The following is an 83,251-nucleotide window of genomic DNA, read 5'->3' as shown; positions in this document are numbered from 1 at the left end:
GGAGGGGCACAAAGTTCGACCAACTGGACCGAGCGCGATGATTTTCGCAGCCGTCTCCGGTCGACACATCAGAGCAGATCCATCCGAGCCCGGGAGGAACCGTGACCGAGCAGACCGCCAGCGCCCTACCCCCCGTCGTCGACCGGCAGACCTGGCAGGCCGCGCTCGACGATCTGCGTGTGCGGGAGAAGGCCGCCACCCGTGAGCTCGACGCCATCGCTGCACAACGCCGCAGACTGCCGATGGTCGAGCTCCCGGACTACACGCTGATCGGTCCGGACGGCCCCATCCGGCTGGTCGACGTGTTCGACGAGCGCTCCCAGCTCATCGTCTACAACCACATGTGGTCCGACGGCGCGGAGTGGCAGTGCGGCGGCTGTACAGGGCTGACGTCGCAGTACGTCCGGCTGGGCGTCCTCGACAACTACGACGCCCGCTTCGTCGTCGTGACCAACGGGCCCATCCAAGAGGCGCTGGCCTACAGGGCCAAAGTCGGCAACAGGATGGACTGGTACTCGTCGTCGGAAAGCTCGTTCGGCGCCGACGTGGGCGCGCCGCCCGGCGCGGGCTTCGCGGTGAACGTGTTCCTCCGCGACGGCGACAAGGTCCACCGCACCTGGCACACCGACGGCCGCGGTACCGAACAGCTCAGCTACACCTTCGCGTTGATCGACATCCTGCCGTGGGGCCGCCAGGAGGAATGGCAGGACTCACCCGACGGTTGGCCGAAGTCGCCCACCTACTCCAAGTGGCTCGACTCTCCCGATGTCGCCCGGCTCTACGGCCCGAACGGAGACGCCACAACGACGCCCGCGGGATCCGCTGGTCTCCAGCGAAGTGAGTCGTGAGGTTGAGGTGATGGCAACGACGCCTTCGCGCAGTGGTCACCTGCCGATCAACGGTCTGGGCCTCTATCACGAGGTGTACGGCGAGCTCGGCCAGTCGAAATCGTCTCCGTTGCTGCTCATCCCTGGCGCGTTCATGGCCACCGACACGATGAAGTCGTGGGCGTCCGCCTTCGCGGGCAAGCGAGCCGTGATCGTCTTCGATCAGCAAGGGCACGGCCGCACCCCGGATACGTCGCGCAGGATGTCTTACGAGCAGTTCGCCGACGATGCCGCGGCGTTGCTGCGCGCGTTGAAGGTCGAGCGCGCGGATGTGATGGGCTACTCGCAAGGCGGCGGGGTCGCGCTGCAGCTCGCGCTCCGTCACCCGACGCTCGTCGACAAGCTGGTCTCGCTGTCCGCCACCTATCGCAAGGACGGCTGGTACCCGTCGGTGTTGCAGGGCATCGAGGGTCTCAGCGCCACGGCGTTTGCCGGTACGCCCGTCGAGAAGGCGTTCAAGGAGCACACGCCGGACGCCACGGCGTTCGAGGCCTACCTCGAGAAGATGAAGGTCTTGAGCATCGACGACCAGAACATCAGCGACGCGCAGATGCGTTCGATCTCTGCGAAGACGATGGTCATCGTTGGTGATGCGGATGCCGTGAAGCCGGAGCATGCGCTGGCGATGTTCAAGCTGCGCGGTGGCGGCGATGAGGAAGCGGCAGCGTCGGGGATGCTGCAGAAGGTTCCGGCCGCGCGCTTGGTGGTTCTGGCGGCGACGTCGCACATCGGCATCTCAGGGGAGTCAGCGGTACTGGTGCCGATGGTGAGTGCGTTTCTCGATGACGTGACGCCGGTGACGCCGGATCTCTTCTAGGCCGAAGCCCTCTGTGAGGTCCCGGCCGCTCCCACGGCCCAAGGGGTCATCGGACCGATGACAGCGGCGTCGTGCCCTTGTCGACGGGGGTGGCCGGCGATCTCGCTGGGGCCGACCCACGATCGAACGGGGGACGGACCTGATGGTGCGGGCGGTCGGCGGGACCGACGATGCCGTCATGAGCCCACGCAGTCGAGTCGTCGTGACGGTCGTCGCCGGAGTCGTCGGCATCGCGATCGCCATCGTCCCCGCCTACATCTCGCTGATCCTGTTCATCTGCTGGGCTTTCGAGCAGGACTGCGCACCGGGGGAGCCGCGGTTGATCCCGCTGCTGGCGGCGATGACTCCGGCCATCCCGGTCTTCACTGTCTGGCTGTCGACCAAGATCGGCCGCGGCCACGGTCCGACGCCGTTCTAGTTCAGTGCGCGATTCGGGGGTGCCGACACGGCCGGAAGGAGCTGCCCGCCGCATGGGCGCGCGTGGGTTTCGATCCCCACCGCCCCCACCCCCACCGACGTACGCTGTGCGTGTGGACGCCGATGCTGCACGTCGTCATCTGGAGGCGGAGAACGAACGACTCCACCAGGTGCGCACCGCGCTGGAGAACGAGCACCTCCACGACGAGCCCGAGGAGGACAGCTCGGCCGAGCTGTCCCACTTCGACCAGCACCCGGCTGACGCGGCGAGCGATGCCTTCGAGCGCGAGAAGGAGTTCTCGATCCTCGACCAGGTGCAGGCCGAGCTCGACGACGTCGAGCGGGCGTTGAAGCGCCTCGACGACGGCAGCTACGGCAGCTGCCAGGCCTGCGGGCAGGAGATCGGTGACGAGCGCCTCGTCGCCGTCCCCGCCGCCCGCTTCTGCCTCGAGCACCAGTCCGCCGCCGAGACCTGACGACGGCCGGGCACCCTGATCCGGGTCAGATCTGGCCGGGGATGGTGATCTGCTCGGGGGACAGGAGGTTGATGCGGTCGCCGAGGCGGGCGATGTCGGACAGGTGGGGCGTGTCGGCCCCGTCGACCAGGTCCTCGCCGTCGGTCAGGTCGATCCAGCGGCCGTCGAGGTTGGCCAGGCGCTCGCCGTCGGCGCCCAGCGAGCGCTCCACCAGGAAGAGCAGGCCGGCGTGGGCGACCACCAGCACTTCGCCCGGGCCCACCTCCCGGCGGATCCGCAGCAGCGACCGCCGCATCCGCACCATCAGCTTGTCGTCGGACTCCCAGCCCGGCGGCCGCCGCGGCACCCAGCCCTCGCCGGACACGTCGGGCGGCGGCTCCAGGTAGCCGGGGTACTGCTCGTCGATCTCGGCCCGGGTGAGGCCCTGCCACTCGCCGGCGTCGCGCTCCCGCAGGTCGGTGTCGAGCACCACGGGCCCGACGCCCAGCTCGCCGGAGATGATCGCCGCGGTCTCGGCGGCCCGCTGCAGGTCCGACGCCCAGATGGCGTCGACGGTGCCCAGCGAGCGGGCCGCGCTGTAGGCCTGGCGGCGGCCCAGGTCGGTCAGCGGCGGGTCGGTCTGGCCCTGCCACCGGCCGCTGACGTTCCACTCCGATTGGCCGTGCCGGACGAGCAACACGCGGGTCACGGATGCGGTCATCCGACGAGGCTAACTGCCTCGGCGAAGCCCGAGACCGCTTGGGGCGGCGGCGGGGAGGTCGGTATGGGGCCAACTGCCTCGGCGAAGCCCGAGTCCGCCCGGGCGGCGGCGGGGTGGTCGGAACGGGCGACCGGTCGGAGGCTGGGACCGGATCGGTGCGGACCGTTAGGCTCCCGCTACGGCTCGCTGCGCTGGGTGCTACGCCGCCCGGGTGAGCCCACGTCCGCCGACGACCCAGGAGCCGCCACGTGGCCTTGCCGCTCGACAAGCTGGGAACCACCTACGGACCGCGCGCCGCGACCATCGACGCGGCCCGGGCCCAGGACTACGCCGCCGCCACAAACGACGACAACCCGGCCTACAGCTCCGGCAAGGTGGCGCCCCCCGTGTTCGGCGTGGTGCCGACCTGGGAGGCGATGAGCCTGGCCGTGGGCGACGTCGTGCCGCCCGACGCCCTCATGTTCATCGTCCACGGCGAGCAGGACATGCACTTCCACCAGCCGCTGGTCCCCGGCGCCGAGCTGTCCACCACCTCGGAGGCCTTCAGCGTGCGGGTCGGCGGCAGCGGCACCCGCTTCACCATCAGGGTGCAGAGCGACGACGCCCAGTCGGGGGAGCCGGTGCTCACCCAGTACGTCACCATGTTCATCCGGGGGATGTCCGACGGCGAGTCCGGCGGCCCCGACAAGCCGGTCCACGACTTCCCCGAGGCCACCCGGGCCAGCGAGGCCGGGGAGCTGTCGGTCCACGTGGACGACGACCAGACCTACCGCTACCGCGACGCCTCGGGCGACCAGATGCCGATCCACGTCGACGAGGACTTCGCCAAGTCGGTCGGCCTGCCCGGCATCATCGCCCACGGCCTGTGCACGATGGCGATGTGCTCGCAGGCGGTGGTCAAGACCCTCGCCGACGGCGACCCGACCCGCCTGCGCCGCCTGGCCGTCCGCTTCGCCGCCAACGTCTTCCCCGGCAACGACGTCGTCACCACGATCTACGACGCCGGCACCAGCGACGACGGCGCCCGGGTGTACGCCTTCGAGGCCACCAGCAACGGCGCCGTCGTGATCAAGAACGGCCGGGCGGAGGTGTCGGCGTAGCTCGCCGACCCGGCATGCCGAAGGTTCGCCTCTTCGCTCAGGCACGAGAAGCCGCCGGCATCGGTCACGACGACGTGGCGGGGACTACGGTTGCGGATGTGTTACAGGCCGCTCGAACGCGGTACGGCACCGGGTTCGGTGCCGTCCTCGACCAGAGCCGAGTGTGGGTGAACGGCGAACCGGCAGTCATGGACCAAGCGGTAGACGACAGCGACGAGATCGCGGTGCTACCCCCGGTGTCGGGGGGCTGACCGTGGCGATGCGCCAGCCGTGGTCCCCTCGCGGGGACAGAGGCCCCGACGTGGGCGGCCCCGGGTCGGAGCCGCCGCGCCGCCGAGGCTTCGGTCAGGCACCCCTGCCGCCGCAGGCCGCCGCCACGCCCGACGACGCGTTCTGGAGCGAGGCCCCGGCCCGCAAGCGGCGCCGCGAAGACGGTGCCCCGGCCCCAGGCCCGACCCCGAGCCCGTCCCGCAGCGACCGCCGTCGGGGAGGCCCGCCGCCGGTGCCACCCGGGCCCCCGCAGGGGCAGGGCGGACGCCGGGGTGGCCCAGCCGACGCTCCCCCCGCCCGCCGCCGCGGTGGGCCACCGGACGCCCCGCCGCCCCGCTCCAGCCCCGACGGTCGTCGCCGGGGTGGTCCGCCACCGGAGCTGCCGCCGCCCTCGCCGAACGGCCGGCGCCGCGGCAGCGCCCCGCCGCCCGCTCCGGGCCAGGTCCCGGCACCGAGGCCCGGCACCGACACCCGTCGCCGTGGTGGTCCGCCCGATGCACCGCCGCCGTCGCCGAGCTCTCGTCGCCGGGGCAGCCCTCCGCCGCCGGCACCCGGTCAGGCCCCGGCCCCGCCCGCCCCGAGCGAGCGTCGACGAGGTGGGCCGCCGGCACAGGGTCCGGGCCAGGGCTTCCGCCACGGTGGTCCGCTCGATCCCCTGCCCACCGGCGCCGCACCGCCGCCGCCCCGGCCGGGCACCGGCCTCGCCGTCCCCAGCCGGCCGCGGCCCGGGAAGCCCGGGCCCGGCACGGCCCTCGCCCGCCGCGTCGGCGGGTCGTCGTCGGGCCAGCGAGCCGCCGCCCGCCGCAAGAACGGCCGCCCGAAGGCCCAGTGGGCCCGCCTCGCCCCGGTCTACGACACCGACGGCCCTCGCATCCGCCTGGGCGTGGCGTGGTTCATGGCGGCGCTCCCGGCGATCGCCATCGGCACCGCCACCACGGCGCTGCTCTACGCCGTCGTCGCCGGCTTCGCCGCCCGCCAGGTGGCCACCGCCTGGAAGACCGAGCGCTGGCAGGCCGACGCCGCCGCCGCCATCGCGGCCGTCCCGGTGCTGGCGGTCCTGGTGTTGGGCAGCGACGCCCTCGTCCCCATCCTGCTGGCGGCCGGTGTCGCCGCTCTCGCCCTGGGCGTGGCCGCCCCAAGCGCCGGTCTCCGCGGTGGCGTGGGCAGCATCGCCTCGGCGGGGATCATGTTGCAGGCCACCGCACCCGTCGCGCTTGCCGGCACGACCATGGTCGTGATGCGCGCCGAGGTGATGGCCTCGCTGGTGCTGCTGTTCGTGCTGGCCTGCGCCTACGAGATGGGCGACTTCCTCGTGGGCTCCGGGTCGTCGAACCCCTTCGAGGGACCGCTGGCCGGGGGTGCCGCCGTGGTGGTGACCGGCTTCCCGTTCGCCCTGCTGCTCATCGAGCCGTTCGACATCCTCGGCGTCGTCATGCTGGGCATCGCCGCCGCCTGCTGCCCCGTGGGGCAGTGGATCGCCTCGGCGATCCTGCCGTCGCCCGACGCTTCGGCCCCAGCGCTTCGACGGATCGACACCCTGCTGCTGCTGGCACCGCTGTGGGCGGTCGCGGCGGGCGCCGTCACCTTCGGATCCTGACCGGACCGCCCCCGGTCGCCCGGGGGCAGGTCGGTCGGGTTCTCAGCCCTTGGCCAGGTTCTGGCCGGCGAACTCCCAGTTGACGAGGTTCTCGAGCCACGTGTCGACGTAGGCCGGACGGGCGTTCTGGAAGTCGAGGTAGTAGGCGTGCTCCCACACGTCGATCGTGACGAGCGCCGACTGCCCGTGCTTGAGGGGCGTGTCGGCGTCCTTGGTCTGCACGATCTCCAGGCCGCTGCCGGTGGACACCAGCCAGGTCCAACCCGACCCGAACAGGGTCTTGGCCTTGTCGGCGAAGGTCTGCTTGAAGGTGTCGACCGAGCCGAACGACTCGTCGATGGCGGTCTTGAGGTCGCCCTCGGGGTCGCCACCACCGCCGGGCGTCATCGACGACCAGAAGAACGTGTGGTTCCACACCTGGGCCGAGTTGTTGAAGAGGGGCCCCGGGTCGGCGGCCAGGATGACGTCCTCGAGCGACTTGCCGGCCAGGTCGGTGCCCTCGACGAAGCCGTTGAGGTTGTTCACGTAGGTCTGGTGGTGCTTGCCGTAGTGGAAGCCGAGGGTCTGCTCGCTCATGTGGGGGGCGAGCGCGTCGGGCGCGTACGGAAGAGGGGGAAGCTCGAAAGCCATGTGCGTTCCTTGTCGTGGGGTGGGTTGGCGTGTCGGGGTCGACGCGCGTCGAACCTACCCGCCCCGACGGAGATCAATCGGTCCCGCAGGTGACCCGTGGATCGAGCCGCTTGCGCTGGGCTTCCGCTCGTTCGCGAGGGTCGCGTACTGTGACGACACCATGCCGCCGTCGAAGGACGAGATCCGGGACCAGCTCGACCATCGTTGGCGCGACCTGGGTGAGTTCATCCGGGAGCAGCGCCGCATCACCCACCTGTCGCTGCGCAAGCTCTCGGAGCTGGCCGGCATCTCCAACCCCTACCTCAGCCAGATCGAGCGGGGGATGCGCAAGCCGTCGGCCGACATCCTCCAGCAGATCGCCCGGGCGCTGGAGATCTCGGCGGAGACCCTGTACGTGCGGGCCGGGATCCTCGACGAGCGGCCGGCCGAGGGTGACCTCACCATCGAGATCCGCCGCGACCCCTTCCTGACCGAGGAGCAGAAGAGAGCCCTGCTCCGGATCTACCTGTCGTTCCGGTACGAGAACGGCAACCACATCCCGGACGCCGCCGAACCGGCTTGACGCCACCCGGGACGCACGGGGAATCACCCGGCGTGCGCGGATGTTGCACGTTGTCGTGCGCCGACTCGCAGTTCTCTCGCTACACACGTCGCCGCTGGTGCAGCCGGGTTCCGGTGACAGCGGCGGGATGAACGTGTACGTCCGTGAGCTGGTCGCCTCTCTCGCCCAGGCGGGCGTGGCCAGCGACGTCTACACCCGGCGGTGGGCCGCCGACCTGCCCGAGGTGGTCGACGTGGAGCCCGGCTTCCGGGTGGTGCACGTGCCGGCCGGGTCGCTCGACCTGCCCAAGGAGGCGCTGCCGGAGGTCGTCGACGAGTTCACGGATGGCGTGCGCCGCCGCCTGCGGGCCGACGTCGACGCCCTGCACGCCAACTACTGGCTCTCGGGGCTCGCCGGTCACACGCTGAAGCACGAGCTGGGCCTGCCGCTGGTGTCGACGTTCCACACGCTGGCCCGGGTGAAGGCGGAGTGCGGCCTGCCCGACGAGCCCGAGCTGCGGGCCCGGGCCGAGGCCGAGGTGATCGGCTGCTCCGACGCCATCCTCGCCAACTGCGAGGCCGAGGCCCGCCAGCTGGTCGAGCTGTACGACGCCGACCCGGGCCGCATCGAGCTGGTGGCGCCCGGCGTCGACCACGCCTTCTTCTCGCCCGGCCCCCGCTCCGGAGCCCGGGCCGCCCTGGCGCACCTGCGGCTCGGCGACGGGCCCGTGGTGCTGTTCGTGGGGCGCATCCAGCCGCTGAAGCGTCTCGACGTGGCCGTGCGGGCGCTGGCCGAGATGCGCGACCCGCACGCCGTGCTGGTGGTGGTGGGCGGTGGCAGTGGGGCCGAGGGCGACCAGGAGGTGGAGCGGATGCGCAAGCTGGTGGCGCACCTGGGCGTGGCCGACCAGGTGCGCTTCGCCGACCCCCAGCCCCACCACCTGCTGTCCACCTACTACCGGGCCGCCGACGTGGTGGTGGTGCCCAGCCGCAGCGAGTCGTTCGGGCTGGTGGCGCTGGAGGCTGCGGCCTGCGGCACGCCGGTCGTCGCCGCCGCGGTGGGCGGGCTCCGGACGCTGGTCGAGCACGGTCGCACCGGCTTCCTGGTCGACGGCGCCGATCCCGCCGAGTACGCGGCGTACATCGACGCCATCCTCGGGGACCCGTTCCTGGCCCAGCAGCTGTCGACCGCCGCGGCCCGCCGGGCCCGCGACTTCACCTGGTCGACCGCGGCCGCCCGCCTGCGTCGCCTCTACGCCGATATCACCGCGGGCTCGCTGGTGGAGTGCGCGTAGCTTTCGGTAGATGGGTGAGGACGTCTACACGCACGGTCACCACGACTCGGTGCTGCGGTCGCACCGCTGGCGCACCGCCGAGAACTCCGCGGCGTACCTGCTGCCGCACCTCGCACCGGGTCGGCGCCTGCTCGACGTCGGCTGCGGCCCGGGCACGCTGACGGTCGACCTGGCGTCCCGCGTGGCGCCCGGCGCGGTGGTGGCGGTCGACATCGCCGACGACGTGCTCCCCGAGGCCCGCCGGCACGCCGCGGAGCAGGGCGCCGACAACGTCGAGCTCGTGGCGGGCGACTTCCGGGAGCTGGGACTGGCCGAGGGGTCGTTCGACGTGGCCCACGCCCACCAGGTGCTCCAGCACCTGGTCGACCCGGTGGGGGCGCTGGCGGCGATGGCCCGCCTGGTGCGGCCCGGCGGCGTGGTGGCCGCCCGCGACGGCGACTCGTCGGCGTTCCTGTGGGCGCCCGCCAACCCGGGCCTCGACCGCTGGCAGCAGGCGTACGTGGAGGTGACCCGCCGCAACCGGGCCGAGGCCGCCGCCGGTCGCTACTTGCCGGCCTGGGCCCGGGCCGCCGGCCTCGACGACGTCACCTACACCACCTCCACCTGGACGTTCGCCACGCCCGACGAGCGGGCCTGGTGGAGCGACGTGTGGGCCGAGCGCTCTGTGGCCTCGTCGTTCGCCGAGCAGGCGCTGGGCTACGGCATCGCCACCCAGGACGAGCTGGAGGACCTCGCCGCCGGCTGGCGCCTGTGGGGCGCCACGCCCGACGCCGTGCTGACCATCGTCCACGGCGAGATCATCTGCCGGGTCTAGACCGCAGGAGTACCCTCCGCGCGGGGGTGGGCCACCCAAGCCCTTGTCGGCGGAGGTAGCACCTATGCGCAACCTGGCCCTGTCAACGTTGCTGGTCGGCCTGGTGGTGGTCGCCGCCTGTGGTGAACCAGGCGACGACGACGGGTCGGGCGGCAAGCTGCCCACCGGCCGCGAGAGCCAGGGCGACGCCTGCGGGCTCCTCGACGACGCGGCGCTGGGCCCGGTGTTCCCCGAGGGCGTGCCGGACCCGTCGGGCACCTCGATGGGCGACGGCGTCGCCGAGTGCGAGTGGGCCGAGAGCGACGGCACCGTGGTGCTGCTCTCCACGCTGCCGGTCGCCGACTTCCAGAGCGACTACGTCGACCAGCTCGTCGTGAAGGCGCCGGTCACCGGCGTCGGCGACCACGCTGTGTCGTTCCCGGGGTTCGTCGGCGTCGGCCAGGGCTCGGCCGACGGCGGCTCGGTGGGCTTCGCCAAGGGCGACCGGGCGGTGCTCGTGGCGGTGCGGTCGAGCGGCGAGCCCTCGGCCGACGCCGGCGTGGCGACCGACCTGGCGACCGAGGTGGCCGCCGGGCTCTGATAGGGGCCATGGCCCAACGCACCTTCGACGAGGCCGAGCTCGACGCCCTGGAGGCGCGCATCGAGGCGTGGCTGGCCCGGCAGCGCGACGAGAACCCGGTGGTCGCCGCCGTGGAGCGCGACGTCGAGTCGGGGGAGCGGCGCTGGTTCGTGCGGGTGCACGGCGAGCAGAAGGACGTCTTCAGCATCTGGTTCCACCTGCGCCAGCGGACCCTCCACTACGAGACCTACGTGATGCCGGCGCCGGAGACCCACCAAGCCCAGTTCTTCGAGCACCTCCTGAAGCGCAACCTGAAGCTCTACGGCGCCGCGTTCGCCGTCGGCGACGAGGACGCGGTCTTCCTGGTGGGCCAGCTGAGCAACGACTGCATCGACGACGACGAGCTCGACCGCATCCTGGGCTCGCTGTACGTGTGGGTGGAGCAGTTCTTCCGCCCGGCCATGCGGATCGGCTTCGCCGGCCTGTTCAAGGGTTGACGGACTATCCATCACTTTCAGCTACTCTGATCCTGCGTCCGGGGGTCCGTCACCGGCGACCTCGGGGGAGGTCCGCGCGGTGACGGAGCTCCCGGGTCGTAACGTCCAGCCATGGTTGGAGCACGACTGCAGGTGATCGGCGGCGGCAAGATGGGTGAGGCGCTGTTCGCCGGGCTGCTGGCCAAGGGGTGGGCCACCGCCGAGCAGCTGTGCGTGGTCGAGAAGGACCCGGGTAGGGCCGAGGCCCTGCGGGCGGCGTTCCCCGGCGCCCAGGTGGTCGACGAGCCCGTCGCCGCCGCCGGCCACGTCGTCGCGGTGAAGCCGCCCGACGTCCCCGCCGTGTGCGGGGCGCTGAAATCGATGGGCGACCGCGCCCCCGTGCTGTCGATCGCCGCCGGGGTGACCACCGCCACCCTCGAGTCGGGGCTCGCCCCGGGTACCCCGGTCGTGCGGGCGATGCCCAACACGGCGGCCCTCGTCGGGGCGGCCGCCTCGGCGCTGGCTCCCGGCAGCTCGGCCGGCGACGCCGAGCTCGACTGGGCCGAGGGCATCCTCGGCGCCGTCGGCACGGTGGTGCGGGTGGACGAGGGGCTCCTCGATGCGGTCACCGGCCTGTCGGGATCGGGCCCGGCGTACCTGTTCCTCGTGGTCGAGGCCCTGATCGACGCCGGTGTGCTGGCCGGCCTGACCCGCCCGGTGAGCGCGGCGCTGGCCACCCAGACGCTGGTCGGGGTGGGCAAGCTGCTGGTCGACACGGGGGAGCCGCCGATCCTGCTGCGCACCGCCGTCACGTCGCCCGCCGGCACCACGGCGGCGGGCCTGCGGGTGCTGGAACAGCAGGGCGTCCGGGCCGCGCTGCTCGACGCGGTGATGGCCGCGACCGAGCGCAGCCGCGAGTTGGGGCAGGGATAGCCAAGCCCTTAGCGTCGCGATCCGGATGTCCCCCCGGTTCGACACCATCTCCTTCCTCTCCGACTACGGCACGACCGACGAGTTCGTGGGCGTCGTGAAGTCGGTGATCCGCTCGCTGGCCCCCCACGCCACCGTGCTCGACATCACCCACGAGGTGGCCCCCTACGACGTGCGCGGCGGCTCCCTCACACTCGCCCGCGCCGTGCCCTACCTGTGCCCCGGTGTGGTGATGGCGGTGGTCGACCCCGGCGTCGGCACCGAGCGCCGGGCCGTCGCCATCGAGGTGGGCGGCGGCCAGTCGTACCTGGTGGGGCCGGACAACGGCCTGCTGGCCGCGGCGGTCGGCCTGGTCGGGGGAGCGACCGATGCCGTGGAGCTCTCCAACCCCGAGTACCACCTGGAGGCGCCCGGGGCGACGTTCGCCGGCCGCGACGTGTTCGGCCCGGCGGCGGCGCACCTGTGCAACGGCGTGCCGCTGTACGACCTCGGCGAGCCGGTCGATCCCGTGTCGCTGCTGCCCGGCGTGATCCCGCTCTCCCGGGAGGAGGACGGCACGCTGGTGGGCCAGGTGTTCTGGGTCGACCGCTACGGCAACTGCCAGCTCAACGTCGACCCGGCGCAGATCGCCGACTGGGGGCCGCGGGTGCAGGTCCGCTGGACGCAGCCCAAGCCCGGCTCCCGCACCGCCACCCGGATCGACGCCTTCGAGCAGCTCGAGGGCGGCCAGGTGGGCCTGGTGACCGACAGCTACGGCCTGCTGGCGATCGCCATGGCCCGGGGCTCGGCCGCCGAGACGCTCGACCTGGCGACCGGCGACGAGATCGTGCTGGCGCCCCTCGACGACGACTCGCCCGAGTCGCCCGGCTCGGTCACCACCTCGGTGACACTCGGAAGGAAGTCAGGATGAGGCCAGGGACGACGATCGCGCTCGGGGTGCTACTCGCCCTGATCCTGCTGGCAGGCACCATCCAGCTCCTAATGATCTTGTAGCGGCGTAGCGGAGGTCCAGCTGACTCGGGTTGCGGTGGTGTTGCTGGCTGGAGAGCCTCGCTGCGGGCTGTGCCTCGGCCGCCTTGGTTCCCCCGCGTCCTCCGACGTCAAGGGCCACTCCGCTACGACTCTCGGGCGACGGAAGTGGTTGACTGACGAGGTGAACCTGGCGTCGGTGGTGGGGTCGCATCCGGCGGAGTCGGTGGCGCTGTGCACCGACTCGGGGCGGGTGGTGACGTACGGCGAGCTGCGCGACGACGTCGCCCGCCTGCGGGGCGGGCTGGTACAGCTGGGCCTGGCCCGGGGCGACCGGGTGGCCGTCGCCCAGGCCAACGACCCCGACTTCGTGGCGGTCTACCTGGCGGCGCTCGGCATCGGCGCCGTGGTGGTGCCGCTCAACCCGCTGAGCCCGGCGCCGGAGCTGCAGCGCGAGCTGGCCGCGGTCGGCGCCCGGGCCCTGGTGGTCGGCCCCGTCGCCGAGCCCACCGCCGCCGCCCTCGACCGGGCGGTCCTGACCGACCTGGAGCAGGTGGTCGGCCCCCAGAGGCTCGACGAGCTGCGGAAGGCCGACCCGACCCCGGCCGTCGACCTCGAGCCCGACGACCTGGCCGTCCTCGTCTTCACCAGCGGCACCGCCGGGCCGAGCCGGCCGGCGATGCTCACCCACGGCAACCTGCTCGCCAACGTCGACCAGATCCTGGCCGGCGGCGGCAGCCAGAGCCCCGACGACCGCGTGCTGGGCGTGCTGCCGACGTTCCACATCTACGGGCTCAACGTCGCCATCGGCGTGTCGCTGGCCGCCGGCAGCGCCGTGGTGCTGGCCGAGCGCTTCGACGCCCGCGCCACGCTCGACCTGCTCACGAGCACCGGCGTGACCGTGGTGCCCGGGGTGCCGTCGATGTGGGCGGCGTGGTCGAGGCTCCCCGACGACGACGTGCCGCCCGACGCCTTCGCCAAGGTGCGCATCGCCAGCTCCGGTGCCGCCGCCCTCGACCCCGAGGTGCGCCGTGCCCTGCGCGACCGCTTCGGCCTCGACGTGGTGGAGGGCTACGGGCTGACCGAGGCGTCGCCCGCGGTCACGTCGGGCCTCGGCGTCGGCGCCCCCGACGGGAGCATCGGCGTGCCGCTGCCCCACGTGGCGCTCCGCCTGGTCGACGAGCTGCAGAGCGGCACCGCCGAGGACGTGCTCGTCGGCGACCCGGGCGAGATCTGGGTGCGGGGGCCCAACGTGTTCCCGGGCTACTGGGAGGACCCGCAGGCCACCGCCTCGGCGCTCACCGCCGACGGCTGGCTGCGCACCGGCGACGTCGCCGTGGTCGACGACGACGGCTTCCTCTACCTGGTCGACCGCGCCAAGGACCTGGTGATCGTCTCGGGGTTCAACGTGTTCCCCGCCGAGGTCGAGGAGGTGGTCATGCTGCACCCCGCCGTCGCCGAGGCCGCGGTCACGGGCCGGCCCGATCCCCGCACGGGCGAGGCGGTGGTCGCCCACGTGGTGCCGGCGCCCGGTGCCACGCCGCCGACCGGACAGGAGATCGTCGACTTCTGCGGTGAGCACATGGCCCATTACAAGTGCCCCGTGGAGGTCGACTTCGTCGACGAGCTGCCGCACACCCTCGCCGGCAAGCTGCTCCGGCGAGCCTTGTAGGCCGCTTGTGAGAAATGGAACAAGGGCGGGTTAGGGTGTCGCCTGGTATGGCCGAGCGACCGAAGAGGCCGAAACGGAAGATCCCGGAGGCGACGGTCGCTCGCTTGCCCCTCTACCTCCGCAGCCTGCTGGAAGTGGCCGACCACGACACCCCGACCATCTCGTCGGAGCGGCTGGCGGAGCTGTCGGGCGTGAACGCCGCCAAGGTCCGCAAGGACCTCAGCTACCTGGGCAGCTACGGCACCCGCGGGGTCGGCTACGACGTCGAGTACCTGCTGTTCCAGATGAGCCGGGAGCTCGGCCTCACCAACGACTGGCCGGTCGTCATCGTCGGGCTCGGCAACCTGGGCCACGCCCTCGCCAACTACGGCGGTTTCGGCGAGCGGGGCTTCCCCGTCGCCGCGCTGGTCGACGCCGACGAGCGGGTGGTGGGCACCACCATCAACAACGTGGTCGTCCGCCACATCGACGACCTGCCGCAGATCGCCGCGGAGGACGGCATCGCCATCGGCATCATCGCGACGCCGGCCCCCGCCGCCCAGGAGGTGGCCGACCGGCTCATCGCCGCCGGCGTCACGTCGGTGCTCAACTTCGCCCCGACGATCCTGTCGGTGCCGGAGGAGGTGTCGCTGCGCAAGGTCGACCTGGCGGTCGAGCTCCAGATCCTCAGCTTCTACCAGCGGCGCAAGGCCGCCGACGGTCAGCGCCCGGTGGTGACGGTCGACGCGAGCCCCGGCGACGCCTCGTCGGCCTGACCGATGCCGGTCGACGCCCCCCTCTACCCGGTCAACCTCGTGGTGGAGGGTCGTCGCTGCCTGGTGGTGGGCGGCGGGCCGGTGGCGCTGCAGAAGGTGCGGGGGCTGCTCGACGCCCGGGCCGACGTCACCGTGGTCGCCCCCGAGGTGCTGCCGGCGATCGCGGAGCTGGGTGTTGCGGTCACGGAGCGCGCGTACCGATCCCCGGAGGCCGGCGACTACCGGCTGGCCATCGCCGCCACCGGCGACCCCGCCGTGAACCAGCAGGTGTACGACGACGCCGAGGCCGCCGGCGTGTGGGTCAACAGCGCGGATGACCCGGAGCGCTGCAGCTTCGTGCTGCCCGCCCGGGTGCGGCAGGGCAAGCTTCTCGTCACGATCTCGACAGGTGGGCACAGCCCCGCGGTGGCCGCTTGGCTGCGCGGACGCCTTGACGACGAGCTCGGGCCGGAATATGACGTGCTCATCGGGGTGTTGGCCGAAGTGCGTCAGGAGATCCAAGCCGACGGCCGCGGCACCGAGTCGCTCGATTGGCGGGCGGCGCTTGATTCGGGAATTCTGGACCTCGTTCGGGCCGGACGGTCCGAAGAAGCCAAGGAGCGCTTGCGAGCGTGTCTGTCGTCGTCATCGGACTGAACCATCGAACTGCCCCCCTCGACCTGCTCGAGCGGATGGCGATCGGCGACGGCCAGATCTCCAAGGCGCTCCACGACCTCACGACGCGTGAGAACCTCAGCGAGGCGGTCGTGCTGTCGACCTGCAACCGCACCGAGGTCTACGCCGTCGCCGAGCGCTTCCACGCCGCCTTCGGCGAGATCCGCGACTTCCTCGGCGACCTGTCCTTCCTGCCGCCCGAGGCCTTCTCCGACCACCTCTACGTCCACTACGACGATCCCGCGGTGCGCCACCTGCTGGGCGTCACCGCCGGCCTCGATTCGGCCGTGCTCGGCGAGAGCGAGATCCAGGGCCAGGTCAAGGCGGCCTGGGAGGCGGCCCACGCCGAAGGCACCACCGGCAGCACGCTGAACCTGGTGTTCCGGCACGCCCTGCAGGCCGGCAAGCGGGCCCGCACCGAGACGGGCATCGCCCGCAACATCGCCTCGGTGTCGCAGGCGGCGGTGGCCATGGCCACCCAGCGCCTGGGCGACCTGCACGAGCGCTCGGTGCTGGTGATCGGCGCCGGCGAGATGGGCGAGGGCATGACCGCGGCGCTGTCGCACGCCGGCGTCGCCGAGGTGCGGGTCGCCAACCGCACCCGCTCCCGCGCCGACGAGCTGGCCGCCCGCGTCGGCGGCCGCTCCGTGCCGCTGGTCGACCTGCCGGACCAGCTGGCCGAGGTCGATCTGGTGCTCACGTCGACCGGGGCGCGCGTGCCGATGATCGAGGCCATCGACCTGATCCCGGTCATGGCGGTGCGACCCGACCGGCCGCTGCTGATCGTCGACATCGCCGTGCCGCGCGACGTCGACCGGGAGGCGGCCGACATCCCCGGGGTGACGCTGCTCGACATGGACGACCTGCGGGCGTTCGCGGAGCAGGGCATCGCGGGGCGGCGGCGGGAGGTCACGAGCGTGGAGGCCATCCTCGACGAGGAGCTGCAGCGCTACCTGGAGGAGTCGTCGGCTCGCGAGGTCGCGCCGCTGGTGGTGGCGCTCCGCAGCCGGGCCGAGGAGATCCGCACGTCGGAGCTCGGGCGCTTCCGCAACCGGTTCACTACTCTGGAGCCCGCGGAACTGGAGGCCGTCGAGGCCTTCACCAAGAGCCTCGTCGCCAAGCTGCTGCACCAGCCGACGGTGGTCCTCAAGGACGCTGCGGGTAGCCCGCGGGGTGATCGGCTCGTTGCCGCGCTACGCGAGCTCTTCTCCATCGAGACCCAATCGGAGACTTAGTGCCCCAAACGCTCCGGGTTGCGACCCGTGGTTCTGCCCTGGCTTTGTGGCAGGCCGAGCATGTCGTCGGGATGTTGCAGGCGGTCGAGCCGTCTCTGGCTGTCGAGCTGGTCATCGTCGAGACCCATGCGGACCGCAACCCCCAGACGCCGATCGAGCAGATGGGAGGCAAGGGGGTCTTCGCCAAGGAGATCCAGCTGGCCGTGCTCGAGGAACGCGCCGACATCACCGTCCACTCCGCCAAGGACCTGCCCACCACCACGCCCGAGGGCCTGGTGCTGGCGGCCGTGCCGCCTCGCTGGGACCCGCGCGACTGCATGGTCGGCTCCACGCTGGCCGACCTGCCCGCCGGCGGCGTGGTGGCCACCGGCTCGTTGCGGCGCCGGGCCCAGCTGGCCCACGTCCGGCCCGACCTGCGCTTCGAGACCCTGCGCGGCAACGTCCCGACCCGCGTCGAGAAGGCCGGCGACTTCGACGCCATCGTGCTCGCCTGCGCCGGGCTCGACCGGCTGGGGCTGGCCGACAAGATCGCCGAGCGGTTGGAGCCCGAGGTGATGCTGCCCCAGGTCGGGCAGGCCGCGATCGCGGTGGAGTGCCGGCGCAACGATTACGACATACGGCCGGTGGTGGAGCGCATCGAGCACTGGGCCACCCGGCACTGCGTCGACGCCGAGCGGGGGTTCCTCTCCGAGCTGGGCGGCGACTGCTCGCTGCCGGCCGCCGCCCACGCCACGATCGCCGGCGACGGCCTCAAGGTGGAGGGGATGATCTCGACGGTCGACGGCCGCACCCTGCTGCGGGAGGAGATGACCGGCCCCGCCTCGGCCGGCGCCGCCCTGGGCCGTTCCCTCGCCAACCTCCTCCTCCACGACAAGGGCGGCGCAGTGCTGCTGGAGTCGGCCAGCTAGAACGTCAGCGGGCGCCGGTGGTGAGGACCTTGCGGACGTCGGTGAAGAGGGCGGTGAGCGACATCAAGCGGTCGCGGGGTGGGCTGGTGCAGGGGCCCTCGGGCCAGTAGGGCTCACCGACGAAGGTCATCAGCGGGTCGACCTCGGCGCGGTGGATGCCGCCCAGGGTGGGCGCGTCGCCGAAGTGGCACACCGCGCCGCTCGCCAGCGCCACCCAGTAGCCCCGGCCCGTCGGCGTGGGCAGCAGCGCCACGGCGTCGACCGGCGGTACCTGGTCGGCCGGCACCGGCAGGGGCGGCAGGCCGGCCTTCTCGCGGTCGAGGGACTGGTGCCACATCGGGAGGGCCGCCACCTCGCCGTGGGGCCGGGCGGCACCGAAGGCGTGGACGCCGCCGGCCCGGTCGAGCACCCAGTAGCCGTCGCCGGACGGGTGGATCGCCAGCGCCACGGGCTCGCCGGCGCCGTCCGGGAGGTCGCCGAACGTCGGCGCCTCCCCGAACCCGACGACCCGCCCGCCGGCGGTCAGCAGGTAGTACCCCCGGCCATCGGGCGCGGCCGCCAGGGCGACCACGCTGTCCTCGACACCACCGAGGGCCGGGGCGTCGGCGAGGGGGTGGACCCGGCCGGCGCTGGTGGCGACCCAGAAGCCGTCGTCGGGGGTGGTGGCGATGCCGACCGCGACCTCGCCGTCGGCCAGCGGGACCCGGGCGACCGTGGGGGCCGTCGGGTCGTCCGGGTCGCCCAGACGCAGCACCGCGCCCGCCCGGGTCAGCAGCAGCGCCGCCTCGCCGTCGTCCACGTCGGCGGCGGCCACCACCGGGTCGCCCTCGGAGCGGCCCTGGCCCCCGGCGGCGCTGCCCAGGGGCGTCGTGTGGCGGCCGAAGTGGAACGTGGCGCCGTCGCAGCTCACCAGGCGGTAGCCCGTGTGGTCGGGGAGCAGCGCCACCGGTGGCTCCCCGGGGCCGGTGGGACGTGTGCCCGTCGACGGGGTGAGCGACGGCAGTCGGTCGGCGATCGCCGTGGCCGCCCGGCTGCCCAGCAGCCCGGCGCCGAAGTAGGTGAGGTGGACGTCGATCCCGGGTCGGACCGGCCGGGGCGCCCCCGTGCAGTCCGGCAGCGCGTCCACCCGCTCGCCGTCGGCGCGGGCCATGAAGTCGCCCGGCGTGACCACCTCGACGCCCAGCTCCTCGCGCACCGCCATGTAGGCGTCCCAGATCGACGTGTCCTCGGGCTGGTCGTCGGGCGGGAAGAGCGGGATCGGGGCGATCAGGTACACCTTCGCCCCGCCGACCGACAGTCGCCGCACCAGCTCGGTCAGCAGGGTGCGGACCATCCCCGGGAACTCGGGCGACTCCCAGGTGATGGGCGTCCCCTGGGCTGATCGGGGGTGCGGCGGCCAGTAGTTGTGGTTGCTGTAGACGGCGACGACGTCGGGGTCGAACTCGGCGACCGCGTGGGCGGCCAGCCCCAGCAGCGACTGGTCGGACGGGTTCGGCTGCAGCGTCCCCATGTCGTACTGCTCCCGGGTGAACAGCCCCATGCCCCAGGCCGCCGCCACGTCGGCCTCGACGCCCGCCTCGTGCAGCGCCACGGTGGCGTGGTGGCCGAGCTGGGCCGCCAGGGAGTCGCCCACGAACAGCACCCGCGGCGCCGGGGCCACGTCGGTTGGGGTCACGTCGGTTGGAGGCGCGGTCCGTCGGTGCGCCACCGGTCGCTCCGGGCCCGACGACACGGGCGGGGTCGACCCGGAGCCGATCGTCACCGCCAGCGCGGCCACGGCACACAGCCTCCACTTCCCCAACCGCATCTCCCCCAGCTGCGAACCCCGGCGTGCCGGGGGCCAACCCCTATCCTCGCAAGCCGTGACCGTGTTCCTCGTCGGAGGCGGACCTGGCGATCCAGGGCTGCTCACCGTGCGTGCTCTCGAAGTGCTCGAACGGGCCGACGTGGTCGTCTACGACCGTCTGTCACAGGAATCTCTACTCGATCTGGCGCCGCTCGGCGCCGAGCGCATCGACGTGGGCAAGGCGCCCGGCCTCACCCGCCGCACCCAGGAGGAGATCAACGCCCTGCTCGTCGAGCGGGGCAAGGACGGCGCCACCGTCGTCCGGCTCAAGGGCGGCGACCCGTTCGTGTTCGCCCGCGGCGGCGAGGAGGCGGCCGCGCTCCTCGATGCGGGCATCCCCTTCGAGGTGATCCCCGGCATCACGTCGGCCATCGCCGTCCCCGCCTACGCCGGCATCCCCGTCACGATGCGGCACTCGTCGACCAGCGTCACCATCGTCACCGGCCACGAGGACCCCGGCTCCGGCGAGGAGGGGACCGTCGACTGGCGGGCCGTCGCCCAGGTGGGCGGCACGATCGTGGTGCTGATGGGGGTGGCGCGCATCGGTCGCATCGCCACCGCCCTGATGGCCGGCGGGCGCTCGCCCGACACGCCCGTCGCCGCGGTGCAGTGGGGCACCCGCCCCGAGCAGCGCACCGTGCGGGCGACGCTGGGCACGATCGGCACCGAGAAGCTGGGCACGCCGTCGGTGATCGTGATCGGCGAGGTCGCCGCCTACGACCTGTCGTGGTACGAGAAGCGGCCGCTGTTCGGCCGCACGATCGTGGTGACCCGGGCCCGGGAGCAGGCGTCGGAGCTGGTCGCCAAGCTGGCCGCGCTCGGCGCGGAGACCGTCGAGGTGCCGGCCATCGCGGTGCAGGACGCCGAGGACGGGGGCGCCGGGCTGCGGGTCGCCGCCGCCGAGCTGGGCAGCTACGACTGGGTGGTGCTGACGTCGCCCAACGGGGCCCGGGCCCTGCTGGAGGCGCTGCGCACGCTGGGGCTCGACCCCCGGGCGTTCGGGCGCTCCCGGCTCGCCGCCATCGGGCCGGGCACCGCCGAGGCGCTGGCGGCCGGGAACGTGCTGGTCGACCTGGTGCCGCCCCAGTTCGTGGCCGAGTCGCTGGTGGACGTGTTCCCGGACCCCCCGCCGGACCGGCCGGGGCGCATCCTCCTGGCCCGAGCGGCGCAGGCCCGTGACGTGCTGCCCAAGGGCCTGGCGGCGCGCGGCTGGGAGGTGGAGATCGTGGAGGCCTACCGCACGGTGGCGGCGGGACTGCCCGAGGAGCGCCGCGCCGAGCTGGCGTCGGCCGACATGGTGACGTTCACCTCGTCGTCGACCGTCACCCGCTTCCTCGACGCCGCCGGCCCCGACGCCGTGCCCCCCGTGGTGGCGACGATCGGGCCGATCACCGCCGCCACGGCCCGTGAGCACGGCCTGCGGGTCGACATCGAGGCACCCGTCCACACGATCGACGGGCTCGTCGAGGCGATCCTCGCCTGGATGGCCTCGGAGCCGTCGCCTAAGTCAGTATGACGGGCCCGACACGCATCAGCGTGACCGCAGTCACCCTGTGCTTGACTGTCGCAACTCCTCGGGTGGGAAGTCCATGGCCTTGCTGAACGTCGACAACGTGGGAGTGCGCTTCGGTGGCGTCGTCGCGCTCGACGGCCTGTCGTTCTCCGTCGAGGCCGGGCAGATCTGCGCCCTCATCGGCCCCAACGGCGCCGGCAAGACCACCCTGTTCAACGTCGTCAGCCGGCTCTACGAGCCCGACCAGGGCGCGGTGACGTTCGACGGGCAGGACCTGCTGGCCGTCCCCGCCCACCGCATCGTCGGTTCGGGGATCGCCCGCACGTTCCAGAACGTGGCGCTGTTCCCGTCGATGACCGTGCTCGAGAACGTGATGACCGGCGCCCACGAGCGCGGCCACACCGGGTTCGTCAATGCCATCTTCCGCATCGGGGCGGCTCGCGAGGACAGGGCGCAGCGCCGGCAGGGCCTCGACCTGCTCGAACAGCTCGAGCTGGCCCACCTGGCGCATCGGCCGACCGCGGGGCTGCCGTTCGGCACCCTCAAGCGCATCGAGCTGGCCCGGGCCCTCGCCGCCGAGCCCAAGCTGCTCATGCTCGACGAGCCCGCCAACGGCCTCACCCACGGCGAGGTCGACGAGCTGGTGGAGACCATCCGGGGCATCCGCGACCAGTTCGACCTCACGATCCTGCTGGTGGAGCACCACATGTCGATGGTCATGGCCCTCTCGGAGCACATCGTGGTGCTCGACTTCGGCCGGAAGATCGCCGAGGGCACGGCCGAGGCGGTGCGCAACGACCCCGTCGTCATCGAGGCCTACCTGGGGGCGCCCACATGACGGAGAGGCCCCTGCTGGAGCTGCGGGCCGTCGAGGGCGGATACGGGCAGGTGCAGGTTCTCCGCGGTGTCGACGTCACCGTCGAGGAGGGCAAAGTGGTGGTGATCCTCGGGGCCAACGGCGCCGGCAAGACCACCACGCTGCGGGCCATCTGCGGGATGGTCAAGGCCCACGGTGAGCTGCGCTTCGACGGCCAGTCGCTGGTCGGCAAGCCCACCCAGGCCATCGCCCGCATGGGCATCGCCCACGTCCCCCAGGGCCGCGGCACGTTCGCCGACCTCACCGTCGAGGACAACCTGCGCCTCGGCGCCACCGCCCGCCGCGACAACGGCATCGAGGCCGACCTGGCCCGCTGGTACGACGCGTTCCCCCGACTGCGCGACCGCCGCAAGCAGACCGCCGGCAGCATGAGCGGTGGCGAGCAGCAGATGCTGGCCCTGGCCCGGGCGATGATGGCCCGACCCCGCCTGCTGCTGCTCGACGAGCCGTCGCTGGGCCTGGCGCCGCTGGTCACCCGTGAGCTGTTCGCCCGGCTGGGCGAGCTCAACACCGAGGAGGGACTGACGGTCGTGGTGGTCGAGCAGAACGCCAACCTCGCCCTCGACATCGGGCACTGGGGCTACGTGCTGGAGACCGGGCGGATCGCGGTGCAGGGGTCGGCCGCCGAGCTCCGCGAGAACGAGGCCGTCCGCCAGGCCTACCTGGGGTTCTGATGCAGCTGTTCATCTCCCAGCTCCTCAACGGCATCGGCAACGGCGTGGTGTACGCCTCCGTGGCCCTGGCGCTCGTGCTCATCTACAAGTCGACCGGCATCCTCAACTTCGCCCAGGGCGAGATGGCGCTGTTCGCCACCTACCTCACCTGGAAGTTCACCGAGGGCGACATCCCCGTCGTTGCGGCCATCGCCCTGTCCGCGGGCATCGCCTTCGTAGCCGGAGCGCTGATCGAGCGCATCCTGATCCGTCCCGTGGAGTCGGCCCACAACCCGCTGAACGTGGTGATCGTGACGCTGGGCATGTTCCTCGCCATCAACTCGCTGGCGCTGCTGGCATTCGGCACCGACCCGCAGAAGGTGCCCAACGTCTTCCCCACGGACTCGTTCCACATCGGCGACACGAACATTCAGAAGGAGACGCTGGGGCTGATCGCCGTGCTGATCGGTGAGTGCCTGCTCCTGTGGCTGCTGCTGCAGAAGACCAAGGTGGGCCTGCGGCTGCGGGCGGTGGCGTCGAACCCCGACTCGAGCCGGCTCGTCGGCATCAACACCGGCGTGATGCTGATGCTCGGCTGGGGCCTGGCCGCCGCGCTCGGTGCCGTCGCCGGGTCGCTGGTCGCCTCCACCGACACCGCCTTCGACGCCAGCTTCATGCAGATCATCCTGGTGTACGCCTTCGCCGCCGCGGCGTTGGGCGGCTTCGACAGCCTCGTCGGCGCGGTGGTCGGCGGCCTGGTCGTGGGCGTCGCCGACGCCCTGGCGGTGGAGTACGTCGACGCGCTCGACGGCATCCCGGTGGTGCTGCCGCTGGCGCTGATCCTGGTGGTCCTGTTGGTCCGCCCGAACGGCCTGTTCGGGAGTCGCACGGTGGAGCGGGTCTGATGGCAACCGACGTCGACGCCCCCGACGAGCCGGCGACCGCACCCGACTCCGGCGTGCCCCTGTACGCGGCCCTGCCGCGCCCGGTGTTCTGGGCGCGGGTGGTGATCGGCGGCGTGCTGGCGTTCGCCGCGCTGTACGCGCCCTGGTACTTCCAGCCGGTCGACAACAAGGTGCTGTCGCAGGCGCTCTACCTGGCCGTGGCCGCCATGGGCCTCAACCTGCTCACCGGGTTCACCGGCCAGGTGTCGATCGGCCACGGCGCCTTCTTCGGCGTCGGGGCGTTCACCACCGCCATCCTGATGGTCGACCACGGCTGGACGTTCGAGGCGACGATCCCGATCGCCGCGCTGCTCACCGCCACGTTCGGCGTCCTCGTGGGCTTCCCGGCGCTGCGGGTGCGGGGGCTCTACCTGGCGCTGGTGACCCTGGGCCTGGCGGTGCTGTTCCCGCAGGTGGCCTCCAAGTACGTGAAGGGTTCGGGGAACATCGCCCTGGTCCAGCCCCGTCGGCGCGAGTTCTCGTCGCTGCTCGACGGGCTCGAGGACGACCAGTGGAAGTACTACGTGTGCCTCGCCGTGGTCGTCGTCCTCTACCTCGTCGCCTGGAACCTGACCCGGGCACGGCCGGGGCGGGCCATGGTCGCTGTCCGCGAGCAGGAGCTGGCCGCCGCGACGGTCGGCGTCAACCTGGCCGGCACCAAGCTGTGGGCGTTCGGGCTCAGCGCGGCCTACGCGGGCATCGCCGGCTCGCTGTCGGTGATGGTCGACGGCTCGGCGAACGCCACCAACCCGGCGCTCTACTTCCGGCTGTCCATCGAGTTCCTCGTGGCGCTCGTCATCGGAGGGACCGCGACGATCCTCGGCCCGCTGGTGGGCGCCCTGATCGTGGTCCTGCTCCGCCGCAACACCGAGGACCTCATAGAGGGCAAGGAGGTGCTGTCGCCGGCCATCTTCGGCGGCGCGCTGATCCTGCTCGTCTACGTGCTGCCCGACGGTGTGGTGGGAGGGATCCGGCGCCTGTTCGCCCGCGTGGGCAGCCGTCGGGCATCAGTAGAGGTAGCCCCAGAACCTACGTAGGAGCGCTTGATGAAGAGAATCCGTGCAGTGCGCTTTGTGTCGGTCCTCCTGGTCCCGCTGCTGCTCGCGGCGGCGTGCAGCCAACGGGACGACGACGATGACGCCGGCACCGACAGCGGCGGCGACGGTAGCGGCGACGGTGGCGGCGCCAGCAGCATCGACACCGCCGACTGCCTGGTCGACCCCACCTCCGAGATCGAGGGCGACACCATCAAGCTGGTGTCGAGCTTCCCGCAGTCCGGCGTGACCGCGGCGTTCGCGCAGATCGCCAACGGCTGGAAGTCGTACTTCGAGATGATCAACGAGGAGGGTGGCGTCGAGATCGGCGACAAGACCTTCCAGCTCGAGTGGGAGGACCAGGACGACGAGTACGACGCCGCCAAGACCGCCGCGAACATCGAGGAGCTGGTCGGCACCGACGCCGAGAACGCCTTCTCCGTGTTCAGCGTGGTCGGCACGTCGAACAACATCGCCATCCGCGACAACCTGGGCGACCAGTGCGTGCCCGACGTGTTCGCCGCCACCGGCTCGCCGGCCTGGGGCAACCCGGACTACCCGTGGCTGATCGGCTCGACGCTGCCGCCCTACAGCCTGGAGAGCTACGTGTTCGCCGAGCTGCTGAAGGACCAGAAGCCCGACGCCAAGGTGGCGATGCTCATCCAGAACGACGACTTCGGCGCCGGCTACCGCGACAGCTTCGAGCAGGCCATCGAGGGCACCGACATCGAGCTGGTGCAGGTGGAGACCTACCCCGCGGGCGCCACGGCCGACGTGTCGGCCCAGATCACCAGCCTGGCCGGCTCCGGCGCCGACGTGTTCTTCAACGGCGCCACCCTCATCCCCTGCCCCGACGCCCTCGCCAAGGCGGGGCAGGCCGGCTGGGAGCGGGAGATCACCTGGGTGTCCGGCACCTGCATCTCGAAGACGCTGATGGGCCTGGCCGGCGAGAACGCCGCCGGCGTCTACAGCATCAGCAACATCAAGGATCCGCTGAGCCCCGACTTCGCCGACGACGAGGCGATGCAGCTGTACCGCGAGAAGGTGGCCCAGTTCACGCCCGACGCCGACGTCGAGAACGGCATCGTCGCCTACGGCTGGACGCAGGCCGCGCTGTTCGTCGAGGCCCTGCAGCAGGCCGAGGCCCCCACCCGCCTGGCGGTGATGGAGTCGGTCCGCAGCCTCGACGTGGGCGACGACGTGGGGCTCCTGGCCCCGGGCACCGGCGTCACCACCGACGGCGAGGACGACCCCTTCATGGGCGAGCGGTTCGACCTGGTGCAGTACCAGTTCGCGGGCCCCGACGGCCCGAACTACTTCACCGTGGTGCAGGACTACGACTACGAGGGCCAGACCGCCGACCTCACCCCCGAGGACCTCATCACCGGCGGCTGAACCCCATGCTCCGTCCCCGAAATCCGGCGCCGCTCCGGATTTCGGGGACGGTCGGGCTTTTCCGGCGTGTGGCCGTCGGGGCGTAGTCCCATACCAACCACCCCGCCGCCGCCCCGAGAGGTCTCGGCTGCGCCGAGGCAGTTAGCATCCGGGAGTGAGCTTCCCGCAGCGGCGTCTGCGCCGTCTCCGCCGGACCCCTTCTCTGCGTCGCCTGGTGGCCGAGACCTCGCTCTCCGCCGACGACCTGATCGCCCCGCTGTTCGTGCGCGAGGGCATCGACGTCCCGCAGCCCATCGCGTCGCTGCCGGGGGTCGTGCAGCACACCCGCGAGTCCCTCCGCAAGGAGGTCAACGAGCTGGCCGCCCTGGGCATCCCCGGGGTCGTGCTGTTCGGGGTGCCGGCGCACAAGGACGCCGAGGGCTCCGGCGCCTGGGACCCGGAGGGCATCGTCCAGCTGGCGCTGTCCGACCTGCGCAGCGACCTCGGCGACGACATGGTGCTGATCGCCGACCTGTGCCTCGACGAGTACACCGACCACGGCCACTGCGGCGTGCTGACGGAGTCGGGCGAGGTCGACAACGACGCCACGCTGGACCTGTACGCCCAGGTCGCGGTCGCCCAGGCCGAGGCGGGGGCCGACATCGTCGCTCCCTCGGGGATGATGGACGGCCAGGTCATGGCCATCCGCGAGGCGCTCGACGACGCGGGGTTCGAGCCGCTGCCGATCCTCGCCTACGCCGCCAAGTACGCCTCGGCCCTCTACGGGCCGTTCCGCGACGCCGTCGACGTCACCATCGTGGGCGGCGGCGACCGCAAGGCCTACCAGCAGGACCCGCGCAACGTGCGCGAGGCGATGGAGGAGCTGCGGGCCGACTACGTGGAGGGCGCCGACATCCTCATGGTGAAGCCGGCGCTCGCCTACCTCGACGTGATCGCCCGGGCCCGGGCCGAGCTGGACGCCCCGCTGGCGGCGTACCACGTGTCCGGCGAGTACGCCATGGTCCACGCTGCCGCCGAGCGGGGTTGGATCGACGGCCCGGCCGTGATGCGGGAGCACCTGCTGGCGATCAAGCGGGCCGGCGCCGACATGATCCTGACGTACGCCGCCCGCTCGGTCGCCGAGTCGCTGCGTTGACCGTCGAAGTGTCTTCGCTCAGCGGGCTATAGCCGGGTGAGCGAAGACAGAATGACCAACGACGAGCTCTTCGCCCGTGCCTGTGACGTGATCCCGGGTGGGGTGAACAGTCCCGTGCGGGCGTTCCGGGCGGTCGGGGGGACGCCGTACTTCGTGGCCCGGGGTGCGGGCGCCCACGTGTGGGACGTGGAGGGGCGGCGCTACGTCGACCTGGTGCAGTCCTACGGGGCGATCGTCGCCGGCCACGCCCATCCCGCCATCGTCGAGGCGGTGCAGCAGGCCGCGGTCGACGGCACGTCGTTCGGCGCCCCGACCGAGCGCGAGGTGCTGCTGGCGGAGGCGATCCGGGCGCGGGTGCCGTCGTGCGAGCGGGTGCGGCTGGTGTCGAGCGGTACGGAGGCGACGATGTCGGCCATCCGGGTGGCGCGGGGGTTCACCGGCCGCCCGAAGGTGGTGAAGTTCGCCGGCAACTACCACGGTCACGGCGACCTGCTGCTGGCCGAGGCCGGCAGCGGTCTGGCCGCCCTGGGGCTGCCGGGCTCCGCCGGGGTGACCGAGGGTGCCGTCGCCGACACCGTGGTGGCGCCGTACAACGTGGTGCCGACGCTCGACGAGCAGGTCGCGTGCGTGGTCGTCGAGCCGATCGCCGCCAACATGGGCCTGGTGGCGCCGCAGCCCGGGTTCCTGGAGGGACTGCGGGCCGAGTGCGATCGGGTGGGTGCCCTGCTGGTGTTCGACGAGGTGATCACCGGGTTCCGGGTGGCCCGGGGCGGGGCGCAGGAGCTGCTGGACGTCACGCCCGACCTGACGACGCTGGGCAAGGTCATCGGCGGCGGCCTCCCGGTCGGGGCCTACGGCGGGCGGGCCGACATCATGTCCGTGGTGGCCCCGCTGGGCCCCGTGTACCAGGCGGGCACGCTGTCGGGGAACCCGCTGGCCACCGCCGCCGGGCTCGCTGCGCTCGACCTGCTGGACGACACGGCGTACGCAACCCTCCGGCGCCAGGCCGAGGCGCTGGCGGGCGTGCTGCGGACCGGGCTCGACAAGGCGGGCGTCGTCGCTCAGGTGCCGGTCGTGTCGTCGCTGGTGGGCCTGTACCTCGGCGACGAGCTGCCGGTCGACTACGAGTCGGCCAAGCGCACCGACGAGGCCGCCTACGCCCGCCTCTTCCACGCTCTCCTCGACGCCGGCGTGGCCCTCGCCCCCGGCGCCTACGAGGTCCTCTTCCCCGGCCTCGCCCACAGCGACGACGTCCTCGACGAACTCACGGGGGCGATGGACGCGCTCCGTTGAGGCACCTCGTCCGGGCGCGAGGTGCTGCGCTTCCCGCTCCTGGCGCCTGCGGCACCGGGCCGCTCGGGCCACGGCCTCGCGGTCGCTCGGCCTCAGTGGCGCGGATTCCTGTCGGGGGCTGGTAGCAAGAAGGGGCGTGACGCTCGACTCAGTCCCGGATCGCCTCGGCCCTCTTGCCGGCGAGACCGCCTCCGCCCTCGCAGAGCTCACCGAGCGCGATGCGGTCGCCCGGCTCTGGGCCGCCGACCACACCCTCTGGCGCGACGACCCCACCGAGATCAGCGACCGCCTGGGCTGGCTCACCGTGGTGCCCGAGCTGCTCGTCGGGCTCGACTCGCTGAGCGCCGAGTGCACCAAGCTCGCCGCCGACGTCGACCACGTGCTGATCATGGGGATGGGCGGGTCCAGCCTGTTCCCCGAGGTGCTGGCGTCGTCGTTCGGTCGGGTCGAGGGGGCTCCGGCGCTGCACGTCGTCGACACCACCGACCCGGCGGCCCTGTCCCGCCTCGCCGCCGAGCTGCCGGCCGACCGCACGCTGCACGTCGCCGCCTCGAAGTCGGGCACCACCCTGGAGACCCGCAGCCACCTCGACTGGGCCTGGGAGCGCCACTCCGACCCGGCCCGCTTCGCGGTGATCACCGACCCCGGCTCGGCGCTCGCCGCCCTGGCCGAGGAGCGGGCGTTCGCCCACGTGTTCCTCAACCGACCCGACATCGGCGGGCGCTACTCGGCGCTGTCGCACTTCGGGATCGTGCCGGCGCTCCTGGCCGGGTTCGACGCCGGGCGGCTGCTCGACTCGGCGTCGACGATGGCGGAGCGCCTGCGCGGCGCGGCGCGGGTCAACCCGGCCGCCACGCTGGCCGCCGTGCTGGCCGCCGGGGTCCGCAACGGGCGCGACAAGGTGACGCTCCTGCTGCCCGAGGGCGTCGCGTCGTTCGGGCTGTGGTTGGAGCAGCTGCTGGCCGAGTCGACCGGCAAGGACGGCACGGGCGTGATCCCGGTCGTCGGGGAGGCCATCGGCGACCCCGGCATCTACGGCGACGACCGGCTGTTCGTGGCCCTGTACGACCCCGAGGGCGACGCCGACGGCCACGCGGCGGCCCTGTTCGACGCCCTCGCCGCGGCCGGGCACCCCGTCCACGTGGTGGCGTACGACGACCTCGACGACCTCGGCGGCCAGGTGCTGCTGTGGGAGGCGGCCACGGCCCTCTGCGGGGCGCTGCTGGGCATCCACCCGTTCGACCAGCCCGACGTCGCCGCGGCCAAGGCCGCCACCAACCAGGTGCTGGCCGCCGAGGCCGACCGCCAGGGAGGCCGTGGCCCGAGCGGCCCGGCGCCGGCAGGTGCCAAGAGCGGGGAGCAACTCCTTCTGCCCGACGAGCCGCTGGTCCCGCTGGAGGATCTCCTCGCCCTGGTGCGGCCCGGCGACTACCTCGGCATCCAGGCGTTCGTCGACCCGGGCTCGCCGGTGGTCGGCCGCCTGGAGGCCGTGCGCACCGCGCTGCGCGACCGGCTGCAGGTGGCGACCACGCTCGGCCTCGGCCCCCGCTTCCTCCACTCCACCGGGCAGCTCCACAAGGGCGGCCCGGCCACCGGGGTGTTCGTCCAGGTGGTGGGCGACGCTTCGAGCTCCCCGATCGCCGAGGTCCCGATCCCCGGCCAGCCCTACGACTTCGCCACCCTCGAACGGGCCCAGGCGGCGGGCGACCTGCTCACCCTGCGCCAGCGCGACCGGCGAGCCGGCCGCGTCGCGCTCGACGAACTCCTGGAGGTCGCACGATGAAGGTCGGCATGGTCGGGCTGGGGAAGATGGGCGCCAACATGGCCGCCCGGCTCACCGAGGCGGGCCACGAGGTGGTCGGCTTCGACGCCTTCAGCGACGCCTCGCAGGTCGGGTCGCTGGGCGAGCTGATCCAGGCGCTGGACGTCCCCCGGGTGGTGTGGCTGATGGTCCCCTCGGGCGACCCCACCCAGTCGACGGTCGACGAGCTCGCCAAGCTCCTGTCCCCCGACGACGTGGTGGTCGACGGCGGCAACTCCAACTGGCGCGACTCGGTGCGCCGCGGCCAGGCGCTGGCCGACCACGGCATCGGCTTCGTCGACTGCGGCACCAGCGGCGGCGTGTGGGGCCGCGAGAACGGCTACTCGCTGATGGTCGGCGGCGACGACGCCCACGTTGCCCTGGTCGAACCGCTGTTCCTGGCCCTCAAGCCCACCGAGGGCGGCTACGCCCACGTCGGGGCGCTGGGCACCGGGCACTTCACCAAGATGGTCCACAACGGCATCGAGTACGGGCTGATGCAGTCCTACGCCGAGGGCTACGAGCTGCTGGCCCGGTCGGGGCTCGGCATCGACGTCACCGCGGCGCTGGAGGCCTGGCAGCACGGCTCGGTCGTGCGGTCGTGGCTGCTCGACCTGCTGGTGCGGGCGCTGCAGGAGAGCCCCGGGCTGGAGGGCATCGCCGGTGTCGCCAAGGACTCGGGCGAGGGCCGCTGGACGGTGCTCGAGGCCATCGACCGGGGTGTCGCCACGCCGGCGATCAGCGCCGCGCTCCAGGCCCGGTTCGTGTCGCAGGTCGACGACTCGGTGGCGATGAAAGCGGTCGCCGCCCTGCGCAACCAGTTCGGCGGCCACGGGGTCGTCACGGAGCCCGGAGGACAGCCATGAGCGGCAACGGGGCCCCTCGCAGCGACGCCCTCGTCCTGTTCGGGGCGACGGGCGACCTGGCCCACAAGAAGATCTTCCCCGCGGTGTACGCCATGGAGGTTTCGGGGACGTGCGCCGGCCTCCCGATCGTCGGCGTCGCCTCGTCGGACTGGAGCGACGACGACCTGCGCGACCACGCCCGCAGCGCCGTCACCGACAAGGGCGACATCGACGAAGTCGTGTGGAAGGGCCTCGCCGCCCGCATGACCTACGTGAGCGGCGACTACCGCGAGGCCGCCACGTTCGAGCACCTGGCCGAGCGGCTGGCGGGCGTGAAGCGGCCGCTGTTCTACCTGGCCATCCCGCCGTCGATGTTCGACGACGTCGTGCAGGGCCTGGCCCGGGTCGGGCTCAACGGCGAGGGCAGCCGGGTCGTGGTGGAGAAGCCGTTCGGCCGCGACCTCGACTCGGCCCGCGAGCTGAACGAGGTGCTCCACAAGGTCTTCCCCGAGGAGGCCATCTTCCGCATCGACCACTTCCTCGGCAAGGAGCCCGTCGAGAACCTGCTGGTCTTCCGGTTCGCCAACTCGATGCTGGAGCCGATCTGGAACCGCAACCACGTGTCGCACGTGCAGATCACGATGGCCGAGAACTTCGGCGTCGACGGCCGGGGGCGGTTCTACGAGTCGGTGGGCGCGCTGCGTGACGTCTTCCAGAACCACCTGCTGCAGGTGGTCGCCCTGCTGGCGATGGAGCCTCCGGTGTCGGGCGACGAGACCGCCCTGCGCGACGAGAAGGTGCGGCTGTGGCGCCAGGTCCGGGCCGTCGCCCGCAACCACGTGGTGCGGGGCCAGTACCGGGGTTACGTCGACGAACCGGGGGTCGACGCCGGCAGCGACACCGAGACGTACGTCGCCCTGCGGCTCGGCATCGAGTCGTGGCGCTGGGCGGGGGTGCCGTGGTTGATCCGGGCGGGCAAGCACATGCCGGTCACCGCGCTGGAGGCCACGGTCACGTTCAACGCCCCGCCCCGGATGTTGTTCGGCGGGGCCAAGGCGTCGCGCCCGACGCCGAACCGGCTGCGGTTCCGCCTCGGCCACGACGACGGCGTCACCCTGCAGCTCCAGGCCAAGGCCCCGGGGGACGAGCTGGTCACCCGGCCGGTCGACCTCGAGGTCGACCACGAGTCGATCTTCCCGCACCGCCAGGAGGCCTACCAGCGCCTGCTGGAGGACGCCCTGGACGGCGACCACCGGCGCTTCGGCCGGGCCGACGGCGTGGAGGAGCAGTGGCGCATCGTCCAGCACCTCCTCGACAACCCACCCGAGGTCGAGCTGTACCACAAGGGCACGTGGGGCCCCTCCCACGCCGAGTCTCTGGCGGCCTCAGTAGGCGGCTGGATCGAGCCCCTGTAAGCCTTCGCAGGCGGCTGGGCTGCGCCGACGAGGTGTTGGATCGGCCGGAGGCGGCGGCTTGCCGCCCTGCCGCAGGCACAGGAATGGGGCCTTGTCCGGGGCTGCCTAGCGCGGCAGCGCTAGGCAGGCCAGGATAAGCCCCTGTGATCGCAGCCATTCCCTACACGACATTTCCGGAGATCGAGCTCGGGCCGCTCACGCTGCGGGTCTTCGGTCTGATGGTCGCCGCGGGCGTCCTGATCGGCGCCCGCCTGGGCGGCGGCTACGGCGAGCGCTTCGGCGTCCTGCGGGAGGACAGCTACCGCACCGGCACCCTCATGGTGCTCGCCGGCATCATCGGCGCCCGCCTGACCTGGGTCGCCACCCACACCGACCAGATCGACAAGCCGATCGACGTCATCGCGATCTGGGAGGGCGGCATCCAGTTCTCCGGCGGGTTCATCGCGGCGCTGATCGTCGGCTACCCGATGTTCCGCAAGTGGACCCGGGTGCAGCGCTGGAACGTCCTCAACGGGTACGCCTGGGGACTGACGATCGGCATGGCCCTGGGTCGGGTCGGCTGCTACGCCGTGGGCGAGCACTTCGGCGGCCAGAGCGACTTCTTCCTGGCCAGCCGCTACGACGGCGGGTCGGTGCGGGAGCCCGAGCTGGGCGACACCCTGCTCACCAAGGGCATGACCTTCCACAACACGGCGCTCTACGAGCTGATCACGCTGGGACTTCTGTTCCTGGTGATGACGGCGATGATCGGCTGGGCCCGGCGGAAGGACACCTACCCGAAGCCGGCGACGCTGGTGGCGCTGTTCATGGTGTGGGCCGGCGGTGTGCGCTTCCTGCTCGACACCCTGCGGGTGAACGACGAGCGGGCGCTGGGCATGACCGGGGCGCAGTGGATGAGCCTGGTGATGGTGCCGTACGGGATCTACCTGTGGGTCAAGGTGCGGCCGGCCGTGTCGAAGCTGGTCGGGGCCGACGGCCTCCCGCTCGAGGCGCCCGCCACCGACGAGGGCAGCCTCCTCGCCGCCACCGAGGACTCCGACGCCGAGACCGACGACACCCCGGTCCCCGACGAGGTCGCCCCCCCAGAGGAGCCCTCCGCCGCCGCCGATGAAGCCGAGGCCGACGCCGACGCCGACGAGGAGACCGAGTCCGAGCCGGAGCCGGTCGCCGACGCCGACACCGAAGAGGCCGACACCGAAGAGGCCGAACCCGAGCCGGTCGCCGAGTCGGACGAGGTCGAGGCCGTCGAGGACGCCGAACCGGAGCCGGTCGCCGAGTCGGACGAGGTCGTGGAGGCCGAAGCCGAGGAGATCGAGCCCGACGACGCCGAGGAGTCGGAAGCCGCGGAGGCCGACGTCCCCTCGAACGGTGCGGCGGAGGACGACGACGAGTCCGAGCCGGCGGAGGCCGAGAAGGCCTGAACTAGGCCGGTTCGGGGACGAGGCGGGCGATGCGGGCCACCGAGCGGTACGCCGCCTCGGCCGGCCCCAGCTCGTCCTCCCGCAGCAGGTTCGCCATGATGCGCAGCACCCACTCCATGAGCGTCTGCGACCGCATGCCCACCCGGGTGAGCTCCTTCATCAGCGTCGGCTGGCCGATGACCTTGGCGAACGCCCGGGCCACCTTGAAGTACAGGCCGTACTCGTCGTCGAGCAGCGACGGGTAGCGCTGCAGCGGCATGGCCGTGCCCGTCGTCAGCGACTCGTCCAGCAGCCCCGCCGCCATCCGGGCGGTCTCGTAGGCGTAGTCGATGCCCTCGCCGTTGAACGGGTTGATCGACCCGGCGGCGTCGCCGATCACCACCCAGTTCGGCCCCACCTTCGGGTTCATCGACCCCGCCATCGGCAGCCGGCCGCCCGTCGCGGGCGCCAGCATCGCCTCGGGGTCGATGCCCCAGTGCTCCGGGGCCGTCGCCGCCCACTCCCGCATCAGGTGCGACGTGTTGACGTCCTTGTAGCCCTTGAACGTCGACAGCAGGCCGATCCCGACGTTGATGGTGCCGTCGCCCAGCGGGAAGATCCAGCCGTAGCCGGGGAGGCTGCGCCCGTCGCGGTCGTGCACGTCGAGCGCCGACTCGATCCACGGGTCCTTCGACAGCGTGCTCTCGAAGTAGCCCCGGATGGCGATGCCCTGCGGGTAGCTCTTGTTGCGGGCCGTCCCCAGCTCCCGCCCGAACCGCGACAGCGACCCGTCGGCGACCACCACGTAGCGGGCGTGGATCTCCTCGGTGGTCCCGGACTCCTTCGACTTCACGACGGCGCCGGCGACCAGCCCGTCCCGCAGCACCGGCCGGACCGCCTCGGTCCCCGTGCGCAGCGTCGCCCCGGCCGCGGCGGCGTGGTCGGCGACCATCCCGTCGAGGTCGCGGCGCCGCACGACGTAGCCGTACGACGGGAACTCCGGGTGGTCGGGCCAGGGCAGCTCGAGCGTGATGCCGTGGGCCAGCGCCCGCAGCCCGTCGTGGCGGTGGTGGGCCGCAGCGATGGCCGGCTCCAGGCCCATGTCGGCCAGCTGGCGCACCGCCCGCGGGGTGAGGCCGTCGCCGCAGGTCTTGTCGCGGGGGAAGGTCTTGCGCTCGATCACGCAGACGTCGTGGCCGGCCGTCGCCAGCCAGTAGGCGGCCGCGGCGCCGGCCGGCCCGCCCCCCACCACCAGCACGTCGTAGCGGTGGTCGGTCACGGGCTCGGCTTCGTCGTCATGCGATCCACCTGTCCACTCTGGCGGCTACCGGGCCGTCTCCGACGCCGGTCGCCCGATCGGCGAGACCGGGGGTCAGCCCTCGAGGTCGGCCTCGGTGAGCCCGGCCGCCGCGGAGAGCTCGCCCACGCCGGCATCGGCGAAGGTCATCTCGCCGTTGGCGATGGCCAGGAGGACGTCGTCCTCGCCCTCGGGCGCCTCGTCGTCGGAGAGCTCCCGGCGCTCGTAGAGCACCACCTGGGCGATCTCCTGGTCGGTGAGGCTGCCGCCGTAGCCGGGCATGATGCCGCTGTTGGCTTCCTTGCTGATGTTCTCGGCGCCGTAGGTGTCGCCGGGCCACTCCTTGGCGCCGAGCTTCACCCACATGAGCTGGTCCCGGAAGTCGGGCCAGGTCGCCTCGACGCGCCCGTCGGAGATCTGGGGCGCACCCGCCCCGCCGCCGGTGCCGCCGTGGCAGGCACCGCAGGGGGCGAACAGCGCGGCGCCGAGCTCGATCGGGTCGTTCTCGACGGGCGCCGGCTCCAGCGTGCGGACGTAGACGTAGCTCCAGATCGGCAGCGCGGCCAGCACCGGCATCGCCCACAGCGGGATGCGGCGACGGCGCTGGGCGGCCTGCACGTAGGCGGGGACCGGCTTCGGCGGCTCGGGCGTCGGCTCCGCCGGGACGGCGGGCGTCGTCGGTGGTGCACCACCAGCGCCACCGGTCGTCGCCGGGACAGCGGCCGACTCGGCGGGAGCCGGAGTGGATGCGGCTTCACCACCTGACCCGGAAGCGGGCGCGTCACCACCCAGTCCCAGGGCGGCGCGCCGCTCACGCGAACGCTGCAGGAGATGCTCGGGGATTTCTGTCAACGAAGCCTCCGCGGACGTACCTCGGCCGGTCACTCTACGCATGGGCGCCAGGGCGGTACCAAGACCACACGGTGTCGCGAGGAAGGTATGAGCCGAATGTGAACCCCCGCGAGCGGCCGTGCTAAACCAGCCAAAACCTTCGCTGGCAGACCGGATCAGCGAACAGCAATGTGAGCGATTTCACGAGGAGTCGCACGACGTGGTCGCCTTCATCACATCCCTAGTGCTCGGCTTGCTGGCTGTCGGCGTGGTGTTCGTCGTGGGCAAGCGCCGGCCGATGGGCACCCCGCTGTCGTGGGGCGAGGCGATGTTCGCGGCCACCTACGCCTTCCTGGTCTTCTTCTGGTGGTACGGGGTCATCCCCAACCAGTGGCTGCAGTGGGCGACCAACGAGCTCAACTGGGGCACCGACAAGTTCCTGGCGCAGTCGGGCCAGCCGCTGTTCGGCCAGGAGTGGCTGAGCTGGTGGCCCCTCGACGTCAACTACGCGGCTCTGAAGGACACCATCGTGATGGGTGTCTACGGCCTGGGCATCGCCCTCCACCTCGGCGTCTGGGCCTTCTGGCAGGACCGCTCCAAGGAGCGGGCGGCAGTGGTGCCGGCCTCGCGCTACGGCCGGCCCTTGGTTCGGAAGGGCTGAGCGGGGCAGGTCACGACCATGGCCAAGAACGACGCCAACCCCCCGATGCCGGAGTTCCGGGAGGACTACGTCCTCCAGGAGGTCGACGCGGCCTGGCTCTCCAAGGCGGTCAAGCCGAAGCAGTTCATCCACATCGACCAGTCCGAGTGCATCATGTGCGAGGGCTGCGTCGACATCTGTCCGTGGAAGTGCATCCACATGGTCAGCCCGACGGCCATCGACGAGGCCGTCGAGACCGAGCTTCCGGGCGAGGATCCTTCCGACCACGTCGTCTTCGTCATCGACGACGACGTCTGCACACGCTGCGCCCTGTGCGTCGACCGGTGCCCGACCGGGGTGATCATCCTCGGTAAGGTCGGCGACCCGGTGGCGACGGGCGATTCGCACCAGCGAACCAACACGCACGGCTACGGCTACGGGATGCGTCTGGGATGAGTGAGACGGAGTAATGGCCAAGACGATGGAATCGAAGCCGCCCCTCCGGGAGCGGGCCGAGAAGGCGATGCGCGACCTTCCCGGCAACATCCAGGGCTCACAGGTCTGGAACTCGATCTTCCGGCCGGGTTCGATCTTCCGCAAGGGCTACACGGACAGCCCTCGGAACCGTTCCTACGTGATCATGAACAGCGTGCTCTACCACCTGCACCCGGTGAAGGTGAAGCGGCACGCCGTGAAGGTGAGCTACACGCTCTGCCTGGGCGGGCTCAGCTTCTTCCTGTTCATCGTCCTCACGATCACCGGCATCTTCCTGATGTTCTTCTACCGGCCGACGGCGGCGCAGGCGTGGGACGACATCTACACGCTGCAGACGTCGGTCACCTTCGGCCTGCTGGTCAGGAACATGCACCGCTGGGCCGCGCACCTCATGGTGCTGTCGGTGTTCCTGCACATGGCCCGCGTCTTCTACCACGGCGCCTACAAGCCACCCCGCGAGTTCAACTGGGTGATCGGCGTCATCCTGCTGCTGCTGACGCTGCTGCTCAGCTTCACCGGCTACCTGCTGCCATGGGATCAGCTCGCCCTGTGGGCGGTCACCGTGGGCACCAACATGATGGGCTACTCGCCCGTGTTCGGTGACCAGGTGCGCTTCGTCCTGCTGGGCGGTGCCGAGATCGGCTCCGACACGCTGCTGCGCTGGTACGTGCTCCACGTGCTCCTGCTGCCCTTCGTGATCGTGATCTTCATGGCCATCCACTTCTGGCGTGTCCGCAAGGACGGCGGCATCTCCGGCCCGCTCTGATCCGGGAGCGACGAGGACAGACCCATGGCAGAGATTCCCGAACACCTCCGCAAGCGGGCCGAAGAGGCTCGCCGCAAGGCCGAGGCCAACAAGGCCCCCGACAGCGGTGGCGCCGCGCCCCCCGCGGGAGGCGGTGGTGACGCCGCGCCCAGCGAGGCCGAGAGCCGCATCCCCGCGTCGCTGCTCGAGCGGTCGAAGGCCGCCCGGGCCCGGGCCGAAGGCGGACCCGGCGCGAGCGCCGGCGGTCAGGCCACCGGCACCGCCACCGCCGTGGCGACCGCAGCCCCCGCAGCAGCCGGCACCGCGGCACCACCGCTCGCCGCCGGCCCCGGCGGCCACACCCAGCGCCTGCTGACGGTCGTCAAGTCGGGCTCGATCCAGGACATCAAGGCCACCCCGCAGGACAAGGTCCACGTGTGGCCCCACCTGCTGGCCGTCGAGTTCGTGGCCGCCCTGTCCTGCACGGCGTTCCTGCTGGTGTTCTCGATCTTCGTGAACGCCCCGCTGTTGCAGTTGGCCAACTTCAACCAGACGCCGAACCCGTCGAAGGCGCCCTGGTACTTCCTGGGCCTGCAGGAGCTGCTGACCATGTTCCACCCGATGGTCGCCGGTGTGACCATCCCGGGCCTGGGCCTGGTGGCGCTGATCTTCGCGCCCTATACCGACCGCAACCCGTCCCACAAGCCGGAAGACCGCAAGTTCGCGATCTCGCTGTTCACCCTCTTCCTGATGTTCTGGGCGGTGCTGGTGATGATCGGCTCGTTCTTCCGGGGTCCGGGCTTCAACTTCGTCTTCCCCTGGAACGACGGCATCTTCTTCGAGCTGTGAGCGAGAGATGAGCACAACCACCATCGTCCTGATCGCCGTCCCCGTGCTGGTGGTGCTGGCGGCGCTGCTGTTGTTCGCGTCGTCCCGCCGGCGTGACACCGACGCCGCGATCGGCCAGCTCAGCCCCGAGACCGCCAAGCGCGACCGTGGTCCTGTCACGCCGCTGGCCGACGACGACGCGCCGCCGGTCACCGGCCGCGAGATCGAGCGGGCCGCGGCGCTGGAGCGCAAGGGCGGCGGGCTCGCCGTCCCCGAGGAGACCCCGGCCGAGCTGGTGCCGTGGGTGCCGCCCGACGCCGAGATGATCGGCGTGACCCGCCGCCAGTTCTTCAACCGCTCCATCGTCGGGCTGTTCGGGGTGGGCCTCGCGGGCTTCGGTGCGGCGTCGCTCGCCTTCCTCTACACGGAGAGCAAGGGCGGCTTCGGCTCCCAGATCCGGGTCGGCAAGATCTCCGACATCGAGGCCAAGATCGTCGAGGGCCAAGGGTTCGCCTACTACCCCGAGGGCCGCATGTGGGTCACCCCGTACCCCGGGATCGCCCTCGAGAAGGCCCGGGCGGTGTACACCCCGCAGGAGCTCAACGGCATGGAGCACGGCGTCGTGGCGCTCTACCAGAAGTGTCCCCACCTGGGCTGCCGGGTGCCGAGCTGCGTCACGTCGCAGTGGTTCGAGTGCCCCTGCCACGGTTCGCAGTACAACCAGGTCGGTGAGAAGAAGGGTGGTCCCGCCCCCCGCGGGATGGACCGCTTCGCGATGACGGTCGACGGCGACACCCTGATCGTCGACACCGGCACGGTCATCAACGGCCCGCCGATCGGAACCAACACCACGGGCCAGGAGGCCCAAGGTCCTCACTGCGTGTCGGGCGGCCACTGATGTCGATCGCTATCGAGACCACCACCGTGCTCGCCGCCAGCACGGTGCAGGCAGTCGGCGCCGTCATCGCGGTGCTGACGACGATCGGCTTCGTCGCCTACGTGATCGCCAACCTGCGGGCGGGGCGCGACGAGGTCGGCTCCGAGATCGAGCTGGCGCCCAACCGCAAGCCCTACTACGACGACGAGCAGCTGGAGACCACCAAGCTCAACCGCACGCTCGCGTCGGGCGTGGTCCTGCTGGGCATCGTCGCCGTGGGCCTGCCGCTCTACTGGCTGGCCGAGCCCGGTCGCCAGGAGGGCGCCGAGGCCGACATGCTGCGCAAGTTCACGGACCGGGGCCTCGAGCAGTACGAGGAGGGGTCGCAGTGCGCCAACTGCCACGGCCCCGAGGGCACCGGCGGCCAGGCGCCCTACACGCTGTTCGACGCCAACGGCGGGTTCGTCGCCAACCTGCAGTGGCGGGCGCCGGCGCTCAACACGGTGCTGCTGCGGTTCAGCCGTGACGAGGTGTTCAACATCATCACCTACGGCCGGCCGGGCACGCCGATGGTCGGTTGGGGCGCGGAGGGCGGTGGCCCGCGGACCACCCAGGAGATCGAGAACGTCATCGACTACCTGGCGTCGGTCCAGCTGAGCTCCGAGGAATCGCAGGAGGCCGTCGCGGCCGAGCTGGTCGCCGACCTGGGCCTGCTCCAGGGCGACGACCTCGAGGACCCCGAGAAGGTGGCCGAGGCCGCCAAGAACATCGACTACGACTCGCTGGCCACCGGTGAGGCGCTGTTCAACCTGGGCCGTGAGACCGGGTTCGCCAGCGGGGCCTACGCGTGCGGCCGCTGCCACACGCGGGGCTGGTCGATGATCACCGAGGGCGACGGGGCTGTGGAGCCGGCGTCGGCCGGGGCGCTGCTCGGGCCCTACACCGACTACCACGACGGCTCGGGCGGTGGCATCGCACCCCCGCTGGACGACCTCCTCCCCCGCAAGTTCGCCTCCGTCGACGAGCTGGCCGAGTTCGTCTCCCTCGGCTCCATCGACGGCCTCGGCTTCGGCATCGGCGGCCAGGGCAGCGGACGGATGCCGGGCTTCGGCGACGACCCCAACACCGAAGCGGTCGCCGATGACGGCCAGTACACACGCGAGATGGTGTGCGCCGTCGCCCGCTACGCCGCCACCCTGCAGGGCAACCAGGAGCCGCTCCCCGAGGTGCCCACCACCGTGGCACCCCCGCCGACCACCACGACCACCGTCGCCGACGGTGAGGACGCCGAGGAGAGCGCCGCACCGACGCCCCCCTTCTGCTCCGACGAGGCGATAGAGGCTCTGAACCCATGATCGCTCTCACCCAGTTGATCGCCGGCATCGCCTGGGACCCGCAGATCCGCGGCGTCCTCATCGTCGTCGTCGGCGTCGCCGTGCTGATGGGCTCGGCGTACCTGCTGCTGGGCACCAACCTCGGCAACCGGCTCGGTTTCCTCATCGCTCTCACCGGCCTCTTCGGCTGGATGACGATCATGGGACTGTTCTGGTGGATCCAGCCCTCGGCCACCGGGCCGGCCGGCGTGGGGCCGGTCTGGGACGTCGTCGAGGTCAACTACGGCGACCTCACCCAGTCGAACCTGCCGAAGGCCCACGAGCTCGACGTGCCGGCGGCGCTCGACGCCGGCCTCCCGGCGCCCGACGCCCTCAACGTGGCCACCGCGGCCGAGCTCGAGGAGATCAAGGCCACCGTCGACGAGGTGTCCGACCCGTGGCGGCTCCTGGCCGAGTCCGACAAGGAGTTCGGCGAGGCCAAGTCGGTCGTCGACACCGAGCTGGCCAACGGCACCTACGTCGGCCTCAACGCCTCCGACGTGATCGACACGCCCGACGACTACGTCGCGACCTACACGTTCGACACCGGCGGCAAGGACAAGCGCTCCGGCGACGGCTGGTGGGACCGGGTGACGAACCGCGTCGACCAGACGCTGCAGATCACCCACCCGCCGCACTACCTGGTCCTCCAGGTGTGCCCCAGCACGCCCGAGACGCGGGCCGAGGCGGCCGAGCCCGGTCAGCCCCCGCCGTCGCCGACCTGCGACCCCAGCGCCGAGACGATCTCGGTGATCATGGAGCGCGACATCGGCAACCGGCGCCTCCCCGTGGCGCTGTTCACCTTCTTCTCCGGCACGATCTTCGGGCTGCTCTGCTACATGCTGCACGTCCGTGACCGGCGGCTCAGCCAACATCTCGCCGCGCCGGTGCCCTTGCCTGCCAAAGTGTGACCCATGGGCCAGTACCTCCCCGTCCTCGCGTTGATCGTGCTCGCCGTGCTGTTCGCGGCGTTGAGCCTGATCGCGTCGAAGCTGCTGGCGCCGCGCCGCAGCACCGCGGAGAAGCGGGCGCCCTACGAGTGCGGCATCGTGCCCGGACGGGAGACGCCGGAGCGCTTCCCGGTGCGCTTCTACCTGGTGGCGATGATCTTCATCGTGTTCGACATCGAGATCATCTTCCTGTACCCCTGGGCCGTGAACTACCGGAACCTCGGCGCCTTCGGGCTGGTCGAGGTGCTGATGTTCGCCGCTGCCGTGGTGGTCAGCCTGCTGTACCTGGTGAGCAAGGGCGCCCTCGAGTGGGGCCCCGTCAACCAGGCGCAGCGGCTCACGCGGGGTGGGCCGCCCGAGGGGATGGTCTCGGCCGACCGCACGGCGTCGAGCACGGTCCGTCGGGTCGGGCTCGAGGGCCGGTCCTTCGGCGACGACGCTCCCCACGCCCCCGGGAAGGAGGCCGCCTGATGGGATTCTCCTGGGACATGGACAAGGGCCTCGAAGGCCTCGACCACAACTTCATCACCGGCAAGCTGGAAGACCTGGTGAAGTGGTCGCGGGCCCGTTCGTCGTGGCCCGCTACCTTCGGCCTGGCCTGCTGCGCGCTGGAGATGATGGGTGCCGGTGGCGCCCACTACGACCTGGCCCGGTTCGGCATGGAGGTGTTCCGGGCGTCGCCCCGGCAGGCCGACATCATGATCGTCGCCGGCCGCGTCTCGCAGAAGATGGCGCCGGTGCTGCGCCAGATCCACGACCAGATGATGGAGCCCAAGTGGGTCATCTCGATGGGCGTGTGCGCCAGCACCGGTGGCATGTTCAACAACTACGCGCTGGTGCAGGGCGTCGACCAGATCGTCCCGGTCGACGTGTACGCCCCCGGCTGCCCGCCCGGCCCCGAGACGCTGATCCACTCCATCAACACGCTCCACGAGCTGATCCAGTCGGGTGAGCTGACCCGCCGCCGCGAGTCGACCGGCCGTGGCGCCGGGGTCCAACTCGAAGAGACGGCCCCGACGTGACCGAGCCCGTCCACGGCATGCCCGCGACCGAGAGTCGTGGGCAGACGGTGCTGCACCCGTCGCGCGACGAGCTGGTGAAGCTGGTGCTCGACCTGCGCGACGACGAGGGCTTCCGGGTGTGCGTCGACCTGACCGCGGTCGACTACCTCGCCTACTCGGCCCCTCGGGAGCTGCCCGACGGCATCGCCGCGGAGCGCTTCGAGATCGTGGTCGGGCTGCTGTCGCACACCAAGAAGGAGCGCCTGCGCCTGCGGGTGCAGGTCCCGGCCGACGACCCGACGTGCCCGTCGCTGTTCGACGTGCACCCCGGCGTCGAGGCGCTGGAGCGCGAGGTGTTCGACATGTTCGGCATCCGCTTCGACGGCCACCCCGACCTCAGCCGCATCCTCATGCCCGAGGACTGGGAGGGTTACCCGCTGCGCAAGGACTACCCGGTCGGGGCCATCCCGGTGCAGTTCAAGGGGATCACCGATGCCCGCTGACTCCGTCACCGCCGAGGAGCGCTTCCGCACCGCCGAAGGCTCCCAGGAGATCACGTCGCGCAAGGGTGCCGGCGCCGCCGAGCTGCTGCGGGAGCTCGGCTCGGTGCTGCGCCTGTCGGAGACCGAGGCCCAGAAGCTCGCCGACGAGGCCCCGGCCGAAGACCAGACCATGATCATCAACATGGGGCCGCAGCACCCGTCCACCCACGGTGTGCTGCGCCTCATGCTGGAGCTCGACGGCGAGACCGTGCTGCGCTGCAAGCCGATCATCGGCTACCTGCACACCGGCATGGAGAAGACGGGCGAGACGCTGACGTACCTGCAGGGCGGCACCAACGTCACCCGCATGGACTACGCCTCGCCGCTGCACAACGAGCTGGCGTTCTCGCTGGCCACCGAGACGCTGCTCGGCATCCAGGACGACGTCCCGGAGCGCGCCCAGTGGATCCGGATGCTGCTGGTCGAGCTGAACCGCATCTCGTCGCACCTGCTGTTCCTGGCCACCAACGGCATGGACATCGGCGCGGTCGGGATGATGATCTACGGCTGGCGCGACCGCGAGGAGACCCTGCGGCTGCTGGAGACGATCACCGGCCTGCGGATGAACCACAACTTCATCCGCCCCGGTGGCGTGGCCGCCGACCTTCCCGACGGCTGGCGCGACGAGGTGCTGCGGGTGATCGACGCCAGCCCGCCGCGGCTCGAGGAGTACGACCTCCTGATGACCGGCCAGCCCATCTGGCGGGAGCGCCTGCAGGGCGTGGGCGTGCTCACCCAGGAGGAGGCCCAGGCGCTGGGCACCACCGGGCCGATCCTGCGGTCGACCGGCGTCGAGTGGGACCTGCGGCGCGACATGCCGTACCTCTTCTACGACCAGCTCGACTTCGCGGTGGTGGTCGGCAGCTACGGCGACTGCTTCGACCGCTACGCCATCCGGCTCAACGAGGTCCGCGAGTCGATCAAGCTGGTGCACCAGATCCTCGACCGGATGCCGCCCGGCGACTACCGCATCCAGGACCGCAAGGTCACGCCGCCGCCCCGCGCCCGCATCGACGAGTCGATGGAGGCGCTGATCCACCACTTCAAGATCTTCACCGAGGGCTTCAAGGTGCCGCCCGGCGAGACCTACCGCGCCATCGAGAGCCCCCGCGGCGAGCTGGGCTGCTACATGGTGAGCGACGGCGGCGGGCGGCCCTACCGGATGCACATCCGCGGCCCGTCGTTCGTGAACCTGCAGACTCTTCCCCACATGCTGCGGGGCGGCCTGATCGCCGACGCCGTGGCGGTCATCTCCTCGGCAGACCCGATCATGGGCGAGGTGGACAGGTAGGACATGGCGCGCTTCTCACCCGAGAACACCACGCTGGCGCACGAGATCATCGACCGGTACCCGGTCGCGCGGTCGGCGATGATCCCGCTGCTGCACCTGGCCCAGGAGCAGGACGGCTACGTGAGCGACGAGGCGATGACCCACATCGCCGAGCTCGTCGAGGCGACCCCGGCCGAGGTGCTGGGCACCTGCTCGTTCTACGAGATGTTCAAGCGCGAGCCCGTGGGCGAGTACCTCGTCAACGTGTGCACCAACATCTCCTGCCTGCTCACGGGCGGCGAGGAGCTGCTGGAGCAGCTCGAGGACAAGCTGGGCGTCAAGGCCGGCAGCACCACGCCCGACGGGAAGTTCACCCTGGAGGACGTCGAGTGCATCGCCGCGTGCACCGAGGCGCCCTGCCTGCAGGTCAACTACCGCTACTTCCACAAGGTGAGCCACGACCAGGTCGAGGAGCTGCTCGACGACCTGTCGCTCGGCCGCCTGGCCCACGAGGTGCCCAAGCACGGCACCCTGTCGCGGGTGCGCCAGCAGGTGGCTCCCGAGCGCCGGGCCCGGGTCGCCCGCCCGACCGTGAACGTCGAGCCGGTGTGGCTGGCCCGCAACAACACGGGCACCACGACATGACCGAGGCGACCCCTCGCGAGATCCCGAGGATCGTCACGTCCCGCTGGGACGTCGACGACGGCTTCACGCTGGAGCGCTACGAGGCGACCGGCGGCTACGCGGCGCTGCGGAAGGCGCTCGACACCATGACCCCCGCCCAGGTGGGCGAGGAGGTCAAGGCCGCCAGCCTGCTGGGCCGCGGCGGCGCCGGCTTCCCCGCCGGCGTGAAGTGGGGCTTCTGCCCGCCGGGCGTGTTCCCGCGCTACCTGGTGGTCAACGGCGACGAGTCGGAGCCGGGCACCTACAAGGACCGGCTGCTGATGGAGCGCGACCCCCACCAGCTGATCGAGGGCGTGCTGCTGGCGGCCTACGCCATCGGCTGCGGCCAGGCGTTCCTGTACGTGCGGGGCGAGATGGCCCTGGCCCAGGAGCGCATCGCCGGGGCGCTCAACGACGCCTACGCCGCCGGCTACGTGGGCCGCAGCATCATGGGCAGCGAGTTCTCGATCGACGTGGTGCTGCACTGGGGTGCGGGCGCCTACATCGTCGGCGAGGAGACGGCGCTCATCGAGTCGCTGGAGGGCAACCGCGGGATGCCCCGCCTGAAGCCGCCCTTCTTCCCGGCCGCCAAGGGCCTGTACCTGCAGCCGACGGTGGTCAACAACGTCGAGACGCTGTCGAACCTGCCGTGGATCGTCGCCAACGGCGGCGGGGCGTTCGCCGAGCTTGGGGCCGAGAAGTCGACCGGCACCCGGCTGTTCGCGGTGTCGGGGCACGTCAACAGCCCGGGCGTTTTCGAGGTCGAGTTCGGGGTGACGACGTTCCGCGACCTGCTGTACGGCAAGGAGTACGGCGACGGCATCCGCGACGGCAACAAGCTGAAGGCGTTCATCCCTGGCGGGGCGTCGGCGCCGTGGTTCTTCGAGGAGCACCTCGACCTGCCGCTGGAGGCGGGGGCCGTGGGTGCGGCCGGGTCGATGCTGGGCTCCGGGGCGATCGTGGTGATGGACGAGACCACCGATGCGGTGAAGGCCGCCTGGCGGCTGGTCCGCTTCTTCGCCCGCGAGTCGTGCGGCAAGTGCACGCCGTGCCGCGAGGGCACCGCCTGGCTGGAGAAGCTGCTGCGCCGGATGCTCGACGGCCAGGGCCGCCCCGGCGACGTCGACAAGCTGATGGACGTCTGCGACAACATCTCCCCGCAGATCACGTGGCCCCCGAAGCAGACCACGATCTGCCCGCTGGGCCCGTCCGTGGTGTCGCCGATCGCGTCGGCGGTGCTCCGCTTCAAGGACGAGTTCGCGGCCTACTGCGGCGGCGACGCCGAGGTCACGGTCGCCATCGGCGGCAAGGCCTACCTCTCGCAACCCACGCAACCCGAGCAACCCGAGCCCGCGGAGGCACCGGCGTGACCGACGTCGAGGCGCCCACGGACACCGTCACGGTGACCGTGGACGGGAACGAGATCGTCGCCGAGAAGGGCGAGCTGGTCATCGCCGCCGCGGAGCGGAACGGGGTCTACATCCCGCGGTTCTGCTACCACCCGCGCATGAGCTCGGTGGGCATGTGCCGCATGTGCCTGGTCGAGATCGACACCGGTCGGGGCCCGGCGCTGCAGCCGTCGTGCATGATCGAGTGCACCGACGGGATGACCGTGCTCACCGAGTCGCCCGCGGCCCAGAAGGCGCAGGAGGGTGTCCTCGAGTTCCTCCTGATCAACCACCCGCTCGACTGCCCGGTGTGCGACAAGGGCGGCGAGTGCCCGCTGCAGGACCAGACGATGTCCTACGGCCCGGGCGAGAGCCGGTTCGTCGAGGAGAAGCGCCACTACGAGAAGCCGATCCCGGTGAGCGACGTGGTGCTGCTCGACCGGGAGCGCTGCATCCTCTGCGACCGCTGCACCCGCTTCGCCAAGGAGGTGGCCGGCGACCCGCTGATCCACTTCCTCGACCGGGCCGACCAGACGCAGGTCAACACGTTCCCCGACCAGCCGTTCGCCAGCTACTTCAGCGGCAACACCGTGCAGATCTGCCCGGTGGGGGCGCTGACCGCCACGCCGTTCCGCTTCAAGGCCCGCCCGTGGGACCTGGAGGAGGCCGAGACCACCTGCACCGGCTGCTCGGTCGGCTGCCGCATGGTGGTGCAGTCGAGCCGCAACCAGGTGCTGCGCTACCAGGGCGTCGACCTGGAGCCGGTCAACTGGGGCTGGCTGTGCGACAAGGGTCGCTTCGGGTTCGAGGCCGTCGACAGCGACGAGCGCCTGGGCAGCCCGCTGCTGCGCGACGAGGGCCTGCTCCTGGAGCCGGCCAGCTGGTCGGCGGCACTGGAGCGGGCCACCACCGCACTGCAGCAGGGCATCGACCGCAGCGGCCCCGAGGGCGTCGCCGTGCTCGGCGGCTCCCGGCTCACCAACGAGGACGCCTACGCCTGGGTGAAGCTGGCGAAGGGCGTGATCGGCACCGACAACGTCGACTGCCAGCTCGACGACGGCCTGCCCGCCGAGCTGGTGGTGGGGCTGCCCCGGGCCACGATCGACGAGGTGTGCGCCCCCGGCGGGGTGGTGCTGCTGATCGGCCCCGATCCCAAGGAGGAGCTGCCGGTCCTGTACCTGCGGCTGCGCCACGCCATCCTCGAGAGCGGCGTCGACCTGGTGGAGCTGTCGTCGGTCGAGACCGCGACGAGCCACCTGGCCACGCACTCGCTGCGTTACCGCCCCGGCGAGGTCCACGCCCTGGTCGAGGCCTTCCTGGCCGCCGGGTCGAGCGAAGAGACCGAGCTGCCCACCGAAGTCGCCGGCATCCGGGCCGACCTGATCGAGGACGTCGCCCGCCTGCTGGGCGAGCGCCCGTTGAGCGTGATCGTCGGGCGGGGCAACCTCACCGAGGCCGCCGAGTCGATCGCCGCCGCGGCCAAGGCCATCCACGACGCCCGCCCCGAGGTGAAGTTCCTCTCGGCGCTGCGCCGCGCCAACGTCCACGGGGCCATCGACATGGGCATGGCGCCGGGCCTCCTGGCGGGGCGCACCACGCTGGCCGCCGGGGCCGAGGCGGTCGCCGGGCTGTGGCCCCGGATGCCGTCCGACCGGGGCCTCGACGCCGCCGGCATCCTGACCGCCGCAGCCGCCGGCAAGATCGACACGCTGATCCTGCTGGGCGCCGACCCGCTGAGCGACTTCCCCGACCGCGACCTGGCCGAGCGTGGCCTGGCCGGGGCTCGCACGGTGATCGCCAGCGACCTGTTCCTCACCGAGTCGGTGCGGCAGGCCGACGTGGTGCTGCCCGCGGCCGGCTTCGCCGAGGTGCGGGGCACCACCACCAACCTGGAGGGCCGCATCACCACGGTCGCCCAGAAGGTGACGGCCCCGGGCACCGCCCAGACCGACTGGGTGATCGCCGCCGACATCTCCCGGCGCCTGGGCTACGACCTGGGCATCGAGTCGCCCGAGCAGGTGTGGGACGAGCTGCGCCAGGTGGCGCCCCTCTTCGCCGGCATCGGCGACGTGCTGGCCGAGGCCGGCGACGCCGACGGCGTGGTGGTCGAGTGGCCCAGCCGCAAGCTCGCCACGGCGACCGCAGCGTCGAACGGCGACGGCAACGGCAACGGTTCCACCGACCCGGCCGCCGCGGCCGACGACACCGCCGCCGAGGCCGAAGTCGCGGTCGAGGCCGAGGCCGACGAGCCCACCCCCGTCATCGAGGACGCCGTCGCCCCGCCGGCCAGCGATCCCGGCCACCTGGTCGCCGGTGCCGCCCCGCTGCCGTTGCCGGAGTGGACCGTGGTGGAGCCCCCGCCCGTCGACGCCTACGGGATGCGGCTGGTGGCCACCCGCAAGCTCTACGACCGGGGCACCCTGCTGCGCCACAGCGAGTCGCTGGTGGGGCTGTCCGAGGGCGCCGTCGTGCGCCTCAACCCCCACGACTTCGAGCGGCTCGGCATCGCCCCCGGCGACGAAGCCCGGGTCTCGTCGGCCCGCACCCACGTGCTGGTGCCGGTGCGGCCCAGCGATGCCGTTCCCCGGGGTGTGGCGATGCTGCACGTCAACCAGAGCGGGGGCCGGGTCAACGCCCTCATCGACGCCAAGATGGTGGTCACCGACGTCCGGGTGGAGCGGCCCTGATGCACCTGTTCGCTCTCGATCCGCTGCTCGTCGGCGACTTCGGCTGGGCCGAGGTCGGCATCGTCGTCCTCAAGGCCGTGTTCGTCTTCGCCCTGCTGCTGGTCGCGGTGATGCTCATGATCTGGTTCGAGCGCAAGCTCATCGCCGACATGCAGCACCGCCTCGGCCCCAACCGGGCCGGCCCCTTCGGGCTGCTCCAGACGCTGGCCGACGGCACCAAGCTGTTCTTCAAGGAGGACCTGATCCCCGACCGGGCCGACCGGAAGGTGTTCGTCCTGGCGCCGTACCTGTCGCTGGTGCCGGCGTTCGTCACGTTCTCGGTCATCCCCATCGGCGGCGGCTTCAACGGCGAGAAGCAGGGCACGTTCGAGCTGTTCGGCAAAGAGACCTACATGCAGCTGGCCGACCCGCCGATCGGGGTGCTGCTGGTGCTGGCCATGTCGTCGATCGCGGTGTACGGCGTGATGCTGGCCGGCTGGTCGTCGGGCTCGAAGTACCCGCTGCTGGGTGCGGTGCGGGCGTCCGCGCAGATGGTCTCCTACGAGGCGGCGCTGGGCCTGTCGGTGGTGGCCGTCGTGCTGCTGGCCGGGTCGCTGTCGACCCACGACATCGTGCTGCACCAGTCCGGCGGCGGCTACGGCCTGTTCGGCGACTTCGGCCTGCCCCGGTGGAACATCATCGCCACCGGCATCGTGCCGTTCGTGATCTTCCTGATCGCCGGCACGGCCGAGGCCAACCGCCCGCCGTTCGACCTGGTGGAGGCCGAGCAGGAGCTGGTGGGCGGGTTCAACACCGAGTACGCCTCGATCCGCTTCGCCTTCTTCTACATGGCCGAGTTCATGAACACGGTCACGCTGTCGGCGATCATCGTCACCCTGTTCCTGGGTGGCCCCGCCGGCCCGACCATCGTCGGCCCCGCCTGGCTGTGGGGCGTCGTGTGGTTCTTCCTCAAGCTGATGGTGTTCCTCTTCACGTTCGTGTGGTTCCGGGCCACGCTGCCCCGCTTCCGCTACGACCAGCTCATGAACCTGGGCTGGAAGGTGCTGATCCCGCTGTCGCTGGGGTGGTTGCTGCTGCTGGCGGCGATCCGCATCGGCGACGACCGCGACTGGGAGCCGTGGATCGTGGTGGCTGCGTCGTTCGGTGTGCTGGTGCTGGGCTGGGTGGCGATCACGGCCGCCCTGCGGGTGGGCCAGGCCCGCCACGCCGAAGAGGAAGCGTTCGACGAGGGGGTCGTCGTCTGATGGGCTACCTCGACGGGTTCCGGGTCACGTTCAAGAAGCTGTTCGAGTTCCCGCGCCTCACCCGCAGCTACGTGAAGAACGAGGGTGGCAAGCGGGAGAAGCCCGAGCGCCTGCACGGGCGTCACGTGCTGAACCGCTACGAGGACGGGATGGAGAAGTGCATCGGCTGCGAGCTGTGCGCCGGTGTCTGCCCCGCCCGCTGCATCTACGTGCGGGGGGCCGACAACCCGCTCGACAACCCGGTGTCGCCGGGCGAGCGCTACGGCTTCATCTACGAGATCAACTACCTGCGCTGCATCCACTGCGACCTGTGCGTGGAGGCGTGCCCCACCGAGGCGATCACCGAGTCGAAGCTGTTCGAGTTCAGCTTCACCAACCGCAGCGACGCCATCTACACGAAGGCGGAGCTGGTGGTGGGCGACGACGGCCGCCCGAAGCAGCTCCCCTGGGAGGACTGGACCGACATCGACGCGGTCGAGGCCAACACCTCGGCGTGGATGCGGGCCACGGCTCCCAACGGCGCTGCCGAGTTCGAGGGGATCGTCGCCTGGGCCGGCGAGCTGGGCTACGGAGTGAAGCCGGCGGAGCAGGGCCAGTCGGTCGACGCCCCGGCCACACCTGCCGAGTCGGAGCCGGAGCCTGCTGAGGAGCCCGCGGACGACGAGCACGCGGGGGAGCATCACTGATGGTCGAGCTGTTCGTATTTGGCGTCGCCGGCACGGTCTGCCTGGGTGGGGCCATCGGGGTGGTCGCCAGCAAGAACCCGGTGCACGCGGCGCTGTCGCTGGTGGCGACGCTGTTCGGCATCGCCGTGCTGTTCATCGCCCAGGAGGCCCACTTCCTGGCCGCCGTGCAGGTGATCGTCTACGCCGGCGCCATCGTCGTCCTGTTCCTGTTCGTGATCATGTTCCTGGGCGTCGACCAGGCCGACGACCTGCGGGTCGAGCCGCTGGGCGGCCAGCGCATCGCCGCCGCGGTGCTCGGCATCGGCGTGGTCGGCCTGGTGATCGCCGCCCTGGCCAGCACCGACTTCGAGGCCACCGGCATCACCAGCGGGGTCGGCCCGCTGGCCGACGAGGGCACCTACGACATCAACGTCCTCAGCGACGCCCTGTTCACCCGCTACGTGTTCGCCTTCGAGCTGACCTCCGTGCTGCTGGTGATCGCGGTGGTCGGCGCCGTGGTGCTGGCCCGCCGCTCCCGTCGGGCCGACGAGATCGTCGACCCGGGCCAGGAGGAGCGCGCCGAGCAGATCGCCGAGCGCATCCACAGAGCAGAGGTCCGGGCGCACGTCTACGACGCGCCGTCCGAGGCCGAGCTCGAAGAACCCGGGCCCGGCTCCGAGTCCGAGGAAGTGAAGGCCTGATGCTCGCCGCGCTGGAGGTCACGCCGGCCTGGTACCTGGTGCTCGGGTCGCTGCTGTTCGGCATCGGTGCCGTCGGCCTGCTGGTCCGCCGGAACCCGCTGGTGATGTTCATGTGCATCGAGCTGATGCTCAACGCGGTCACGCTCACGTTCGTGACGTTCTCGCGGATGCTCAACGACATCGGCGGTCAGACCGTGGTGGTGTTCGTGCTGGTCGTGGCCGCCGCCGAGGTGGTGGTCGGCCTGGGGATCATCGTCGCCCTGCTGCGCAAGCGGCCGGAGGCGTCCGCCGACGACCTGGCGCTGCTCGAGGGATAAGGGACCGAGGGAACAGGAACCGTGGTCGATCTCGTCTGGCTCATCCCCGCCCTGCCGCTGGCCGGCTTCCTGGTGCTGCTCGTCGCGGGCCGGCGCCTGGGCGAGCCGCTCGCCGGCTGGTTCGCGACCGCGATGTGCTTCGCCTCGTTCGTGGCGACGGCGATCGTGTTCGTCGGCCTGCTCGACAAGCCCGCCGAGGAGCGCCACGTCGTCAAGACGCTGTTCGAGTGGCTGCCCTCCGGCGGCTTCAGCGTCGACCTCGGCTTCCTGGCCGACCCGCTGTCGATCACGATGGCGCTGTTCGTCACCGGCGTCGGCTCGCTGATCCACCTCTACTCGATCGGCTACATGCACGGCGACGGCGGCTTCCCCCGCTTCTTCGTCTACATGAACCTGTTCGTGTTCTCGATGCTCATGCTGGTGCTGGGCAGCAACCTGCTGGTCACCTTCCTGGGCTGGGAGGGCGTGGGCGCCTGCTCGTACTGGCTGATCTCGTTCTGGTTCACCGACGAGAAGAACGCCAGCGCCGGCAAGAAGGCCTTCGTCACCAACCGGATCGGCGACTGGGGCTTCATGGTCGCGATCTTCCTGGCCTTCGCCTCGATCGGCACGATCAACTACGCCGACCTCACCGCCGCCGCCGAGAATGGAAGCCTGGCCGCGGTCACCGCCACCGGCATCGGGCTGCTGCTGTTCGTGGGCGCGGTCGGCAAGTCGGCGCAGATCCCGCTGTTCATCTGGCTGCCCGACGCCATGGCCGGCCCCACCCCGGTGTCGGCCCTCATCCACGCGGCCACGATGGTCACCTCGGGCGTGTTCCTGATGACCCGGGTCAACCCGATCCTGGCCGCCGGCTACGACTGGGCGCCCGACGTCATCGCCTGGGTGGGCGGCATCACCGCCCTGCTCGCGGCGACGATCGCCGTCGCCCAGAACGACATCAAGAAGGTGCTCGCCTACTCGACGGTGAGCCAGCTCGGCTACATGTTCCTGGCCGTCGGCATCGGCGCCTACGTGCCGGCCATCTTCCACATGGTCACCCACGCCTTCTTCAAGGCGCTGCTGTTCCTCGGCTCGGGCTCGGTCATCCACGGCATGGGGGGCGAGCAGGACATGCGGCGGATGGGCGCCCTGCGCAAGGTGATGCCGATCACCGCCGCCACGTTCCTGGTCGGGTGGCTGGCCATCGCCGGCGTGCCGCCGTTCGCCGGCTTCTGGTCGAAGGACGACATCCTGCTCTACGCCTACGACCTCAGCCCCGCGCTGTGGGCGATCGGCCTGGTGACGGCCCTGCTCACCGCCTTCTACATGAGCCGCCAGGTGTTCCTCGTGTTCTTCGGCGAGAAGCGCTGGAACGACGAGATCGACGGCGAGGCGCCCTCCGAGGAGATCCACCCCCACGAGTCGCCGTGGCTGATGACCGTGCCGCTGGTGGTGCTGGCGGTGCTGGCGCTCCTCGGCGGCGGTCTGAACCTGCCGATCAACAGCGACACCAAGCTGCTGGAGAACTGGCTGCACCCGGTGATCGGCGAGAACGAGGCCCACATCGACGTCGGCACGGCGGCGAAGTACGGCCTGGCGGCCACGGCGGTGTCGCTCGCCGTCCTCGGCATCGCGATCGCCGGCGCCGTCTACCTGCGGCGCCGGGTCCGGGCGACGGAGCCCGCGATCCTGGCCCACGGCTGGTACTACGACGAGGCCGTCACCGCCTTCGTCGGCGGCCCCGGTGAGGCTGCGTTCGACGGCGTCGCCGCCTTCGACCGCAACGTCGTCGACGGCGCCGTCAACGGCGTCGCCGCGTCGGTCAAGGGCACCGGCCGCCTGCTGCGCCTGGCCCAGTCCGGCTACGTCCGCTCGTACGCCCTGGGCATCACGACCGGTGTCGTGATCGTCCTCGGCTACTTCGTCTCGAGGCTCTCGTTCTGATGTCGACCCTGGTCCTGGCGAGCGAGGCCGCGGGACATGCCGCGCCCGACTTCCCGATCCTCACCGCGCTCGTGGCGCTGCCGGCCGTCGGGGCGCTGGCCGTCGCGCTGGTCCCCAACCGGCGGGCCGAGCTGCACCGGCTGGTGGCGCTGCTGTTCTCCGTCGGCGCCGGGGCGCTGAGCCTCTACCTGCTGGCCGACTTCGACAAGGGCGACGCCGGCTACCAGTTCGAGATCAACCGCTCGTGGATCGCCGACTTCGGCATCTCCTGGCACGTCGGCATCGACGGCATCTCGCTGTTCCTGGTGGTGCTGACCGGCCTCCTCTTCCCGATCGCTCTGATCGGCACCTCCCCACAACGCGACCAGAAGGCGTACTACGCCTGGCTGCTGATCCTCGAGGCCGGCTGCCTCGGGGTGTTCATGGCCCTCGATCTCTTCCTGTTCTTCGTGTTCTTCGAGATCGTGCTGGTGCCGATGTACTTCCTCATCGGCGGCTGGGGCTACGGCAAGCGGGTGTACGCGGCGCTCAAGTTCTTCCTGTTCACGATGTTCGGCTCGGCGTTGATGCTGGTCGGCATCGTGAGCCTGGCGTTCCTGCACCGCGACGCGATGAACGACCGCAACGAGGCCGAGGCGCAGGAGCTGATCGCCCAGGCCAACAGCGGTGACATCGAGGCCGACTCGGCGCTGTCGGCCCGGATCGAGGAGCTCCAGTCGGGCGACGCCAAGCTCGACTTCGACCTGGTGACGATCGCCGAGTCGCGCACCGTCGTCGACAACGACGCCGGCGCCAACCCGTTCGACTGGACCGCGGCCCGCTGGATCTTCCTGGCCTTCGCCCTGGCGTTCGCGGTGAAGGTGCCGCTGTTCCCGTTGCACACGTGGCTGCCCGACGCCCACACCGAGGCGCCCACGGCCGGGTCGGTGATCCTGGCCGGGGTGCTGCTGAAGCTGGGCACTTACGGGTTGGTCCGCTTCGGGTTGTACCTGTTCCCCGACGCGGCCACGTTCTTCGCCCCGACCCTGGTGACGTTGGGCGTGATCGGCATCGTCTACGGCGCCGTGGTGGCGACGATGCAGAAGGACCTCAAACGCCTGGTGGCCTACTCGTCGGTGGCCCACCTCGGGTTCATCGTGCTGGGCACCTTCGCCATCACCACCCAGGGCCTGCAGGGCGGCATCCTCCAGAACGTCAACCACGGCCTGTCCACCGGAGCGTTGTTCCTCCTGGTCGGGATGATCTCCGACCGGCGCCACACCCGCGAGATCTCGGCGCTGAAGGGCATCCAGAAGGTGGCGCCGATCTTCGCGGCGGTGTTCACGCTGGTGATGATGTCGTCGATCGGGCTGCCGGGCCTCAACGGGTTCGTCGGCGAGTTCCTGGTGCTGGTGGGGTCGTTCCTGACCCGGCGCTGGTGGGCGATCGTCGCTGCCACCGGCGTGATCCTCGCCGCCGTGTACCTGCTGTGGGCCTACCAGCGGGTGTTCCACGGCGAGCCCGACGAGGAGAACAAGGGCTTCGCCGAGCTGAGCTGGCGTGAGGGCATGGTGCTGGCGCCGCTGCTCGGGCTGATCGTGTTCCTGGGCGTCTACCCCAAGCCGGTCCTCGAACGGATGGAGCCCGCGGTCGACCGCCTGATCAACCACGTCGAGGACAACAGCGACTACGAGCAACCGCCGATCGCCGCCGACGGTCCCGTCGAGCTCGAAGAGGCCGAGGCCGAGGAAGGATCTGCGCCGTGATCGCCCTGCTCGCCATCCTCAACCAGCCGATACCCGTCGACCCCACCCCGATCGACACGCCGCACGTCGACTGGTGGGCACTGGGGCCGATGCTCGCCCTGGTCGGCGGGGCGCTGCTGCTGATGCTGCTGACGTCGTTCGTGCGGTCGCGGCTGTTCCCCGGCGCGTACGCCCTGATCACGTCGGCCTCGGCGATCACCGCCATCGGCCTGGCGATCTACCTGTGGAACCGGGTGCAGGACAGCGACCGGGGCCCCTACTCCACCCTCGACGGCGCCCTCGGCGTCGACGGCTTCTCGGTGTTCGCCACGATCGTGCTGGCGTCGGGCGTCGTGCTGTCGGCCCTGCTGATCGACGGCTACCTGCGCCGTGAGGGCCTCGACGGCGTGGAGGCCTACGTCCTGCTGCTGCTGTCGGCCTCGGGCGGCGTGGTGATGTCCCAGGCCAACGACCTCATCGTCCTGTTCCTCGGCCTGGAGATCCTGTCGATCGCCGTCTACGTGCTGGCGGCGCTGCACCTCCGCCGGGTCACGTCGCAGGAGGCGGGCCTCAAGTACTTCATCCTCGGCGGGTTCGCCTCGGCGTTCCTGCTCTACGGCATCGCCCTGATCTACGGCGGCACCGGCACCACCAACCTCACCACGATCATGGGCCTGTTCAGCACCAGCGTGCTGGAGAACGACGGCCTCGTCTTCGCCGGCCTGGCGCTGCTGCTGGTGGGCCTCGGCTTCAAGGTGTCGGCCGTCCCGTTCCACTTCTGGACGCCTGACGTCTACCAGGGCGCGCCCACCCCGATGGTGGCGTGGATGGCGTCCGGCGTGAAGGTCGCCGGCTTCGCCGGGCTGATCCGGGTGTTCGTGGTGGGCTTCCAGACCTACTCGGTCGACTGGCAGCCGCTGCTGTTCGGCCTGGCCGTGGCGACGCTGCTGGTGGGCTCGGTGCTGGCGGTCGTGCAGACGAACGTCAAGCGGATGCTGGCCTACAGCTCGATCTCCCACGCCGGCTACGTGCTGGTCGGTGTGCAGGCCGCCAGCGACGACGGCGTCCAGGCGGCGCTGTTCTACCTGGCCGCCTACACGTTCATGGTCGCCGGCACGTTCGGGGTGGTGACACTGGTCGGCCGCCGGGGCGATGCCCGCCACGCGCTGGAGGACTACCGGGGCCTCGGCCGGGAGCGCCCGCTGCTGGCGCTGGCGTTGACCCTGTTCCTGTTCGCCCAGGCCGGGGTGCCGCTGACGTCCGGGTTCTTCGCCAAGTTCTACGTGATCACGGCGGCGGTCGACGCCGGGTCGACCTGGCTGGCGGTCGTCGCCATGGTCGCCGCCGTGATCGCGGCGTTCCTCTACCTGCGCATCATCGTCGCCATGTACATGGGCGACGAGGAGGCGGCGCCCGAAGGTGGCCGTGTGGCCGTCTCTGTGGGCGCGGGCGTGGCGTTGACGCTGTGCCTCGTCGTCACCATCGGCGTCGGTGTGTGGCCCGGCGCCATCAGCGGCTGGGCCCAGGACGCCGTCCCGGTCCTCGTCGCTTCGGGCTAGCCGACGACGGACTCCGCGGGGACGATGCCGGCCTCGAGGCTGGCGGCGACCTCGTCACGGTGGGCGTGCGCGGCGCGCCATCCGACCACCTTCCAGGTGTGCGACGTGCCGTTGTCGGCCCGGGCCTCGACCGTCCACGGCCGCCGGAACACCACCCGCCCCACGACGCTCCCCGCCGTGAGGAGCAGCACGAGCACGACGTCGAGCAGGGCGACCAGCAGCGGCACCGCGACGAACACCACCAGGAAGACGACCACGCCGACCACCAGCACCACGGCGAGCTCGCTGAACAGGTCGAGGAAGCAGCCCGCGTCCCCGATGTCCGTCACCGCCTCGCCCCGGTGCATCGCGCCCTTGACCCGACGCCGGAGGCGGCTCCAGAGCGAGTCCCCGAACAGCCGCGGCGCCCACCGCCGCCTGACGGTCCACACCTTCCCATCCAGCCCCTGCACGATCACACGCCCCACGGCCGGCGACGTTAGCCATCACCGGCCGGCGAACTTTGGCGGTCACCCCCGTCGTGAGCGTCGTCCCCGTTCACGTCGTTCGACCGGCGGCTGAGCGACGTCGCCCGCGGCACGATGCCGCGCACCATCGCGATGACCCGCACCAGGTTGTCGGTCGCCTTGTCGGAGAACAGCACCAGCGCGACGACCGCCACGACGACGAACAGCCCGACGCCCAGGAACACGGCCGTCGACGGTCCGAGGCGGGATGCGGCATTCGACGCCTGCACCACGGCCGTCGTGATGCCACTGCTGAGGACCATCATCAGCTTCGTTCGCCCGGCCACCGGAGGTCACTCCAGCCGGACTTCTGCGCTACATCCCGTAGCGCCGCAGTCACGCAGACGTCGCCGCCCGGTGTTGCTACATTGATCCATCGTCACATTCCTCGTTCGGTCAAAGGGGCCAGGAGTGTGCCTTCGGCTGGGTCGGCGTTGCCGCGCCGGCCCAGCCGCTATCGCTCAGGTCTTGTTCGCGGTTGTCGCCTTCTTCGTCGTCCTGCTGTCGGGGGCCTTCAGGAGGTCTCGGATCGCGCCATCGATGACGTCGCGGGTCTGAGCCTCCGAGAGAGCGATCTCCTCGAGGTTGGAGAAGAGCTCGCGGCGGGGAGCGGTCTCCTCGGGATCGTCACGCCGGGTCGTCGAGCCGGCCGCATCCTCGAGGTACAGGAGATCGTCGTCGTCCTCGAACTCGAGGATCACCACGGGGCCCTTCATCCCGGGGTGGGCACCGGCGCTGAACGGCACGATCTGGAGGAGGATGTGCTTCTGCTCGCCCCAGAACTTGAGGCGTTCGAGTTGCCGTCGCATGACCGACGCACCACCGACATGTCGACGGATGACTGCCTCGTCGAGGATGAAGTGCATCTTCGGAGGGTCGGCGCTCTCGTGCAGCTCCTGGCGACGCTGGCGAGCGGCCCACCGACGGTTGGCTGACTTCTGTTCGAACAGGTAGACGCCGGCCATGGTGGCGTCGGCGTACTCCTCCGTCTGCAGGAGGCCGGGCACGAGGGCCGGCTCGTACTGCAGCACCCGCTTCGCCGAGCTCTCGAAGCCCAGGTAAGAGAGGAAGGCCGCGCTGTGGACGTCGCGGAACTCGGACCAGGGATCCTTCCGGGCCACCTTGGAGGCCTCGATGAAGCCGTTGATCTCCGCGGTGTCGTCGATCCCGTAGTACGGGAGGAGGACCCGGAGATCGTTGGCGGAGATGCCGACGCTGCCGTTCTCGATGCGGATCACCTTCGACAGCGACCAGTCCATCGCCGATGCGACGTCACGTTGGGTGAATCCGGCCCTGTCGCGCAGCCGCCTCAGGTCGGCGCGCAATCTCCGGCCTCGCACCGCCGGGTCGTCAATGCCGGCAACCATGCTGGTCTACTCCTCGGTCTGTCTGATGTAGCAATCTGCCACCTGTCAGATAGTAGGTGGCATTTGGCCCCTACCTACCCGCACCCGTCACTTTGCAAGCAGCACAGCGCTCTGGTCTCTATGACATCGGCCACTCGACACATGCGATGCGACCTCTCGCCGTCTGCGACTGGCGCTGGGCCGCCGGGCGCAGCCCTCGGGTCCAGAAGGACTAGCGGTCGTGGCCGCGTAAGATCCCTTTACTATTCGTAACTCCGTAGAGACGTCTCGTACGGCCGGCGGACTCAGGTTCTCAGCGTCGAGCTGGTGAAGCCGGGTGGCTAGGAGGATGGCGTGACAGGTCCCCGAGTAGGCCAAGGTCGCTGGCGGAAGAGTTCGCACAGCGGTGCGGACAACTGCGTCGAAGTAGCGTTCGACGACAGCGGAAACGCTCTGGTGCGGGACTCGCAGTCTCCCACCGGGCCGATCCTCACGTTCACCCCGAGCGAGTGGGCGGCCTTCTTGGGAGGCTCGAAGGACGGTGAGTTCGACGGACCGGGTCTGACCCCGCTCCTGTGACGAGGAACCTGCGGGCGATCTCCCAGATGGCGCGCGTGGGGGGCGCGTCTGTGGTGAGATGCCTGCTGCGTGCGCGGTAGACAAGGTCCTCCCGACAAGAGACTGTTCCGGCGAGCCCGTCAGGGCGACCGGCAGGCGTTCGGTGCGTTGCTGCGCCGCTACGATCCGCGCTTCCGGCGGCTGGCGGCGCGCCTGACCGCCGAGCCCAACCGGGTAGACCCGGTGCTGGAGCGGGCCTACCTGCGGGCCTGGCGCTCCCTGCCGATGGTGGTGCCGCCGAGCTCGGTGGCCGAGTGGCTCTACCGCATCGTCTACAACGCCTGCATCAACGAGATCCGCTGGGCCGCCGAACGTCCGGCGCCGCCCGCGGAGGTCGGGCCGCGGGTGCCGCTCCCGCTCGCGTCGGCGTCGCGCCGGCTCGCCGGGCTGCGGGCGCTGGCGCCAGAGGAGCGGGTGCCGCTGGTGCTGGTCGACGGGGAGGGCTTCAGCCTCGAGGCCACCGCCCGCATCCTGGGCCGCAGCGAGAGCGAGACGGCCGCCGACCTGACCCGGGCCCGCTACCGCTGGCGGGCCTTCGTGGTGGGCGACCCCGGCTCGTCGCCGCAGGAGACCGTGGTCGAGCTGCCGCCGCCGGCCGAGTCGGAGGAGCCTCCGCCGCCCGCCCAGCTGGCCGACGCCGACGAGGTCGTGCCGGAGCTGGGCGGCCACGTGAAGCTGGTGAAGCCGAACGGCGACAGCGACGGCGATCCCCACCACGTCCCGGCCGCCGATGCCGAGCCCGCGAAGTCGCGCCGCTCGACGCCCCGGGCCCGCTCGACCGGCACCCGCCGCAAGCCCACCAGCCGCACCCGCACCGCGGGCACCACGACCGCCGCCCCCGACACCGCCCCGCCCGAAGACGACGTCCTCGAGAGCTGATGGCCCGATCCCGCAACACCCGCCGCCGCACCCCTCCCCGGCGCCCGAACCCCGCCTCCACGTCGCCGGCCCCCACCGACGAGGCTCCCGAGGCGACGCCGTCGGAAGAGGTGACCGCATCGACCGAACCCGTCGCGGTCGAGCCGCCGGACGAAGCGGCCGACGCCGAGCGGCAGGAGGTCGCCGGGCCGGTCGAGGCGTCGGAGCCGCCCGCAGCCAATCGTTCGACAGCGAGGCGTGGGCGGGGACACCGGGCGAGGCCGAAGCTCACCACGCCGGCACCGACGGTCGCCGCCCTGGAGGCCGCCACGTCGCCGACCAGCGAATCCGCGGCCCCGGCCGACCCGTCCCCGGCGTCGCCGACCACCGAGTCCCCGGCCCCCGTCGACCCGTCGCCCGCGGTCGAGGAGCCGCTCGTCGCCGCCGACCCACCGCCCGCCGACCCACCGCCCGCGGTCGAGGAGCCTGAGCCTGCCGACGACGAGCCCGAGCCGGTCGTCGTCGCGGCGGTGGGGGAGCGGCCGCAGAAGGGGCAGTCGCGGCAGCGGGGCGTGAGAGCCGCGTTGGCGACCCTGCCGGTGCCGGAGCCCGGGCCCAGCTTCTGGGCGGACATCGAGCGGGCGATGGCGGAGCAGCCGCCCCTGTCCATCACCGCCCGGCCGGCGATCCGGCCCATCACCGAGCCCCCGCCCCTCAGCCAGCCGTCGCTGGCCGACCACCTCGGCAGCACCGCCGTCCTCATCACCGGCGACGAGCCCGCCGGCTTCGACGACATCGACCCGCCCGACGGCGACAGCCGCGGCGGCCCACGCCCCTCGGCGCCAGCCCCCGCGTCGACACCCCCGAAGGGCCCGGACACCCCCCTGCGCGGCCGCTTCGGCGACGCCAACGGGTCCAACACCCGCACGGCGGTGATCCTCCTCGCCGTCGCGGTGCTCGCCGTCCTCGCCGCCGGGAACTTCCTCGGCAACCGCCGTGACGACCCATCGGGTGCCGAGGAGACCACCAACACCACCGCGGCCCCCAGCACCACGGCGACGACCGCCCGGCCCACCACCACGGTCCCCAGCGTCCCCGGCCTCGCCGCCGACGCCCGCCTCACCCCGAACGGCCTCGGCCCCCTGCTGATCGGCGCCAGCCTCCGCGACCTCACCGCGGCCGGTGTGAAGGCCAACGTCGACCAGGCCACCTTCGTCACCAGCGGTGGCGCCTGCTACGACGCCAAGGTGCCCGGCGCCCCCGACCTCACCCTCCGCTTCCGCAGCCCCGACGACGACACCGGCGTCACCGACCCCCAGGACGGCCAGCTGGCATCGATCGGGATCACGGCCGCTCCCGGCTCGCCCCGGGTCACCGAGCCCGGCGTGCGGCTGGGCGCCACCGAGGACGACGTCCGCAACGCCCATCGCGGGAACGTCGAGGTGACCGGCCATCCCGTCAACCCCGGCGGCCACCTCATGATCTCCTACGCCCAGGACGGCAAGGCCGTGGCCTACGGCACCGACGGCCGCACCGTCACCGAGATCGCGGTCGGTTACGCCGGCACGATCAGCCAGCGACAGGGGTGCTACTAGAACCACCGGAGGGGGAGAAACCCACGGATGGTTAGACCGCTCGTGCAAACGATCACTAGTCTCCCGAGACGATGTCGGACCTGCTCCGTTCCTACCTCGTAGCCGGCGTTTTCCTGGGGGTTTCGACCGCCCTCGTCGCCGCGCTGCTAGGCATCGGACGTCTCCTGCGCCCTGTGCGGCCGCAGGCCGAGAAGTACATCAACTACGAGTCCGGGGTCGACCCGGTCGGGTCCGGCTGGGCCCAGAGCCAGGTCCGGTACTACATCTTCGCTCTGCTCTTCGTGCTCTTCGACGTCGAGGCTGTCTTCGTCTTCCCGTACGCCACCCGAGCCGAGGCCTACGGCTGGTTCGGGTTCGTCGAGATGGGGGTCTTCATCCTGATCCTCGCCCTCGGCCTGCTGTACGCCTGGAAGAAGAACGTCCTCCGCTGGACCTGACGGGAACCGATCCCATGAACCCGATGCAACAGAACCCGAGCGCTTGAGATGGGCCTCGTCGAGAGCGGCAAGCTGCCGAAGTCACTCACCACGCTCCTCAACCTGAGCCGCCGCTACAGCATGTGGTGCTACCAGTGGGGCCTGGCCTGTTGCGCGATCGAGATGGGCGCGGCCTTCGCCGGCCCCCGCTACGACGTGATGCGCCTCGGCGTCATCCCGCTGCCGGCCAGCCCGCGCCAGGCCGACCTCGTGGTCATCTCCGGCACGGTGACCGACAAGATGGCCGTGTCGATCAAGCGGCTCTACGAGCAGATGCCCGACCCGAAGTACGTGATCTCGATGGGCTCCTGCACCAACTGCGGCGGGCCCTACTGGGACAGCTACTCGGTCACCAAGGGCGTCGACCAGATCGTCCCCGTCGACGTGTACGTGCCGGGCTGCCCGCCCCGCCCCGAGGCGCTGCTCGAGGGCATCGTGCTGCTGCAGCAGAAGATCCGCCACGAAGACCCCGCGGCCCGCTGGCGCGGCGACCCGATCGTCGTCCAATGAGCGACACGACGGGCGACACCGACGTCGCAGAAGCCGACGGCACCAAGGGAGCTGCCGAGGAACCGGAGGAAGGTCCGAAGGACGAGGTGCGTGAGGGCCTCCTCGCGACCTTCACCGAGGCGCTGGGCGACCGGCTGCTCGGCAGCCACATCCTCCCCGGCCGCGAGCTGTGGGTCCGGGTCGACCGGGCCGACTGGGTCGAGGCCGTCGAGCTGGCCAAGGTGAAGCTCGGCTGCACGTTCTTCGACTTCCTCTCCGCGATCGACTGGATGCCGTCGCCGTGGGGCCGCTACGAGGACGCCATCCTCGACACGCCCAGCACCAACGGCTCGTCGGCTCCCCCGGGGATCCCGCAGGTCGACCCGGCCACGATCGAGCAGGGCTACGCCGGCGGCGACACCCGCTTCCAGGTGTTCACCCGCCTGGCCAACGTGAAGACGCACACCAGCGTCATCATCAAGGCCGACGTGCCGGAGGACCCGTTCAGCGTCCCCACCCTCACCCGCCTCTTCGCCGGCGCCAACTGGCACGAGCGGGAGTGCTGGGAGATGTTCGGCATCACCTTCGACGGCCACCCCGGCCTCCGCCACCTCTACCTGCCGGGCGGGTTCGAGGGCCACCCCCTCCGCAAGGACTTCCCGCTGGTGGCCCGGATGGTGAAGCCCTGGCCAGGAATCGTGGACGTGGAGCCGATGCCCGAGTCGGACGACCCCGAGGCCACCGAAGCCGAAGCCGAGGGCGACGAGACCGCGGAAGGAGGCGGCGAGTGAGCGTCACCGACCGCCAGGCCCGGGCCTACATCGACTCGCAGGCCGCCGACATGCGGGTGAACGTCGAGCTGGAGACCGACGAGGGCATGACCCTCAACCTCGGCCCCCAGCACCCCGCCACCCACGGCACGCTCCGGGTGATCGCCAAGCTCGACGGCGAGCAGGTCGTCTGGGCCGACGTCGCCCCCGGCTACATGCACCGGGGCTACGAGAAGCTCTGCGAGGTCCGCACCTACCCGCAGGTCACCACCCTGGTGAACCGCATCGACTGGCTGGGCAGCTTCGCCAACGAGGTGCCGTTCATCCTGGCCGCCGAGCAGCTGATGGACATCGAGGCCCCGCCCCGGGCCACGTACATCCGCACGATCCTCTTCGAGATGGCCCGGGTGGCCAACATCGTGCTGTTCCTGGGCGACCTTGGCGTGCAGCTCGGCGCCGTCACCCCGGCCTTCTACGCCTTCCGCGACCGGGAGCACGTGCTCGACCAGATCGAGTCCGTCACCGGCGGTCGCTTCCACCCCAACTTCGACCGCATCGGTGGCCTCAAGGACGACCTGCCCAAGGGCTGGATCGCCGACACCAAGGCCGTCATGGAGCGCATGCGCGGCTTCTGCGACGAGATCGAGGACCTGCTGTTCGGCAACGAGATCTTCGAGGCCCGCACCCGCGGCGTCGGCGTGATCCCCGCCGACGTGGCCCTGTCGTACGGCCTCACCGGTGCCAACGCCCGGGCGTCCGGCATCGACTGGGACCTGCGGCGCGACACAAAGGTGGGCCTGGCCCACGACGACGTCGACTGGCGGGTCTGGACCCACCCCGACGGCGACAGCTTCGCCCGCTGCTGGGTCCGCCTGCAGGAGACCCGGGAGGCGACCAAGATCGTCGACCAGCTCTGCGACAAGCTGCCGGGCGGGCCGATCATGGCCAAGGTCCCCCGCATCATCAAGGTGCCGGCGGGCGAGGCCTACGTCACCACCGAGAACCCGCTGGGCGAGATGGGCTACTACGTGGTGAGCAAGGGCGACCTCGGCCCGTTCCGGGTGAAGATCCGCACGGCCAGCTTCTCCAACGTCTCGGTGCTGCCCTGGATGCTGAAGGGCGTCTACGTGCCCGACATCATCACGATCCTCGCCAGCCTCTACTTCATCCTCGGGGACATCGACCGATGATCGCCACGACCGCCCCCCTCGTCCTCGCCGAGCTGGCCTGGTGGATGCAGACCAGCCTGCGCTCCATCGCCGTGCTCCTGGCCGTGCTGCTGCCCGCCGGGACGTTCGTCTACGTCTTCCTCTTCAAGATGATGAGCTTCATGCAGAGCCGCCTCGGCCCCATGGAGGCCGGCCCCTACGGCTCGCTGCAGCTGCTGGCCGAGGTCGGCAAGTTCATCCAGAAGGAGGACATCATCCCCTGGCGGGCCGACCGCCGGCTGTTCGCCTTCGCCCCGTACATCGTGATCGCCTCGGTCTTCCTGGTGTACCTGGTGGTGCCGTTCGGGCCCGACGCCTGGTTCGTCGACTTCAACGTCGGCATCTTCTGGGTGCTGGCGGTGTCGTCGGTCAGCGTGATCGGCATCCTCGTGGCCGGCTGGTCGTCGGCCAACAAGTACTCGCTGCTCGGCGGTCTCCGGGCCGCGGGCCAGCTGATCGCCTACGAGCTGCCGATGGTGCTGGCCGTCGTCGGCGTGGTGATCCAGGCCGGCACCCTCAACATGCAGGGCATCGTCGCCGCCCAGGCCGACGGTGAGATCTTCGGCTGGAGCGGCATCGGCAACCCGTTCATCATCACGCAGGCGATCGGCTTCCTGATCTTCCTCATCGCCATGCAGGCCGAGCTCACGCAGACGCCGTTCGACATGCCGGTCGCCGAGTCGGAGCTGGTCTCCGGCTACATGACCGAGTACTCGGGCCTGCGCTTCCTGCTGTTCTTCATCGGCGAGTTCGCCAGCGCCGGCGCCTTCTCGGCGGTCGCCGCCACGCTGTTCCTCGGCGGCTGGAGCGTCCCGTTCCTCGACAACGGCGCCGACTGGATGAACGTCGTCGGCCCCGTGGTGCTGCTGGCGAAGATGATGTTCGTCGCCTTCCTGGTCTTCTGGGTGCGGTTCACGTACCCCCGCTTCCGGGAGGACCAGCTGCAGCAGCTGGCCTGGAAGATCCTCATCCCGCTGTCCCTGGTCAACATCCTGGCGACCATGGCACTCAAGGTCGCGTTCTAGAAGGTCGTGCACTGATGGGCAAGGTTCCTGCTCCCAAGGTTCCCGGGCTGGTGAAGGGCCTGGGCGTCACCCTCAAGACGATGGTGAAGACCACGTTCCCGGCGCGCGGCCTGAAGACGCTGATCCCCGCCCCGTCGAAGGGCGCGGTCACCGTCCAGTACCCCCATGAGAAGGAGACGCCGGCCAACCGGTCCCGCGGCGTCATCGCCCTCAAGGAGGAGAACTGCACCGTCTGCATGCTGTGCGCGCGCAGCTGCCCCGACTGGTGCATCTACATCGAGGGCCACAAGGACACCGCCCCGCCGCGTCGACCCGGGGGCAAGCCCCGCACGGTCAGCAAGCTCGACCGCTTCGACATCGACTACGCGCTCTGCATGTACTGCGGCATCTGCGTCGAGGTGTGCCCGTTCGACGCCATGTTCTGGAGCCCCGAGTACGAGTACTCCGAGCTGCGCCTGGCCGACCTGCTCCACGACAAGGAACGCCTCGGCGAGTGGATGCAGGCCGTGCCCGACTTCGAGGCCTACGAGTCCGGCTCCGACCAGAAGCCCCGGAAAGTGCCGCGATGAGCGAGCATCCGTCTGCAGCGAGGCCCCCCGAGCGAAGCCCGGCGCAGAGCGAGCGTGGCCCGAGCGGCCCGGCGCGAAGCACCAGGAGCGGGAAGCGATGAGCGCCCCGGCCCTCGTGGCGAGCACCCCGGTCGCCCAGAGCATCTTCTTCTACCTGATGGCCGCGGTGATCATCGGCGCGGCGATCGCGGTGGTGACCACCAAGAACGTGGTGCGGGCGGCGCTCTACCTGATCACGGTGTTCGCCAGCATCGTCGGCATCTACCTGCTGCTGGCCGCCGAGTTCGTGGCGGTCACCCAGATCCTCGTCTACATCGGGGCGATCATGGTGCTGATGCTGTTCGGCATCATGCTCACCCGGGCGCGGATCGGCCGCGAGGTCGACCTCACCAACGACAACTGGTGGGTGGGCCTGGCCACGGCGGTCCTGCTGGTCGGGGTGATGGGCTACGCCCTGATCGACTACTGGGGTGACGAGCAGCTGCCCGACGACATCCGGATCGAGAACGTCGTCGACGCCACGGGCCCCAGCAACACGTCGACGCTGAGCGATTCCATCTTCACGACCTACCTGATCCCGTTCGAGGTGGTGTCGGTGCTGCTCACCGCCGCGCTGGTCGGCGCCATCGTCCTGGCACGGAAGGACCGCGGCTGATGCTCGCCCAACAGGTCCAGGAGGCCGCGGCCGGCAACGACGGCCTGATGCTCAACCAGTTCCTGCTGCTGGGCGCGGCGCTGTTCTGCATCGGGGTCTACGGGGTGCTGTCCCGCCGCAACGCGGTGATGGTGCTGATGTCGATCGAGCTGATCCTGAACGCCGTCAACATCAACCTGCTGGCCTTCGGCGCCCGCTTCGGCGACATCACCGGCTCCGTGTTCGCCCTCTTCGTGATCGCCGTCGCCGCCGCCGAGGTCGGGGTGGGCCTGGCGATCGTCCTGATCATCTACCGCAACCGCCACAGCGTCGACCTCAACGACGTCGACGCCATGAAGGGCTGAGGGACCGATCGTGCTCGACAACGCCTGGATCATCCCGCTCATCCCCGCGGCCTCGTTCTTCCTGATCCTGTTCTTCGGCAAGCGGATGCCCCGCAAGGGCAGCGAGATCGGCATCGCCGCGGTCGGCATCGCCTTCGTGCTGGCCCTGGTCACCAACTTCCAGTGGTTCGACCACGTCGCCGACGCCGAGCACGAGTCCGAGCAGCACTCCGAGGAAGTGGTCGAGGAGGAGCACGCCCTCGCCACCGGTGAGTCCGCGGCCCCCGTCGCCCTCGCCGCCGAAGAGGAGGAGGCCGGGCACCACTTCGAGGTCCCGCCAGTGACCGAAGAGGTCACCTGGTTCCAGAACGGCGGCGTCGACATCAAGGTCGGGATGCTGCTCGACGGCCCCGCGGTGATGATGCTGTTCGTGGTGACGCTGGTGTCGCTGCTGGTGCACGTCTACTCCACCGACTACGTCGCCGGCGACCGCCGCTACACCCACTTCTTCGCCTTCCTCTCCCTGTTCACGGCGTCGATGCTCGGCCTGATCATGGCCAAGAGCACCCTCCAGCTGATCGTCTGCTGGGAGCTGGTCGGCGTCTGCTCCTTCGCGCTGATCGGCCACTGGTGGGAGGAGAAGCCCAACAGCGACGCCGCCCTGAAGGCGTTCATCACCAACCGCGTCGGCGACGTCGGCCTGCTGTGCGGCGTGATCACCCTCTTCTTCGCCGCCGGGAACACGTTCGACATCGAGGAGATCAACGCCCGGGCGCTCGACGGCAGCATCACCCACCTCGCCCTGCTCGTGGCGAGCCTGAGCCTGCTCGCGGCGGTGATGTCGAAGTCGGGCCAGTTCATCCTGCACACCTGGCTGCCCGACGCCATGGCCGGCCCGACGCCCGTCTCGGCGCTGATCCACGCGGCGACGATGGTGGTCGCCGGCATCTACATGGTCGGCCGCCTCTACGGGGTGTTCTTCGAGGGGCTCCAGATCGGCGTCTCCAGCGTGAACGCCCTGGCCGTCGTCGGCGGCATCACGGTGATCGGCGGCGCCCTCCTCGCCTTCGTCCAGAACGACATCAAGAAGGTGCTCGCCTACTCCACGGTCAGCCAGCTCGGCTACATGGTGATGGCGCTGGGCGTCGGCGCCTGGACCGCGGCGTTCTTCCACCTCTTCACCCACGCCTTCTTCAAGGCCTCCCTGTTCCTCGGCTCCGGCTCGGTGAGCCACGCCGTCCACAGCTTCGACATGAAGAAGGACATGGGCGGCCTCCGCAAGTGGATGCCGCACACCTACCGGACGTTCCTCGTGGCGACCGCCGCGCTGATCGGCATCTTCCCGCTGGCCGGCTTCTGGTCGAAGGACGAGATCCTCGCCGGCGCGGCCCAGCTCGGCGGCGAGGGGAACTACACGGCGTTCATGATCGTGGGCATCACCGGCGCCTTCATGACCGCCGCCTACATGACCCGCGTCGTCTACCTCACGTTCTTCGGCGAGTACCGCGGTCATGGCCACCCGCACGAGTCGGGGCCCCGGATCGTGGCGCCGCTCTACATCCTCTCCGGGCTCGCGGTGGTCGCCGGCTTCGCCAACCTCCCCGCGGCCCTGTCGCCCGACAGCGTCGAGCTGCGCTTCGAGCACTTCTACGAGCCCAAGGGTGCCTACTTCCCGAGCGTGCTCCCCGTGTTCGACGTCCCCGAGTTCAGCTGGGGCATCGCCATCCTCAGCTCGCTGATCGGCCTGATCGGCATCGGCCTGGCGTACCTGTGGTTCTGGAAGGGCGCCGGTCCCCACGGCATCACCCAGCGGTCGCGCCCCGCCCGCGCCGGCTTCACGCTGCTGGAGAACAAGTACTACTTCGACCGCCTCTACACCGACGGCATCGCCGGTGCCTTCAAGGGCCCGATCGCCCGGGCCGCCAACTGGGTCAACCAGAACGTGATCGACGGCATCGTCAACGGTGCCGGCCGCATCACCACCGTGGTCGGCCGTTTCGTCTACAACCGCATCGACCAGGGGATCGTCGACAACGTCGTCGACGGCTCCGGCTTCGCCGCAGAAGGCGGCGGCCAGCTCTTCCGACGCCTCACCTCCGGCAAGGTCCAGCAGTACGGCGCGCTCCTGTTCGGCGCCACCGCCCTGTTCGCCGGCGCCCTCATCCTCTTCATCTGACAGCAAGGCCAAAGGTTCCCGACGATGAACAACGAGTTCCTGACCGATTGGGGTCTGACCGGGATGGTGTTCCTGCCGTTGGCAGGCGCCCTGGTCATGCTGCTGATCCCCAAGGCCAACGAGGAGGCGCACAAGCTCGTCGCGCTGGGCGCCTCGCTCGGTGCCGCGGCCTTCGGCGTCGCCGTCTTCGCCGACTTCGACTACGACCAGACGTCCGTCATGCAGTTCGAGGTCCGCAAGGACTGGATCGACGTCATCAACTCCAAGTTCTTCCTCGGCATCGACGGCCTGTCGCTGCCGCTGGTGGCGCTGACCCTGCTGATCGTGCCGCTGTGCATCATCTACAGCTGGAACCACCTCCCCGAGCCGCGCAACGCCAAGGCGTTCTTCATGCTCATCCTGGTGCTCCACACCGGGATGCTCGGCACGTTCGTGGCGCAGGACCTCATCCTGTTCTTCGTCTTCTTCGAGGTCGTGCTGCTGCCGATGTACTTCCTGATCGGCGTGTGGGGCGGTGAGCAGCGCCAGTACGCGTCGCTCAAGTTCTTCCTCTACACGCTGTTCGGCTCGGCGCTGATGATCGTCAGCTTCCTGGCGCTGTTCTTCCTCACCGGCGGCGAGACGTTCGCCATCCCCGAACTGGCTGCCCGCGTGGCCGATCCGGGCGCCTTCGGCATCGACCCGATCAGCCACACCACGATGCTGATCATCTTCGGCGGCATGTTCATGGGCTTCGGCATCAAGGTGCCGATGTTCCCATTCCACACCTGGCTGCCCGACGCCCACACGCAGGCGCCGACGGTCGGTTCGGTGATCCTGGCCGCGGTGCTGCTGAAGCTGGGCACCTACGGCTTCGTGCGGGTGGCGCTGCCGATCCTGCCCGAGGCCGCGGTGTCGTGGGCACCGTGGATCGGCGGGCTGGCGGTCGTCGGCATCATCTACGGCGCGCTCGCCTGCCTGGCGCAGACCGACATGAAACGGCTCATCGCCTTCTCGTCGGTGTCGCACATGGGCTTCACGATGCTGGGCATCGCCACCCTCACCGACTTCGGCCTGAACGCCGCGGTCATGGGGATGGTCGCCCACGGCCTCATCACCGGCATGCTCTTCTTCGCCGCCGGCTCGGTGAAGGACCGCTACCACACGCTGGAGATCAAGCGTCTGGGTGGTCTGCTGGTGCAGGCGCCGAAGCTGGGCTGGATCCTCGGCTTCACGGCGATGGCGTCGCTGGGCCTGCCGGGCCTGGCGGGGTTCTGGGGCGAGTTCCCGGCGATCCTGTCGGCCTACCAGCCGGCACCTGGCCTGAGCGACGAGCTGTTCCGGGTCTACATGGTGATCGCCGCCGTGGGCACGGTGTTCGCCGCCGGCTACCTGCTGTGGCTCTACCAGCGGACCGCGTTCGGCACGCCCTCCGCCGAGTTCGCCGACGAAGAGGTGCCCGACGTCTCGATCCCCGAGTGGATCGCCTGGACGCCGATGCTGGTGCTGATCCTCGCGATCGGCGTGTTCCCGAACCTGGTGTTCGGCGTGACCGACGACAACCTCAGCGCGCTGGCCGGCCGCTTCGTCGACCTGGCCGCCACCGCCACCCCTTAACCCGTCGTTCTGTCTTCGCTCACCCGGCCATGGCCGGCCCAGCGAAGACAGAAAGGATCTGAACGATGTTCGCAGCGCAAGAGTTCGTCAGCCCGACGCTCGACTGGCATGCCCTCGCGCCCGAGCTCGTGCTCACGGGCACGCTGGTCGTCGTCCTGCTGGCCGACCTCTTCCTGCCCGAGGGCCGCAAGGGGCTGGTGCCGTCGCTGGCCGGCCTGGGCCTGCTGGGCGCGGCCATCCCGGTGCTGACCCTGGCGGTCGACGGCATGGACCGCGAGATGTTCGGCGGCGCCTACGCGGTCGACAACTTCGCCCTCGTCCTCAAGGCCCTGTTCCTGGTGTCGGGCTACGTGGTGGTCCTGCTCTCCACCAACTACATCGCGGAGGGCGACTACGCCGAGGGCGAGTACTACTTCCTGCTGCTGTCGTCGATCCTCGGCATGACCGTGATCGCCTCGGCCCGCGACCTGATCACGATCTTCGTGGCGCTCGAGCTGCTGTCGATCCCCGCCTACCTGCTGGCCGGCTGGCGCAAGAACGACGTGAAGGGCAACGAGGCCGGCGCCAAGTACTACCTGATGGGCGTGTTCGCCACGGCGGTCCTGCTGTACGGCATGTCGCTGCTCTACGGGGTGACGGGCAGCACGAAGCTGGCCGACATCGGCGCCGCCCTGTCCGGCGGCGAGAGCCTGCCGGTCGTCACGCTGGCCATCGTGTTCTGCGTGGTCGGCTTCGGGTTCAAGGTGTCGGCGGTGCCGTTCCACACGTGGGCGCCCGACACCTACGAGGGCGCGCCCACGCCGATCACGGCGTTCCTGTCGGTGCTCTCCAAGGCCGCCGGTTTCGTGGCCCTGGCCGAGCTGGTGCTCATCGCTTTCGCCGGCCGCGGCGACGCCTTCCAGCCGTTCCTGTGGGTGCTCGCGGCGCTGACGATGACGATCGGCAACATGGTCGCCCTGCGCCAGACCAACGTCGTCCGCATGCTGGCCTACTCCGGTGTGGCGCAGGCCGGCTTCATCCTGGCGCCCCTGGCCGTGGCGGCGGACACCGACCTGTCGCTGGCCGCGATCGTCACCTACCTGGTGATCTACGCGGCCATGAACCTCGGCGCCTTCGCAGTGGTGATGGCGGTGGCCCGCAAGACCGGCAGCGGCGAGATCGCCAGCTTCGGCGGCCTGTTCGAGTACGCCCCGGGCCTGGCCGGGCTGATGGCGATCTTCCTGTTCGCGTTGGCGGGCATCCCGCCGTTGGGCGGGTTCTGGGCCAAGTTCGTCGCCTTCCGGGCGGTGGTCGACGCCGGCGGCAACTGGGCCTACGGCCTGGCCGTGGTGATGGCGGTCAACTCGGTGATCGCGCTGGGCTACTACGCCAACCTGGCCCGCCAGATGTTCATGGAGCCGGTCGCCGACGGTGACACCACGCCGGTCCGGGTTCCGGTGTCGATCGTCGCCGCCCTGGCCATCACGGCGGGGCTGACGCTCGCCTTCGGCGTCTCGCCCTGGGCGACCGACCTTGGCGACCTCGCCAACTTCGCGGTGCCTGCGGCCGCAGCCGTCGCTCCGTGACCCGGGACGCCGCCGACGTGGTCGCGGCGCGGATCGAGCGGTTGGGGCCGCGACCGCTGAGCGAGGTGCTCGACGTCGCCCTCTACGAGCCGGGCGCCGGGTTCTACGACCGCGGCGGCTCGGCCGGGCGACGGGAGGGCGACTTCCTCACCAGCCCGGAGGTCGGGCCGCTGTTCGGTGCCGTCGTCGCCCGGGCCCTCGACACCTGGTGGCGGGCCATGGGTGCGCCCGACCCCTTCCTGGTGGTCGAGGCCGGTGCGGGGCCGGGGACGCTGGCCCGGGCGGTCCTGCATGCCGAGCCCGACTGTGCCGTCGCCCTGCGCTACGTCCTGGTGGAGCGTTCGCCGTCCCAGCGCCGCCGCCACGCCGCCGTCGTCCCCCTCGAAGAGCCGTCGCTGGTGCTGCCCCCGGTCGACGCCGACACCGGTGAGCCGGTGCCCGAGGCGCCGCCGGGGCCACTGCTCACGTCGCTGGCCGAGCTGCCGCGGGTGCCGGGGACGTCGGCCGTGGTGCTCGCCAACGAGCTGCTCGACAACCTCCCCTTCGACCTGGCCGAGCGCCGGGAGGGCGCCTGGGACGAGGTCCGCGTCGGTCGTGCCGAGCACGGCTTCCAGGAGACCACCGTGCCGCTGGACGAGTCCCGTTCGCAGCTGCTCGACCGCCTCGCGCCCGATGCCCCCGACGGTGCCCGGGTGCCCCTCCAGGCCGCGGCCGGGGACTGGCTGCGCACGGCGCTGGCGACCGCCGGACCGAGCGGCCGGGTCGTCGTGGTCGACTACGCCGCCACCACCGAGGAGCTGGCCAAGCGCCCCCAGGACGAGTGGCTGCGCACCTACCGCGCCCACGCCCCGGGCGGCGCCTACCTCGATGCGCTCGGCAACCAGGACGTCACCTGCGAGATCGCCGTCGACCAGCTCGCCACCGTCCGCCCCCCGACCTCGGACACCGCCCAGCACGAGTGGCTCCGCCACCACGGGATCGACGATCTCGTTGCCGAGGGCAAGCGCCTGTGGACCGAACGGGCCCACGTCGCCGATCTCGCCGCCGTCGCCGCCCGCAGCCGCATCAGCGAAGCCGAGGCCCTCCTCGACCCCACCGGCCTCGGCGCCTTCCGCGTCCTCGAGTGGTCACACCATTGAGTCGATCAGGCCGCTGACGCCGGCCACGATCACGTCGAGCCCCACCTCGAACTCGGCATCGTGGCCTGGTCCGCCCACCCCTCCCACCTGGTTGGCGACGTGGGACACCGCGAAGCCGAGCACCAGCGTGAGCGCCTGTTGGGCACTCACGGGGTCGAGCCCTGCGTCGCGCAGCTCGGCCAGCGCGGATTCCACCACCTGGAGGCCGCGCGCCCCGCAGACGGGACGAGCCGCCACCAGGCCGACGACGTGCGGGTGGCGCAGCAGCACATGGCGGACCTGCCGGGCGATCGCCCGCAGCCCCTCCTCCCAGGTGCCGGTGACGACCGGGGCGACCTCCTCGTAGACCCGCGCCAGCACGCCGTCGAGCAGGTCCTGCTTGTTGGCGACGTAGCCGTACAGCGACATCGCCTCCACGCCGAGCTCCTTGCCCAGCCGGCGCATGGTGAGCGCCTCGACGCCCTCCCGATCGACCAGCCCGAGGCCCGCCTGGAGCACCCGTTCACGCGTGAGACCGACACCCGTCCGCCGAGACATGTCCCTCACCCTGCCACGCCTGGTACCGGCGCATCCACCGTCCGCGGCCATTCATTTCTGCGCAAGACGAACGCCACTAGTCTCGGCCGTTGCCCGCAAGACACGGAACGGGGGAGCGGAATGAGCGACCAGAAGCCCAGCGCGAGTGGTCCGGCGATCGAGGACTTCCTGGTCGAGGACCGCACCTTCCCTCCGTCGGCGACCTTCAAGAAGGACGCGCTGGTTGTCGACGCGGAGATCTACGACGAGGCCGAGCAGGACTGGCAGGGCTTCTGGGCCCAGCAGGCCGCCAACCTCCTGTCGTGGGACCAGGACTGGCACACGATCCTCGAGTGGGACCTGCCGTTCGCCAAGTGGTTCGTCGGCGGCAAGCTCAACGTGTCGTTCAACGCGCTCGACCGCCACGTCGCTGCCGGCCGGGGCGACAAGGTCGCCTACCACTGGGAGGGCGAGCCGGGCGACACCCGCACCATCACCTACGCCGAGCTGCTGGCCGAGGTGCAGCGCTTCGCCAACGTGCTCAAGGGCCTGGGCGTCGAGCGCGGCGACCGGGTGGCGATCTACATGCCGATGGTGCCGGAGCTGCCGGTGGCGATGCTCGCCTGCGCCCGCATCGGTGCGGCCCACTCGGTGGTGTTCGGCGGCTTCTCGGCCGACGCGCTGTCCGACCGCATCAACGACGCCGAGTGCAAGGTGCTGGTCACCGCCGACGGTGGCTTCCGCCGGGGCGCGCCCCACCTGCTGAAGCCGATCGCCGACGCGGCGCTGGCGTCGACGCCGTCGATCACCCACTCGGTGGTGGTGCAGCGAGTGACGGGCCATCCCGACGCCGGCGACGTGAGCGTCGAGCTGGTGGAGGGCCGCGACCACTGGTACCACGAGCTGCTGGCCGAGGCCGACGCCGAGTGCCCGCCCGAGTCGATGGACAGCGAGGACCTGCTGTACCTGCTGTACACCTCGGGCACCACGGCCAAGCCCAAGGGCATCATGCACACCACCGGCGGCTACCTCACCCAGGTCGCCTTCACCCACAAGTACGTCTTCGACCTGCAGCCCGACACCGACGTCTACTGGTGCGCCGCCGACATCGGCTGGGTCACCGGCCACAGCTACATCGTCTACGGCCCGCTCACCAACGGCGCCACCAGCGTCATCTACGAGGGCACGCCCGACACGCCGGGCCGCGACCGCCTGTGGGACATCGCCGAGCGCTACGGCGTCACCATCCTCTACACGGCCCCCACGGCGATCCGCACCTTCATGAAGTGGGGCACGCAGGAGCCCGAGAGCCACGACCTGTCGAAGCTGCGCCTGCTCGGCTCGGTGGGGGAGCCGATCAACCCCGAGGCGTGGATCTGGTACCACAAGTACATCGGCGGCGGCCGCTGCCCGATCGTCGACACCTGGTGGCAGACCGAGACCGGCGCCATCATGATCAGCCCGCTGCCGGGGGCGACCACGCTCAAGCCGGGGTCGGCCACGTTCCCGCTGCCGGGCATCGCCGCCGAGGTGGTCGACGAGGCGGGCACGAAGGTCGAGCGGGGCGGCGGCTACCTCACGCTCACCCGCCCGTGGCCGTCGATGCTGCGGGGCATCTGGGGCGACCCGGAGCGCTACCAGGAGACCTACTGGGCCCGCTACGGCGACCGCTACTTCGCCGGCGACGGCTGCAAAGTCGACGCCGACGGCTACCTGTGGATGCTGGGCCGCGTCGACGACGTGATGAACGTGTCGGGCCACCGGATCTCGACCACCGAGGTGGAGTCGGCGCTGGTCGATCACCCGAGCGTCGCGGAGGCCGCCGTGGTGGGGGCCAACGACGCCGTCACCGGCCAGGCCATCATGAGCTACGTGATCGTGCGCGGCGGTATCGAGACCACCCCTGAGCTGGGCGAGGAGCTGCGCCAGCACGTCGCCAAGAAGATCGGGCCCACGGCCAAGCCGAAGACGGTGATCTTCACCGACGAGCTGCCCAAGACCCGCTCGGGCAAGATCATGCGCCGCCTGCTCCGCGATGTCGCCGAGGGCCGCGCCCTGGGCGACACCACCACCCTGGCCGACGCGACCGTGGTCGAGGAGATCCGCAAGCGCGCCGAGGAGCAGCCCACCGAGGAGTAGCGGGTCCCGTCGCGAGGGACGTACGCGATTGGGGCTGGGATAGGTAGCCCGGGCGAGGCAGTATGTGCTGCGGTGACGGAGCGTGAGCGAAGCGTCCGGGTACGACCGGCGGACGAGGACGACGTGGATCAGCTCGCGGCGGTCGAGCTGCACACGGCGCTGACGGCCTACGCGCCCATCTTCCCGCCCGACGCGCCCACCCCGACCCACGACGAGTTCGTCGAGCGGTGGCGGGCCCGGCTCACCCGCGAGCCGGTCGGCTCCGCGGTGTTCGGCGCGTTCGACGGCGACACGCTGGTGGGCCTGGTGATGGGCGACCCCGCACCGGAGCTCGACCCCGATCCCGAGCACCACGGTCACCTGCGGGCGCTGTACGTCCGCCCGGACCACTGGGGCCAGGGCATCGGCCGGCGGCTCCACGACACCGCGGTGGAGTACCTCCGGATCGCCCGACCGCAGCTGCAACCGCTCACCCTGTGGGTCATGGAGCGCAACACCCGGGCCCGGGCCAGCTACGAGCGGTGGGGTTGGGAGGTGACCGAGGATCGCCAGGAGATCTGGCCGGGAATCGACGAGCTGCGCTACGAACGCATGCTCAGGTAGCTGGGAGCGCTCCTTCACGAGCCTCGCCCCCCGGTACGATGCGGGGCGTGAAGAACGGACTCAAGACCGCTGTCCTCCTCGCCGGCCTCGGCGGTCTGCTCATGCTCATCGGCGCAGCGTTCGCCGGGACGACCGGCATCATCATCGGCGCCGCCATCGGTTTCGCGATCGTCGGCTTCTCCTACTGGAAGAGCGACCAGCTGGCCATCAAGGCCGCCCATGCCGTCCCCGTCACCGAGCAGCAGATGCCCGAGTACTACGCCATCATGCGCAAGCTCACGGCGAAGGCGAACATGCCGATGCCGAAGCTCTACGTGGCGCCGAGCGACCAGCCCAACGCCTTCGCGACGGGCCGCAACCCCGAGCACGCCGCCGTCGCCGTGACCCAGGGCATCCTCGGCATCCTCACCTGGGACGAGCTGGAAGGCGTGCTGGCCCACGAGATCAGCCACGTCGGCAACCGCGACATCCTCATCGGCTCGGTCGCCGCGGCGATCGCGCTGGGCATCACGATGGTGGCCAACATCCTGCAGTTCACGGCCATCTTCGGCGGTGGCCGCGACGACGACGGCCCGAACCCGATCGCGCTGATCGCCATGGCGATCCTGGCGCCGCTGGCGGCCGGGATGCTGCAGATGGCGCTCAGCCGGGGCCGCGAGTTCGAGGCCGACCGCACCGGTGCCCGCCTCATCGGCGACGGTGAGCCCCTCGCCCGGGCGCTCGAGAAGCTCGAGGTCGGCTCCCAGCGGATCCCCATGCAGATCGACCCGGCGCATGCCCAGGCCTACATCGTCAACCCGCTGGCCGGCGTGAAGAACATGAGCTTCAAGAACCTCTGGCGCAGCCACCCGCCCACCGAGGAGCGGGTCCGCCGCCTTCGCAGCGGCGAGTGGGAGCAGGCCTGGAGCTAGCTAGTCGCGGAAGTTGGTGAACTGGAGGGGGATGCCGAAGTCCTCCTCCTTCATCGCCGCGATGGCGGCCTGGAGGTCGTCGCGCTTCTTGCCGGTGACCCGCAGCTGCTCGCCCTGCACCTGCGACTGCACGCCCTTGAGCTTGAGCTCCTTGATGAACTTGTTGAGGGTCGTGGCCTTGTCCCGGGAGATGCCGGCCACCAGCTTCACCAGCTGACGGGCGGTGGCGCCGGAGGCCTCCTCCACCTTCTGGTAGTCGAGCGCCTTGAGCGAGACCTTGCGCTTGACGAGCTTCTCCTCCAGGACCTGGCGCAGGGCGTTGAGCCGGTCCTCGCTCACGCTGTGGAGGGTGATGGCATCCTCGCTCAGCTCGACCGTGCTGTTCGTGCCCTTGAAGTCGTAGCGCGTGCCCACCTCGCGGGCGGCCTGGTCGACCGCGTTGCGCACCTCTTGCTGGTCGATCTCGGAGACGACGTCGAAGCTCGGCATGGCCCTCGACCATACCGGGATCGGTTGGCGGGGCCCGCGCCACGACGGACTAGGTTGTCTCCCTCGTTGGGTCGGTGCCCGAGCGGCCAAAGGGAGCAGACTGTAAATCTGCCGGCACAGCCTTCGGAGGTTCGAATCCTCCCCGGCCCACAAAAAACTCAAGCCAAAGGCGGGCCCGCGTAGACAAGGACCCCCTTGGCCAGATCGTTGAACCCTTCGGCGCGGGTGGTGCAGTGGGGCGTGGTCCTGCTGCCGGTGGTGATGTTGCTGGTGCTGGGCTGGCAGCGGCGCTGGATGTCCGACGACGGCTTCATCCACCTCCGGGTGGTCGACCAGTTGCTGGCGGGCAACGGCCCGGTGTTCAACCCGGGGGAGCGGGTGGAGGCGAGTACAAGCCCCCTGTGGGTGGGCCTGCTCGCCGTCGCCGCGGTCGTCCCTGGCATCGCGCTGCCGTGGAAGGCGGTGCTGCTGGGCATCGCCCTGTCGGCCGCCGGGCTCCTGGCCGCGCAGCGGGCGGGCGTCCTCCTGGCGACGCGGGGCCGTAGCGGCGTCACCGGCGTGGTCGTCCCCGTCGGCGCCTTCGCGGTGGCCGCCCTGCCGCCGTTCTGGGACTTCGCCTCGTCCGGCCTGGAGACCGGCCTCGTGTTCGCCTGGCTCGGCGCGGCCACCTGGTGGGGCACGTACCGCTGCACCACCGAGCGCCCGCCCGACCGCCGGGCCGAGGTCGCCGGCGCCGCGCTGGTGGGCCTGGGCTGGCTGATCCGCCCCGACCTGGCGATCTTCAGCGTCGCCTTCGCCACCCTGGTGGTCCTGTCGGTGTGGCGGGACAGCGCCCGGCGCCGGCGCCTCGGCGTCGTCGGGGCCATCGTGGCGCTGCCCGTCGCCTACCAGGTGTTCCGCATGGGCTACTACGCCATGGTCGTGCCCAACACGGCCCTGGCCAAGGAGGCCGGCCGGCCGCAGTGGGCACAGGGCTGGACCTACCTGCGCGACCTGGTGGCCCCCTACGACCTGTGGCTGCCGGGCCTGCTGCTGATCGCCGTGCTGGTCCTGCTCGTCCACGGCGACGTGCGGCGCGGCGACCGGCCTGCCGTCGCCGCCCGCCTGGCGCCCGCGGCCGCGGCGATCGCCCACGGCCTCTACGTCCAGCGGGCCGGCGGCGACTTCATGCACGGCCGCCTGCTGCTGCCGTCGTTCTTCGGCCTGTGCGCCCCGCTGGCCGTGTGGGTGTCGACCGACGACCTGCGCGTCACCCTCACCGCCCGCCGCTACGCCTCCCGGGCGCTGCTGACGGCCGGCGCCACCGCGGTCGTGCTGGTGTGGGCGGTGGTCTGCACCGTCGGCCTGCGCCGCGGCCAGCCTCCGTTCGACGTGCTCGACGAGGCCCAGACGGCTCCCCGGGGCGCCCTGATCGTCGACGAGCGCGAGTTCTACGCCGAGCTCTGGCGCATGCCGCACCCGGTCCGCCCCGACACCCGCTTCGGCGCCGACCACCCGACCGCCGGCCTCGCACCCGGCGAGGCGGTGTTCACGCCGCCCGGCGCCGGCGGCGAGCGGGTGGCGCGGGCGCTGCGGCGGGGCTTCTCGGGGCGGACCGCCCACGCCAGCGTCGCGGTCGGCCTGCCGTCGTACGCCTGGGGCACCGAGGTGTACGTGCTCGACATGCTGAGCCTCGCCCAGCCGATCGGCAGCCACATCGGGGACACGGTGGGCCGCCGGCCGGGCCACCAGAAGCCGGTGCCGCTGGCCTGGCTCGTCGCCGACGTCACCGATGCGTCGACCTCCGAGTCCCGCGACGTGGCCGACGCCCGCCGGGCGCTCGGGTGCGGCGACCTGGGCCGCTACCTCCGCGACATCCGCGAGCCGCTCACCCCGAAGCGCTTCGCCGCCAACCTGGTGCACAGCTTCGGCAACACCCTGTTCCGGGTGGAGCGCGACGCCACGAAGGCCGCCGCCCGCCTCTGCGACCAGGACACGCCCTAGAGGAGCCGCTGCATGATCGTGACGTCGAGCCAGCGGCCGAACTTGCGGCCGACCTCGCGCTCGGTGCCCACCATCTCGAACCCGTGGGCCCGGTGGAGGGCCACCGACGCCTCGTGCCCGCCGACGATGCGGGCGAACACGGCGTGGAAGCCGTGCGACCGGGCGACCTCGAGCAGCTCGCCCAGCAGGAGGCCCCCGATGCCCTGGCCCTGGTGGTCGCGGTGGACGTACACCGAGTCCTCCACGCTGGTCTTGTACGCCGGGCGCTGCTTGTAGGGCGACAGCGAGGCGAACCCCACCACCGCCCCCGAGCCGTCCTCGGCCACGATCACGGCGTGGGCGCCGCTGCGGTCGGCCAGCCAGTGCCGCTGTTCCTCGAGGGACCGGGCCACCAGGTCGAACGTCACGACCGACGTCTCGACCTCGACGTTGTAGATGGCGCGGGTGGTCTCGGCGTCGTCCAGCGTCGCCGGCCGGGTGGAGAGACCCGACTCCGCGAGCTGCTCGCTCACCCCGCGGCGAGCGCCGGTTCGACCAGCGCCAGCTCGCCCGCCAGGGCTTCCAGACGGGCCCAGCTCGCGATGGCATCGTCGTTGGTGAGCAGCATCACCTGCAGGCTGCCGACGAGGCCCGGCAGCAGCTCCAGCAGCAGCGGCACGACCGCCGGGTCGAGATCGATGAACGGCTCGTCGAGCACCACCGGCGGCCGCGGTCCCTGCTCGTGGCTGGCTGCGGTGAGCTGGGAGACGATGGCCTGGGCGAGTGCCACGGCGTCGTCGTCGGAGAGGTTGGGCACGCTCGACGACAGCGACCGCAGCGCCGCGATGTGCTGGCGCAGCCGCGACGCCGCCTGGATCTCGGTGCGGCGCTCGGCGGCCCAGTGCACGTCGATGTCGCCGGTCAGCTCGACCCAGCGCTTGTGCCCCTCGCTCTGCGGACCTTGCGCCAGCGAGGCGTCGGCGGCGTCCCACAGGCCCACCTGGTCGATGGCCGAGAGGGTGCGCACCGCGTCGTTCCGCGACGCGCCGGTGGTCAGGTCGTCGGCCGAGATGCGGGTGATCGTGCTCTGCCCGTAGCTGGTGGCGAGCATGTCGATGTTCCCGTCGAAGCTGCGGAACTGGGCGGTGACGTCGGCGTTGCCGTCGACGTCGACGATCCGGCCCGTGCCCACGCCCGGCCGGATGACGACCAGCCGGCGACCGGAGTCGTCGCGGACCTCGGCGTGAACGCCCCGTTCGGTGCCGTGTAGTGCGCCGGCCAGCAGTTGAGCGAACGCCATGCGGGCGGCGGGTGGCATGCCACCGATCACCGTGAGACGGGGATGGAGGTCGATCGACTCCACCCCTTCTTCGGCTTCGATGATCAAACGATCCACCAGCACTACGGCACCATCGTTCCTTCGGTCAGACGCGGTGACGGTCCGCGAGGGCCCCAAGATCCTCGCACGACCCGAGCGGAGGCACCATAGCAACCGAGTCGTAATGTTTGGCCAGCCGACCAGCGGGTGGAAGGGGAGGGAGCCGTCGTGACCACCCGATTCCGGGTTGCTCGGAGGGTCCGCAGCGCAAGTAGGCTGTCACGCTCCGGGCCGGCAGTCCGCCCGGCCCCCTTAGCTCAGTCGGTAGAGCACAGCCATGGTAAGGCTGGTGTCGTCGGTTCGATTCCGACAGGGGGCTCGCAGGTGTCCGCGGCGTACGCCGCGGCACGTGCCGCGTCAGGCGGCGTAGCTCAGTTGGTTAGAGCACTCGGCTCATAATCGAGTTGTCGCCGGTTCGAGTCCGGCCGCCGCCACGTTCCAGATCGTTCCCTTCACCGAAGAGAGAGACAGCAGGAGAGCCCGATGGCCAAGCAGAAGTTCGAGCGGACCAAGCCGCATTTGAACGTGGGCACGATGGGTCACATCGATCACGGCAAGACCACGCTGACGGCCGCGATCACGAAGGTGTTGGGTGAGGCGAACCCGAACGTCCAGGTGATGGCGTTCGACGAGATCGACAAGGCCCCGGAGGAGAAGCAGCGGGGCATCACGATCAACATCTCGCATGTGGAGTACGAGACGCCGAACCGGCATTACGCGCACGTCGACATGCCGGGTCACGCCGACTACATCAAGAACATGAT

The 83,251-nt window shown here is 71.0% G+C and carries 82 protein-coding genes and 3 tRNA genes; 73 read left to right on the top strand and 12 right to left on the bottom strand.

Annotated features, from left to right (window positions below; all coding sequences use genetic code 11):
* Positions 1–101: 101 nt before the first annotated feature.
* From VK611_08245 to VK611_08230, 4 genes are all read left to right on the top strand, one after another.
* Positions 102–848, top strand: a complete 747-nt coding sequence (locus VK611_08245; protein HMG41305.1) for a DUF899 family protein — start codon at positions 102–104, stop codon at positions 846–848.
* A gap of 10 nt (positions 849–858) precedes the next feature.
* Positions 859–1,704, top strand: a complete 846-nt coding sequence (locus VK611_08240; protein ID HMG41304.1) for an alpha/beta hydrolase — start codon at positions 859–861, stop codon at positions 1,702–1,704.
* A 178-nt stretch (positions 1,705–1,882) separates the two neighbouring features.
* On the top strand, positions 1,883–2,122 hold the full coding sequence (locus tag VK611_08235) for a hypothetical protein (protein HMG41303.1): 240 nt from the start codon (positions 1,883–1,885) through the stop codon (positions 2,120–2,122).
* A 112-nt stretch (positions 2,123–2,234) separates the two neighbouring features.
* Positions 2,235–2,597, top strand: coding sequence for a TraR/DksA C4-type zinc finger protein (locus VK611_08230; protein ID HMG41302.1), 363 nt, complete (start codon positions 2,235–2,237; stop codon positions 2,595–2,597).
* Positions 2,598–2,622: 25 nt separating this feature from the next.
* Here VK611_08230 and VK611_08225 read toward each other — a convergent pair whose 3' ends face one another.
* A complete protein-coding gene (locus VK611_08225; GenBank protein HMG41301.1) occupies positions 2,623–3,297 on the bottom strand; it encodes a histidine phosphatase family protein in 675 nt (224 codons plus the stop codon).
* Positions 3,298–3,545: 248 nt separating this feature from the next.
* Here VK611_08225 and VK611_08220 point away from each other — a divergent pair, with 248 nt between their 5' ends.
* Both VK611_08220 and VK611_08215 read left to right on the top strand, forming a co-directional pair.
* Complete coding sequence (locus VK611_08220; GenBank protein ID HMG41300.1) at positions 3,546–4,397, top strand: MaoC/PaaZ C-terminal domain-containing protein; 852 nt, start codon at positions 3,546–3,548, stop codon at positions 4,395–4,397.
* A gap of 301 nt (positions 4,398–4,698) precedes the next feature.
* Positions 4,699–6,264 carry a hypothetical protein gene (locus VK611_08215; GenBank protein HMG41299.1) on the top strand — a complete coding sequence of 522 codons (1,566 nt, stop codon included), beginning with the start codon at positions 4,699–4,701 and terminating at the stop codon, positions 6,262–6,264.
* Between the two features lie 42 nt (positions 6,265–6,306).
* Here the strand turns inward: VK611_08215 and VK611_08210 are convergent, their stop codons facing one another.
* Positions 6,307–6,894 (bottom strand): superoxide dismutase, encoded by a 588-nt coding sequence (locus VK611_08210; GenBank protein HMG41298.1) that lies wholly within the window; start codon positions 6,892–6,894, stop codon positions 6,307–6,309.
* A gap of 160 nt (positions 6,895–7,054) precedes the next feature.
* Here VK611_08210 and VK611_08205 point away from each other — a divergent pair, with 160 nt between their 5' ends.
* The 12 genes from VK611_08205 to hemC all read left to right on the top strand — a co-directional run bounded on the left by VK611_08205 (position 7,055) and on the right by hemC (position 17,701).
* Positions 7,055–7,456, top strand: a complete 402-nt coding sequence (locus VK611_08205; protein HMG41297.1) for a helix-turn-helix transcriptional regulator — start codon at positions 7,055–7,057, stop codon at positions 7,454–7,456.
* A gap of 127 nt (positions 7,457–7,583) precedes the next feature.
* Positions 7,584–8,729, top strand: coding sequence for a glycosyltransferase (locus VK611_08200; protein HMG41296.1), 1,146 nt, complete (start codon positions 7,584–7,586; stop codon positions 8,727–8,729).
* Positions 8,730–8,739: 10 nt separating this feature from the next.
* On the top strand, positions 8,740–9,543 hold the full coding sequence (locus VK611_08195) for a methyltransferase domain-containing protein (protein HMG41295.1): 804 nt from the start codon (positions 8,740–8,742) through the stop codon (positions 9,541–9,543).
* Positions 9,544–9,607: 64 nt separating this feature from the next.
* On the top strand, positions 9,608–10,123 hold the full coding sequence (locus VK611_08190; GenBank protein ID HMG41294.1) for a hypothetical protein: 516 nt from the start codon (positions 9,608–9,610) through the stop codon (positions 10,121–10,123).
* Between the two features lie 8 nt (positions 10,124–10,131).
* The gene (locus tag VK611_08185; GenBank protein ID HMG41293.1) at positions 10,132–10,599 is read left to right on the top strand and encodes a YbjN domain-containing protein; all 468 of its coding nucleotides are present in this window, start codon (positions 10,132–10,134) and stop codon (positions 10,597–10,599) included.
* A 111-nt stretch (positions 10,600–10,710) separates the two neighbouring features.
* Positions 10,711–11,511 (top strand): pyrroline-5-carboxylate reductase, encoded by an 801-nt coding sequence (gene proC / locus VK611_08180; protein ID HMG41292.1) that lies wholly within the window; start codon positions 10,711–10,713, stop codon positions 11,509–11,511.
* A gap of 25 nt (positions 11,512–11,536) precedes the next feature.
* Positions 11,537–12,418 (top strand): SAM-dependent chlorinase/fluorinase, encoded by an 882-nt coding sequence (locus VK611_08175; GenBank protein HMG41291.1) that lies wholly within the window; start codon positions 11,537–11,539, stop codon positions 12,416–12,418.
* A 231-nt stretch (positions 12,419–12,649) separates the two neighbouring features.
* Complete coding sequence (locus VK611_08170) at positions 12,650–14,149, top strand: AMP-binding protein (protein ID HMG41290.1); 1,500 nt, start codon at positions 12,650–12,652, stop codon at positions 14,147–14,149.
* 14 nt (positions 14,150–14,163) lie between these two features.
* Positions 14,164–14,904, top strand: a complete 741-nt coding sequence (locus VK611_08165) for a redox-sensing transcriptional repressor Rex (protein ID HMG41289.1) — start codon at positions 14,164–14,166, stop codon at positions 14,902–14,904.
* 3 nt (positions 14,905–14,907) lie between these two features.
* Complete coding sequence (locus VK611_08160) at positions 14,908–15,540, top strand: bifunctional precorrin-2 dehydrogenase/sirohydrochlorin ferrochelatase (GenBank protein ID HMG41288.1); 633 nt, start codon at positions 14,908–14,910, stop codon at positions 15,538–15,540.
* Positions 15,516–16,793 (top strand): glutamyl-tRNA reductase, encoded by a 1,278-nt coding sequence (locus tag VK611_08155; GenBank protein HMG41287.1) that lies wholly within the window; start codon positions 15,516–15,518, stop codon positions 16,791–16,793. Before VK611_08160 ends, VK611_08155 begins: the two co-directional genes overlap by 25 nt.
* Positions 16,793–17,701: a hydroxymethylbilane synthase gene (hemC, locus tag VK611_08150; protein ID HMG41286.1), complete on the top strand. Its 909-nt coding sequence runs from the start codon at positions 16,793–16,795 to the stop codon at positions 17,699–17,701. Before VK611_08155 ends, hemC begins: the two co-directional genes overlap by 1 nt.
* Positions 17,702–17,705: 4 nt before the next feature.
* Here the strand turns inward: hemC and VK611_08145 are convergent, their stop codons facing one another.
* Positions 17,706–19,478, bottom strand: coding sequence for an SGNH hydrolase domain-containing protein (locus tag VK611_08145; GenBank protein HMG41285.1), 1,773 nt, complete (start codon positions 19,476–19,478; stop codon positions 17,706–17,708).
* An 85-nt stretch (positions 19,479–19,563) separates the two neighbouring features.
* On the opposite strand from VK611_08145, the gene cobA reads away from it, so the two are divergent.
* The 12 genes from cobA (at position 19,564) to VK611_08085 (ending at position 33,873) form a co-directional block, all read left to right on the top strand.
* On the top strand, positions 19,564–21,063 hold the full coding sequence (gene cobA, locus VK611_08140; GenBank protein ID HMG41284.1) for a uroporphyrinogen-III C-methyltransferase: 1,500 nt from the start codon (positions 19,564–19,566) through the stop codon (positions 21,061–21,063).
* A 73-nt stretch (positions 21,064–21,136) separates the two neighbouring features.
* Positions 21,137–21,898, top strand: a complete 762-nt coding sequence (locus tag VK611_08135; protein ID HMG41283.1) for an ABC transporter ATP-binding protein — start codon at positions 21,137–21,139, stop codon at positions 21,896–21,898.
* Positions 21,895–22,611, top strand: coding sequence for an ABC transporter ATP-binding protein (locus tag VK611_08130; protein ID HMG41282.1), 717 nt, complete (start codon positions 21,895–21,897; stop codon positions 22,609–22,611). The genes VK611_08135 and VK611_08130 overlap by 4 nt, the downstream gene beginning before the upstream one ends.
* Positions 22,611–23,495, top strand: a complete 885-nt coding sequence (locus VK611_08125; protein HMG41281.1) for a branched-chain amino acid ABC transporter permease — start codon at positions 22,611–22,613, stop codon at positions 23,493–23,495. Before VK611_08130 ends, VK611_08125 begins: the two co-directional genes overlap by 1 nt.
* A complete protein-coding gene (locus VK611_08120) occupies positions 23,495–24,571 on the top strand; it encodes a branched-chain amino acid ABC transporter permease (GenBank protein ID HMG41280.1) in 1,077 nt (358 codons plus the stop codon). Before VK611_08125 ends, VK611_08120 begins: the two co-directional genes overlap by 1 nt.
* 36 nt (positions 24,572–24,607) lie before the next feature.
* Positions 24,608–25,963 carry an ABC transporter substrate-binding protein gene (locus VK611_08115; protein HMG41279.1) on the top strand — a complete coding sequence of 452 codons (1,356 nt, stop codon included), beginning with the start codon at positions 24,608–24,610 and terminating at the stop codon, positions 25,961–25,963.
* A 154-nt stretch (positions 25,964–26,117) separates the two neighbouring features.
* Positions 26,118–27,098: a porphobilinogen synthase gene (gene hemB / locus VK611_08110; GenBank protein ID HMG41278.1), complete on the top strand. Its 981-nt coding sequence runs from the start codon at positions 26,118–26,120 to the stop codon at positions 27,096–27,098.
* Between the two features lie 51 nt (positions 27,099–27,149).
* The gene (gene hemL, locus VK611_08105; GenBank protein HMG41277.1) at positions 27,150–28,391 is read left to right on the top strand and encodes a glutamate-1-semialdehyde 2,1-aminomutase; all 1,242 of its coding nucleotides are present in this window, start codon (positions 27,150–27,152) and stop codon (positions 28,389–28,391) included.
* Positions 28,392–28,527: 136 nt separating this feature from the next.
* On the top strand, positions 28,528–30,174 hold the full coding sequence (locus tag VK611_08100; protein ID HMG41276.1) for a hypothetical protein: 1,647 nt from the start codon (positions 28,528–28,530) through the stop codon (positions 30,172–30,174).
* Entirely contained in the window at positions 30,171–31,058 is an 888-nt protein-coding gene (gnd, locus tag VK611_08095; protein HMG41275.1) for a decarboxylating 6-phosphogluconate dehydrogenase, read from the top strand. The genes VK611_08100 and gnd overlap by 4 nt, the downstream gene beginning before the upstream one ends.
* The gene (gene zwf, locus VK611_08090) at positions 31,055–32,452 is read left to right on the top strand and encodes a glucose-6-phosphate dehydrogenase (protein ID HMG41274.1); all 1,398 of its coding nucleotides are present in this window, start codon (positions 31,055–31,057) and stop codon (positions 32,450–32,452) included. Before gnd ends, zwf begins: the two co-directional genes overlap by 4 nt.
* Positions 32,453–32,595: 143 nt before the next feature.
* Entirely contained in the window at positions 32,596–33,873 is a 1,278-nt protein-coding gene (locus VK611_08085) for a prolipoprotein diacylglyceryl transferase family protein (protein HMG41273.1), read from the top strand.
* A 1-nt stretch (position 33,874) separates the two neighbouring features.
* On the opposite strand, the gene VK611_08080 is transcribed toward VK611_08085, so the two are convergent.
* A complete protein-coding gene (locus tag VK611_08080; GenBank protein ID HMG41272.1) occupies positions 33,875–35,131 on the bottom strand; it encodes a geranylgeranyl reductase family protein in 1,257 nt (418 codons plus the stop codon).
* Between the two features lie 93 nt (positions 35,132–35,224).
* Positions 35,225–36,001, bottom strand: coding sequence for a c-type cytochrome (locus VK611_08075; GenBank protein HMG41271.1), 777 nt, complete (start codon positions 35,999–36,001; stop codon positions 35,225–35,227).
* A 199-nt stretch (positions 36,002–36,200) separates the two neighbouring features.
* Between VK611_08075 and VK611_08070 the strand changes: the two genes are divergently transcribed.
* The 21 genes from VK611_08070 to VK611_07970 are packed head-to-tail and all read left to right on the top strand — an operon-like array spanning position 36,201 to position 57,575.
* Complete coding sequence (locus VK611_08070) at positions 36,201–36,641, top strand: hypothetical protein (GenBank protein HMG41270.1); 441 nt, start codon at positions 36,201–36,203, stop codon at positions 36,639–36,641.
* Positions 36,642–36,659: 18 nt separating this feature from the next.
* Entirely contained in the window at positions 36,660–37,076 is a 417-nt protein-coding gene (locus VK611_08065; protein ID HMG41269.1) for a 4Fe-4S binding protein, read from the top strand.
* Between the two features lie 25 nt (positions 37,077–37,101).
* Positions 37,102–37,881, top strand: a complete 780-nt coding sequence (gene extP / locus VK611_08060; protein ID HMG41268.1) for a selenite/tellurite reduction operon b-type cytochrome ExtP — start codon at positions 37,102–37,104, stop codon at positions 37,879–37,881.
* 24 nt (positions 37,882–37,905) lie between these two features.
* Positions 37,906–38,709, top strand: a complete 804-nt coding sequence (locus tag VK611_08055) for a menaquinol-cytochrome c reductase cytochrome b subunit (GenBank protein HMG41267.1) — start codon at positions 37,906–37,908, stop codon at positions 38,707–38,709.
* 7 nt (positions 38,710–38,716) lie between these two features.
* Complete coding sequence (locus VK611_08050) at positions 38,717–39,586, top strand: ubiquinol-cytochrome c reductase iron-sulfur subunit (GenBank protein HMG41266.1); 870 nt, start codon at positions 38,717–38,719, stop codon at positions 39,584–39,586.
* The gene (locus tag VK611_08045; GenBank protein ID HMG41265.1) at positions 39,586–40,920 is read left to right on the top strand and encodes a c-type cytochrome; all 1,335 of its coding nucleotides are present in this window, start codon (positions 39,586–39,588) and stop codon (positions 40,918–40,920) included. The genes VK611_08050 and VK611_08045 overlap by 1 nt, the downstream gene beginning before the upstream one ends.
* Positions 40,917–41,849 carry a hypothetical protein gene (locus VK611_08040; protein HMG41264.1) on the top strand — a complete coding sequence of 311 codons (933 nt, stop codon included), beginning with the start codon at positions 40,917–40,919 and terminating at the stop codon, positions 41,847–41,849. Before VK611_08045 ends, VK611_08040 begins: the two co-directional genes overlap by 4 nt.
* 3 nt (positions 41,850–41,852) lie before the next feature.
* On the top strand, positions 41,853–42,359 hold the full coding sequence (locus tag VK611_08035; protein HMG41263.1) for an NADH-quinone oxidoreductase subunit A: 507 nt from the start codon (positions 41,853–41,855) through the stop codon (positions 42,357–42,359).
* Positions 42,359–42,910, top strand: a complete 552-nt coding sequence (locus VK611_08030; GenBank protein HMG41262.1) for an NADH-quinone oxidoreductase subunit B family protein — start codon at positions 42,359–42,361, stop codon at positions 42,908–42,910. Before VK611_08035 ends, VK611_08030 begins: the two co-directional genes overlap by 1 nt.
* Positions 42,907–43,392 carry an NADH-quinone oxidoreductase subunit C gene (locus tag VK611_08025; protein HMG41261.1) on the top strand — a complete coding sequence of 162 codons (486 nt, stop codon included), beginning with the start codon at positions 42,907–42,909 and terminating at the stop codon, positions 43,390–43,392. The genes VK611_08030 and VK611_08025 overlap by 4 nt, the downstream gene beginning before the upstream one ends.
* Positions 43,382–44,722, top strand: a complete 1,341-nt coding sequence (gene nuoD / locus VK611_08020; GenBank protein ID HMG41260.1) for an NADH dehydrogenase (quinone) subunit D — start codon at positions 43,382–43,384, stop codon at positions 44,720–44,722. Before VK611_08025 ends, nuoD begins: the two co-directional genes overlap by 11 nt.
* A 3-nt stretch (positions 44,723–44,725) precedes the next feature.
* Positions 44,726–45,346, top strand: coding sequence for an NAD(P)H-dependent oxidoreductase subunit E (locus tag VK611_08015; GenBank protein HMG41259.1), 621 nt, complete (start codon positions 44,726–44,728; stop codon positions 45,344–45,346).
* Positions 45,343–46,734: an NADH-quinone oxidoreductase subunit NuoF gene (nuoF, locus tag VK611_08010; protein ID HMG41258.1), complete on the top strand. Its 1,392-nt coding sequence runs from the start codon at positions 45,343–45,345 to the stop codon at positions 46,732–46,734. The genes VK611_08015 and nuoF overlap by 4 nt, the downstream gene beginning before the upstream one ends.
* Positions 46,731–49,439, top strand: a complete 2,709-nt coding sequence (gene nuoG / locus VK611_08005) for an NADH-quinone oxidoreductase subunit NuoG (protein HMG41257.1) — start codon at positions 46,731–46,733, stop codon at positions 49,437–49,439. Before nuoF ends, nuoG begins: the two co-directional genes overlap by 4 nt.
* Positions 49,439–50,683 carry an NADH-quinone oxidoreductase subunit NuoH gene (nuoH, locus tag VK611_08000; GenBank protein ID HMG41256.1) on the top strand — a complete coding sequence of 415 codons (1,245 nt, stop codon included), beginning with the start codon at positions 49,439–49,441 and terminating at the stop codon, positions 50,681–50,683. The genes nuoG and nuoH (VK611_08000) overlap by 1 nt, the downstream gene beginning before the upstream one ends.
* Complete coding sequence (locus tag VK611_07995; GenBank protein ID HMG41255.1) at positions 50,683–51,369, top strand: NADH-quinone oxidoreductase subunit I; 687 nt, start codon at positions 50,683–50,685, stop codon at positions 51,367–51,369. The genes nuoH (VK611_08000) and VK611_07995 overlap by 1 nt, the downstream gene beginning before the upstream one ends.
* Positions 51,369–52,049 carry an NADH-quinone oxidoreductase subunit J gene (locus VK611_07990; GenBank protein HMG41254.1) on the top strand — a complete coding sequence of 227 codons (681 nt, stop codon included), beginning with the start codon at positions 51,369–51,371 and terminating at the stop codon, positions 52,047–52,049. Before VK611_07995 ends, VK611_07990 begins: the two co-directional genes overlap by 1 nt.
* A complete protein-coding gene (nuoK, locus tag VK611_07985) occupies positions 52,049–52,366 on the top strand; it encodes an NADH-quinone oxidoreductase subunit NuoK (GenBank protein HMG41253.1) in 318 nt (105 codons plus the stop codon). Before VK611_07990 ends, nuoK (VK611_07985) begins: the two co-directional genes overlap by 1 nt.
* A gap of 21 nt (positions 52,367–52,387) precedes the next feature.
* On the top strand, positions 52,388–54,292 hold the full coding sequence (gene nuoL, locus VK611_07980; protein HMG41252.1) for an NADH-quinone oxidoreductase subunit L: 1,905 nt from the start codon (positions 52,388–52,390) through the stop codon (positions 54,290–54,292).
* A complete protein-coding gene (locus tag VK611_07975; GenBank protein HMG41251.1) occupies positions 54,292–56,037 on the top strand; it encodes an NADH-quinone oxidoreductase subunit M in 1,746 nt (581 codons plus the stop codon). The genes nuoL and VK611_07975 overlap by 1 nt, the downstream gene beginning before the upstream one ends.
* On the top strand, positions 56,034–57,575 hold the full coding sequence (locus VK611_07970) for an NADH-quinone oxidoreductase subunit N (protein HMG41250.1): 1,542 nt from the start codon (positions 56,034–56,036) through the stop codon (positions 57,573–57,575). The genes VK611_07975 and VK611_07970 overlap by 4 nt, the downstream gene beginning before the upstream one ends.
* On the opposite strand, the gene VK611_07965 is transcribed toward VK611_07970, so the two are convergent.
* The 3 genes from VK611_07965 to VK611_07955 form a co-directional block, all read right to left on the bottom strand.
* Entirely contained in the window at positions 57,572–58,042 is a 471-nt protein-coding gene (locus tag VK611_07965; GenBank protein HMG41249.1) for a hypothetical protein, read from the bottom strand. The two genes, VK611_07970 and VK611_07965, sit on opposite strands and share 4 nt — an antisense overlap.
* 11 nt (positions 58,043–58,053) lie before the next feature.
* Complete coding sequence (locus tag VK611_07960; GenBank protein ID HMG41248.1) at positions 58,054–58,368, bottom strand: hypothetical protein; 315 nt, start codon at positions 58,366–58,368, stop codon at positions 58,054–58,056.
* Positions 58,369–58,542: 174 nt separating this feature from the next.
* Entirely contained in the window at positions 58,543–59,448 is a 906-nt protein-coding gene (locus VK611_07955) for a Scr1 family TA system antitoxin-like transcriptional regulator (protein ID HMG41247.1), read from the bottom strand.
* Between the two features lie 627 nt (positions 59,449–60,075).
* On the opposite strand from VK611_07955, the gene VK611_07950 reads away from it, so the two are divergent.
* From VK611_07950 to VK611_07885, 14 genes are all read left to right on the top strand, one after another.
* Entirely contained in the window at positions 60,076–60,924 is an 849-nt protein-coding gene (locus tag VK611_07950) for a sigma factor (protein HMG41246.1), read from the top strand.
* Entirely contained in the window at positions 60,924–62,498 is a 1,575-nt protein-coding gene (locus VK611_07945; protein HMG41245.1) for a hypothetical protein, read from the top strand. The genes VK611_07950 and VK611_07945 overlap by 1 nt, the downstream gene beginning before the upstream one ends.
* A gap of 71 nt (positions 62,499–62,569) precedes the next feature.
* The gene (ndhC, locus tag VK611_07940) at positions 62,570–62,935 is read left to right on the top strand and encodes an NADH-quinone oxidoreductase subunit A (protein ID HMG41244.1); all 366 of its coding nucleotides are present in this window, start codon (positions 62,570–62,572) and stop codon (positions 62,933–62,935) included.
* A gap of 48 nt (positions 62,936–62,983) precedes the next feature.
* A complete protein-coding gene (locus VK611_07935; protein HMG41243.1) occupies positions 62,984–63,484 on the top strand; it encodes an NADH-quinone oxidoreductase subunit B family protein in 501 nt (166 codons plus the stop codon).
* A complete protein-coding gene (locus tag VK611_07930; protein ID HMG41242.1) occupies positions 63,481–64,254 on the top strand; it encodes an NADH-quinone oxidoreductase subunit C in 774 nt (257 codons plus the stop codon). The genes VK611_07935 and VK611_07930 overlap by 4 nt, the downstream gene beginning before the upstream one ends.
* Positions 64,251–65,423, top strand: a complete 1,173-nt coding sequence (locus VK611_07925; GenBank protein ID HMG41241.1) for an NADH-quinone oxidoreductase subunit D 1 — start codon at positions 64,251–64,253, stop codon at positions 65,421–65,423. The genes VK611_07930 and VK611_07925 overlap by 4 nt, the downstream gene beginning before the upstream one ends.
* Positions 65,420–66,466 (top strand): NADH-quinone oxidoreductase subunit NuoH, encoded by a 1,047-nt coding sequence (gene nuoH / locus VK611_07920; GenBank protein HMG41240.1) that lies wholly within the window; start codon positions 65,420–65,422, stop codon positions 66,464–66,466. Before VK611_07925 ends, nuoH (VK611_07920) begins: the two co-directional genes overlap by 4 nt.
* A 14-nt stretch (positions 66,467–66,480) precedes the next feature.
* The gene (locus VK611_07915; protein ID HMG41239.1) at positions 66,481–67,035 is read left to right on the top strand and encodes an NADH-quinone oxidoreductase subunit I; all 555 of its coding nucleotides are present in this window, start codon (positions 66,481–66,483) and stop codon (positions 67,033–67,035) included.
* Positions 67,036–67,132: 97 nt separating this feature from the next.
* Positions 67,133–67,690, top strand: coding sequence for an NADH-quinone oxidoreductase subunit J (locus tag VK611_07910; protein HMG41238.1), 558 nt, complete (start codon positions 67,133–67,135; stop codon positions 67,688–67,690).
* On the top strand, positions 67,690–68,034 hold the full coding sequence (nuoK, locus tag VK611_07905) for an NADH-quinone oxidoreductase subunit NuoK (GenBank protein ID HMG41237.1): 345 nt from the start codon (positions 67,690–67,692) through the stop codon (positions 68,032–68,034). Before VK611_07910 ends, nuoK (VK611_07905) begins: the two co-directional genes overlap by 1 nt.
* Positions 68,035–68,044: 10 nt before the next feature.
* Positions 68,045–70,189 (top strand): NADH-quinone oxidoreductase subunit L, encoded by a 2,145-nt coding sequence (locus tag VK611_07900; protein ID HMG41236.1) that lies wholly within the window; start codon positions 68,045–68,047, stop codon positions 70,187–70,189.
* Between the two features lie 24 nt (positions 70,190–70,213).
* A complete protein-coding gene (locus VK611_07895; GenBank protein ID HMG41235.1) occupies positions 70,214–71,785 on the top strand; it encodes an NADH-quinone oxidoreductase subunit M in 1,572 nt (523 codons plus the stop codon).
* A 65-nt stretch (positions 71,786–71,850) separates the two neighbouring features.
* Positions 71,851–73,350, top strand: coding sequence for an NADH-quinone oxidoreductase subunit N (locus tag VK611_07890; protein ID HMG41234.1), 1,500 nt, complete (start codon positions 71,851–71,853; stop codon positions 73,348–73,350).
* Entirely contained in the window at positions 73,347–74,489 is a 1,143-nt protein-coding gene (locus VK611_07885) for an SAM-dependent methyltransferase (protein HMG41233.1), read from the top strand. The genes VK611_07890 and VK611_07885 overlap by 4 nt, the downstream gene beginning before the upstream one ends.
* On the opposite strand, the gene VK611_07880 is transcribed toward VK611_07885, so the two are convergent.
* The gene (locus VK611_07880) at positions 74,478–75,026 is read right to left on the bottom strand and encodes a TetR/AcrR family transcriptional regulator C-terminal domain-containing protein (GenBank protein HMG41232.1); all 549 of its coding nucleotides are present in this window, start codon (positions 75,024–75,026) and stop codon (positions 74,478–74,480) included. The two genes, VK611_07885 and VK611_07880, sit on opposite strands and share 12 nt — an antisense overlap.
* A 120-nt stretch (positions 75,027–75,146) precedes the next feature.
* Here VK611_07880 and acs point away from each other — a divergent pair, with 120 nt between their 5' ends.
* The 3 genes from acs to VK611_07865 all read left to right on the top strand — a co-directional run bounded on the left by acs (position 75,147) and on the right by VK611_07865 (position 78,658).
* Positions 75,147–77,144, top strand: a complete 1,998-nt coding sequence (acs, locus tag VK611_07875; GenBank protein ID HMG41231.1) for an acetate--CoA ligase — start codon at positions 75,147–75,149, stop codon at positions 77,142–77,144.
* A gap of 72 nt (positions 77,145–77,216) precedes the next feature.
* Positions 77,217–77,747, top strand: a complete 531-nt coding sequence (locus tag VK611_07870) for a GNAT family N-acetyltransferase (protein ID HMG41230.1) — start codon at positions 77,217–77,219, stop codon at positions 77,745–77,747.
* Positions 77,748–77,785: 38 nt separating this feature from the next.
* Positions 77,786–78,658, top strand: coding sequence for a zinc metalloprotease HtpX (locus VK611_07865; protein ID HMG41229.1), 873 nt, complete (start codon positions 77,786–77,788; stop codon positions 78,656–78,658).
* On the opposite strand, the gene VK611_07860 is transcribed toward VK611_07865, so the two are convergent.
* Complete coding sequence (locus VK611_07860) at positions 78,659–79,147, bottom strand: YajQ family cyclic di-GMP-binding protein (protein HMG41228.1); 489 nt, start codon at positions 79,145–79,147, stop codon at positions 78,659–78,661.
* 68 nt (positions 79,148–79,215) lie between these two features.
* Here VK611_07860 and VK611_07855 point away from each other — a divergent pair.
* Together VK611_07855 and VK611_07850 are read left to right on the top strand one after the other, a co-directional pair.
* Positions 79,216–79,297: transfer RNA gene (locus VK611_07855), tRNA-Tyr, on the top strand.
* 45 nt (positions 79,298–79,342) lie between these two features.
* The gene (locus VK611_07850; GenBank protein ID HMG41227.1) at positions 79,343–81,130 is read left to right on the top strand and encodes a hypothetical protein; all 1,788 of its coding nucleotides are present in this window, start codon (positions 79,343–79,345) and stop codon (positions 81,128–81,130) included.
* Here the strand turns inward: VK611_07850 and VK611_07845 are convergent.
* Entirely contained in the window at positions 81,127–81,642 is a 516-nt protein-coding gene (locus tag VK611_07845) for a GNAT family N-acetyltransferase (GenBank protein HMG41226.1), read from the bottom strand. The two genes, VK611_07850 and VK611_07845, sit on opposite strands and share 4 nt — an antisense overlap.
* Positions 81,639–82,505, bottom strand: a complete 867-nt coding sequence (locus VK611_07840; protein ID HMG41225.1) for a hypothetical protein — start codon at positions 82,503–82,505, stop codon at positions 81,639–81,641. Before VK611_07840 ends, VK611_07845 begins: the two co-directional genes overlap by 4 nt.
* 228 nt (positions 82,506–82,733) lie before the next feature.
* Here VK611_07840 and VK611_07835 point away from each other — a divergent pair.
* The 3 genes from VK611_07835 to VK611_07825 all read left to right on the top strand — a co-directional run.
* Positions 82,734–82,806: transfer RNA gene (locus VK611_07835), tRNA-Thr, on the top strand.
* A gap of 41 nt (positions 82,807–82,847) precedes the next feature.
* Positions 82,848–82,921 (top strand) — tRNA-Met (locus tag VK611_07830).
* A gap of 49 nt (positions 82,922–82,970) precedes the next feature.
* The coding region (locus VK611_07825) for a GTP-binding protein (GenBank protein ID HMG41224.1) at positions 82,971–83,251 on the top strand (281 nt) is incomplete at its 3' end.

This window comes from Acidimicrobiales bacterium (genome assembly GCA_035316325.1).
Classification (GTDB): domain Bacteria; phylum Actinomycetota; class Acidimicrobiia; order Acidimicrobiales; family VFJN01; genus DASXTK01.
The sequence above is the reverse complement of the archived record's forward strand: the minus strand, read 5'-3'. Positions and strand labels throughout refer to the sequence as shown.

Coding starts and splice junctions, on each gene's coding strand:
- VK611_07935 (HMG41243.1), top strand. CDS start 62,984: ATGGGCCTCGTCGAGAGCGGCAAGCTGCCGAAGTCACTCACCACGCTC.
- VK611_07990 (HMG41254.1), top strand. CDS start 51,369: ATGGTCGAGCTGTTCGTATTTGGCGTCGCCGGCACGGTCTGCCTGGGT.
- VK611_07955 (HMG41247.1), bottom strand. CDS start 59,448: ATGGTTGCCGGCATTGACGACCCGGCGGTGCGAGGCCGGAGATTGCGC.
- VK611_08015 (HMG41259.1), top strand. CDS start 44,726: ATGGCGCGCTTCTCACCCGAGAACACCACGCTGGCGCACGAGATCATC.
- proC (HMG41292.1), top strand. CDS start 10,711: ATGGTTGGAGCACGACTGCAGGTGATCGGCGGCGGCAAGATGGGTGAG.
- VK611_08040 (HMG41264.1), top strand. CDS start 40,917: ATGATCGCTCTCACCCAGTTGATCGCCGGCATCGCCTGGGACCCGCAG.
- VK611_08045 (HMG41265.1), top strand. CDS start 39,586: ATGTCGATCGCTATCGAGACCACCACCGTGCTCGCCGCCAGCACGGTG.
- VK611_08175 (HMG41291.1), top strand. CDS start 11,537: ATGTCCCCCCGGTTCGACACCATCTCCTTCCTCTCCGACTACGGCACG.
- VK611_07880 (HMG41232.1), bottom strand. CDS start 75,026: ATGTCTCGGCGGACGGGTGTCGGTCTCACGCGTGAACGGGTGCTCCAG.
- VK611_08120 (HMG41280.1), top strand. CDS start 23,495: ATGGCAACCGACGTCGACGCCCCCGACGAGCCGGCGACCGCACCCGAC.
- nuoK (HMG41253.1), top strand. CDS start 52,049: ATGCTCGCCGCGCTGGAGGTCACGCCGGCCTGGTACCTGGTGCTCGGG.
- VK611_08130 (HMG41282.1), top strand. CDS start 21,895: ATGACGGAGAGGCCCCTGCTGGAGCTGCGGGCCGTCGAGGGCGGATAC.
- nuoK (HMG41237.1), top strand. CDS start 67,690: ATGCTCGCCCAACAGGTCCAGGAGGCCGCGGCCGGCAACGACGGCCTG.
- VK611_07860 (HMG41228.1), bottom strand. CDS start 79,147: ATGCCGAGCTTCGACGTCGTCTCCGAGATCGACCAGCAAGAGGTGCGC.
- ndhC (HMG41244.1), top strand. CDS start 62,570: ATGTCGGACCTGCTCCGTTCCTACCTCGTAGCCGGCGTTTTCCTGGGG.
- VK611_08160 (HMG41288.1), top strand. CDS start 14,908: ATGCCGGTCGACGCCCCCCTCTACCCGGTCAACCTCGTGGTGGAGGGT.
- VK611_08055 (HMG41267.1), top strand. CDS start 37,906: ATGGCAGAGATTCCCGAACACCTCCGCAAGCGGGCCGAAGAGGCTCGC.
- VK611_08125 (HMG41281.1), top strand. CDS start 22,611: ATGCAGCTGTTCATCTCCCAGCTCCTCAACGGCATCGGCAACGGCGTG.
- VK611_08035 (HMG41263.1), top strand. CDS start 41,853: ATGGGCCAGTACCTCCCCGTCCTCGCGTTGATCGTGCTCGCCGTGCTG.
- VK611_07895 (HMG41235.1), top strand. CDS start 70,214: ATGAACAACGAGTTCCTGACCGATTGGGGTCTGACCGGGATGGTGTTC.
- nuoF (HMG41258.1), top strand. CDS start 45,343: ATGACCGAGGCGACCCCTCGCGAGATCCCGAGGATCGTCACGTCCCGC.
- VK611_07995 (HMG41255.1), top strand. CDS start 50,683: ATGGGCTACCTCGACGGGTTCCGGGTCACGTTCAAGAAGCTGTTCGAG.
- VK611_08200 (HMG41296.1), top strand. CDS start 7,584: ATGAACGTGTACGTCCGTGAGCTGGTCGCCTCTCTCGCCCAGGCGGGC.
- VK611_08165 (HMG41289.1), top strand. CDS start 14,164: ATGGAACAAGGGCGGGTTAGGGTGTCGCCTGGTATGGCCGAGCGACCG.
- nuoH (HMG41256.1), top strand. CDS start 49,439: ATGCACCTGTTCGCTCTCGATCCGCTGCTCGTCGGCGACTTCGGCTGG.
- gnd (HMG41275.1), top strand. CDS start 30,171: ATGAAGGTCGGCATGGTCGGGCTGGGGAAGATGGGCGCCAACATGGCC.
- VK611_07890 (HMG41234.1), top strand. CDS start 71,851: ATGTTCGCAGCGCAAGAGTTCGTCAGCCCGACGCTCGACTGGCATGCC.
- VK611_07930 (HMG41242.1), top strand. CDS start 63,481: ATGAGCGACACGACGGGCGACACCGACGTCGCAGAAGCCGACGGCACC.
- VK611_08225 (HMG41301.1), bottom strand. CDS start 3,297: ATGACCGCATCCGTGACCCGCGTGTTGCTCGTCCGGCACGGCCAATCG.
- VK611_08235 (HMG41303.1), top strand. CDS start 1,883: ATGAGCCCACGCAGTCGAGTCGTCGTGACGGTCGTCGCCGGAGTCGTC.
- VK611_07975 (HMG41251.1), top strand. CDS start 54,292: ATGTCGACCCTGGTCCTGGCGAGCGAGGCCGCGGGACATGCCGCGCCC.
- VK611_08185 (HMG41293.1), top strand. CDS start 10,132: ATGGCCCAACGCACCTTCGACGAGGCCGAGCTCGACGCCCTGGAGGCG.
- zwf (HMG41274.1), top strand. CDS start 31,055: ATGAGCGGCAACGGGGCCCCTCGCAGCGACGCCCTCGTCCTGTTCGGG.
- extP (HMG41268.1), top strand. CDS start 37,102: ATGGAATCGAAGCCGCCCCTCCGGGAGCGGGCCGAGAAGGCGATGCGC.
- VK611_08030 (HMG41262.1), top strand. CDS start 42,359: ATGGGATTCTCCTGGGACATGGACAAGGGCCTCGAAGGCCTCGACCAC.
- VK611_08135 (HMG41283.1), top strand. CDS start 21,137: ATGGCCTTGCTGAACGTCGACAACGTGGGAGTGCGCTTCGGTGGCGTC.
- VK611_08050 (HMG41266.1), top strand. CDS start 38,717: ATGAGCACAACCACCATCGTCCTGATCGCCGTCCCCGTGCTGGTGGTG.
- nuoH (HMG41240.1), top strand. CDS start 65,420: ATGATCGCCACGACCGCCCCCCTCGTCCTCGCCGAGCTGGCCTGGTGG.
- VK611_08210 (HMG41298.1), bottom strand. CDS start 6,894: ATGGCTTTCGAGCTTCCCCCTCTTCCGTACGCGCCCGACGCGCTCGCC.
- VK611_08195 (HMG41295.1), top strand. CDS start 8,740: ATGGGTGAGGACGTCTACACGCACGGTCACCACGACTCGGTGCTGCGG.
- nuoD (HMG41260.1), top strand. CDS start 43,382: ATGCCCGCTGACTCCGTCACCGCCGAGGAGCGCTTCCGCACCGCCGAA.
- VK611_07915 (HMG41239.1), top strand. CDS start 66,481: ATGGGCAAGGTTCCTGCTCCCAAGGTTCCCGGGCTGGTGAAGGGCCTG.
- VK611_08065 (HMG41269.1), top strand. CDS start 36,660: ATGGCCAAGAACGACGCCAACCCCCCGATGCCGGAGTTCCGGGAGGAC.
- acs (HMG41231.1), top strand. CDS start 75,147: ATGAGCGACCAGAAGCCCAGCGCGAGTGGTCCGGCGATCGAGGACTTC.
- hemL (HMG41277.1), top strand. CDS start 27,150: ATGACCAACGACGAGCTCTTCGCCCGTGCCTGTGACGTGATCCCGGGT.
- VK611_07910 (HMG41238.1), top strand. CDS start 67,133: ATGAGCGCCCCGGCCCTCGTGGCGAGCACCCCGGTCGCCCAGAGCATC.
- VK611_08240 (HMG41304.1), top strand. CDS start 859: ATGGCAACGACGCCTTCGCGCAGTGGTCACCTGCCGATCAACGGTCTG.
- VK611_07945 (HMG41245.1), top strand. CDS start 60,924: ATGGCCCGATCCCGCAACACCCGCCGCCGCACCCCTCCCCGGCGCCCG.
- VK611_07865 (HMG41229.1), top strand. CDS start 77,786: ATGCGGGGCGTGAAGAACGGACTCAAGACCGCTGTCCTCCTCGCCGGC.
- VK611_08190 (HMG41294.1), top strand. CDS start 9,608: ATGCGCAACCTGGCCCTGTCAACGTTGCTGGTCGGCCTGGTGGTGGTC.
- VK611_08205 (HMG41297.1), top strand. CDS start 7,055: ATGCCGCCGTCGAAGGACGAGATCCGGGACCAGCTCGACCATCGTTGG.